The sequence below is a fragment of the Xanthomonas sp. fls2-241-TYG-148 genome, from assembly GCF_030208815.1.
Lineage (GTDB): Bacteria > Pseudomonadota > Gammaproteobacteria > Xanthomonadales > Xanthomonadaceae > Xanthomonas > Xanthomonas campestris.
Window position 1 is genome coordinate 910,796 of record NZ_JARVTE010000001.1, and the last position, 114,570, is coordinate 1,025,365.

Annotated in this window: 98 protein-coding genes, 11 tRNA genes and 1 other RNA gene (1 of these 110 running past the window's edge); 28 read left to right on the plus strand and 82 right to left on the minus strand. The window is 65.2% G+C overall.

Annotation, left to right across the window (positions count from 1 at the left end):
- Both QRM60_RS04080 and QRM60_RS04085 read right to left on the minus strand, forming a co-directional pair.
- Positions 1-681, minus strand: partial view of an NAD(P)H-hydrate dehydratase gene (locus QRM60_RS04080; RefSeq protein WP_285445661.1) — the 5' portion only. Its footprint begins 189 nt before the window's first position; only the first 681 of its 870 coding nucleotides appear in the window; it begins with the start codon at positions 679-681; the stop codon falls past the left edge of the window.
- Between the two features lies 1 nt (position 682).
- Positions 683-1,462, minus strand: a complete 780-nt coding sequence (locus QRM60_RS04085; protein ID WP_043921653.1) for a histidine phosphatase family protein — start codon at positions 1,460-1,462, stop codon at positions 683-685.
- Between the two features lie 214 nt (positions 1,463-1,676).
- Here QRM60_RS04085 and QRM60_RS04090 point away from each other — a divergent pair, with 214 nt between their 5' ends.
- The 4 genes from QRM60_RS04090 to QRM60_RS04105 all read left to right on the plus strand — a co-directional run bounded on the left by QRM60_RS04090 (position 1,677) and on the right by QRM60_RS04105 (position 3,990).
- Positions 1,677-2,306, plus strand: a complete 630-nt coding sequence (locus QRM60_RS04090; RefSeq protein WP_011036274.1) for a TetR/AcrR family transcriptional regulator — start codon at positions 1,677-1,679, stop codon at positions 2,304-2,306.
- A gap of 112 nt (positions 2,307-2,418) precedes the next feature.
- Positions 2,419-2,832 carry a hypothetical protein gene (locus QRM60_RS04095; RefSeq protein ID WP_285445662.1) on the plus strand — a complete coding sequence of 138 codons (414 nt, stop codon included), beginning with the start codon at positions 2,419-2,421 and terminating at the stop codon, positions 2,830-2,832.
- A 37-nt stretch (positions 2,833-2,869) separates the two neighbouring features.
- Positions 2,870-3,268, plus strand: a complete 399-nt coding sequence (locus tag QRM60_RS04100) for a hypothetical protein (RefSeq protein ID WP_285445663.1) — start codon at positions 2,870-2,872, stop codon at positions 3,266-3,268.
- Positions 3,269-3,441: 173 nt separating this feature from the next.
- Positions 3,442-3,990 (plus strand): acyloxyacyl hydrolase, encoded by a 549-nt coding sequence (locus QRM60_RS04105; protein ID WP_274348430.1) that lies wholly within the window; start codon positions 3,442-3,444, stop codon positions 3,988-3,990.
- A gap of 70 nt (positions 3,991-4,060) precedes the next feature.
- Here QRM60_RS04105 and QRM60_RS04110 read toward each other — a convergent pair whose 3' ends face one another.
- Positions 4,061-4,321, minus strand: coding sequence for a hypothetical protein (locus tag QRM60_RS04110; protein ID WP_285445664.1), 261 nt, complete (start codon positions 4,319-4,321; stop codon positions 4,061-4,063).
- 576 nt (positions 4,322-4,897) lie between these two features.
- Here QRM60_RS04110 and hsdR point away from each other — a divergent pair.
- The 6 genes from hsdR to QRM60_RS04140 all read left to right on the plus strand — a co-directional run bounded on the left by hsdR (position 4,898) and on the right by QRM60_RS04140 (position 15,473).
- The gene (gene hsdR, locus QRM60_RS04115; protein WP_285445665.1) at positions 4,898-8,371 is read left to right on the plus strand and encodes a type I restriction-modification system endonuclease; all 3,474 of its coding nucleotides are present in this window, start codon (positions 4,898-4,900) and stop codon (positions 8,369-8,371) included.
- Positions 8,372-8,459: 88 nt separating this feature from the next.
- Entirely contained in the window at positions 8,460-9,662 is a 1,203-nt protein-coding gene (locus tag QRM60_RS04120; protein ID WP_285445666.1) for a Fic family protein, read from the plus strand.
- A complete protein-coding gene (locus QRM60_RS04125) occupies positions 9,659-11,197 on the plus strand; it encodes an N-6 DNA methylase (protein ID WP_285445667.1) in 1,539 nt (512 codons plus the stop codon). The genes QRM60_RS04120 and QRM60_RS04125 overlap by 4 nt, the downstream gene beginning before the upstream one ends.
- Positions 11,190-12,605 (plus strand): restriction endonuclease subunit S, encoded by a 1,416-nt coding sequence (locus QRM60_RS04130; protein ID WP_285445668.1) that lies wholly within the window; start codon positions 11,190-11,192, stop codon positions 12,603-12,605. The genes QRM60_RS04125 and QRM60_RS04130 overlap by 8 nt, the downstream gene beginning before the upstream one ends.
- A gap of 109 nt (positions 12,606-12,714) precedes the next feature.
- Complete coding sequence (locus QRM60_RS04135; protein ID WP_285445669.1) at positions 12,715-14,385, plus strand: AAA family ATPase; 1,671 nt, start codon at positions 12,715-12,717, stop codon at positions 14,383-14,385.
- A gap of 116 nt (positions 14,386-14,501) precedes the next feature.
- Entirely contained in the window at positions 14,502-15,473 is a 972-nt protein-coding gene (locus QRM60_RS04140; protein WP_285445670.1) for a hypothetical protein, read from the plus strand.
- Between the two features lie 159 nt (positions 15,474-15,632).
- Here the strand turns inward: QRM60_RS04140 and QRM60_RS04145 are convergent, their stop codons facing one another.
- A complete protein-coding gene (locus QRM60_RS04145) occupies positions 15,633-16,163 on the minus strand; it encodes an AsnC family protein (RefSeq protein ID WP_285445671.1) in 531 nt (176 codons plus the stop codon).
- Between the two features lie 130 nt (positions 16,164-16,293).
- Positions 16,294-16,890: a TetR/AcrR family transcriptional regulator gene (locus tag QRM60_RS04150; RefSeq protein ID WP_285445672.1), complete on the minus strand. Its 597-nt coding sequence runs from the start codon at positions 16,888-16,890 to the stop codon at positions 16,294-16,296.
- Positions 16,891-16,960: 70 nt separating this feature from the next.
- Here QRM60_RS04150 and bdcA point away from each other — a divergent pair, with 70 nt between their 5' ends.
- From bdcA to QRM60_RS04165, 3 genes are all read left to right on the plus strand, one after another.
- Complete coding sequence (gene bdcA / locus QRM60_RS04155; protein WP_285445673.1) at positions 16,961-17,674, plus strand: SDR family oxidoreductase; 714 nt, start codon at positions 16,961-16,963, stop codon at positions 17,672-17,674.
- A 258-nt stretch (positions 17,675-17,932) separates the two neighbouring features.
- A complete protein-coding gene (locus QRM60_RS04160; RefSeq protein WP_285445674.1) occupies positions 17,933-18,796 on the plus strand; it encodes a hypothetical protein in 864 nt (287 codons plus the stop codon).
- Between the two features lie 27 nt (positions 18,797-18,823).
- Positions 18,824-20,149 (plus strand): XVIPCD domain-containing protein, encoded by a 1,326-nt coding sequence (locus QRM60_RS04165; RefSeq protein ID WP_285445675.1) that lies wholly within the window; start codon positions 18,824-18,826, stop codon positions 20,147-20,149.
- A 197-nt stretch (positions 20,150-20,346) separates the two neighbouring features.
- On the opposite strand, the gene QRM60_RS04170 is transcribed toward QRM60_RS04165, so the two are convergent.
- From QRM60_RS04170 to QRM60_RS04205, 8 genes are all read right to left on the minus strand, one after another.
- Complete coding sequence (locus QRM60_RS04170) at positions 20,347-21,132, minus strand: hypothetical protein (RefSeq protein WP_285445676.1); 786 nt, start codon at positions 21,130-21,132, stop codon at positions 20,347-20,349.
- A 417-nt stretch (positions 21,133-21,549) separates the two neighbouring features.
- On the minus strand, positions 21,550-22,842 hold the full coding sequence (locus QRM60_RS04175) for an adenylosuccinate synthase (protein WP_011036253.1): 1,293 nt from the start codon (positions 22,840-22,842) through the stop codon (positions 21,550-21,552).
- A 384-nt stretch (positions 22,843-23,226) separates the two neighbouring features.
- On the minus strand, positions 23,227-23,412 hold the full coding sequence (locus tag QRM60_RS04180) for a DUF2065 family protein (protein ID WP_285445677.1): 186 nt from the start codon (positions 23,410-23,412) through the stop codon (positions 23,227-23,229).
- A 206-nt stretch (positions 23,413-23,618) separates the two neighbouring features.
- Positions 23,619-24,482, minus strand: coding sequence for a protease modulator HflC (locus QRM60_RS04185; protein ID WP_014506922.1), 864 nt, complete (start codon positions 24,480-24,482; stop codon positions 23,619-23,621).
- Positions 24,482-25,624 carry an FtsH protease activity modulator HflK gene (gene hflK, locus QRM60_RS04190; RefSeq protein ID WP_285445678.1) on the minus strand — a complete coding sequence of 381 codons (1,143 nt, stop codon included), beginning with the start codon at positions 25,622-25,624 and terminating at the stop codon, positions 24,482-24,484. Before hflK ends, QRM60_RS04185 begins: the two co-directional genes overlap by 1 nt.
- A 966-nt stretch (positions 25,625-26,590) precedes the next feature.
- Positions 26,591-26,977, minus strand: coding sequence for a twitching motility response regulator PilH (gene pilH, locus QRM60_RS04195; RefSeq protein WP_011036249.1), 387 nt, complete (start codon positions 26,975-26,977; stop codon positions 26,591-26,593).
- A 315-nt stretch (positions 26,978-27,292) separates the two neighbouring features.
- The gene (locus QRM60_RS04200; RefSeq protein WP_016944840.1) at positions 27,293-28,183 is read right to left on the minus strand and encodes a DnaJ C-terminal domain-containing protein; all 891 of its coding nucleotides are present in this window, start codon (positions 28,181-28,183) and stop codon (positions 27,293-27,295) included.
- 142 nt (positions 28,184-28,325) lie between these two features.
- Entirely contained in the window at positions 28,326-28,802 is a 477-nt protein-coding gene (locus QRM60_RS04205) for an Hsp20/alpha crystallin family protein (RefSeq protein WP_011036247.1), read from the minus strand.
- Positions 28,803-28,962: 160 nt separating this feature from the next.
- Between QRM60_RS04205 and QRM60_RS04210 the strand changes: the two genes are divergently transcribed.
- Together QRM60_RS04210 and QRM60_RS04215 are read left to right on the plus strand one after the other, a co-directional pair.
- Positions 28,963-29,445, plus strand: coding sequence for a peroxiredoxin (locus tag QRM60_RS04210; protein WP_014506917.1), 483 nt, complete (start codon positions 28,963-28,965; stop codon positions 29,443-29,445).
- A gap of 42 nt (positions 29,446-29,487) precedes the next feature.
- A complete protein-coding gene (locus QRM60_RS04215) occupies positions 29,488-30,048 on the plus strand; it encodes a ferritin-like domain-containing protein (RefSeq protein ID WP_011036245.1) in 561 nt (186 codons plus the stop codon).
- Between the two features lie 445 nt (positions 30,049-30,493).
- Here QRM60_RS04215 and pbpC read toward each other — a convergent pair whose 3' ends face one another.
- The 8 genes from pbpC to QRM60_RS04255 all read right to left on the minus strand — a co-directional run bounded on the left by pbpC (position 30,494) and on the right by QRM60_RS04255 (position 44,468).
- A complete protein-coding gene (pbpC, locus tag QRM60_RS04220) occupies positions 30,494-32,890 on the minus strand; it encodes a penicillin-binding protein 1C (RefSeq protein ID WP_115572622.1) in 2,397 nt (798 codons plus the stop codon).
- Positions 32,891-32,906: 16 nt separating this feature from the next.
- A complete protein-coding gene (locus QRM60_RS04225) occupies positions 32,907-33,410 on the minus strand; it encodes an ATP-binding protein (RefSeq protein ID WP_228423965.1) in 504 nt (167 codons plus the stop codon).
- Between the two features lie 799 nt (positions 33,411-34,209).
- Positions 34,210-35,604, minus strand: coding sequence for a sigma-54 dependent transcriptional regulator (locus QRM60_RS04230; protein WP_115572620.1), 1,395 nt, complete (start codon positions 35,602-35,604; stop codon positions 34,210-34,212).
- A 151-nt stretch (positions 35,605-35,755) separates the two neighbouring features.
- Complete coding sequence (locus QRM60_RS04235; protein WP_042595056.1) at positions 35,756-38,197, minus strand: ADOP family duplicated permease; 2,442 nt, start codon at positions 38,195-38,197, stop codon at positions 35,756-35,758.
- Positions 38,197-38,964: an ABC transporter ATP-binding protein gene (locus QRM60_RS04240; protein ID WP_115555548.1), complete on the minus strand. Its 768-nt coding sequence runs from the start codon at positions 38,962-38,964 to the stop codon at positions 38,197-38,199. Before QRM60_RS04240 ends, QRM60_RS04235 begins: the two co-directional genes overlap by 1 nt.
- Positions 38,965-38,982: 18 nt before the next feature.
- Complete coding sequence (locus tag QRM60_RS04245; RefSeq protein WP_285445679.1) at positions 38,983-40,254, minus strand: HlyD family efflux transporter periplasmic adaptor subunit; 1,272 nt, start codon at positions 40,252-40,254, stop codon at positions 38,983-38,985.
- Positions 40,255-40,723: 469 nt separating this feature from the next.
- Positions 40,724-41,671: a glycerophosphodiester phosphodiesterase family protein gene (locus QRM60_RS04250; RefSeq protein WP_285445680.1), complete on the minus strand. Its 948-nt coding sequence runs from the start codon at positions 41,669-41,671 to the stop codon at positions 40,724-40,726.
- 103 nt (positions 41,672-41,774) lie between these two features.
- Positions 41,775-44,468: a TonB-dependent receptor gene (locus QRM60_RS04255; protein WP_285445721.1), complete on the minus strand. Its 2,694-nt coding sequence runs from the start codon at positions 44,466-44,468 to the stop codon at positions 41,775-41,777.
- A 49-nt stretch (positions 44,469-44,517) separates the two neighbouring features.
- Between QRM60_RS04255 and QRM60_RS04260 the strand changes: the two genes are divergently transcribed.
- Entirely contained in the window at positions 44,518-44,724 is a 207-nt protein-coding gene (locus QRM60_RS04260; protein WP_285445681.1) for a hypothetical protein, read from the plus strand.
- 666 nt (positions 44,725-45,390) lie between these two features.
- On the plus strand, positions 45,391-45,858 hold the full coding sequence (locus QRM60_RS04265; protein ID WP_115572617.1) for a transposase: 468 nt from the start codon (positions 45,391-45,393) through the stop codon (positions 45,856-45,858).
- Positions 45,859-46,069: 211 nt separating this feature from the next.
- Here QRM60_RS04265 and QRM60_RS04270 read toward each other — a convergent pair whose 3' ends face one another.
- The 9 genes from QRM60_RS04270 to prpB form a co-directional block, all read right to left on the minus strand.
- A complete protein-coding gene (locus tag QRM60_RS04270; protein WP_285445682.1) occupies positions 46,070-50,986 on the minus strand; it encodes an alpha-2-macroglobulin in 4,917 nt (1,638 codons plus the stop codon).
- A 767-nt stretch (positions 50,987-51,753) separates the two neighbouring features.
- Positions 51,754-52,755 (minus strand): nucleoside hydrolase, encoded by a 1,002-nt coding sequence (locus QRM60_RS04275; RefSeq protein WP_192884122.1) that lies wholly within the window; start codon positions 52,753-52,755, stop codon positions 51,754-51,756.
- 73 nt (positions 52,756-52,828) lie between these two features.
- Entirely contained in the window at positions 52,829-55,045 is a 2,217-nt protein-coding gene (locus QRM60_RS04280) for a TonB-dependent receptor (protein WP_011036237.1), read from the minus strand.
- A gap of 252 nt (positions 55,046-55,297) precedes the next feature.
- Positions 55,298-56,497 carry a 2-methylaconitate cis-trans isomerase PrpF gene (gene prpF / locus QRM60_RS04285; RefSeq protein ID WP_285445683.1) on the minus strand — a complete coding sequence of 400 codons (1,200 nt, stop codon included), beginning with the start codon at positions 56,495-56,497 and terminating at the stop codon, positions 55,298-55,300.
- Between the two features lie 93 nt (positions 56,498-56,590).
- Complete coding sequence (locus QRM60_RS04290) at positions 56,591-56,908, minus strand: type II toxin-antitoxin system RelE/ParE family toxin (RefSeq protein WP_011036235.1); 318 nt, start codon at positions 56,906-56,908, stop codon at positions 56,591-56,593.
- Complete coding sequence (locus QRM60_RS04295) at positions 56,905-57,147, minus strand: type II toxin-antitoxin system ParD family antitoxin (RefSeq protein ID WP_019237897.1); 243 nt, start codon at positions 57,145-57,147, stop codon at positions 56,905-56,907. Before QRM60_RS04295 ends, QRM60_RS04290 begins: the two co-directional genes overlap by 4 nt.
- An 86-nt stretch (positions 57,148-57,233) precedes the next feature.
- A complete protein-coding gene (gene acnD / locus QRM60_RS04300; RefSeq protein WP_285445684.1) occupies positions 57,234-59,828 on the minus strand; it encodes a Fe/S-dependent 2-methylisocitrate dehydratase AcnD in 2,595 nt (864 codons plus the stop codon).
- A gap of 199 nt (positions 59,829-60,027) precedes the next feature.
- Positions 60,028-61,182 carry a 2-methylcitrate synthase gene (gene prpC / locus QRM60_RS04305; RefSeq protein ID WP_115555542.1) on the minus strand — a complete coding sequence of 385 codons (1,155 nt, stop codon included), beginning with the start codon at positions 61,180-61,182 and terminating at the stop codon, positions 60,028-60,030.
- Positions 61,183-61,257: 75 nt separating this feature from the next.
- On the minus strand, positions 61,258-62,154 hold the full coding sequence (prpB, locus tag QRM60_RS04310) for a methylisocitrate lyase (protein WP_012439038.1): 897 nt from the start codon (positions 62,152-62,154) through the stop codon (positions 61,258-61,260).
- A gap of 145 nt (positions 62,155-62,299) precedes the next feature.
- Here prpB and prpR point away from each other — a divergent pair, with 145 nt between their 5' ends.
- The gene (prpR, locus tag QRM60_RS04315; RefSeq protein WP_285445685.1) at positions 62,300-63,901 is read left to right on the plus strand and encodes a propionate catabolism operon regulatory protein PrpR; all 1,602 of its coding nucleotides are present in this window, start codon (positions 62,300-62,302) and stop codon (positions 63,899-63,901) included.
- 94 nt (positions 63,902-63,995) lie between these two features.
- On the opposite strand, the gene QRM60_RS04320 is transcribed toward prpR, so the two are convergent.
- The 14 genes from QRM60_RS04320 to QRM60_RS04385 all read right to left on the minus strand — a co-directional run bounded on the left by QRM60_RS04320 (position 63,996) and on the right by QRM60_RS04385 (position 75,293).
- A complete protein-coding gene (locus QRM60_RS04320; RefSeq protein ID WP_014506900.1) occupies positions 63,996-64,325 on the minus strand; it encodes a hypothetical protein in 330 nt (109 codons plus the stop codon).
- Between the two features lie 207 nt (positions 64,326-64,532).
- Positions 64,533-64,757, minus strand: coding sequence for a hypothetical protein (locus QRM60_RS04325; protein WP_076056285.1), 225 nt, complete (start codon positions 64,755-64,757; stop codon positions 64,533-64,535).
- 293 nt (positions 64,758-65,050) lie between these two features.
- Positions 65,051-65,125 (minus strand) — tRNA-Val (locus tag QRM60_RS04330).
- A 176-nt stretch (positions 65,126-65,301) separates the two neighbouring features.
- On the minus strand, positions 65,302-65,655 hold the full coding sequence (locus tag QRM60_RS04335; RefSeq protein WP_011036225.1) for a PilZ domain-containing protein: 354 nt from the start codon (positions 65,653-65,655) through the stop codon (positions 65,302-65,304).
- Positions 65,652-66,611 (minus strand): DNA polymerase III subunit delta', encoded by a 960-nt coding sequence (locus tag QRM60_RS04340; RefSeq protein ID WP_228438478.1) that lies wholly within the window; start codon positions 66,609-66,611, stop codon positions 65,652-65,654. Before QRM60_RS04340 ends, QRM60_RS04335 begins: the two co-directional genes overlap by 4 nt.
- Complete coding sequence (gene mltG / locus QRM60_RS04345) at positions 66,608-67,666, minus strand: endolytic transglycosylase MltG (RefSeq protein ID WP_285445686.1); 1,059 nt, start codon at positions 67,664-67,666, stop codon at positions 66,608-66,610. Before mltG ends, QRM60_RS04340 begins: the two co-directional genes overlap by 4 nt.
- 60 nt (positions 67,667-67,726) lie before the next feature.
- Positions 67,727-69,082 carry an aminodeoxychorismate synthase component I gene (locus tag QRM60_RS04350; RefSeq protein ID WP_285445687.1) on the minus strand — a complete coding sequence of 452 codons (1,356 nt, stop codon included), beginning with the start codon at positions 69,080-69,082 and terminating at the stop codon, positions 67,727-67,729.
- 161 nt (positions 69,083-69,243) lie between these two features.
- Entirely contained in the window at positions 69,244-70,479 is a 1,236-nt protein-coding gene (gene fabF / locus QRM60_RS04355) for a beta-ketoacyl-ACP synthase II (RefSeq protein ID WP_014506895.1), read from the minus strand.
- A gap of 140 nt (positions 70,480-70,619) precedes the next feature.
- Positions 70,620-70,859, minus strand: coding sequence for an acyl carrier protein (gene acpP, locus QRM60_RS04360; RefSeq protein WP_002814322.1), 240 nt, complete (start codon positions 70,857-70,859; stop codon positions 70,620-70,622).
- Between the two features lie 155 nt (positions 70,860-71,014).
- Positions 71,015-71,758: a 3-oxoacyl-ACP reductase FabG gene (fabG, locus tag QRM60_RS04365; protein ID WP_115004099.1), complete on the minus strand. Its 744-nt coding sequence runs from the start codon at positions 71,756-71,758 to the stop codon at positions 71,015-71,017.
- 78 nt (positions 71,759-71,836) lie between these two features.
- Positions 71,837-72,781: an ACP S-malonyltransferase gene (fabD, locus tag QRM60_RS04370; RefSeq protein WP_042595039.1), complete on the minus strand. Its 945-nt coding sequence runs from the start codon at positions 72,779-72,781 to the stop codon at positions 71,837-71,839.
- A gap of 644 nt (positions 72,782-73,425) precedes the next feature.
- The gene (locus QRM60_RS04375; protein WP_042595038.1) at positions 73,426-74,403 is read right to left on the minus strand and encodes a beta-ketoacyl-ACP synthase III; all 978 of its coding nucleotides are present in this window, start codon (positions 74,401-74,403) and stop codon (positions 73,426-73,428) included.
- An 89-nt stretch (positions 74,404-74,492) separates the two neighbouring features.
- Positions 74,493-74,687: a 50S ribosomal protein L32 gene (gene rpmF, locus QRM60_RS04380; protein ID WP_010368401.1), complete on the minus strand. Its 195-nt coding sequence runs from the start codon at positions 74,685-74,687 to the stop codon at positions 74,493-74,495.
- Positions 74,688-74,783: 96 nt separating this feature from the next.
- Positions 74,784-75,293, minus strand: a complete 510-nt coding sequence (locus QRM60_RS04385; RefSeq protein WP_011036217.1) for a YceD family protein — start codon at positions 75,291-75,293, stop codon at positions 74,784-74,786.
- 111 nt (positions 75,294-75,404) lie between these two features.
- Here QRM60_RS04385 and QRM60_RS04390 point away from each other — a divergent pair, with 111 nt between their 5' ends.
- Positions 75,405-75,983 (plus strand): nucleoside triphosphate pyrophosphatase, encoded by a 579-nt coding sequence (locus tag QRM60_RS04390; RefSeq protein WP_285445688.1) that lies wholly within the window; start codon positions 75,405-75,407, stop codon positions 75,981-75,983.
- Positions 75,984-75,990: 7 nt separating this feature from the next.
- Here QRM60_RS04390 and QRM60_RS04395 read toward each other — a convergent pair whose 3' ends face one another.
- The 3 genes from QRM60_RS04395 to QRM60_RS04405 are packed head-to-tail and all read right to left on the minus strand — an operon-like array spanning position 75,991 to position 80,667.
- Positions 75,991-77,823 (minus strand): hypothetical protein, encoded by a 1,833-nt coding sequence (locus tag QRM60_RS04395; RefSeq protein WP_285445689.1) that lies wholly within the window; start codon positions 77,821-77,823, stop codon positions 75,991-75,993.
- The gene (locus QRM60_RS04400; protein ID WP_115555533.1) at positions 77,823-78,803 is read right to left on the minus strand and encodes a glycosyltransferase family 2 protein; all 981 of its coding nucleotides are present in this window, start codon (positions 78,801-78,803) and stop codon (positions 77,823-77,825) included. Before QRM60_RS04400 ends, QRM60_RS04395 begins: the two co-directional genes overlap by 1 nt.
- A gap of 19 nt (positions 78,804-78,822) precedes the next feature.
- Positions 78,823-80,667 carry a glycosyltransferase family 39 protein gene (locus tag QRM60_RS04405; protein ID WP_161962593.1) on the minus strand — a complete coding sequence of 615 codons (1,845 nt, stop codon included), beginning with the start codon at positions 80,665-80,667 and terminating at the stop codon, positions 78,823-78,825.
- 36 nt (positions 80,668-80,703) lie between these two features.
- Here QRM60_RS04405 and QRM60_RS04410 point away from each other — a divergent pair, with 36 nt between their 5' ends.
- Genes QRM60_RS04410 through QRM60_RS04425 form a run of 4 tightly spaced genes read left to right on the plus strand, consistent with a single transcriptional unit; the run spans position 80,704 to position 85,093 of the window.
- Positions 80,704-81,657: an AAA family ATPase gene (locus QRM60_RS04410; RefSeq protein WP_014506886.1), complete on the plus strand. Its 954-nt coding sequence runs from the start codon at positions 80,704-80,706 to the stop codon at positions 81,655-81,657.
- Positions 81,658-81,661: 4 nt separating this feature from the next.
- Positions 81,662-82,618: a DUF58 domain-containing protein gene (locus QRM60_RS04415; RefSeq protein WP_285445690.1), complete on the plus strand. Its 957-nt coding sequence runs from the start codon at positions 81,662-81,664 to the stop codon at positions 82,616-82,618.
- On the plus strand, positions 82,611-84,560 hold the full coding sequence (locus QRM60_RS04420; RefSeq protein ID WP_285445691.1) for a DUF3488 and transglutaminase-like domain-containing protein: 1,950 nt from the start codon (positions 82,611-82,613) through the stop codon (positions 84,558-84,560). The genes QRM60_RS04415 and QRM60_RS04420 overlap by 8 nt, the downstream gene beginning before the upstream one ends.
- Positions 84,557-85,093, plus strand: coding sequence for a Slp family lipoprotein (locus QRM60_RS04425; protein ID WP_011036208.1), 537 nt, complete (start codon positions 84,557-84,559; stop codon positions 85,091-85,093). The genes QRM60_RS04420 and QRM60_RS04425 overlap by 4 nt, the downstream gene beginning before the upstream one ends.
- 103 nt (positions 85,094-85,196) lie before the next feature.
- On the opposite strand, the gene QRM60_RS04430 is transcribed toward QRM60_RS04425, so the two are convergent.
- The 13 genes from QRM60_RS04430 to QRM60_RS04490 form a co-directional block, all read right to left on the minus strand.
- Positions 85,197-85,547 (minus strand): histidine triad nucleotide-binding protein, encoded by a 351-nt coding sequence (locus QRM60_RS04430; RefSeq protein ID WP_012439070.1) that lies wholly within the window; start codon positions 85,545-85,547, stop codon positions 85,197-85,199.
- A 105-nt stretch (positions 85,548-85,652) separates the two neighbouring features.
- A complete protein-coding gene (recR, locus tag QRM60_RS04435; RefSeq protein WP_076036268.1) occupies positions 85,653-86,246 on the minus strand; it encodes a recombination mediator RecR in 594 nt (197 codons plus the stop codon).
- A 96-nt stretch (positions 86,247-86,342) separates the two neighbouring features.
- The gene (locus QRM60_RS04440) at positions 86,343-86,663 is read right to left on the minus strand and encodes a YbaB/EbfC family nucleoid-associated protein (protein ID WP_011346622.1); all 321 of its coding nucleotides are present in this window, start codon (positions 86,661-86,663) and stop codon (positions 86,343-86,345) included.
- 6 nt (positions 86,664-86,669) lie between these two features.
- Positions 86,670-88,637 carry a DNA polymerase III subunit gamma/tau gene (gene dnaX, locus QRM60_RS04445; protein WP_285445692.1) on the minus strand — a complete coding sequence of 656 codons (1,968 nt, stop codon included), beginning with the start codon at positions 88,635-88,637 and terminating at the stop codon, positions 86,670-86,672.
- A gap of 177 nt (positions 88,638-88,814) precedes the next feature.
- An RNA gene (gene ffs, locus QRM60_RS04450) (signal recognition particle sRNA small type) lies at positions 88,815-88,911 on the minus strand.
- Positions 88,912-88,992: 81 nt separating this feature from the next.
- Positions 88,993-89,085 (minus strand) — tRNA-Ser (locus QRM60_RS04455).
- A 200-nt stretch (positions 89,086-89,285) separates the two neighbouring features.
- Complete coding sequence (locus QRM60_RS04460) at positions 89,286-89,729, minus strand: molybdenum cofactor biosynthesis protein MoaE (RefSeq protein WP_164496920.1); 444 nt, start codon at positions 89,727-89,729, stop codon at positions 89,286-89,288.
- Positions 89,726-89,971 (minus strand): MoaD/ThiS family protein, encoded by a 246-nt coding sequence (locus QRM60_RS04465; protein WP_012439072.1) that lies wholly within the window; start codon positions 89,969-89,971, stop codon positions 89,726-89,728. The genes QRM60_RS04460 and QRM60_RS04465 overlap by 4 nt, the downstream gene beginning before the upstream one ends.
- Positions 89,968-90,465, minus strand: coding sequence for a cyclic pyranopterin monophosphate synthase MoaC (gene moaC / locus QRM60_RS04470; protein WP_042595029.1), 498 nt, complete (start codon positions 90,463-90,465; stop codon positions 89,968-89,970). The genes QRM60_RS04465 and moaC overlap by 4 nt, the downstream gene beginning before the upstream one ends.
- Before the next feature lie 24 nt (positions 90,466-90,489).
- Positions 90,490-90,870 carry a nuclear transport factor 2 family protein gene (locus QRM60_RS04475; RefSeq protein ID WP_161962592.1) on the minus strand — a complete coding sequence of 127 codons (381 nt, stop codon included), beginning with the start codon at positions 90,868-90,870 and terminating at the stop codon, positions 90,490-90,492.
- A complete protein-coding gene (gene moaA / locus QRM60_RS04480) occupies positions 90,867-91,898 on the minus strand; it encodes a GTP 3',8-cyclase MoaA (RefSeq protein ID WP_019237906.1) in 1,032 nt (343 codons plus the stop codon). Before moaA ends, QRM60_RS04475 begins: the two co-directional genes overlap by 4 nt.
- Entirely contained in the window at positions 91,898-92,650 is a 753-nt protein-coding gene (locus QRM60_RS04485; RefSeq protein ID WP_011036198.1) for an MBL fold metallo-hydrolase, read from the minus strand. The genes moaA and QRM60_RS04485 overlap by 1 nt, the downstream gene beginning before the upstream one ends.
- Positions 92,650-93,399 carry a 3-deoxy-D-manno-octulosonic acid kinase gene (locus QRM60_RS04490; RefSeq protein WP_011036197.1) on the minus strand — a complete coding sequence of 250 codons (750 nt, stop codon included), beginning with the start codon at positions 93,397-93,399 and terminating at the stop codon, positions 92,650-92,652. Before QRM60_RS04490 ends, QRM60_RS04485 begins: the two co-directional genes overlap by 1 nt.
- Positions 93,400-93,419: 20 nt before the next feature.
- Between QRM60_RS04490 and QRM60_RS04495 the strand changes: the two genes are divergently transcribed.
- Positions 93,420-94,466, plus strand: coding sequence for a glycosyltransferase family 9 protein (locus tag QRM60_RS04495; RefSeq protein WP_115555527.1), 1,047 nt, complete (start codon positions 93,420-93,422; stop codon positions 94,464-94,466).
- A gap of 52 nt (positions 94,467-94,518) precedes the next feature.
- Here the strand turns inward: QRM60_RS04495 and QRM60_RS04500 are convergent, their stop codons facing one another.
- Positions 94,519-94,923 (minus strand): DUF6165 family protein, encoded by a 405-nt coding sequence (locus tag QRM60_RS04500; RefSeq protein WP_103699577.1) that lies wholly within the window; start codon positions 94,921-94,923, stop codon positions 94,519-94,521.
- Between the two features lie 309 nt (positions 94,924-95,232).
- A tRNA-Ser gene (locus tag QRM60_RS04505) sits at positions 95,233-95,323 on the minus strand.
- Between the two features lie 197 nt (positions 95,324-95,520).
- On the opposite strand from QRM60_RS04505, the gene QRM60_RS04510 reads away from it, so the two are divergent.
- Positions 95,521-96,225, plus strand: coding sequence for a PP2C family serine/threonine-protein phosphatase (locus QRM60_RS04510; protein WP_014506874.1), 705 nt, complete (start codon positions 95,521-95,523; stop codon positions 96,223-96,225).
- A 31-nt stretch (positions 96,226-96,256) separates the two neighbouring features.
- Here the strand turns inward: QRM60_RS04510 and dnaQ are convergent, their stop codons facing one another.
- From dnaQ to QRM60_RS04525, 3 genes are read right to left on the minus strand one after another with little or no spacing between them, the layout of a single operon-like run.
- Entirely contained in the window at positions 96,257-96,994 is a 738-nt protein-coding gene (gene dnaQ, locus QRM60_RS04515; protein ID WP_228417893.1) for a DNA polymerase III subunit epsilon, read from the minus strand.
- An 8-nt stretch (positions 96,995-97,002) separates the two neighbouring features.
- Complete coding sequence (gene rnhA, locus QRM60_RS04520) at positions 97,003-97,455, minus strand: ribonuclease HI (protein ID WP_285445693.1); 453 nt, start codon at positions 97,453-97,455, stop codon at positions 97,003-97,005.
- 24 nt (positions 97,456-97,479) lie between these two features.
- Entirely contained in the window at positions 97,480-98,136 is a 657-nt protein-coding gene (locus tag QRM60_RS04525) for a hypothetical protein (RefSeq protein ID WP_115555524.1), read from the minus strand.
- Between the two features lie 12 nt (positions 98,137-98,148).
- On the opposite strand from QRM60_RS04525, the gene gloB reads away from it, so the two are divergent.
- Together gloB and QRM60_RS04535 are read left to right on the plus strand one after the other, a co-directional pair.
- Positions 98,149-98,916 (plus strand): hydroxyacylglutathione hydrolase, encoded by a 768-nt coding sequence (gloB, locus tag QRM60_RS04530; RefSeq protein ID WP_115555523.1) that lies wholly within the window; start codon positions 98,149-98,151, stop codon positions 98,914-98,916.
- Positions 98,913-100,079 carry a lytic transglycosylase domain-containing protein gene (locus QRM60_RS04535; RefSeq protein WP_115555522.1) on the plus strand — a complete coding sequence of 389 codons (1,167 nt, stop codon included), beginning with the start codon at positions 98,913-98,915 and terminating at the stop codon, positions 100,077-100,079. Before gloB ends, QRM60_RS04535 begins: the two co-directional genes overlap by 4 nt.
- Positions 100,080-101,567: 1,488 nt before the next feature.
- Here the strand turns inward: QRM60_RS04535 and QRM60_RS04540 are convergent.
- The 14 genes from QRM60_RS04540 to QRM60_RS04605 form a co-directional block, all read right to left on the minus strand.
- Complete coding sequence (locus QRM60_RS04540) at positions 101,568-103,538, minus strand: peptidyl-prolyl cis-trans isomerase (protein WP_285445694.1); 1,971 nt, start codon at positions 103,536-103,538, stop codon at positions 101,568-101,570.
- Between the two features lie 165 nt (positions 103,539-103,703).
- A tRNA-Asp gene (locus QRM60_RS04545) sits at positions 103,704-103,780 on the minus strand.
- A 96-nt stretch (positions 103,781-103,876) separates the two neighbouring features.
- A tRNA-Asp gene (locus QRM60_RS04550) sits at positions 103,877-103,953 on the minus strand.
- Between the two features lie 29 nt (positions 103,954-103,982).
- Positions 103,983-104,057 (minus strand) — tRNA-Val (locus QRM60_RS04555).
- Positions 104,058-104,068: 11 nt separating this feature from the next.
- Positions 104,069-104,341 (minus strand): HU family DNA-binding protein, encoded by a 273-nt coding sequence (locus QRM60_RS04560; protein WP_002806049.1) that lies wholly within the window; start codon positions 104,339-104,341, stop codon positions 104,069-104,071.
- Between the two features lie 214 nt (positions 104,342-104,555).
- Positions 104,556-107,027: an endopeptidase La gene (lon, locus tag QRM60_RS04565; RefSeq protein ID WP_070692101.1), complete on the minus strand. Its 2,472-nt coding sequence runs from the start codon at positions 107,025-107,027 to the stop codon at positions 104,556-104,558.
- Positions 107,028-107,171: 144 nt separating this feature from the next.
- The gene (clpX, locus tag QRM60_RS04570) at positions 107,172-108,458 is read right to left on the minus strand and encodes an ATP-dependent Clp protease ATP-binding subunit ClpX (RefSeq protein WP_042595019.1); all 1,287 of its coding nucleotides are present in this window, start codon (positions 108,456-108,458) and stop codon (positions 107,172-107,174) included.
- 125 nt (positions 108,459-108,583) lie between these two features.
- The gene (gene clpP / locus QRM60_RS04575) at positions 108,584-109,210 is read right to left on the minus strand and encodes an ATP-dependent Clp endopeptidase proteolytic subunit ClpP (RefSeq protein WP_002806026.1); all 627 of its coding nucleotides are present in this window, start codon (positions 109,208-109,210) and stop codon (positions 108,584-108,586) included.
- Positions 109,211-109,304: 94 nt separating this feature from the next.
- Positions 109,305-110,597, minus strand: a complete 1,293-nt coding sequence (gene tig, locus QRM60_RS04580; RefSeq protein WP_014506865.1) for a trigger factor — start codon at positions 110,595-110,597, stop codon at positions 109,305-109,307.
- A gap of 203 nt (positions 110,598-110,800) precedes the next feature.
- Positions 110,801-110,885 (minus strand) — tRNA-Leu (locus QRM60_RS04585).
- Positions 110,886-110,962: 77 nt separating this feature from the next.
- Positions 110,963-111,038: transfer RNA gene (locus tag QRM60_RS04590), tRNA-Lys, on the minus strand.
- Positions 111,039-111,121: 83 nt separating this feature from the next.
- Positions 111,122-111,198: transfer RNA gene (locus QRM60_RS04595), tRNA-His, on the minus strand.
- 32 nt (positions 111,199-111,230) lie between these two features.
- Positions 111,231-111,307: transfer RNA gene (locus QRM60_RS04600), tRNA-Arg, on the minus strand.
- 43 nt (positions 111,308-111,350) lie between these two features.
- Positions 111,351-111,427: transfer RNA gene (locus QRM60_RS04605), tRNA-Pro, on the minus strand.
- 162 nt (positions 111,428-111,589) lie between these two features.
- Here QRM60_RS04605 and QRM60_RS04610 point away from each other — a divergent pair.
- Positions 111,590-112,351, plus strand: coding sequence for a Bax inhibitor-1/YccA family protein (locus QRM60_RS04610; protein WP_119960509.1), 762 nt, complete (start codon positions 111,590-111,592; stop codon positions 112,349-112,351).
- Positions 112,352-112,493: 142 nt separating this feature from the next.
- Here the strand turns inward: QRM60_RS04610 and QRM60_RS04615 are convergent, their stop codons facing one another.
- The 3 genes from QRM60_RS04615 to grxC all read right to left on the minus strand — a co-directional run bounded on the left by QRM60_RS04615 (position 112,494) and on the right by grxC (position 114,498).
- Entirely contained in the window at positions 112,494-113,501 is a 1,008-nt protein-coding gene (locus QRM60_RS04615; RefSeq protein ID WP_011036181.1) for an isocitrate dehydrogenase, read from the minus strand.
- Between the two features lie 299 nt (positions 113,502-113,800).
- Entirely contained in the window at positions 113,801-114,196 is a 396-nt protein-coding gene (locus QRM60_RS04620; RefSeq protein ID WP_011036180.1) for a carboxymuconolactone decarboxylase family protein, read from the minus strand.
- Entirely contained in the window at positions 114,193-114,498 is a 306-nt protein-coding gene (gene grxC / locus QRM60_RS04625; protein ID WP_014506861.1) for a glutaredoxin 3, read from the minus strand. Before grxC ends, QRM60_RS04620 begins: the two co-directional genes overlap by 4 nt.
- Between the last annotated feature and the right edge of the window lie 72 nt (positions 114,499-114,570).

Sequence of the window (114,570 nt, forward strand, 5' to 3'; positions counted from 1 at the left end):
ATCGCCCGAGCCCGAGGTGCCCAGCCCCGGCACACCGCCGCGGTGTACCCACAACGCACCCTCCGGCGCGGCAATAAAACTGTCTGCACCTTTTACGATCACCACGCTGCGCATCTTTTTGGCAAACGCCAACGCGTAGTCGGCGGGCGCCGCTTCCACCGCGGCCTTGTCATCGCCGGCCAGGGCCGCCATCTCGCCCGCGTGTGGCGTCAACACGAAGGGCCGCCCCAGCGGCGCACGCAGCCGTGGCGACAACGCACCGGCATCCAGCACCAACGTGCACACCGCCTGGTCGATCGCCCGCCTCACCAACGCCGCAGTGGTATTCGTCGAGGCCATGCCCGGGCCGATCACCGCCGCATCGCATGCGCTCATGGCCGCATCCAGCGCACGGTGCCCGCGCACGATCTCGCCCTGCCCATTTTCGCCCAGCCCCAGCACCAACGCCTCAGGCATGGCCAAGGCCATGCCTGGCGCCACGCTGGCCGCGGTGGCGAGCTGCAACTTGCCCGCACCTGCGCGCAAGGCCGCCTCGCCCGCCAGCATCACCGCACCGGGCACGCGCGCCGAGCCGCCCACGATCAATACACGCCCGCGCTGCTCCTTGTCGCCGCCCGGCGCCGGCAGCGGCTGTGCGCGCAAGGCCGCAGCGGTGACGGTGCGCACGCGTGGCCCGGCCATCTCAGCGCGCTCCTGCCGGCCGATCGGATTCGGTGGTCACCGGCTCATCCGCCAGCTCCGGCGGCACGAACTTGGTGCGCACCAGTTCCAGCGACTGCCCATCGGCCACCGCGGCGTATTCGGTCACCCCGCAATTGGGCACGTCGCCCTCGCGGTCGATCGCCAGGATGGTGGCCTCGTCCATCTGCTCGATCAGATACCGGAAGCAATTGACAATCACCTGGTGCCCCACGATCAGCACCCGCGCCCCGACATGGTTGCGCTGCAGATCGCCCACGATGCTGCGCAGGCGGAAGATCACATCGCACCAGCTCTCCCCACCCGGCGGGCGGAAGTAGAACTTTCCCACCAGCTTGCGCTGCTCCGACAACTCCGGAAACGTGGCGATGATGCCGGCCGTGGTGTAGCGGTCCAGTACGCCGAATTCTTTTTCGCGCAACCGCTCGTCCACGCTCACGGCCGTGTCTGGCTGGCCCATCGCGCGCGCCACCGCCAAGGCGGTCTGGCGCGCACGCACATAGGTGGAACTCAGGATCAACGTGGGCCGCTCATGCTCCGGCAAGCCCGCCATCCACGCACCCAGGGCCCGCGCCTGGCGCTCGCCCAATGCCGAGAGCGGCACATCCGCATCGCGGTGCTCCAGGTCGATCAACGTCGCGCCATTGGACTCGGCCACATCACGCGCCACATTGCCCGCGCTCTGCCCATGCCGCACCACCCACAACCGCGCCGGCCATTGCGCCGAGACACCGGCAACCGCACTGTTCTCACTCACACCCATCTCCTGCACAACCGGGCTCCACGTGTCGCACAGCGGCCGTGAACAGCTGGTCGACCAGGCATCCACTGCCGCCGCATCGCGCCACCGGTGTCATCACCGCGCCAGCCCCCAGCGCCGTGCAATGGACGTGACCGGCGCCTCATCCGGGCCGCGCCATACAACGGATGCGTAACCCCGCGCCGGTATACTGCAGGCCCCCTCCAGACCGCTCGCCATGTCCAACGTCCTTCTGCTGCGTACCGCAAAACAGCGCGAAGAACTCTTGGTCGACGAAGTGCTGGACGCCGCCGAACGCTGCATCGACGAGATCGGCCTGTCGGCCACCAGCTTCGAGCTCATCGCCGAACGCGCGCGCCTGTCCTGCGGCACCCTGCTGCAACGCTTCGAAGACAAGGACGCATTGGTACGCGCATTGCTGGAGCGCAACTACATGCGCGCCATCCGCCAGATGTGGCTGGTGGAACGCCCGGCCAACGTGCACGTGGTGGACTTCATCGCCGGCCTGCTCGAAGAATGGCTGCTGCAGGAAATCAACATCAAGCGCACCCGCATCGATCTGGAACTGCACCTGGCCACCCTGCGCGACCCGGTGCTGGCCGCCTTCATGCGCAGGCAGAGCGCCTCGCTGATCGAACACCTCAGCGCCCTGCTCAAGCGCCTGCTGCGCGGCCATGCCGACCCGGCCAGCAGCGAGCAGGAATTCCAGGCCCGCGTCTTCGCCGTCGCCGCCATGTGCGGCGGCCTGCACAACGTGATGACCAGCGGCATGGAACTCAACCGCATGCATCTGCAGTTGATCCTGCGCGAGAGTTTGTCGGGGATTTTGAAGTCTGCGCCGGTGTAGCGACTGAATCTCAAAGCATTGCGTGGAGACGCCAGGCTGTTGTGTGCGGCTAGCCCTAACGCAAAATTCGAGCGGACAAGATTCGCAGCGTCATACCAAGCAAGGAGGCTGTATGCGTTACCGCATCATGCAAAGAAGCGCCGTGTGGCTAATGCTATTTGTGACGTTGACAGTCGCCAGCGCGCCCGCACTGGCCACCAGCACGGTCGTCACCTTTCGAAGCACTGATAATCGCTACGAAGTCGAGCTGTATGTAGGCGGCGGAAGCGAAGAAAACGGCAGCATCGCCGGCGCCATGGTTGGCTGGCCCGGCCATGAGCGGAGGGACTTGCCAGTTGACGCTGCCAAGTACCACATGGACAAAGAACATACTCGCGCCGGTGCCAGATTCGTCAATCCCTGCGACGCGAAACTGCCGCCATCGTTTACGCTTGAGATTCAAGGCAAGAACGGCCGCATGACCATCGGGAAGCGCGTCATCCTGGGCAACGCCTCCTGGATCGTTGGCCCCTACAGCCTGCCGTAGCAACGCCAGCGTGACCGCCTCAACACAAGGACGAATGATGAAGGCACACGTACGCAATCTCTGGCTCAGCCTGATGGTGCTGGTCGCAGTGCTGGCAGCGCCCCGCGTCAGCGCCACGGGCGACATCCTCTCCTTCGAAACAGATGCCGGCGGCCACGACTTTCTCGTCTACGGCGGAGGTGGCGACGACGGCATCGGCGGCCTGGTGGTTTATTGGCCCAAGATCGAGGCACACAGCCTGCCGTTTGGTAGCACCAAGTGGCACTCCAACCGAGAGGCAAACGAGCTGCGCGTGACCTTCACCAATCCCGGACGCAAAGATCTGCCGCCGTCTTTCACTTTGAATATCGTAGGCAAGCGCGGCACGCTCACGTATGGCAGGCACGTCTTGGCCGGCAAAGTCATCTGGATGTCCGGGCCGTTGAAAGACTACTGACGCAATGCGTTATTGGCTGGAAAGCCGTCTTCAGCAATCAGCGCACGCATTGCTGTTCAAGGAGCGAGCGCAGCGATGTCCCCTTTGCGAATTAACAAATCATTGACATCAACCTGAATGGGCCTCAGAGTGCCGCCTGCCCAGATGGGCGCACCCACTTTTGGAAGGACCTGATGAACAAGATTCTGACTCTCGCTGCAGCCGTTGCCCTGTCCACCGTGTCGATGCAGGCCGTCGCCGGCCAAGCCTTTGTCCGCGGTGAAGTGGGCAGCAGCGACACCGAAGTGCGCGTTGACGGCTTCCGCGACAGCGAGACCGACACCGCCGCCAGCATCGGTGGCGGCTACTGGTTTACCCCCAACATCGGCGTCGAAGGCCACATCGGTTCGCTGTACAACCAGGACCTCGGCAACGACACCGACTTCGACCTCGTCGCGCTGGGCGCGGGCGTGGTGGCGAAGAAGAACTTCGGCGCCGACAACACCGGCTTCTTCATCGGCGCACGCGTCGGCATCGCCCGCATGACCGCACAGGTGCGCGAAGACGACTTCGACGTAGTGGACGACGAAAGCTCCACCAAGGCCTACTACGGCGCCAACCTCGGCTACGACTTCAACAGCCGCTGGGGCCTGAGCGTCAACTACACCCGCTACCAGGGCGAGTTCAGCGGCATCGATGTCGACGTGGACACGATCAGCCTGGGCGGCGAATTCCGCTTCTAAGCAGCGGGCCGGCAACACAAAAACGAACGGCAGGCCGCGCAATCGGCCTGCCGTTTTCGTTTGTCAGCCATCACGCCTCGCGTGCCACCACCGCAGGCCAGTGCACCTCGTCCAGCACCTGGGTCACCTGCGCCGCCAGCAGCTCCAGGCAGAACGCCAGCTCGTCCATGCAGATAGCGGGCTGCCGCGCCTGTTCTTCCGCTTGCGTACGCGGCTGCGCCAAGCGCGCCAAGAAACGCATATGGTCACGCAGGTGCTGCAAGCGGTATTGCGCGCCTTCTGGCAGGTAGTAGCCCGGGTGTGACTGCACATCGCGTACAACGTCCGACATGGCCTGCTCCTCATTCCATGGAATCAGCCCGCCCGCCGCAAGGCGACGGACGGGAAGTCGGGAGGCTCGAAACCGCGTATAGCCGGCGGGCGTATTCCCCTTGCGGGTGTTGTATTAGCCGCCCTCCCGACGCAGAGCATCGCGTCGGTTGCACCAGCAAAGTTGCAGGCACAAAAAACCCACCGGTTTGTCGGAGGTGGGTACCGCTATACGTGGAGTTTCGAGGCTCCGTGGAGTGATCGTGCTACTACAGATTACCGCCGTCAAGGATTACCGCCGTCAAGGCCTTCGGCACCTGCAATTTCATATTAGGCAGTAGGGCCATTCCAGACGAATCATCAGGCAGAAGCATCTATGCTGCCGCCGAATTTCATCGCGGCAACGACTTGGTTATCGCCAAAAGACTGGGAACTCATGGGAAAACTTGCGCAGCTGCCAACAAGGTCGCCGCAGACGGCCCAAGCCATCGCATATCGGTCCATCGCATCCGGCGTTAGAATGACGACGGCAGCATCGGTGACCTATGAGGGCTACCGCGCGATGCCATCCCGCCGGGCGCCAAGTACGGATACGCGTGTGACTGTCGACAGCAACTTTTCCTTCCTGCAGGAACACGATCCGGTCTTCTTCAAGCTGGCCTCGATGGCCGAGCAGGTCTTTGCCAGTGATCCCAACACCACGCTGATCAAGCTCCGGCAGTTCGCCGAAGCAGTTGCCCAGGATCTCGCTGGGCGCGCCGGCATCATCCACGACCAACGGACAACCCAGGCGGATCTGATCTACCAGCTCACACGCGAGCTGCGCCTGGACCGGCGGATCCAGGAGCTGTTCCACGTACTGCGGGTCGAGGGCAACAAGGCGACCCACGGCTTCACCACGCAACACCGCGAAGCGATGGATGGCCTGAAGGTCGCCCGCGACCTGGCGGTCTGGTACCACCGGGCCTTCGGCAGGAACGCCGCCGAATTCAAGGCGGGTGCTTTCCTGCCCCCGAAGGATCCAGCCGCGCCGTTGCGTGAAGTGCAGGCCGAGGTCCATCGCCTGAAAGCGGAGCTGGATACCGCCCGCCAGCAACACGACCAGAGCCAGGCGCTCGCCGAACTCAAGAGCAGCGAAGCCAAGCTCAACGCCGAGCTCGCCGAAGCGATGGACGTCGAAGCGCGCGAGCAGTCGGCGCTGGCAGTCCAACGCGAACAGGAACTGCAACGGCTTCGCCAGGACTTCGAACAACGCATCGCCAGCCTGCAACAGCCGGACACCGCCCGCCAGGCCGCCACCCAACAGGTCGCCGGCGCCACCCAGCAGGCCAGCACCAACTTCGACCTCAGCGAAGACCTCACCCGCATCCTGATCGACCAACAGCTGCGCGAGGCCGGCTGGGAAGCAGACTCGCTCGACCTCACCCACGCCAAGGGCATCCGCCCGGAAAAAGGTCGCAACCTCGCCATCGCCGAGTGGCCCACCAAGGTGCCGCGCGCCAACGCCGACTATGTGCTGTTCGCCGGCCTTACGCCGGTCGCCATCGTCGAGGCCAAGCGCAAGCAGATCAACATCGCCGACCGGATTCCCCAGGCCGAGCGCTACGCGCGCGACTTTGTGATGCGTGGCGAGCTGGCCCCCGCCTACCCGGCCGCCCCCTCGATCGCAGGCTGGGCCGATGGCCAGGGCGGCCATTTCCAGGTGCCGCTGGCATTCGCCTGCAACGGCCGTCCTTTCGTGAAACAGCTGGCCGAGCAATCGGGCATCTGGTTCCGCGACCTGCGCTCACCGGCCAATCTGCGGCGCCCGCTGCAGAAGTTCCACACGCCCGAGGACATCGCCGATCTGCTCACCCGCGATCGCGACCAGGCCGAGCGCGATCTGGCCCAGGAAGGCTTCGCCTACCTCAACCTGCGCGACTACCAACAGCGCGCGATCCTGGCAGTGGAAGGCGCGCTGGCATCGGGTTCACGCAACTGCCTGCTGGCGATGGCGACCGGCACTGGCAAGACGCGCACAATGATTGGCCTGATCTACCGTCTGCTCAAGGCCGAGCGCTTCCACCGGATTCTGTTCCTGGTCGACCGCTCCGCGCTCGGCACCCAGGCCACCGAGACGATGCAGGACATGCAGCTGGAGCAGAACCAGACGCTTGCGCAGATCTACAACCTCGATGGCCTGGACGACACCCGCACCGCCGATGAGACCCGCGTGCAGGTCGCCACGGTGCAGGCCATGGTCCGGCGCATTTTCCAGTCCGATAACCCGCCACCGATCGGCACCTTCGACTGTATCGTCGTCGACGAGGCCCACCGCGGTTACACGCTCGACCAGGAAATGACCGACGGCGAGCTGGCCGTGCGCGACCACGCGCAATACCTGTCGCAATACCGCCGCGTGCTCGACTACTTCGATGCCTGCCGTATCGGCCTGACCGCCACGCCGGCCAAGCACACCACCGAAATCTTCGGCAAGCCGATCTACACCTACAGCTACCGCGAAGCAGTGGCAGATGACTGGCTGATCGACCACGAGCCGCCCATCCGCTACACCACCGCGCTCGGCAAGAACGGCATCCACTTCGATCGCGGCGAGCGCGTCAGCGTCATCAACACGCAGACCGGCGAAGTCGATACCGCAGACCTGGAAGACGAGCTCGACTTCAATATCGAGTCGTTCAACCGGCGTGTGATCACCGCGGACTTCGACCGGGTCGTCTGCGAGCAGCTCGCCATCGAACTGGACCCGGACGGCGAGGAAAAGACCCTGATCTTCTGCGTCAGCCAGCCCCACGCCGAACGCGTCAAGAACCAGCTGGACGAGGCCTTCAAACAGGTCCATGGCAATTACTACAACCAGGCCAGCGTTGCGGTAATCACCGGCAAAAGCGACAAGGTCGACCAGCTGATCCGCAACTACAAGAACGAGCGCTACCCCAATATCGCCATCACCGTCGACCTGCTGACCACCGGCATCGATGTGCCGCGTATCGCCAACCTGGTATTTATGCGCCGGGTCCGCTCGCGCATCCTCTACGAACAGATGAAGGGCCGCGCCACCCGCCGCTGCGACGACATCGGCAAGACCGTGTTCCGCATCTTCGATCCGGTCGATCTATACGCCGCGCTCGAAGACGTCGATACCATGCGCCCGCTGGTCAAGGACCCCAACATCAGCATCGAGCAGCTGGTCCACGAGCTCGGCCAGCAGCGCAGCTTCGATGCCCCCGGCAGCAACGGCGGCAGCCATGCCGACGACGCGCTCGACCAGTTGAGCCAGCGCATCATGCGCGTGCTGCGCAAGGCCCAGCATCGCGCCGAGCAGCGCCCGGATCTGCGCGACAAGCTCAGCGAGCTGGAAACCTCCTGGGGCGTGGCGCCCGCCGTGCTGCACACCCACCTGCACAAGCTCGGCGCGCGCAATGCGGCCAGCTTCCTCCGCGAACACCCGCGCCTGGTGGAGCAACTGGCCGAAGTGGGCGTGCTGCTGGGCACGGACCGCTACCCTGTCATTTCCGAACACACTGACACCCTGCTCGAACGCGCACAGAACTACGGCGTCAACGAAGCCCCGGCCGATTACTTGGACAGTTTCAACGCCTTCATTCGCGAGCAGATCAATCAGTCCGCCGCGCTCAGCGTCATCGTCAACCGCCCCCGCGACCTCACCCGCGCCCAGCTGCGTGAGGTACGCCTGCTGCTCGACCAGCACGGCTACAGCGAGGCCCACCTGCGCGGCGCGTGGCGCGACAGCACCCAGCAGGAGGTCGCTGCCAGCATCATCGGCTACATCCGCCGTGCCGCGCTGGGCGAGGCATTGGTGCCGTTCGAGCAGCGTGTCGACAAGGCCATGCAGGGCATCTATGCCCAACGCAGCTGGACGCCGGTGCAGCGGCGCTGGCTCAAGCGGCTGGCCCAGCAGTTGATACACGAGGTGGTGATGGACCGCGACACGGTGCAACGCAACTTCAGCGGGGACGGCGGCGCCCTCCAGTTGGACCGCCTGCTCGATGGCCGGCTGGACCAAATCTTGGGTGCTCTGGGCGAGCATCTGTGGGAACAGACGGGCTGAGTCGGTAGTTCACACTGGCGTATGAGCCGATTAGCCGGGATAATCGGCTCATCCAGAGAGCCAATTAACCCAGCCAATCGGCTCACCAATGCCCAACCGAACAACCGAACCCCGCCCTCGCTGGATCTGGCAGCAGCCCGACTGGCCTCGCTTCCACTGGCAGGCCGATGCCCTGGCGGCACTGCTGCGCGACTGCCAGCATGCCCACGGCCAGCTGCTCGGCATGGCCGGCGCGGTCGCCGGCGACCAGCAGGCTGCCGAAGCGCTGGACACCCTGCTCTCCAACATCGTCACCTCCTCGGCCATCGAGGGCGAGCGGCTGGATGTCGGCTCGGTACGCTCCTCGCTGGCCCGCCATCTGGGCCTGGCCGAAGACAGCCCGCGCCGCACCACTGGCCGCAGCGAGGGGCTGGCAGCGCTGATGCTAGACGCCACCGGCCACGCCGACGCCCCGCTGGACCTGCCCCGCCTGCTGCAATGGCACCGCTGGCTGTTTGCCGAACAGGACAGCCTGCTGCCCACGCGCATCCGCATCGGCGCACTGCGTGGCGATGAGCCGATGCAGGTTGTCTCCGGCCGGCTCGACCGCCCCACCGTCCACTTCGAAGCCCCGCCGCGCGACGGCCTGGACGCCCAGCTCGCCGCCTTCCTCGACTGGTTCGCCAGCTCGCGCACCGACGCCACGCTGGATCCGCTGCTGCGTGCCGGCATCGCCCATCTGTGGTTCGTCACTCTGCACCCGTTCGACGACGGCAATGGCCGCCTCACCCGCGCACTCACCGATCTCGCCCTAGCCCAGGCGCAACCGCAGGCGATCTGCCTCCACGCACTGTCGGCCAGCATCCTCGCCGACCGCAGCGGCTATTACCGCAGCCTGGAAACTACCCAGAAAGGCCTGCTCGACATCACCCACTGGCTGCACTGGTTCCTCACCACACTGCACGACAGCCTGGTGCAGGCACTGCACCGTATCGATCGGGTATTGGCCAAAGCACGCTTCTGGCAGCAGCATCACGCACAGCCGCTGTCGGCCGAACAGGCCAAGGTGCTCAACCGCCTGCTCGATGGCGGCGAGCGCGGCTTCGAACACGGCATCAGCGCCTCGCAATACCAGGCAGTGGCCAAGGTCTCCAAGGCCACTGCCACCCGCCATCTGGCCGACCTGCTGGAAAAAGGCTGCCTGCGCCGCCTGCCCGGCAGTGGCCGCAGCACCCGTTACGCCATCAACACGCCGGCCTCCAGCATCGCGCTGCCGGCCCGCACCACTTCAGAACAAGGCAGCACCCCATGACCCATAACGACATCGTCCAGAAACTCTGGAACCTCTGCGACGTCCTGCGCGACGACGGCATCAACTACAGCGATTACGTCACCGAGCTGGTGCTGTTGCTGTTCGTCAAAATGGAATACGAGCAGGTACGCAACAACGACGCCTTCGAGCACAAGCTGCCCGCCGGCAGCCGCTGGCCCGATCTCAACGGCAAGTCCGGCCTCAACCTGCTCAACCACTACCGGCAGATGCTGCTGGACTTAGGGAAGAGCAGCGATCCGATGATCGCCGCCATCTACGCAGACGCGCAGACCCGCCTCAAGGAACCACGCCACCTGGAAACCCTGGTCACCGCGCTCGACGGGCTGGACTGGTTCAGCGCGCGAGAGGACGGCCTGGGCGACCTTTACGAAGGCCTGTTGCAGAAGAACGCCAACGAGACAAAGTCCGGTGCCGGCCAGTACTTCACCCCACGTGCGCTGATCGACGCCATCATCCGCTGCCTGCAGCCGCAGCCTGGCGAAACCCTGCAGGATCCGGCCGCCGGTACCGCCGGCTTTCTGATCGCCGCCGATGCCTACATCAAGGCCAACACCGACGATCTGTACACGCTCGACGACAAGGCCCGCCGCTTCCAGCAGCAAAAGGCCTATACCGGCACGGAGCTGGTGCCCGGCACCCGCCGCCTGGCGCTGATGAACTGCCTGCTGCACGGCATGTCCGGCGAAGGCGCCGGCGTGGTCCAGCTCGGCAACAGCCTCGGCAATGCCGGCGCCGCCTTGCCCAAGGTGGACATCATCCTGTCCAACCCGCCATTCGGCACCGCCAAGGGCGGCGGCGGACCCACCCGTGACGACCTCACCTACAAGACCAGCAACAAGCAGCTCGCCTTCCTGCAGCACATCTACCGTGGTCTGAAGCCCGGTGGCCGCGCCGCCGTGGTGCTGCCGGACAACGTGCTGTTCGAGGCCGGCGTCGGTACCGAGATTCGCCGCGACTTGATGGACAAGTGCAACCTGCACACCCTGCTGCGCCTGCCCACCGGCATCTTCTACGCACAGGGCGTCAAGACCAATGTGCTGTTCTTCCAGAAAGGCACCGCCGCCAACCTGCGCCAGGACACCGGCTGCACGCAGGCGACGTGGGTCTACGACCTGCGCAGCAACATGCCCAACTTCGGCAAGCGCACCCCGTTCGGGCCGGCGCATCTCAAACCGTTCGAGGAGGCCTACGGCGCCAATCCCAACGGCGCCAGCCCGCGCATCGATGAAGGTGAACAAGGCCGCTTCCGTTGCTTCACCCGCGCCCAGATCGCCGAGCGCGGCGACTCGCTGGATATCAGCTGGCTCAAGGACGCCGGCAGCGTCGATGCCAATACCCTGCCAGCGCCCGAAGTGCTGGCCGCCGAAGCGATGGCCGAACTCAGCGAAGCCCTACGCGAACTCGACGCGCTGATGCAGGCGCTGGGTGCCGGCGACGAAGCACTGGAACAGAAGCGGCTGCTGGCCGAGGTGATGGGGCTGGAAGTGACCAGCAGCGAGGTGGACGGTGAGTGAGTTGCCGCAAGGGTGGGCGGAAACGACCATCGGTGAGATCTGTGCGATGGGGCCCAAATCCGCGTGGGACGACGGCATGGAAATCGGCTTCGTACCGATGTCGCATGCACCGACTAACTTCAGGGACCAATTGAACTACGACTCTCGCCCGTGGCATGAGGTTAAGAAGGCCTACACGCATTTCGAGAATGGCGATGTAATTTTCGCCAAGGTGACGCCTTGCTTTGAAAATGGTAAAGCCGCACTCGTCGCTGGCCTACCCAACGGCGCAGGCGCTGGCAGCTCTGAATTCCACGTATTGCGCGGTTGTGATGCTGGAATTTCTCCAAGCTATCTCTTGGCGGTCATCAAGAGCGCACAGTTCCTCCGCGAAGGCGAAGAAAACATGACCGGCGCTGTCGGCCTTCGTCGCGTCCCCCGTGCCTTTGTCGAGAACTTTCCCGTCCGTTTGCCACCCGAGGCAGAGCAAAAGCGCATCGCGCAGAAGCTGGATGCGTTGCTGGCCCAGATCGACACCCTCAAGGCCCGCATCGACGCCATCCCCGCCCTCCTCAAGCGCTTCCGTCGTGCCACACTTGCTGCGGCTGCGAACGGGGGTCTGACGCAGGACTGGCGAGATACCGGCTCTACCAGCAACCTCGAATCCGCTGACGAATACCTCACGCGCATTCTTGAGGAACGACAGGCTTCACCCCGAACGAAATTCAAGCCACTGATCGCACCAGACACGGAAACGAGAACGCCCAAGGTACCCGGAAGTTGGGTGGTCTCCAGCGTAGCCGCGTTTGCCGAGTGCTTGGACAGCATGCGCGTTCCAGTGAAGAAAGAGCTACGAGCACGAGAAGGTGGAGCGTATCCCTACTTTGGCGCGAATGGTGAAGTTGATCGAGTCGACGAGTTCATTTTCGATGACGATTTGGTGCTCGTCACCGAAGACGAAACCTTCTACGGGCGAGCTAAACCAATCGCCTATATGTACTCAGGCAAGTGCTGGGTCAACAACCATGTCCACGCACTCCGCGCGCATGACAGGGTCGGACAATCATTTCTCTGCTATATCTTGATGCACTACGACGTCGTTCCATGGCTGACAGGCACCACTGGCAGGGCAAAGCTCACTCAGGGTGCATTAATGGCTCTGCCGATCGGTGTCCCACCGCCTGCCGAACAAGCCGAAATCGTCCGCCGCGTCGAACAGCTCTTCGCCTACGCCGACCAGCTGGAAGCCAAGGTCGCCGCCGCCCAGCAGCGCATCGACGCCCTGACCCAAAGCCTGCTCGCCAAGGCCTTCCGCGGTGAACTGGTGCCGCAGGACCCCAGCGAGGAACCGGCCAGCGTGCTGCTGGAACGCATCCGCACCCAGCGCGCCGCCACGCCCAAACCAAAGCGCGGCCGCAAAAAGGTCTAATGCCCCAACGCGCCGTCTTCTAACGACCGGAACGCCGCACTAGGTCGCAGCACAAGCCGCCAGCGTGATGGGTTAGAGCATTCAGGGAAGTTCACCATCAGGAGCCATAGTGAAACTGATCCGTCTTGAGCTCATCGGCACCTATAAAGGCCTTAAGGACCAGACATTCGATTTTTCATCCTCTCGGGACGACGTAAGTGTCCTGATTGGCCCCAACGGCTCGGGAAAATCGCAAGTGATGGAGCTTATCGCCGAGATCTTTGCCTATCTCGAGCGCCGCCAGCGACCTGAATTCAAGGTCAGAGACAGCCTTGGATTCACGTTCTGCGTCACCTACGAGCTGACCTCGCCGCAAATCGAAGCGCCGATTCGTTATGTGATCGACACTCGCGAAGGCCTAAAAATCAGGATCCTTCGCGATTTTCGCGCGCCCTCGCCAGCTGCGGTTGATAAAGTCAGATGGGAAACGGTCAGCGAGGCAGTGAACCTCAATGAGGTTCGACTACCCCGAGTTGTCGGATACGCCTCCGGCTTATCAGAGAATCTGCAGCGCCCGTTCCTGAAAAATGCCGTTCAGTTCCATGACGTCATCCGGGTCCGCTCAAGGCATCAGGACGAGCTGAACTTGGCCGTCTCAGCATCGCGCAGCACCGATGCAATTGAAGAAAGATATCTGAAGCGGCATCCGGGAATATTCGCACTCAATGAAGAGACAATAAGTGCAGACAGCTTCACCTTGAATGATAGGGACACACCCGCGCCGAGAAGTATTTTCCTTGACTATGACTGCGCCTCGCTGCTGATCATGGTTATCGGAATGCTCGACAACAATCTACTCAATGATATCTGGAGCGAAGTTCCATTCTGCCAGCCTCAAAGGGCGATTCTTCATTACGATCTCCGAGGCCATTCTGCCGCTAAAGATGCAGCGAGTGATATTCAGCGACTCATCGAAATAGCAGGGAGCGAAAAACTGACGCCGCGATCATCCCGATCCTCAGAGGTGCAGTACGAACGGTACCAGCTTGATCATCTGGCCGCGGACATTGAAATTGACTACATGGATCCGCTGGTTCAACGGCGGCTTCAGGAGAACCATCGAGATCCCGCCGCGTGGTTCCTTTCGCTCTACAAGCTACAACTGCTTGGCGTTGCGGAATGGCCCTCAGATATGAAAAAGGAGCTGCGCCACGACAACTTTCAGGGGCACGTCAAAAAGCCACTCAAGGGAAAGCTGCCGCTGTCCGTGAGCGAGTTGTGGATGACCAATGGCCAGGACGCGGTGTCCATAGACGATCTCAGCGACGGCGAGCTTCAGCTATTGTTGACGCTCGGCGCTGTCTTGCTGCTAGGCGATGCCGAAACGCTTTTTCTGTTCGACGAGCCCGAGACACATCTGAATCCGAGCTGGCGAACGCGATTCCATTCGGACTTCCGCCGCGCCAATCTCGAATCGGGTTTTTCACAAGCACTCATTTCTTCTCACTCACCCTTCCTGGTCTCGTCATTACCTCGGGAGTCGGTTTTTCATTTCCAGAGGTCCGATGGAGCAACGACGATGGACTTGCCCGCGAGCGAGACGTTCGGCGCATCATTCGATGTACTGATCAAGAAGCACTTCGATCTGAAAGCAGCGATTTCCGATACAGCCATTTCGGAAATCCGTTCGAAGCTGGATAGTTCGCAAATGAGTACGCATCAGAAAATAGCTTGGCTTACAGAATCGTTAGGTGATTCGATGGAACGCTCCTATCTGATCAAGCGATTGGGGTCCGAATAATGCTCTTAAGCATCAATCCATGCCTGGAGCCGTCAAGAATTTTCACAGGACTCAACCAATTACTTAGAGAAGTCGTGATCTCTGCACTACACGGGCGACCCGTCGACGAACATCAAATGCCGGAGGGGCTCTATGCTGCAGTTTTCAGCAATGATCCCACCTTCGAGAAAATTTCTAATTTTCGCACCAGCGCTTCTACTCTGATGAATGCAGATAAGGCATCTCTATTAGCAGCCATAGACGCGAACATCGAGCCCACCAACTTCCTAGGAGACCGCTCCGTTCCTCTGGTAGCTATTCCGGATACGATTTTTAAGGAACTGAAGCAATTGGCGGCCCACCTGTACGAGCGAACTGCCGATCTGGTCGGGGTAGAGACAACTTGCGGCGAGACCGTGTCAAATCACTTTTCGCGCTTTCGAGATAGCGCTCCGCCAGGAAATGGCAACATTTGTTGCGTCTGCGGCACAGAATCACTGGCGCAGATGCGGTCAAGCGCTGAGGACGGGCAATGGCGCGGACCTTATGATCACATTCTTCCCAAGGACAAATATCCGCTGTATGGAATTCATCCGGGAAACCTGATCCCCATCTGTCAAACCTGCAACTCAAAAGCAAAGTTAGCAAAGGACCTGCTCTTTAACGGAATACACAGACGCCTAAGCTTCTACCCCTGGACCGAAATGGTGCACCCCGATGAAATCCAAGTTGGAGTTTCCTCGGATGCGGGCCTCCCGCAGCTCGTCATCAGCCTCACAAGCGAATGCCCGTGCCGGAGAGAAAAGCTGCAAACCTGGGACGATATCTACAAGATTAGGGCACGCGTGAAAGGAGAATTCTTACCGCTGGTCGAGAAGATTTTCGAAGATATCCCTGTCGAAACAGAGGCGGCATTTCTCGCAGGACTGAGACACAGTGCGAATGCCAGAGCCTGCAAGGTGAGACTTACGGCCTTCAATTATTGGCGAGCGCGCCTTTACATGGCAGTGATCGAAATGGAGCAAGGTGCGCGTGAAGCCCTCCGCGAAACGATAAAGGGCGAGGCTCCAGCCGATATTGAGATGAATGCGTTATTTTTCTCCTCTTAGGGATGATCTGAACGATGTGACCTGAATGCTTGACTAGCGTTCTCCGCCAATGAATCCGACACCAGCAGGCCAACAACTGCACCGCCAAGGAAGACCACGTGGTCGCAAAGCTCGCCCAGTGCATCCGCAATCACAAGCAGATGCGGAAAATTGGAATCGTCAGACCGCATCGCCAAGCCCCAGTGACTGCTTGAGATAGCGCGCCGCGAGCGCTCGCTCGCGGGCGCGCCCGCTGCGCAGCGCGTCCTGCAGCGCCAGCAGTTGGTGCAAGGCGGGGTCGGCCAGCGCAGCGTTGGGCGCACCTGCCGACAACGGCGACAAGCTGGGGCCTTTGGCCGTGCACTGCGCGCTTGGCCACACCGGTGCATCCCCAGGGGAACTAGCAATGGCAATGGACAATGGCGGCGCCCCGAAGGCCGTAGGAATGCCACGCCTTAGCGGTCCGATGACGGCAGGAAAGGCGTAACGCACACCGTGAACCGCGAACTCATGCAGCGCCGTGCGTACCGTCTCCCACTCGCCGCGGCCTTTTTCCAGCGCCAAGCCGGATGCCACCGCGCGCTTGACGCTGCGATGCACCTGAGACGGGCTCATGCCCAGCGCTTCTCCAAGGGATGCATACGTCCAGACCTGACCCGCCTGGGCGACCCGCTTGTACAGCACCACCAGATCCTGGGGCTTCAGTTCCACAGCCGAGCCCGCCTTATTCCATATTCCGGAATATGGAATATCCAGCGAGCGAGCTGTTTTTGCAAGCAGTCTTCGCTAAGCGCTCTGACTAAACGAGGGTCTACCGCTCAACGGCGAAAGCCAGACACGCTCACCCAATTCCCCGCAGCGCCACCCGAAGCGCCTCTCCCGCCAACCGCGCACTCGCCAACAGACGCTCCAGGCTCTGCCCATGCCGGGCGCTGGCCGACAGCCCGGCCATGGTGGTGCTGACGAAGTCCGCCAGCCGGTCTGCGTCATGCGGGCACTGCTTCGCGATGTGGGAGCGGATCAACTCCTGGGCGGCGACATGAAAACCACAGGCCGCCTCGCGCACCTGCGCGTCGTTGCTGCGCGTGCCTTCCAGCACCAGGCAGCCGGTGGCGGCGGGGTCTGCGGCATAGCAGCGGGCGGCCTGCTCCAGTACGTCGGCAAGGGCGTCGGCCAGCGGGCGGGCGGTGTCCAGGATCTGTGGCAACGGGATGGCCCCAGTCTGCGCGTAGCGGTCGAGGATGCGCGCATACAGGCCGGCCTTGCTGCCGAAGGCGGCGTAGAAACTGGGCGGGTTGATGCCCAGCGCCTGGGTGAGGTCGGCCACGCTCAGTGCGTCGTAGCCGCGCGCATGGAACAGTTGCTGCGCGGTGGCGACCGCTTGGTCCGGGTCGAACGCCCGTGGCCGGCCGCGGGCCCGGGGGGTTTCTGTAGTCATAGTTACAAAATCCTTGACGGCAGACGAAAACTATTATGTATTGCTCGCTACATTAATTGTGAGGTGATGCATGTCAGCGTTCAAAGACAAGTCGGTATTGGTGCTCGGTGGCAGCCGGGGGATTGGGGCCGCCATTGTGCGGCGCTTCGTGGCCGAGGGCGCGCGGGTGACGTTTACCTATGCCGGCTCTGCCGAGGCGGCGCAGCGCCTGGCCGGTGACACCGGCAGCACCGCGGTGCTGGCCGACAGCGCCGACCGCGATGCGGTCATCGGCACGGTGCGCCGCAGCGGGCCGCTGGATGTGCTGGTGGTCAACTCCGGCATCGCGCTGTTCGGCGATGCGCTGGACCAGGATCCGGACGCGGTGGACCGGCTGTTCCGCATCAACGTGCACGCGCCCTACCACGCCGCCGTGGAGGCCGCGCGGCAGATGCCGCCCGGCGGGCGGATCATCGTGATCGGCTCGGTCAACGGCGACCGCATGCCGCTGCCCGGCATGGCGTCCTACGCGCTGAGCAAATCCGCGCTGCAAGGGCTGGCGCGCGGGCTGGCCCGCGACTTCGGGCCGCGTGGCATCACCATCAACGTGGTGCAGCCGGGCCCGATCGATACCGACGCCAACCCGGAAAACGGGCCGATGAAAGACCTGATGCACAGCTTCATGGCGATCAAACGCCACGGCCGCGCCGAGGAAGTGGCCGGCATGGTGGCCTGGCTGGCCGGCCCGGAAGCAGGCTTTGTCACCGGGGCGATGCACACGATCGATGGTGCGTTTGGGGCGTGACGCGGCGACTTCTGCGTTGACCACGCTGCAACTCGACACATAGTGCGATCGATGGCGGCAAACGTCCTTCTTCAGCACACTTGGCGAACTGCCGTTGCACCGCCAGCATCTTGATTCACTGGCATCTCCTGCCGGCAGCGCGTGATCGCATTCCCATGCCATGCGGCGCATGGTATGGGTCATCGCAGGCCTGGCCCTTGCTGTCGCGCTGATCCCAGGTTGCCTATAGTTGCGGCGAACCCCGCAATGGATTGACCAATGCACATGATGTCATCCGGCCGGTGCCTGGCCCTTGCACTCGCCGTTGCTGTGACCGGCAGTGCCTGTGCACGGACGCCATCACCCGAACAGAAAAGGACTTCACCCATGCCAGACAACGTCACCACAGGCCGCACCATCAACGGGCACACCTATTCGGACGCTCCGGTTGACGTAAAGCTGGGGCCGAACACCTTCCGCATCCCCGCCAACTACCTGGACAGCCAAATCGCGCCGTGGTCCATCGAGGTGGTGACGCTGGTTATCGAGTGGCCAGATATGACCCCCACCCCGCCCGGTGCGCGGGCGAACCCGCGCACGAATGATTTCCGCAAGGAGATCCATGCCTCCATGAATTATGTTGACCGTGTCCCCATCGAGGGATTGCTGGCACGTTATTCGTCTAACGAAGCGCTTACCGAGCCTGACTCGGTCGAACGGGGTGATCCCGTCGACAGACTCGATCTGCGTATTGCACAGCCTGAAACACTCGGATTGACGCCCTATGCCATCGATGAAGAAAAGATGGCGGTGTACGTTAAAGCGTACGAAGCCCGCTACAGCAAACCTCCGACACGCAACCCTGCGTTTGAGGACGATTGGTATGTCGCGCGCGATTCCGGCGGCAATCTCACCACTTTCATCAAGTGCGATAGCGCCAAGTTTCGTAAGGACGGCATCCGGCTTGAGGGCGACCAAGTCATTGACGAAGAAGAACCAGTTATCGCCGGATGTACACACCACCTTGTGGATGTCGAGAACAAACTATCCATCACGCTCAACTACCATCGCGCGTTTCTAATGGACTGGAAACGTATGGAAAAAGCGATTCGGGACGTTTTGGCACGCACCAAAGTTGGGTGATCCACATTTTTTTGCAAGGATTAAAACATGGGTGGATTAACTCAGCAGGACTTGACGATCCTGGGCAGCTACGCAAAATCAGGCAATCGTGAGCTGTACTGGAACTACCTCTCGCAACTGCCCGGTGCAGACGGCTATGGGACGCTCGCGCTTGGTGTAGTGCGTAATGACAGTTTGCCGGGGCGCGTTGCGAATAGTTACGCGCAGGATTATGCGAACACGCAGCATGACAGCGGCTCGCGCTTTGCTAATGCTCAACTGAGCGAGCGTCAGTGGGAGAGCTTCGGACAGACATTGCTGGAGAGGGATTTGGAACTTCGGCAAGCATGGCTTCGTCAAGATCGCCCAGATCTGGCACTGAACCTACCGGGCGCCTCCGTCATGCTCGCACACGACCGCGCATTTGAGCAGCATCGTCTCGACCCCAACTGCTGGACGCCACGCGTCCTCCTGCAAGCGGCATTGGAAAAAAGCGGCCCCCAGAAGCTGGAGCAGATCTGGACCAACATGCTAGACAACGAGTACGCCGGCACCACCCGTATCAGCAACACGGGCTACGAGACCTTTGCGCAAATGGGGGTGGTGGACGGCAGCCAGTACCTGGCAAAGCTGGGGACGACCGAAGCGATCCAGATGCTGGAAGGCCGCTCCGCGGTCGATCCCAATGTGATCGGCAGCAACAGCTTCTATGCTATGTACTTCGAAAAAGAGCAGAAGTGGATGAATGTCAGCGCTGGCGGCGGGCATCCTTCCATGCGAGAAGAAAACAACCCTGCCCGCATTGCAGAGCTCGACGATACACGCGCCGTGCGCCTGGAGCGGCAGCAGAAAGCCACGCAGTTCCACGAAGACGATCCGCACCGCTCCATCACCCGCAGTCCGCTCACGGCATCGGTCGATGGACTGCCCGATCGGACGCAGGCACCTACCAAACTCGCCGATATCGGCCCGGGCCACCGTGACTACGCCTTGTTGCAACAGGTCCGCGTAGGCGTCAACGCCATCGATGCGCAAGCCGGGCGCACACCGGACGAGAACAGTGAGCGCCTCATCGCCAGCGTGATGACCCTCGCCCGCCAGAACGACCTGGACCGCGCCGATCACGTGGTGCTGAGCACACAGACAGCCGACAGTCCCGCCGGGCGTCACGTGTTTGTTGTGCAGGGCGAATTGAATAACTCCGCGCACCTGCGCGCTCACATGCCGACCGATGTCGCGGTGCAGACGCCGGTTGAGCAATCGCTGCAGCGGCTGGAAATTGCCAACACGGATCGCCAACAGGCATTAGTGCAAAGCCAGCAGCAGGAGATGGACAACCGGGTGCGTGAGGGTTCGGCAATGCGCATGGGGTGAGGCGCAGGGAATTGGCCGCTCGGCCCTTGCCGACAACAGCGAGCACTTTCAGTAAGCACGGGCGCAGACAGTTGGGGACATCGCACTCCGTTTCGCTGTTTGTAACGCTGTCGCTCAGCAATTAGCTGGCGATAGTGCTGCAGGGTCTGTACTACGCGTCTATCGATGCCTTGTCCGGCTCACATAGTTCGCACGGGCTAATCGATCTTGGGATCAAACATCAACCCATCGCCCACCTGCTCCAGGCATTGCAACGGCTGCCTGGGCAGCCGCAGCCAGTGCTTGGGTGGTTCGCCGTCTTGTTCGACGCTGCCCTGCGTGCGCCAGGCGCGGCCGGTGAGGTAGTTGATGCTGAGCGCGTTGGTCTCGCCGGTGTTGCGCTGTACCGTTGAGCGCTCGTAGCCGATCAGGCGCAAGCAGCCGTCCTGGTAGCGGAAATTGAAGCTGGTCTCGCCCATTTGCCAGGAGCCCATCGAGGCAAACTGGCTCAGGGTGACGATGACCGTACCGGCCGTGTTGATGCTGACACCGCCACCACCGGTGGTGCCGCTCTCGTCGAGAGAGTCATCTTGATCAGCGGAGACACGCCGCGGAATCAGGGCGTGGTCCTGCGCCACCGTGCGATAGCCGCCGGCCGGGTCCGTGAGCGCCGCGATGAGCATGCGCGGATTGGTGTCCAGCGGTTCGGGTGTGCGCTCGTCAACCTGCAGCACGTTCGCCGGGTCGGTCATTTTCAATACCAGCACGATATCTGTGCGGCCGTCGCGGTCCAGGTCACCCTGCAGCCGTTGCTCTACCCGCCACCCCGTAGGGACCAGACCTTCCACGGCGGCAGCATGTGCAGCGATCTGCGGGTAGCGCACCTGCGGAATAGTGCGTGCGCTGGCCGCTGTACACGTCAGCGTGCAGACAAGCGCAATGACGCGTGCGGTGTTGCGCTGGGTGCGTGCAATAAAGAATTGGTTTGTTGAAACAACACGCATTGGCATCGTCCATGTAGCAGATGCGGCCATCTTGGCGAGCGGGATCGTCAGTGGCAAATGCAGACGCCACACAATGATGTCGATGCAGAACTCACGAGCTGGCACCTATCCGCTGGGTAGCAAACAGATGCCATGCACCGTGACGCCATTTCAGCGCTTGCACGCGGCCAACCACGCGTTGATCTGCGGCAGCGACGACGCCCGCAGCTCCAACGTGCCCCCCTCGCCGATGCGCCACCAACGCGCTTTGCCAGCGCCTGATCACCGATCATGAAGAGCGAAAGGTACGCGTTGCGCGGTTCCGGTGAGGATCTCTCGCTCGCGCACCGCCAAAGGTCATGCCAATGCTCAGCAATCCTCAAATGAAAACGGCCCGGACAAGCCGGGCCGTTGTGGCAGTGCGATTGCGTCAGCCGATCAGGCGAACGGGTCCTGCAGCACCATGGTGTGGTCGCGATCCGGGCCGGTGGACACGATCGAGATCGGGCAGCCGGCCAGTTCTTCCAGCGCGCGCAGGTAGGCGCGTGCGGCGACGGGCAGCTTGTCCCACTCGGTGATGCCGTGGGTGTTTTCGGTCCAGCCCGGGAATTCCAGGTACACCGGCGTGCACTCTTCCCAGCCCTGCGCATCCAGCGGTGCGTATTCGGTGCGCTTGCCGCGGTATTCGTACGCGATGCAGACCTTGAGCTTTTCCATGCCGTCGAGCACGTCGAGCTTGGTGATGCACAGGCCGGAGATGCCGTTGATGGCCACCGCACGCTTGAGCGCGACGATGTCCATCCAGCCGCAGCGACGCGGGCGGCCGGTGGAGGCGCCGTACTCGGCACCGCGGTCGCGGATGCCCTGGCCCACTTCGTCATCCAGCTCGGTCGGGAACGGGCCGCCGCCGACGCGCGTGGCGTAGGCCTTGGCAATGCCCAGCACGTAGTCGATTGCATCCGCGCCCACGCCGGTGCCGGCCAGTGCGCCGCCCACGGTGGTATTGGAGCTGGTGACGTACGGATAGGTGCCGTGGTCGATGTCCAGCAGTGCGCCCTGCGCGCCTTCGAACAGCACGCGCTTGCCCTGCTTGCGCAGGTCATGCAGGATGCCGGCCACATCGGACTTCATCGGCTGCACGTACTCGCCGAACGCCAGTGCTTCGTCGAAGGTCTTCTGGAAATCCACCGCTTCCACGCCCAGGTACTTGGTCAGCACGAAGTTGTGGTAATCCAGCGCGGTGCGCAGCAGTTCTTCCAGCTGCGCCGGGTAATGCAGGTCGGCGATGCGGATACCGCGGCGCGCCACCTTGTCTTCATATGCCGGGCCGATGCCGCGGCCGGTGGTGCCGATGGCCTTGCCGCCAGCAGCCTTCTCGCGGGCCTGATCCAGCGCGATGTGGTACGGCATGATCAGCGGCGCGGCCGGGCTGATCTTCAGGCGCGAACGCACTTCCACGCCGGCCGATTCCAGCTCGCCGATCTCCTTGATCAACGCGGCCGGGGAGATCACCACGCCATTGCCGATCAGGCACAGCGCGTCGTCGCGCAGGATGCCGGACGGGATCAGGTGCAGGACGGTCTTCTTCCCGTTGATGACCAAGGTGTGGCCGGCATTGTGGCCGCCCTGGAAACGCACGACGGCACCGATCTCCTCGGTAAGCAGATCGACGATCTTGCCTTTGCCTTCATCGCCCCACTGGGCACCGAGCACGACAACTGACTGACCCATGACGGGTGGACTCCTAAGTTTTGCTGCGGCCATCGGGGCCGCGGGATGGGACCGGCCCAGGGCTGGCGGCGACACGTGCGCGCAGCTCCATCGGGGAGCGTTGCTGTGGCGCGGAGCCCTGACACGGAAAAAGCCGAACGGGGTGCTCTGATTGGAGCGTGCCCGGCCGGCTTTTGTGCATTATCCGGGTTTCGGGTGGCATGCACTACCCCTTGCGGGTGGCCGCTCCGGGATTGGTCAGATTGAGGCGCGCTGCGTGCCCGCCGGGTGCTTCAAACGCGCTGAGCGCCCCAACGGACCAGCCCTGCTGGTGGGTCGCAATCGGCTGTTGCCGATCGCCGTCTCCCTGCCCGCTTCTGTCACAGCCGATGACGGGCTGCCACCTCAGTGGCGCACGATCCACAGCGCGATCGCGCCCAGCACCAACGTGATGCCGCCAATGGCGCGCAGTTGCGCGGTGGGCAGGCTGAACAGTTGCTCGACCATGCGCTTCCAGGCGGCGGGCACGGCAAACAGCAGCAGGCCTTCGATGACGGCGATCAGGCATAACGCGGACAGAAACTCTTGCATCACCAACACCATCGCAACCTGGGAGATGCAGTGTGCCCGACAAGTTCCGCGTCGTAGGAGCGCACCTGGGCGCGAAGGGCATTCCCGGGAAAGCGATCGCGCCCGGGTGCGCTCCTCCGCTTGGGGCGCGCATGCCTGCTCGACAGTAAGCGACACATACAACAACGCCCGCATGACGCGGGCGTTGTCGGTTCAAAGCAGAGCGATCAACGATCGCTCTTGAGGTACTGCAGGAACGGGTCGTTCTTGTCGAGGACGATCACGCCGTTGCCGTCGGTCATGGAGCCGCGGTAGGCCTCCAGGCTGCGGTAGAACGCGTAGAACGACGGGTCCTTGGAGCCAGCCTGGCCGTAGATGCGTGCGGCTTCGGCATCACCTTCACCGCGCAGCTTCTGCGCATCACGCTCGGCGTCGGCCACGATCACGGTGGATTCGCGGTCGGCCTGGGCGCGGATGGTCAGGGCCTGTTCTTCGCCTTCGGCGCGCAGCTTGCTGGCTTCCTGCTTGCGCTGGGCACGCATGCGCTCGTAGACGTCGGTGATCACCTGGCTGTCGGTGGGCAGGTCGATCTGCTTGATGCGCAGGTCGGTGATCTGCATGCCCAAGCCCTTGATCGCGGCGTTGATGCCCTTGAGCTGGTTGGCGATCAGTTCGCTGCGGTCGCCGGAGACCAGCTGCTGCAGGGTGCGCGAGTTGATCTGGTTGCGCAGCGAGTCGGTGATGATCGGGGCCAGACGCGAGTTGGCCACCGATTCCTCACCACCGGTGGCGCGGTAGAACGCCCGCACATCGGAGATGTACCCGATGGCGAAGAAGTCCACGCTCACGTCTTTCTGCTCGGCGGTGAAATAACGCGCCGGGGCGGTGTCCAGCACCTGGAAGCGGCGATCGAACACGCGTACCGATTCCACCACCGGGATCTTGAAGTGCAGGCCGGGCTTGAGGTCGGCACGCACCACGCGGCCCAGGTTGAGCACCATGGCGGTCTGGTCTTCGCGCACCACGAACACCGAGCCCATCAGGCCCAGCAACACGGCGACGATCAGGCCGATGACTAGCGAATTCTTCATTATTCGGTCCCCTCACGGCCGGTCGGACGCGGGCCGCGTTCCGGATTGCGAATGCCTTCGGCGCTGCCGCCATTGCCTTGCGGCGGATTCAACAGCACGTCCTGCGGCACCATCGACGGGATGCTGCCGTTACCCGTAGCTGTTCCGGCATTGCCGCTCTTGCCGGCATCGGCCGGCAACGGCACGTAGATGACCTGGCGGCCATCGCTGCCGATCACCTTGCGGTTTTCCGACAGCACCTTCTGCACGGTTTCCAGCCACAGCCGCTTGCGGGTGACGTCCGGCGCGCCGGCGTACTGCTCCTGCAGCAGGGTGAAACGGTCGGCGTCGCCCTCGGCCCTGGAAATCACGGCCTGCTTGTAGCCTTCGGCGCCGGTGCGGGTGCGGGCACCCTGGCCGCGCGCTTCGGGCACCACCTTGGCGGCGTAGGCCTGGGCTTCGTTGATCAGGCGCTCGCGCACCTGCTGGGCACCGTTGACCTCGTCGAAGGCCGGCTTCACTTCTTCCGGCGGACGCGCGTCGGGCAGGGTCACGCCAGTCACCGACAAGCCGGTGTTGTAGGCATTGAGCGCGGCCTGCAGGCGGTCCTTGGAGGCAATGGCCAGAGGGCCGCGATTGTTGAGCACGGTGTTGAGGTCGGAGCGACCGACCTGCTCACGCACCGCACTCTGCGCAGCCTGCTCCAGCACCAGGTCCGCATTGCGCGAGCCGAACAGGTACTTGCGCGGGTCGCTGATCTGGTACTGCACGTTGAGCGAGACGTTGACGATGTTCTCGTCGCGCGTCAGCACCGGTACCTGGTTGCTGAAGGTCTTGATCTCGGTGGCGTTGACCTTGCGCACCGATTCGATCGGCCAGGGCAGCTTGAAGCTGGGGCCAGGCTGCAGGATCCGAGAGAACTGGCCAAAGCGCAGCACCACGCCACGCTGCTGCTCGCCAATGAGCTGGAAGCTGGAAAACAGCACCATCAGCACCACGGCGATCAGCACCCAGCGCCAGACGCCGCCGTCGAACAGCTCTTTCAACGGGGCCGGCAGATTGCCCCAGCCACCACCGTTGCCGCCCCCGCGCGGCCCCCAGGACCTGCGACGGTTGGGATCCGGGCCGTCTCCGCCCTTGTTGCCGGGTGTGTTCCAGGCCATGCACGCTCCATGATCAGGGGGCTGTGCGGGCCAGTCCCGCAGTGCCGCCGTGTTGTGATTTCGATGATTCTACTAGATGGGGCAGACCGGCCGTTTTGAAAGGGCCAGATTGGTGCGGCGTGGTTTAGCCGGCGGCGGATTGGGGGTGGGTGGTTGCCGGGGCCGGGCCGAGGCTGAGAAGGCGGGAAGCGAAGGCCGGGCCTGGTCTGGAAAGTGGCTGCGGACACCACAGGGCGCGTCAGCTGCACCCGATAGGCGGGTTGGCTTTGATAGGCGGCGAGCGTACGGGACAAACCTGGAGAGCGGGTCTTGGCAGGCGGCCACTCACCATCGCGCCGGGCCCCGTCGCGGGCAGGCAGGACGTGAGGCGTGCTGATGCTGATGCTGGGTTGGCGGGATGACTCACGTGGTCAGAGGACTTGGACCTGCTGCCGGGCGCCTGAGCTCTGCCAACGCCACCCTGCCCGCAGGCCCTCGACCACTGGCAGGCTCGCACCCTGCTAGTGCAATAACACCGTCGGACGCTGGTAGTTCTGGTTGGCTATCTATCCGTTACTTCCAGCAGCGCGCGCTAAGTCACGACTTGTAACGCGCGTGGATCCGCCGAGCAGGCATCGCGCGTGCGCTAATTCGAGGAAAGGCTGCCGCAGTGCCGGTGCGATCGCACGCCAGCGGCTTGTCACTCTGATTGGACGATCTGTCCGGTCACTTCCAGCAGCTTGCCGGAGGACGGCTTGTGACGTGCCCGGACTGCCGCCCACCTATCGCGCGTGCGCATGCTTCAAGAAGTCCGGGCGCACTGCCGGGTGCGGTCACAAAGCCAGCAGCACGTCTTGCTCATTGACCATCTGTCGGGTCACGTCCAGCAACCCACTCCCGAAGGACGGCGCATCGCGTGCCTGGACCCTGAAAGCGCCTATCACCCATGCGCCCAAAGCAAGAAAGGCTGGCGCACTGCAGACGCGATCACGCCGCCGGCGGCTCGTCTTTCTGGTTGAACACCCGCTCCATCACTTCCAGCAGCTCGTCCTCGGAGAACGGCTTGGTGATGTAGGCACGGGCGCCCTGGCGCATGCCCCACATGCGGTCGGTGTCCTGGTCCTTGGTGGTCACCAGGATCACCGGGATGTGCTGGGTGGTGGGCTCGCGCTTGAGCGTGCGGGTGGCCTGGAACCCATTGAGGTTGGGCATGACCACGTCCATCAGCACCAGGTCCGGCAGTGCCGACTTGGCCGCTTCCACGCCGGCGGCGCCGTCGGTGGCGGTGATGGTTTCGTGCCCCAACTTCTCGACGATGCGCTGAATCCCCAGCAGCTGCGACGGCGAGTCGTCGACAATCAGAATACGTGCCATGTGTTTCCCCTAGTGTGCGCGGCGAGTGTAGTGCGCCGGCCGCGCTTTCGGTAGCTGGCCGTGGCGTTTGCGGGGACCCGGAGGGCCTGGGTGCACTGGGCGTTGACGGCCCGAAGCACATAGCCCTGTCGAGGCGATAGCGAAGAACGCAGCGCATCAGCCATCGATCGGGCGAAGCCACGCCGGGCAGCGACCGCGATGCGATTCACGGCCGTTCAAAACACCACACCGGCAACCCGCACCACCTGCTCGGCTGCCGGGCAATACAGCGCGCACTGACACATCAGCACGCGCTGCACCACAACAACCACTGCGTCAGATCGATTCGCCGAAGGCCTTGGCCAGCGTCCGATACGCCTTCTTCTGCGCCTCGTCGGTCGGCGCCGGGGCCAGGATTTCCAGCTCCACGATCTGGTCGCCCGGGGTGGCGCCCGGCAGGCCGCGGCCGCGCAGGCGCAACTTGCGCCCAGCCTCGGAATCGGCCGGCACCTTCAGCTCCACCGCACCGCCCAGCGTGGGCACGCTGATGGTGGTGCCCAGCGCGGCCTGCCACGGCATCACCTGCAGCGTGTACAAGATGTTGCGCCCATCCACTTCGAACTGCGGGTGCGCGGCGTATTCAATTTCTAGCAGCAGGTTGCCGCCGCCGTTGCCCTGCCCGCTCAGGCGAATCACCTGGCCGGGCTGGATGCCCTTGGGCACGCGCACGTCCAGCTGCTTGCCGGTAATGGTGATGCGCACGCTGTCGCCGGAATACACCGCTTCCAGCGGCACCGCCAACTTGGCGCGGGTGTCGCCGCGGGTCTGTGCCCCCGGGCCGGCACCGGCGCCCGGGCCGCGCGGGCGGCCGCCGCGCTGGCCGGCAAACAGGCTTTCGAAGAAATCGCTGAAGCCGCCGCCAGCACCGCCGTTGCCGAACACTTCCTCATAGTCGAAGCCCTGCCCGCCGTTGAAGTTGGGCGGGGTCTGGAACTCGTCGCCCGGGCGGTAGCCCTGCGCCTTGAGTTGGTCGTAGGCGGCGCGCTTTTGCGGGTCGCGCAATGCCTCGTAGGCTTCGTTGATTGCCTTGAACTTGTCTTCCGCGCCAGCCTCCTTGCTGACATCGGGGTGATATTTGCGCGCAAGCCGGCGGTAGGCGGTCTTGATTTCCGCCTCGCCAGCGCTCGGTTCGACGCCCAGCGTCGCGTAGTAATCCTTGAATTCCATCCATCACCTCTGAAAAAAGAGCGGCCCGCAGCCGAGGCCACGAGCCAGTCATTCGCAGCCGGGCGGGCGACCGCGCCTATTCTACGGCGCGGCCGTCGCCGGGGAGCGAAGCCGCGCGGGCTCCGCTCCAGGTCCGCAGCGCTTACTGCACCGTGGTACCACCGCCGTCCTGGCCGCCACCGACCTGGATGCGGCGCGGCGTGGCCGCCGGGCGCTTGGGAATGCGGATTTCCAGCACCCCGTTACGGCCATCGGCGGTGATGCCGTCGGCATCGGCACTGTCGGGCAGCGCAAAGCGGCGGTGGAAGCTGCCGTAGCGGCGCTCGATGCGCGAGAAGCGCTCGGTCTCGCTGCTGGACTCGCTCTTGCGCTCGCCCTTGATCGACAGGATGCCCTTGTCCATCTGCACCTCGATCTGGCTGGGGTCGATGCCCGGCAGGTCGGCATACAGCACGAACTGGTTGGCTTCTTCCTTGATGTCCACGCGCGGGACCCACTGCGCGGTGACAACGGCCGACTCGTCGGTATCGCCGCTTTGCTCGAAGAAGCGGTCGAACACTTGCTTGATCTCGTTCTGCAGGGCGTGGGTGGGCCACTGTGGGTAACGGACGATGTTCATGAAAGCCTCCAATGGTTGAGTGACGGGCGGGCCGCGCCGGTGGTCACCAGTGCAACCGGCCATGCGCGTCAGATAGGCGTGCGCGTGCGGATTTCAAGCACGTTGACGCGCTTTTCCCCTTCGCCTTTCTAGACTTTGTTCAGCCACAGGAGCCCCACCCATGACCATCCAAGTTGGTGACCGTATTCCCGAGGTGGTGCTCAAGCACCTGCGCGAGGGCATCGAAGCGGTCGACACCCACACGTTGTTCGCCGGGCGCAAGGTGGTGCTGTTCGCGGTACCGGGCGCCTTTACGCCGACCTGCTCGGCCAAGCACCTGCCCGGCTACGTGGAGCACTTTGAAGCGTTCCGCAAACGCGGCATCGAGGTGTTGTGCACCGCGGTGAACGACCCCTTCGTGATGCAGGCCTGGGGCCGCAGCCAGTTGGTGCCCGACGGCCTGCACCTGGTGCCGGATGGCAACGCCGAACTGGCCCGCGCACTGGGGCTGGAGATCGACGCCAGCGGCTCGGGCATGGGCCTGCGCTCGCGCCGCTATGCGCTGTACGCCGACGACGGCGTAGTGAAGGCGTTGTTCGTCGAAGAGCCCGGCGAGTTCAAGGTGTCTGCCGCCGACTACGTGCTGCAGCATCTTCCCGATTGATGCATTGATTCCCCCGTCCACACAGAAGGAACCCGGCCAGCCATGTCTACACAGCCAGCCAACACCCCCGCCACCGGTCTTACCGATACCGCCACCCTGCGCGCCCGCGCACGCCAGAGCATCGAAGACGGTGCCATCACCGAGAGCTACCACGCCGATCGCGAGAAGGTGATCGAACTGCTCAACACCGCGCTTGCCACCGAATACGTGTGCACGCTGCGCTACTACCGCCACTACTTCATGGCCAAGGGCATGCTTGCCGACGCGGTGAAAGGCGAGTTCCTGGAGCACGCGCAGCAGGAACAGGCACACGCGCACAAGCTTGCCGAACGCATCGTGCAGCTTGGCGGCGAACCGGACCTCAACCCGGACACGCTGACCAAGCGCTCGCACGCGGAATACAAGGAAGGCACCGACCTACGCGACATGGTGCGCGAGAACCTGATCGCCGAGCGCATCGCCATCGACAGCTACCGCGAGATGATCGACTTCATCGGCGACAAGGACACCACCACCAAGCGCATCCTGGAAAGCATCCTGGCCCAGGAAGAAGAGCACGCCGACGAGTTCGCCGACATGCTGGAAGGCTGGATTGGCGAGTGAGTTTTGGCGTATCGGAGCTGATGCGCCGATAGCGTGCTTCACGTGATGCAGAGACAAACAGGGCGCCTATGGCGCCCTGTTTTTTTCCCGCATCGATGAACTTGTGGCCTGGCGTGGCTAACACGATGGGCAGCGCTTCTTGCATCGACCACACAGGCGACCACCATTGCGTAGGAGCGCCCTTGGGCGCGATGGGCCTTACCAGGAAAGCCCATCGCGCCCAAGGGCGCTCCTACAAAAGCGGTTGCTGTCTCTGTAAATGCATGCGGCGCTGGGAGAAACAGTTTGCTTTGGCCGTGGCTGATGACTGGATGGGCGAGGCTTCTTCCATCGGCCACACAAGCAACCCTAATCTCGTAGGAGCGCCCTTGGGCGCGATAGGCGTTACCGGGAAAGCCCATCGCGCCCAAGGGCGCTCCTACACACGCGCTGCCGCAACGCGCGCTCAACGCAAGATGCGAAAACGCACCTGGGTCCAGGCGCCGTCGCTGGCCATCGCGGTCAGGGTGTGCGTGCCCACTTCCGCAAAATCGCGCTGGAATCCCTGGCGCCCGGCGGTCTGGGCAATCCAGCGGCCGTCCAGCAGCCAGTCGATGCGCGCTTCGCTGCCAAGCGCGCGCAATTGCAGGCGCACCGGGCGTGCGGTGTCGTTGGCGCGGGCCAGCGTGGCGCGATCGGTCAGGCCGTCGATGCGTAGCACGCCACCGCCGGTCATGCGGCCGTCGGGCAGGCAATCGGCGGCCAGCGGCGGCAGCTGTGCGGCGGCACGCTCGGCGGCGGTGAGCCAGGGTGATACCAGCGCCGGCCAGCGCGCCAGGCTGCGCGCAGCCCGCGGATGCGGCTGGGTGCATTCCTGCGACAGCCGCTGGCCGCTGCGTGCGTCCACCTCGTACTGCAGTTGCCCGCTCTGCCACAGCCGCGCATCGCGTTCGGCGAAGGTGGGCGGCACCGCGCCGTCGAGTACGAAGGCTTCGTGGCGGCGCGCACACAAATTTGGCGGCGTCTGCGCGGCGGCGGTGCCCAGCGGCCAGCAGATCTCCAGCGCCTGCACGCTGGCCGGCATCGGCATCGGGGCGCTGTCGCCGGCCGCGCGCGGCAAGGCGTCGATCACCTCGAACATCAGCGGTAGCGCGGTGACTGCGCCGTACTGCCCCGGCAATGGCGTGCCATCCGGCCGGCCGACCCACACACCGACCGTATAGCGGCGCGTTCCGCCGATCGCCCAGGCATCGCGGTAGCCGTAGCTGGTGCCGGTCTTCCACGCCACGCCCGGGCGCGCGGTGGTGTCGAAGGTGCCGCTGGCATACCCGGGGCGCGGATTGCTTTGCAGGATCTCGCGCACGATCCACGCCGCGCCCGGCGACATCAGCCGCCGATCGATGCGCGGATCGTCCGGCATATAGCGCACATGCCCGGCAATGCCGCCGCGCTGCAGGGCCGCGAACGCACCCACCAACTCCTGCAACTGCGCACCGGTGCCGCCCAGGATCAAGGCCAGGTTCGGCGTGCTGCCATGCGCGAAGCGCAGCGCAATGCCGGCGTTGGACAAGCGCGCGGCAAAACGCGCCGGGCCGATGCGATCCAGCAAATCCACGGCGGGTACGTTCAACGACAGCCGCAATGCCGTGGCCGCGGCCACCGGGCCGTTGAAGGCGGCATCAAAATTGCCGGGGCGATAATTGCCGAAGCTCTGCGGCGCATCCACCAGCAGGCTTTCCGAATGGATCACGCCATCGTCCAGCGCCATGCCATACAGGAAAGGCTTGAGCGTGGAACCGGGCGAGCGCCAGGCCTGCACCATGTCCACATGGCCCAACCGCTTGCGGTCGCCGAAGCTGGCCGAGCCCACGTACGCGCGCGCCTCCATGCTGGCGTTGTCCACCACCAGCAGCGCGGCCGAGGTGCGCTCGGGCAATTGCGAAAAATACGTGGCCACGCGTTCTTCCAGCGTGCGCTGCAGCTCCACGTCGAGCGTGGTGACGATGCGTGCGGCGCGTGGTTGCGCGCTGTGCAGGCGCTGCGCCAACAGCGCGGCATGCAACGGTGGTTTGAGTGAGCGCGTCACCACCGGTTCGATGCGGGCATCGTCCACCTGTGCGCGCGACCACACGCCCAGCTCCACCATGCGGTCGAGTACCTTGTCGCGCGCGCGTTGCGCCGCTTCCGGGTGGCGATCCGGGCGCAGCCGGCTCGGCGACTGCGGCAGCACCGCAAGCAACGCCGCTTCGGCCTGCGACAACGCGGTGGCCGGCTTGCCCAGGTAGGCCCAGCTGGCCGCTTCCACGCCCTCGATGGTGCCGCCGTACGGCGCGCGCTCCAGATACAGCGCCAGGATCTGCTGCTTGCTAAGGTGCGCTTCCAATTGCAGCGCGCGCAGCAACTGTTTGGCCTTGCCCCATGGCGTGCGCGTGTGCGGGTCGAGAATGCGCGCCACCTGCATGGTGAGGGTGGAGCCGCCGGAGACGATGCGCCCGCTGCCGATCCACTGCCCACCCGCGCGCAGCAGCCCCCACGGGTTCACGCCCGGGTGGCGCCAGAACCAGCGGTCCTCGTAGTTCAACAGCGCCTGCAGGTACAGCGGCGACACGCTCTGCGGGCTGGCCGGATAACGCCACACGCCATTGCGATCGGCGAACGCGCGCAACGGCGTGCCATCACGCGCCACCACCAGGGTGGAGGTATCGCGCGACTTCGGCAGCGGTAGCGGAAACGCAAGATCCAGCAGCAGGATCAGCGCCAACACCACGGCACTGCTCCAGCGCAGCCAGGTCAGCCAGCGCCGCCCGCGCCTGGGCGCTTGTGCGTCCTGGCGAGTCACCGTTCCTTGTGTCGTGTTGCTCATCGTGGTGTCGCGCTGCTCATCGATCCTGCAAAGCATGCAGTGGCACGCGGATTTCGGCCACTGTGCCGGGCGCATCCGTGCGGGTGCGTAGATCCAAGGTGCCGCCCTGTGCCTCCAGGATCTGCCGCGATAGCACCAGCCCGATGCCGGAGCCTCCGGGTTTGGTGGTGAAGAACGGCACGAACAGGTTGTCGCTGGGCGGCAGCCCCGTACCGCTATCGATGACCTCGATGCAGGCGGCAGACCCATCGCGCCGCGCACGTAACCACACCGGCGCAGCGCCACCGGCCTCCAGTGCGTTGCGGATCAGATTGATCAGGACCTGCTCCAGTTGATCGGCATCGGCGTACACCTGCAGCGGCGCCGCAATGTCCAGCTGCAGGCGCGTCTCGTCCAGCAGCCGCTGCACGCGCACGCACAGCGGCTGCAGTGCGACGGAGTCCAGCACGGGCGCCGGCAGGCGCGCCAGGCGTGCGTAACCGCCCAGAAAGCGCTGCAAGGCGGCGCTGCGTTGTTCGATCACCGCCAGCCCGCCCTGTAGATCGGCGCGTAGTTCGCTGTCGAGGTGGGCCGGTGCAGGCGGCAGCATGTGGGCCAGGGTGTCGGCAATCGAGCCGATCGGCGCCAGCGAGTTGTTGATCTCATGGCTGAGCACACGCAGCAGCCGCCGAAACGCCTGCGCTTCTTCCTCGCGCAAGGCGCGCTCCATCGGTTGCAGCACCAACAAGTGACCGGCCTGGCTACGGCTACGCAACGCCGCATGCCCCACTTGCCAACGCCCCTGCTGACCGGCAAATGCCTGCGCCTGGATGCTGCCCGATGGCAGCGCGAACAATGCCGATAAGCCGAGCACTTCGGCCGAGCGTCCCAACAGCGTGTCGGCGGTGGCCGCCAGCAGGCGCTCGCCGGCTGGATTGACCAGGCGCAAGCGCCAGTCCTGCTCAAACGCGAACACCGCACCGTCCAGCGCCGCCAAGGTCTTGCTCAACAGCTGCAGGCTTTCATGCACGTCGCGCTGCTCATCCTGCAGCCGCTGCGCCAGCAGATTGAAGCGTGCAAACAGCAGTGTATCGGTGCCTGCAGTCGACGCCGCACGCACGCTGTAGTCGCCTTCGCGTAGCGCGTCCAGCAGCCCGGCCAGCGTGCGCTGGCGGTGACCATCGCGGTACTGACGCAGCCGCACCGTGGCCGCAGTGAGCAGCACCACGCACACGAGCAGCAACCCCGCCTCGATGGGCGCGGGCGCTCCGGCCACCAGCACCACCGCCAAGGCGAGCAGCGCGGGCGTGGCCACCCACCATTGCCGCCAGCGTGGTGGTCTACCCGGCATCGTCGGCACGCAACCCGTGCTTGCCCAAGCGCCGGTACAGGCTTTGCCGGGTGATGCCCAACTGTTCGGCGGCGCGCTGCAGGTTGCCTTGCTGGTCAGCCAGTGCGATACGCAGCAGCCGCGCTTCGGCCTGCTCCAGGGTCATGCGCGCGGGCACCTCTTCTGTGACTGCGGCGGTGGGACGCAGGCGCAGCTCCTGGGCGCCGATCACATTGCCGTCGACCAGCAGCGCCGCGCGCTCCATCGCATGCGCAAGTTCGCGCACGTTGCCGGGCCATGCATAGCCGAGCAGAGCCTGCTCGGCGTCGCGCGCCAGCGTGGGCACGCTGCGGCGATAGCGTGTGCACGCGGCAGCCAGGGAGTGCCGGGCCAGCGGCAGGATGTCGTCATGCCGCTCGCGTAGCGGCGGCACACGCACCTGGAACGTGTTGAGGCGGTACAACAGGTCCTGGCGAAAACGCCCGGCCGCAACCTCCGCATCCAGGTCGGCATTGGTGGCCGCCACGATGCGCACGTCCACGCGCTGGGTGCGCGAGGCACCCACGCGCTCGAATTCGCCGTCTTCGATGGCGCGCAGCAGTTTGGCCTGCTGCTCCAGCGGCAGGTTGCCGATTTCATCCAGGAACAAGGTGCCGCCATCGGCCAGCTCGAAGCGGCCGCTGCGATCCTGACGTGCGTCGGTAAACGCACCGCGCACATGGCCGAACATCTCCGACTCGAACACGCTCGCCGCCAGCCCGCCGATGTTGACCTTGACCAGCGGCTGCGCACGCCGCGCCGACCATTGATGCAACAGATCGGCGACCAGGCTCTTGCCGGTGCCGTTTTCGCCGAGCAGCAACACGCTGACATCGCTCTCGGCAATACGCGACAAATCCTCCAGCAACCCGCGCATCACCGCAGACACGGCGATGAATCCACCGGCTGCATCCTGCAGCCGCAGCGCCTGCGCCTCGCTGAGGCGGCGTTCGCTGCGGCGGCTGCGGTCCAGCGCAATGCGGCTCTCCAGCACGCTGAGCACGCGCGCGTTCTGCCAGGGCTTTTCGACGAAATCCACTGCGCCGTGCTGCATGGCGTTGACCGCCAGCCCGACGCTGGCCCAGGCGGTCATCGCAATCACCGGCACCCCTGGCCACTGCGCCGCGATCTGCGCAATCAGCGCCAGCCCCTCTTCGCCGGAGGTGGTGTCACGGTGGTAATTCATGTCCACCAGCACTGCCGCGAAGGTGTCGCCGCGCAGGCACGCCAACGCGAGCTCCGGCGACTCCGCGCCCACCATGCCGTAGCCCGCGCTCTTGAGCAGCAGCCGCATCGCCTCGCGCACGTCGGCTTGGTCGTCCACGACCAGGATGCGGGCGGTGGCTGGGGGTGCAGGAACAGTCATGCGCAGAGTCTAGCGGGCACGCGCCGGCACGCGGCACGCAACACCGCGCAAGATGCCACGCGTGCCGCACCGACCACCGCGCAGGCGGTCTGGGTGGTCATCAGCGCCATGCTGGCGGCCGGTACTTCAGTCGTCATCGCTCTACGGGCCTTCATTCCAGGCGCAACGCCTGCATCGGTGACACGCCGGATGCACGCCAGGCCGGTACCAGCGCGGCCAGCAGACCGGCCAGGCCCAGTGCTGCCAGGACACTGGCAATCGCCAACGGGTCGGCCACCCGCACCTCGAACAGGAACCGCTGCAGCACCTGCGAGAGCGCCATGGCGATGCCCAGGCCAATCGCCAGCCCAACACCGAGTTGCAACGCCGCTTCGCGCAACACCTGGCGCAGCAAGCGTGCGGGTGAGGCGCCCATGGCGGCACGCACACCGAACTCGTGCCGCCGCGCGGTGACCGCCACCGCCATCACGGCGTACAGGCCGACCACCGCAAGCAGCAAGGCCAGCCCGGCGAACAAACCCACCAGCACCAGGTTGAGCTTTTGCTGGCCGGTGGTGGTGGCCACCACCGCCTGCATGGATTGCAGGTCGGCGATGGGCTGCTGCGGGGCGACCTCGGCAATGGCGGTGCGTAATGCACGCTCGTCCACACGCTGCCCCTGGGCACGCAGTTGCACCGCATAGGTCAGCCCGCCGAACCCGCGCAGGATCTGATACATCGCATCGCTCATCTGTGCGAGCGGCTGGTAGACCATGGGGGGCGCGGGCTCGGATGGCCCGGCCTGGCGGATATCCCCGACCACGCCGACCACACGCATGGGCACGCGCTGGCTGCTGCCATCGTCTTCCAGCACGACATGCTTGCCAATGGGGTCATTGCCCAGATAGCGCTGCGCAAACGTTGCACTGACCAGACACACCTTCTCTGCGCCCGCCGTATCGCTGCGGGCGACCGCACGGCCCGCCAGCAGCGGGATCTGGAAAACGTCCAGAAACCCCGGTGTGACCAGGCGGTATTGCGTGTTGAACGACGGCGCCTGCGCGGTCGATACGCTCCAGCTCAGCTGCGTGGTGGTGGGTGGATTGGTGGACACGCCTGCCCGTGCAATCCCCGGCTCGCGCTGCAGGCGTTCGACGATGCGCCGCGCCTGCTCCACCGCCTCTGCCGCACTGGCATAGCGCTGCTTGACCGGCGCCAGGGTAAAGATGGCCGCCGTCCGGCTCTCGAATCCCATCGGCACCTGGGAGAGTTGCTGCAGCGAGCGCGCAAACAAAGCCGCCCCCACCAGCAACACCACGGCAATGGCCACCTGCACCACCACCAGCGCACGCCCTAGCCGCCCGGCCTGCAGACTCCAGCCCGCACGTCCGCCGCCCACCAGTTCCAGCACCAGGTTGCGGTTGCGGCTGCGGGCGGCACCGAGACCGGCCGCGAACACGGCGGTGCAGATGCCTGCCAATACCGCAAACAGCGCACTGCCGCCGGTGAGATGCGCACTCTCGCCGCGCAGCCACATCACCGGCACCCAACTGCCCAGCAGCCGCAGACCGATCCACGCCAGCAGCAAGCCGCCCAGGCTACCGAGCAGGCCGATCAACACGCCTTCGGCCAGCGCCGGCAGGCTCAGCCGTCCCAGCGATGCACCCAGTGCGGCACGCACGGCGCTGTCGTGGCTACGGCCGAGTGCACGCAACACCATCAGGCTGACCAGATTCACCGCGGCGATCACCAGCACGCAGCCGGCGGCGGCAAAGAACAGCCACAGCGTGTTGCCGCTATTGGCGCCATAGAGCGCGTTCTTGAGCGGCAGCGCGTTGGCGGGATGCCGGCGCAGTTCATCGAACCAGGTATCGGTCATGCCCGGGTTGGCCCGCAGCGCAGTCTCCAGGGCCGCAGCCACCTGCGCGGACGCCTGCGCCTGACCCACCCCCGGCTTCAATCGCCCAACGATGATTTCGTTGGTGGAGAGATTGGTGCTGGCCAGATCCGGCTGCATGGTCTGGATCAGATCGAACGGCTCGGCCCATGGAAACTGCGCCGGCAATACACCGACCACGGGCACCGCACGGCCTTCCACCTGCAACACGCGCCCCACCGCTGCCGGGTCACCGCCGAAATAGCGCTGCCAGAATGCGTAGCTGAGGATCACGGCCGGCGGGCCGCCTGGCTGATCTTCCGCGGCATCGAAGTTGCGCCCGGCCGCCATGCGCACGCCCAGCGTCTGCAAAAAGCCGCGGTCCGCGCTGATCGATTGCACCACCTCGGCGCTGTCGCCACGTGCGATGTTGATCGGCAACGGCCAGGCACGCAGCATCCCGGTGGATGACAACGCGGGCAGGCGGCGCAGCGGTGCGTAGTAGCCGGGCCCGGCCACGTTCCGGCCCGGGTCCGACGGGCGACCCAAGGTGAGCAATTGCTCGGCCTGTGGAAACGGCAGCGGTGCCAGCAACGCCTGGTCCAGCAGCGCGAACACCGTGGTGGTGGTCGCCACCCCCAGCGCCAGGGTCAGGCCGGCCAACAGCAGGTAGCCGGGCCGGCGCAGCAGCCCCCGCCAGGATTGCCAGGCTTCTCGCCACACCAGGGCGGGCGCCATCACAGCGAAGGCTCCGCCGCCAGCGTTGGCAACAGGCTGTCCTGTTCGTGACGCAGGCGCTCGAAGGTGTCTTCGTCGACGATGCGGCCATCCAGCATGTGCACGATGCGCGAGGCGCGGCGTGCGAACGCCGGATCGTGCGTGACCATGCACAAGGTGGTGCCGGTGAGATTGAGCTGCTCCAGCAACTGCATCACCGACTCGCCGTTGCGCGTGTCGAGATTGCCGGTGGGCTCGTCGGCCAGCAGGATCGCCGGCTCTCCCACCAGCGCGCGCGCCACCGCCACGCGTTGTTGCTGGCCACCGGACAACTGGCCCGGATAATGCCGCTGCCGGTGCTGCATGCCCACTAATTCCAGCACCTCACGCACCCGCTGGCGAATCGTGGCCGCAGCGATGCCATCGCGGTAGGTCAGCGGCAAGGCCACGTTCTCTTCGACAGTGAGGTCTGCGATGAGATTGAAGGCCTGGAAGATGAAACCGATGTCGTCATTGCGCACGCGTGCACGCGCACGCGCGCTGAGTTCGGCAACATTGCGGCCCTGCAGCAGATAGTCGCCATGGCTGGGCGCATCCAGCAGGCCCAGGATCGACAGCAGCGTGGACTTGCCGCAACCCGAGGGCCCGGTGATGGCGACAAAATCGCCAGGCGCAATGTCCAGTGCGATCTCGGCCAGTGCATGGGTTTCCACCTCATCGGTATGAAACACCTTGCTCAGCCCCTGCAGGCGGATCAGTGGCGCGGCGGCGGTAACGGTGGACTGCATGGAGCTCTCCTTGACGGTCTAGCGTAGACGTAACTGCGCGAACTGTGCCCACTGGCTGGTATCGGACAGGATGAGTTGGTCGCCCGGCCGCAGCCCGGCACGCACTTCGATGCGATCGCTGGAGACCGCGCCAAAGCGCACCGGCACACGTGTGGCGGTATCGCCACCGGGCTGCACGACAAACAGGGCGGCCGCTGTATTCGGCGCGGCCAGCGCGGGGCGCGCAATGCTGATGACATCGCGTAGCGTGCCCAGGCGGATGCGGCCATCCACCGACAGGTCCGGCCGCGCGCCCGCAGGCAACCCCTGCACAAAGCGCACGTCCAAGCTGACGCTGCGGCTGCGCACCGCGGGATCGATGCGAATCAAACTGCCGGTGACCAACCCGTTGCGGGTATCGACGGTGACTGGCAGATCCAGCAACAGATCCTTGGCCAGCATTTCCGGCACCTGCAGGCGCGCCAGCAGCTGGTCCGGCCGCGCCACCCGGGCCAGCTTGGTTCCCACTGCCACCTGCTGCCCAGGTTCCACATCCACCTGCTGCAAGATGCCGGCGATGCCGGCGCGCACCTCCAGCGCGGCCAGTTGCTGGCGCGCGATCGCCAGGCTGCTGGCCACTTCGTCGCGGCGTGCCTGCGCCGCGCGCAGTTGGGCAGCCATGTTCTGCCGGAAGGCCGCAACGCGCTGCTGTTCGATCTGCGCGCGGCCACGCTGCTGCGCTTCGGTGATCTGGCTCTCACGCAGCTCGATCGCCGAAATGACACCCGCCGCATGCGCGCGCTCATAGGCTTGCGTCTTGACTTCGGCAATGCGCCAGTCAGAACTGGCACGCGCTTGCAGCGCCTGCTGATCGAGCAGCTGCGAAGCGAGCGCCGTGCGCGCGGCGGCCACCTCGGCCTCGGCACCGGCCAGCGCCGCGACCGCTTTTTCCTGATTGGCCACCAACTCAAGATTCTGGAAACGCAGGATCACCGTGTCTGCCTGCACGCGGCTGCCGGCCTGCACCAGCACCTGCTCAAGCGTGGCCGGTGCGCCGGCGGTGATCCAGCGCGTGTCGCGTGGCACCAGCACGCCAGTGGCGCGGATCTCACGCAGCATGTCGCCGCGCTCGGCGGTGCCGATCCAGACGCTGGCGCGCTCCACGCGCGGGCTGGCACGGCCAAGACCGATCACAGCGATGACGGCAGCTAGCACCACGGTGCTGCCGACGAGAAGGGCCACGTACGCACGGCGCAGACGAAAACGATGGGGAGACTTGGCGATATCCATGCCAAGGAGAGAGCAGGACATGTGCCAACTGCAGGCGCGCCGCAACCTGTTGATTCATCAGGCGATCGCAGGTGCAGCGGTGGCATCGCCGTGTACGATTTCGTACATGCGCGACCGATACCGGACGGTGGCGGTCGCTGCGTGCATGCGCACGTGGCTGCGCGGGGGCGGAACGGGCGGATGTGCCGGGCGCCAGGCGGGGATGCGCACTGATCACGCGTGGAGCGATTTGCACGCGTCGTCTTATCGGCAACGAGAGGGCAGCGCGTGGGTGTGCGTGCGCTGGCTGCACGTCGCTGGCCGCGTCACGGCCGCGACCTCGTCGGCTCAGTGTGGCTGTATCGCCACCACACGGGCTGATGCGCCCTTGTTTGCTAGCTCCAGGCTGCGCGCCAACTTAGCTTGTCTCACTCATTGCTGCGGCGGCAGCCGGAAAGCACGCGGCACCTGATCTCAAGCCGCACAGCAAGGCCAGCGATGTACCGGCCGCTCAACGCTTCTCCAGCGTCGCGCGATACCGCAGCAAAGCTTCCGGCGCATCGGTCTGGATGATGGAGATGCCGTCGCGATGCATGCGGCCCCAGACCTTGTCCGGGTCGCGCTCGGCATCGGCATCGCCGCCGTACCCGGCGATGAAGCCGTCCCACAGCGAGTTCACCATCAGGCGCACCTGGTGCGCCTTGCCCACCTTGGCCAGTGCGGGCAATTGTGCTGCCGCCATCTTGGGCAGTTCGAAGGCAACCGGATGCGCGTTGCGTGTCTGCGCCGTTGCAATGGCCGCAAGATCGGCGCTGCCGTGCGCATTGATCAGGATCGGGAAGAAGTACACGCGGTCGAACGGCTGCATCGCTGCCAGCGGCGGCGTGGCGATGCCGGCTTCGGCCTTGACGATCACCTGGTGCTGCATGCCCGCGCGCGTGACCGCGTCGACCACCTGTACATAGATCGCATCCTTGACGTCCAGATTGAGCAGGATGTGGCCCTTGGCGGCGGCCAGCATCTGCTCCAGCGTGACCACGCGCTGGTCGGTGAGCGGCGCCTGTGCCCCACCCTCGTCGGTGCGCAGCCGCAGCTTCTGCAGATCGGCCAGTGTGAGCTCGGACAGCTTGCCGGCGCCATCGGTGGTGCGGTCCACGGTGGCGTCGTGCAGCATCACCAGCGTGCCGTCTGCGGCGCGGCGCACGTCGGTTTCCATCACGTCCGCGCCGATGGCAATACAACGCTGCAAGGCTGCCAGCGAATTCTCCGGCGCGGTGTCGTTGAATCCATGATCGGGCGCCGCGGCGTGGCAGCCGCGATGCGCCACCACCACGATGCCGCCGTCGGGATTGGTCAGCCGTGCCTGGATTGCGGCAACCCCCACCGGCGCGGCAGTCGCATCGGCGGCAATGGCTGCACACAGCAGCACGGCAACAGTGGCAACAGACTGCAAGGTCATCGTACGGCTCCGCTTGAATGCGTGGGCAACGCCACGCATCCGCCCGGCGGCTGCATCGCGTTGCATGTGCTTGGATGGCCGCTCACTGCGCGGCCATGATTGTCTAGAGCGAGGGTGTAAAGCGCAGGCCCACCCAATAGGTGCTGGGCACCGAGTAACTGTCCTTGAGCAGGTTCTGCCCCGGGCCGGTCACGCTGCTGATGCGGCTGTGGGTGAGGTTGCTGACCTGGCCGATCAGACTGAGCTGTTTGCTGACCGCATACGTCGCGGTGAAATCCAGCTGCGAGCGCGGCGACCAGTACAGATCCTGCCAGTCGATGTTGCTGACGATCGCACGCAAGGCCTTGCCCTGCCGGTTGTAGGCGGCGCGCAATTCCAGGCCGCCGGTGTTGTAAAACAGCGTGGCGTTGGCGGTGTAGTCCGGCTGGCCGACCAGGTTGTCGAGCTTGCGCCCGCGCTGGCTGACGGTGCTGCCGCTGCCGACGCTATACGGCACGTCCAGGCTGCCATCGAGTAGCGCAAAGTTCGCACTGAAGCCCACGCCGCTGAGCCACGGTGCAATCGGCGCCAGCGTGTTGACGATGCCATTGAATTCCACGCCACGGATGCGCGCCTTGGCTGCGTTGGCCGGCGTACTGATCAACGCATTGGCGTAGGTGGTGCCATCGAAGGTGAAGCTATCGGTGCGCGAGAGCGTAAAGATCTCGTCCTGGATGCGCTTGTCGAACACGGCGGTGGAGGCGAAGGCATCGAAGTCACCCGGCAGCCGCCATTCCAGCGACAGATCCAGGTTGTTGGACACGCGCGGCTTGATGTCGGGGTTGCCGATGGTGACGGTGACGCCCTGCGCGTTCGGGTTGCCGGCGTCGGTTGTGTTGACGAAGCCGATCGAGGTGCGGGCTGCGTACGCATCGTACGGCGGGCGGCCAAGTGTGCGGCTGGCGCCGACGCGTAAGTCCAGTGCGTCGGTCAGGTGGTAGGTCATGATCGCCGAAGGCAGCAGATAGTCGTAATCGGCATTGGTGGGGTTATCGACATACACGTAGCGGTTACTGGCGGTGTCCAGCTGGCGCTGGCGGCCCACGGTGTTGAGCTTGGTGCTGTCCAAGTGCAGGCCGGCCTGCACGTTGAGACGCTCACTGCGGTAACTCACCAACCCGTAGCTGCCGAAGGTCTTTTCGGTATGGGTGAAGTTGTCCTGGTTGCTGAAGGCCTGCTGGTCGGTGCTGTTGAACGCGCTCAGCGGCGTTGCTGCCAGCACGCGGTTGGCCTTGTCCGGATCGATGGTGAGCAGGTTCAGACCGGCATAGCGCATCGGGGCCCTGCCAGTGCCGGCGACATCGGCCAGGCCGAACGTCGGTGCGCTGGTGTTGGGCTGGTACTCCACGCGAAAGATGTCGTAAGACGGCTTGTCGGTGGTGTATGAAACGCCCGCGGCAAAGCCGATGCCCTGATCGCTTTCGCCTTGATTGAAGCCGTAATCAAGCCGCCCGGTGAGAATGCGATCGGCGGCGGTGCGCTTGTAGTCGGGCCGCCAGTACGACAGGCTGTAGTTATCCAGATTGTTGTAGGCCTGCGGCGACACCCCGAAGCGCTGATCGAAGCCGGAGGTGTCGTAATTGAACGCATAGTTGGGTGTGGCATTGACGGTCACGCCGCTACCGGTCTGCCCCACCGGTACCGCAGCCGGCCGAATGATGCCGGTGGCGTACTTGATCATGCGGATCGGCTCGTCGTAGGTCGCATCCGACCACGAACCCCGTGCAGAAAACTGCTGCCGATCGGTGGGCCGCCAGATGCTGCCCAGCTGCGCCACCTTGGTGCGCGTGGTGACGATCTGGTTGGAGTACCCCACCTCGATATCGCCGCCGGGATAGCTGCCCGAGGTCGCGGTCTGGTTGAACACCTGGCCACGGTTGCGCGGGTCGATGATGACCTCGTTGCGCTCCATGTCGTCCTTGAAATAGTAGTACCCGGCCATGGCGTAGGCCTCGAAGGCCGCACTCGGGCGCGCTTCGAACTTGCCGGTGACACCGTAGCGGTCGCGCTGGTTCTGCACGTACCAGTACTTGTCCTGCTGCGGCACCGCCCAGCCATTGCCGAGATTTGCGCCGGTCTGCAGCACACCGTTGTTGTCGTAGAACCCGTAATGCACCGTGTCGGTGGTCATATGGGTTTCGGTGTAGCTGCTGAGCGTCTGGTAGTTGGCCGACAGCGTGAAGCCGTATTGCTGTTCGCTGCCGAAGGTGCGGCTGCCGGTGGCGTTCAAGCGATACCCGGGGTCGTCCTGATCGCGCGGCTTGCCGACGTCGTTGGCGTGGCCCAGTGCGGCTTCGGCGCTGAAGAACGGCTTGCCGCCGTTCTCGAACGCGCTGCGGGTCTTGAGGTTGATCGCCCCGCCGGTGGCATTGGGATCGAGGTCCGCGGTGAACGTCTTGACCACCTGCAGCTCGCTGACCATCGACGCCGGCAGCAGGTCCAGGCGCACGCCGCGGGTGATCGAGCCAAGCGTGCCATTGGGCGTGCCGGGCGAGGCGATGGTGAGCCCATCGATGGTGACGTTGTTGTACGACGGCCCCAGCCCGCGCAGGACCGGCGTAGCGGCTTCATCGCGCGGATGCTCGTTGTCGGTGGCAGGCAACACGGATAAGCCAGGCACACGGCGCAGCGCTTCGACGATGGTGCTGTCGGGCAAGGCCCGCACGTCGGTCGCACTGATGACATCGGTGATGTTGGTCGCCGCGCGCTTGCTTTCCACCGCCGCCGCGTTGGCACGCCGCACACCGGTGACCTGCATGGCATCGAGGGTTTGCACGCCTGCGGTGGGACTGGCACTGGCACTGGAAATGGAACTGGCACTGGCACTGGCACTGGAAATGGAAATGGAAATGGAAATGGAACTGGAACTGGCACTGGCACTGGCACTGGGACCGGCGACTTTGCCTATGCCTGTGTCTGAAGCTGCACCTGTGCCTGCACCTGCACCTATCGCTGTCGCTGTCGCTGTAGCAGCGGTAGCTGTAGCAGACGTAGCGGTAGCGGAGAGATCTTGATTCGATGCCTCGCTTGATGGCCAGGAAGCACTCGCTGCCGCGGCTGGCGTTTCCGCTCCGCCGGCATCACCGCTTGCATCTGCAGCCGTTACCGCCGGCGAGATCGGCGAGCGTTGCCCCGCAGCATTTGAAGCGTCAAGGGTCTGCGCCTGCGCGCCCGACGAACAGGCCGCGATGGCAAGGGCAAGAATAGAGAGGTGCACACGGTACGAATCGGAGCGCTGCATGGAATCCCGGAAATCGCGCGGCAAGGGCGCCGCGTCTGTGCGAAAGCACGCCACCGTAGGCAGCCAGGATGACCTTTGCGTGTCGCGCACATAGCACCAAAAAGACAATGCGAACACCTGTCGCGCAATGCGAAGAACCGTAGGAGCGCGCTTGCGCGCGATGCGGCTCTTTCGGGAACGCCTCATCGCGCGCAAGCGCGCTCCTACCGGGGCCTTGCAGATCATGGATAACGAATTCACCCCTTCGCAGCGCCACCGCCTACGTGAGGTGTCTCGTTCAACCACAGCTGGACGCAAACCCAACGTAGGAGCGCGCTCGCGCGCGAGAAGCTCTCCCGACAACGTCCGCCCAAGCGCGCACTCAGGCGCGGAATCTGCTGACCCCAATCCAGGGATTGCGCCAATGCAGCCCATCGACCAGGCAAGTCAGCCTGCTGGCATGACTGACCCCACTTCGCCTGGACATCGCGCCCTACGCCGCGGCCGCCATTCGCTCGCGAGGCATTGTTACCTGCTCACCACGGCAACCTACCAGCAGCAGCGCCTGTTCGACGATCCTCGCCTGGCTGCAACCGCATGTGGCGCATTTACCAAAGCAGCGCCCGCAGATGCCACCTTGCTTGCCTGGGTATTGATGCCGGATCACGTTCACTGGCTGCTGCAGTTGGGCCATCACACGCCGCTGGCACGGGCGGTGGCGTGTCTGAAGGCTACGAGCACGCGTGCGGTCAACACGCAGCGTGCGATGCAGGCGCCCGTCTGGGCCCGCGCTTATCACGACCATGCCGTGCGTCATGACGCGGATCTGCGTGCGGTTGCACGTTATGTCATCGACAACCCGTTGCGTGCCGGGTTGATGCAGCGCATTGGGGAGTATCCGTTCTGGGATGCGATCTGGCTGACGTAGAGGCGTGCCTGCGTGGTGAGGCTTTCCCGGGAACGCCTCATCGCGCGCAAGCGCGCTCCTACGGTGATCGCGCACGGCTGTGCCGCTAATCGTGGCCTCGTTGGAACTACGTTTGGAACGCAGGTCTGATTGGCCTGGAAGCGAGCAGGCGCGCGGCGAGGCATTCCCAGGGAAGCCTCACCGCGCGCAAGCGCGCTCCGACCGTGATGCCTTACGGCTGCACCACCGTGATCGTGGCCGGGTTGGTGCGGCCGACGCCGCGCAGGTCTGGGCGGTACATGTCTTCCACCAAGGACGGCGGCACGGTGTAGGTGCCCGGGGTGACGGCGCGGACCAGGTAGAACACCTGCGCCTTGCTGCCCGAAGACAACGACAGCGCGGCCACGTAGCGGTCATCGCGGAACTCTTCGTGCTTGACGTCGGCGGCGCTGGAACGCTCGCTGATGCCGATGCCGTCCACCACCACGTCGGCCCACTGCTTGGCATCGCCCAGGTTGAAGTTCTCGATTTCCAGGCCAGCCGGCAGCAGGTCGGTGAGCAAGGCGTCGCGCATGCTGGTGTTGGCGGTGATGGTGACGCGCACGATCAGCGCCTCGCCTTCCTTGAGCGCACGCGGCGTCCACGGCTTGCCGTCGGTGGTGTACCAGGTGCGTTCCACACTGAGATGGCGGGTGTCCGCTTCCGGTGCGCTGCGTGGGATGCCGGCCACTTCCAGGCTGGCATACATCGGCGCCTCGCCTTGCGGGACGAACTGCACGCCACGCGCCAGCGCGGCGCTGTCGAAGCTACGGCCAAACAGGCGTGCCGGCGCGATCTCCTGCGCCTCCCCACCCACCGTCAACGTGCCCGACACCGTCTTGCCCTGCGCCACCATCAGCGCCTTGCCCAGCCGCGCCAGCGCAACCTGCTCCTGCGTACTCAGCCACAGCGAACCACCACCGCGGCGCGCGTCCAGCGCCTGGCCCAGCGTCACCGCGCGGGTGTCGTACTCCGGCGAGGACAAGCCGCGCTCATGCAGCAACGCCATCATCAATGCATCGTCGCGGATCGCGCTGCCGTAGTCGCCGAAGTACGGCGGCCGGTCTGCGCTGTTCTTGGCAAAGCCGGCCTTGATTGCCGCCTGGCCACGCTTGGTATCGCCCTGCAGCGAGAGTGCCGCGCCCAGATGCACCAGCGACAACCCGGTCAGTGCCTTGTCGCGCTGGTTGTCGTACAGCGCGCGCAGCGTGCCCAGCGGCGCACGGTTCACGCGTGCCAGCACATAGCCAGACCACGCCTGGTTGGCGAACTTGAGGTTGTCGCGGCGGTCCTGGCCGTAGAACTCGTTACCACCGGAGAGCAGATCCTCGCTGAGGCGATTGAGCGCCTTCTGCAGCACGTTGTCGGGCACCGCAAACCCGGCGTCCTTGGCATCGAGCAGGAACTCGGCGATGTACGGGGTCAGGCCCGGATTGACGTAACCATCGTCGCCCCACATCGAGAAATGCCCGCTGGCAATCTGCATCGAGGCCAGCCGGCCGAACGCGCCTTCCATGCGCTCGCGGCGGGTGGCCGCATCCAGCCCCTTGGTGCCCAGCGCCTTGGCCGTGGCCTCGTCCAGCAGCAAGGCCGCATAGCCCTTGCTGGTGGTCTGCTCGGCGCAGCCGTACGGATAGTTCAACGCATCCTGCAACGCGCTGGCGAACGGAATCGGCGGCAGCGGGCTGACCAGCATGCGTGCGGTCACCGAGCCGGCCATCAGACCCTCGGTCAGGCCCGCATCCATGCTCACCGGTGCCAACGGATCCAGCACACGCGTCTGCGTGCGCAACACCTGCGGCCAGCCGGCACGCACCGGCAGGTCGTAGCTGCGGTCGGCCTTGAAGCCGTTGCCGTCCACACGCACGCGCACCTTGGCCACGCTATAGCCTTCGGTGGCGGTGAGCGGGAAGCTCAGCGTCTGCTTGCCATCGGTGGCCAGCTTGACGCTGCGCGCCGCCTCGGCAATGGCCAGCGGGCCGATGCCGTCCACGCGCACGTTGAACTCACCCGGCTTGCCGGTGAAGTTCTGCACGTCCAACGTCACCGTGCTGCGGTCGCCCGGCGCCATCACGCGCGGCATGCTGGCTTCGGCCAGGATCGGCGCACGCACGATGGTTTCCATGTCGCGGTTGCCGTAGCGCGTGTCCGAGTACACCAGTGCCGAGACACGCAGCGTGCCGTTGAAATCCGGCACCGGCAGTTGCACGCGTGCATTGCCCTTGGCATCGAGTTGCACCGACCCGGAGAACAGGTCCACCGTCTGCACGCGTGCGGTCGGGCGCTTGGCCTGCGGCAGCGCTTCCAGGGCCATGTCGCCACCGAACTTGAGCTTGCCGCTGGCGCCGTCGAAACTTTCGATCACCCGTCCGTAGATGTCGTAGGCATCGGTGCCCAGCCGGCGCTGCGCGAAGAACTGGGCGTTGGCATCGGGCACCGGGAAGCGGGTGATGTTGAGAATGCCCACGTCCACCGCCGAGATGGTGACGTGCGCGGCCTTGCCGGCCAGCTCCGGCACACTCACGGTCACTGGCAACGGTTGTTCCGGGCGCATCTGCTTGGGCGCAGACAGGCCCACCGCCACGCGCCGCGCCTTGCGGTCCATCGGCACGAACGCCACGCCCACCGCGCGTGCGGGGGTGATCTTGCTCGGCGCGCTGCCGCCGCGGAACACCAGCGCGGTCACGTACACGTCGTGCCGTTCCCAGGCCTCGGTGACCGGAATCTCGAAAGTGCTGCCCGGCTTGACGTCGATGTCCTGCACGTACAGCAGCTTGTCGCTTTCCACCAGCAGCACACCCTTGCCGGCATGCGGCGGGGTCAGCGTGACCTTGAGCGTGTCGCCGGCGCGGTAGCCGGTCTTGTCCAGCGCCAGCTTGACCTTGTCCGGGCGCGCGTCCAGGCCGCGGTTTTCGTCATTCCAGCTCCAGCCGGCGCGGAATGGATAGCGCGTGGTCAGGCCGGTGGCCGGGTCGAACACGTCCAGGCGGTACTCGCCCCACTCCACCGGGAAATCGAGCTTGGCATTGCCGCTGCCGACGTCGATCGTGCGGGTGTCCTTGTTCTCGAAGCGGCGGGTGAAGTCGTAATCCCAATGGTCGTCGGTGTAGTTCCAGTGGTAGTCGCGCAGTTCGCGCACCAGCGTGGCCTTGAGCCCCTTGGCGGGCTGCGGTTTGCCCTCGGCATCCACGCGGGTGATCTCGAAGCGTGCGTTGCTGTTGGCATCGGCGCCGTCGGTGTCATCGAACAACGGGCGCACGCCGACCAGCGCCTTGGCCGGCCACAGCACGCGCTTGATGGTGCGGGTCACGGTGCGCCCGCCGGTCTCGTACACGCTGCCCGACACCACTGCGGCAATGGTGCTGACCGGCTTGGCTTCGTCCGGCAGCGCGATGTCTTCGCGCAACACACCATCGCCGCCGAATTCGGTGTCGATCACGTCCTTGGCTTCGCGCGGCAGCTCCAGCGTGGGGTCACCGAAGAACCAGCCCGGCAACGACTCCAGCGGATGCTGCTCCACGCTCACCGCCAGCTTGGCGGTGAAGCGGTTGCCATCGGCCGGCGCGCCGTACAGATACGCGGCATTGGCGATCAGGGTGAAGGGCTTGCCGGCGCTCAAGGTCTTTTGCGCGGCGTCCAGGTCCAGCTTCATGCGTTCGGGCAGGAACTCTTCCACGCGCACGGTCATGCCCTGCACGGCGTCCTTGCTGCCGGGGTCGGTGCGGAATTCCACCTGCCAGCGGCCAGTCGGCGCATCGGCGGGAATCTGCTGGGTGAATTCGAAATAGCCCTGCTCGCCCGGCTGCAGCTTGGTTTCGCGGAAGGTCTTGCCGTCGGGCTGCTTGAGACGCAGGAACACCGGCTGGCCGCCCTTGGTCGGCCCGCTGGTGGGCTTGCCATCGTTGTCGCGCAGGATCGCCGACACGCGCATGGTCTCGCCGGGGCGATACAGGTCGCGGCCGGCCCAGGCGAACACGTCGAACCAGGCGCCTTCGCGCCCGGCCACGGCAAATTCGCTCAGATCCAGCGCCGGCTGGTTGAACGGCAGCATCGAAATATCGGTCTTGCTGCGCGCCACCAGCACGTGGCTGGCGTCGAGCGTGTAGTTGAGCAACGCATTGCCGTTGGCGTCGGTGCTGCCCTTGAGGAACAGCTCGCCCTTGGCATCGAGGATGCGCAGTTCCACGTTCTTGGCTGGCTCACCGCTCTGCAGCGAGGCGGTGTGCACGAACAGCTTGTCCTTGTAGGCGCGCGTGTGCAGGCCGATGTCGCTGACGGTGAAGAAGGCGGTGTCGAATTCGTTTTCGAAGGTGCCGGCGCGCTTCATCACCGCGAAATACAGGCCCGGCTCCTGCAGCTCCTTGATGTCCTGCGTGGGCAGGTAGGTCAGCACGCGCTCGTTCTGCTTGCCGCCCAGGATGAAGCGGTTGACGTAGATCGGGTCGGCCAGTTTGGACAGCGGTGCGTTCTCGCTGTACTCGTTTTCCAGGTCCCAGCTGCCGCGTCGGCCGCCGCGCTGGAACTGGTGGAAGAACGCCGGCAGCGACTTCTCGCGCACCCGCAAAAATTCCACGTCCACTTCCGGCACGTTTACCGACACCACCGGCAAGCCGCGGCTTTCACGCGCTGGCAGCACGCTGCCCTGCGAGGCGAAGCCGGCCACCGGCTTCAACTCACCGGTGTAGACCTTCTGCTTGAGGGGCTTGCCCAGGCGGCTGCCATCGGCGGCGAGCAGGTTGGCGGCGATCAGGACGGTATAGTCCTTGGCCGCTTCCACGTACGGGTAGCGCAGCGTCTTGCCGTCGTCAGACAGCGACCAGCTGCTGTCGCCGTTGCCGACCTTTTCCTCGAAGCGCACCAGCGCATCGAAGTCCTGCGTGCCCACCAGCGGCCGCGAGAACTCCAGCGCCAGCGACAGGCCGTCGCTGGTCTGGTCGGGGTAAGCGCGCGCCAGGCCAAAGCCGGTGATGCCTTGCTTGTCGGCCTTGATCGCCTCGCCACTGGCAGTGGGCAACTGGCCGCTTTCGTTGCGCTTGCACGCCACGCTCCCCAGCGCCACCGTCAGCAACACCACCCACAGCAGCATCCGCCGCACGCCCGACGACGTCATCCCTGATTCCTGCCTGTCCATTCGCGCTACCCCATGACTGAGGCGGCAAGTATAGCGACGTGCTTCACGCCGCCGATGTTCGATATGTGGCCGGTCGCGGACTTGCCGATGGGCGGTGAGCCTGCGCTGCGGTAGATGCGTGGCGATGGCAACGGCGCGTCCGGCCCGCGGATTCAGTGGCTTTTTAGCCGCACGTTTGAGATGCAGTCAGAAGCCTGGTTGGTCGAGGGCGCGGTGCCCTCGCCGCTCGTGGGACACGCCGTGAATCCGTCCATGCAGGCTCAGTAGCGGCATCCATGTCGCTACATGGTCCCGCAATCGGCAAGGACACCGCACCGGAGTGTGAGTCGGTTGCGTTGTAGAAAACATGCACACCGACACTCTCGACCGGATTGCCGCGTGGACAATCAGCTCCACAACGCAACGACATCAACGGCAGCGTCTACAAAGCAACCGGCTCACACTCTGGTGCGGTGCCCTCGCCGATTGCGGGACCGTTGGCGGCATGGATGCCGCCATCGAGCCCCCAGGGACGGTTCACGGCGTGTCCCGCGAGCGGTGGCGGCGCCGCGCACCCGGCCAACCAGTCTGTGGCTGCGTCCAATAAAGTGCGGCCAACAAAACCACTGCGCTTACCGCCAGGCTGGCGTTCGCCACGACAGGTGGTGGCAGCGGCGCGCAGGAACCGAAGTGGACGAATGCGATATGCCGATTCGTAACGCGGCCGCGCCCGCCTGGCGGCTGCGCAGTCGTTTTGATAGCTGCGCTTAGTGCGACTGCAACAACGTGCGCATATACATATCGATCAACGCCGGCTTGTCCGCGCGCAGGCAAGCCTGCACGTTCGGCGTGCCTGTGCCTTCGCGCGTGTACCCCTGCGCATCGACTTCCAGATGCAATGGCGTGGTCGGGCATAACTGCGGTTGCAGCAGCCAGGCCACCGGCACCACGTCGAACAACGTGGGCGTGGCGCTGGCCCACGGCTGGTCGGTGTTGCGCCACTGGTAGTACAGCTGGGTGAGTGCATCGGTCAGGCCATCGCCCTGTGCAAACAGGACAACGCGCTCGGGTTCTTCCAGCGTGATCTGGGTGGCGTCCAGCGGTAGCAGCACGATCGGCACGCCAGCGGCGAACACCCGTTGTGCGGCGGGCACATCGGCCAGCAGGTTGTACTCCGGTGCCGGCGCGCTGGCCGGGCGGTACGCCGACTTGCCGTAACCCATCCGCACCGAGCCGCCCATCGCCACGATGCGCTTGAGCTTGGCAAATCCGGCCGGGTCGCGCTGCTGTGCACGCGCAGCATCGGTCATCGGCCCTAGCACCAGCAGGGTCACCTCGCCGGGATGCAGGCGCGCCTGCTGCAGGATCATCGCCGCCGCATCCGGCAGCTTGCCTGGTAGCTGCCCCTTGGCCGCCCAACGCGCCTGGCTGAAGGGAATCGTGCTGGTGGTGCGCTCGCCCACCGCCAACGGAATTTCGCTGCGTCCGGCCTGCCGCAACAGCCGCTGCAGCAAGTGCGCGCGCAGCGTGGTATCGCCCCAGGCCGAGGCAATGCCCAGCACCTGCAGCTGCGGGCTGCGCAGCAGCAGGCCCAGCGCGAAGGCGTCGTCGATGTCATCGCCGATATCGGTGGACACCACCACGCGCTCGGCCGCGGCGATGGCCGGCACTGTCTGCGCCTGCGCCGCCGCTGCCTGCACACCGCTGCACGCCAGCATCCCGCACAGGCCCACCGCTATCAGCCACCTCGTTGCCCACCGTTGTCGCATCACTGCACTCCACCACAAAAAAAACCGCCGGCATGATAGCCGGCGGTCTGGATCGCTTACCTCACACCGGCCATCAGAAATTGGCGCGGAACTGTGCACCGACGATGCGCGGGTCGTTGATGAAACCGGTGAGGTTGTTGAAGTCGATCGCACCGGTGGCGCGGATCTGGTTGGTGCAGTTGCGGCAGAACACCGACAGCTCGTACGCACCGGCGCCCCAGTTGTAGCCGATCTTCGCGCCACCTTCGACCAACGGCTGGCCGACGAACTCACGCGAGTCGTACAGGAAGAAGTTCACTTCGCTGCGGTAGGACCAGTCGGTGTAGAAGAACAGCTCGCCGTCATCGCCCATCGGGATGCCGTAGCGCAGCGTAGCGTTGGCCATCCACTTGGATGCCTGCGGCAGTGCGTTGCCATCGATGATGGCGTTGCCGGCGGCGTTGAGCGGGTCGGTTACGGTGCAGGTGCGGCACACGCCCACCGACAGGGTCGGGTCTTCGATGCGGGTCCAGTTGTAGGCACCGCCGGCGGTCACACGCAGGTTCTGGGTGATCAGCGCTTCGAAGTCGAATTCGGCACCGCGTGCCTTGGTCTTGTCGGCGTTGAGCAGGCGCACATCGTTGGAGGCGCCGCCCACTGCGGTGAGCTGCTGGTTCTTCACCCGGAAGTCGTAGACGTCGAAGCTGATGCGGGCGCGGTTGTCGAACAGGTCGGACTTGATGCCGATCTCGAACGAATCCACCGTCTCCGGCTCGGCCACGGTCAGCGGTGCGGTGCCCGAAGGCACACCAAAGCTGGCGCCGCGGAAACCGCGTGCGGCACGTGCGTAGACGTTGACCGCATCGTTGATGGCGAAGGTCGCCGCCACATCGCCGGTGACCTTGGAGTTGTCGGTCTCGCCGCTGGAGGGTTCCACCAGCGTGACGCGGTCCAGCGCCAGCACGTCGAAGGTCTTCTTGTCGTAGGTGTAGCGGATGCCGGCGCGCAGGTTCAGGCGGTCGGTGGCGGCATAGTTCAACGAGCCGAACGCTGCCCACGAGGTATTGCGCTGACGGGTCAGTTGGTAGCTGGCCAAATCGCCGCCGCTGAAGGTGTTGTAGGTGTAGTTCTCGCCTTCCACGTCGTCATGGAAGTAGTACAGGCCAGCCTGCCAGTTGAGCGGGCCCGCGTACTGCGATTCGGCACGCAGCTCCTGGCTGTACTGGTCCAGGCTCTTGATGCCGCCGGCGGTTTCCACCGGGAACGGGATCGGGCCGGGGCCGGACGGCGGCGCGAACACTGCACCGAAGCCGCCGTCGATATCGCCGCGGCTGTAGTACTTGCCGATGCCTTCATAGGCGGTGATCGAGTGCAACGCGATGTCGCCCAGATCCCAGCTCAGATTGGCGCTGCCGCCGTAGGTCTGCAGTTCCTGGTTGTTGGCGCCATCGATGGAGGCGCGCTCCGGGTCGAAGCCATCCACCAGCTGGTTGGTGCCCGGCTGGAAGATGTTGGCGCGGAACAGACGCGCGGTGCCGTCCAGGTGGCGGGCGTGCGCGTTGAACAGCGCACTGAACGTGTCGCTGCCCTGGTACAGCAGCTGCAGGCGCACGGCCGAGTCGGTATAGCCTTCCAGGTCGCGGCCGTCGCGGTTTTCCACCCAGTCGTCGCGGCGCTGGCCCAGCGTGGACAGACGCGCCGCCCAATGCTCGCCCATGGCGATGCTCAGGCCGCTTTCCAGGGTCATGGTGCCGTAGGTGCCGTAGGACAGGCTGGCGTAGCCGTCATTGGCGCCAATGGTCGGCTTGACCGAATTGAACTTGACCACGCCCGCCGGCGTGTTGCGGCCGAACAGCGTGCCCTGCGGGCCGCGCAGCACTTCCAGGCCTTCCAGATCGAAGATCGGGAAGCCCTTGAGGAAGGCGTTTTCCTGCACCACGTCGTCGTACACCAACGACACCGGCTGCGAGGCGTAGGTGTTGAAGTCGGTGTTGCCGTAGCCGCGGATATACACGCGCGGGAACACACGCCCGTTGGAGGATTCGATATTCAGGCTCGGCGCCTTGCCGGCCAGCACGCGGATGTCCGAGCCGCTGGTGGAGATGGCATCCAGAAATTCCGGACGCAGCACCGAGGCGGACACGGGCACGTCCTTGGAGTCTTCCGAGCGGCGCTCCACCGTGACCTTGACCGCGTCCAGACGCGCAATGCCGTCATCGCTGGGCGCCTGCTGGGCCGCAGCGTAGAACGGAAGAAGGGAAGCGACGGCAACGGCGAGCGCGCTGACCTGAAGCGACCGGCTGGCTGACATGGGGAGACTCCGGATTCTGGTGACGGGGCGGCCTGGCTTTCATGCCGCGTTGCAACAGAATTAACACGATTTACACAAATATGGCAGAGCGCGTGCGAAAAAGTTTTCGGAATTCTAAATAGCGTTCTAATTAATGCAACAGGGGCGTGCAATTTCCGCGCTGCAGCCCCGCTGGCGGCAGCGGTACGACACAGCTGCCGCCCCTTGGATCAGCGCAGCGACGCGGACGTCAGGCCTGTTTCGCTGCGCCGATTACCCGAGCCCGGCAGCATCAGCCGGCACCCGGACCCACCCTTCCATCAGCACGCGCGCACTGCGGCTCATCAACGCCTTGGTGACCTGCCACTGCCCGCCCACCTGGGTCGCCTCGGCGCCCACGCGCAAGGTGCCGGACGGGTGCCCGAAGCGCACCGCCGAGCGCGCGGCGCCGCCGGCGGCCAGATTAACCAGGGTGCCCGGCACAGCGGCGGCGGTGCCGATCGCCACCGCGGCGGTCCCCATCATGGCGTGGTGCAATTTACCCATCGACATGGCGCGCACCAGCAGATCGACCTCGGCCGCATGCACCGGTTTGCCGCTGGAGGCGGTGTAGTCGGCCGGCGGTGCCACGAAGGCGACTTTCGGGGTGTGCTGGCGCGTGGCCGCGTCCTCCACGCGTGCGATCAGGCCCATGCGCACCGCGCCGTGTGCGCGCAGGGTTTCGAACATGGTCAGCGCGCGCGGGTCGCCATTGATGGCGTCCTGCAGCTCGGTGCCGGTGTAGCCCAGGTCGCGCGCGTTGACGAAAATGGTGGGAATGCCGGCGTTGATCAGGGTGGCGTCGATGGTGCCCAGGCCGGGGACCTCCAGCGCATCGATCAGGTTGCCGGTCGGGAACATCGCCCCGCCCTCGCCTTCGGCAGCATCTGCCGGGTCCAGGAATTCCAGTTGCACTTCGGCCGCCGGAAAGGTCACGCCATCCAGTTCGAAGTCGCCGGTTTCCTGCACCTGGCCTGCGCGCATCGGTACGTGCGCCACGATGGTCTTGCCGATGTTGACCTGCCAGATCCGCACCGTGGCCACGCCATCGCTCGGCACGCGTGCCGCATCGACCAGGCCATTGGCAATCGCGAACGGCCCCACCGCCGCCGACAGATTGCCGCAGTTGCCGCTCCAGTCCACGAAGGCACTGTCGATGGACACCTGCCCGAACAGATAGTCCACGTCGTGCCCCGGCCGCGTGCTGGCGCAGACAATCACGCTCTTGCTGGTGCTCGACGTCGCCCCGCCCATGCCATCGATCTGCTTGCCATACGGATCCGGGCTACCGATCACCCGCAGCAACAACGCATCGCGCGCCGGTCCCGGCTGTTGTGCGGCAAGCGGCAGATCCTGCAGGCGGAAGAACACGCCCTTGCTGGTGCCGCCGCGCAGGTAGGTGGCGGGGATACGGAGTTGGGGCAAATGGGTCATGTCTGCTCGGTGAGGTTGAATTGAGTTGTGTGCGTGGACACGTCCGTTGCAGCAGCGCCGCGTGCTCGGCTTGGCGGGGCTGCGTGCCAGGCGTTACGGATGTGCGCTCATCCACGCAGGAATATCGCGTTGCATGTGCAGGACACGCCAGATGACGATGTCGGTTGCGCGCTCGTTGTAGAACAGCAGATAGGGAAACCGCTTGAGCGGCCAGACACGAATCTGCGGCAGCTTCAGCACCACCGCGTGGCGGCTCGAACCGGCCGCCGGATTGCGCATGAGCGTGGTCACCGCCGACTCCAGTGCTTTGGTAAAGGCCAATTCCAGCGCCAGCCCGCCCTCGGCGCCGTACCAGGCGGCGGCCTCGTCGACATCGCGCAGCGCCAAGGGGCGCCAGCGCGCCGGCTTCATTTTCCGGCAGCGCGCTGATGCGCACGGGCGCGCATGCTGTCAAAGAAGTCGGCCTCCATCGCAACAGCAGGCCCGGACTCTGCGCCGTCCAGCAACAGCGCGCGCAGGCTTTGCGCATCACGCTGCATACGGATCAGCTCGCGCAGATATTCGCTGCTCGAGCCGTAAGCATGTTCCAGGACCTGCTGGTCGACAAATTCCTTGAGCTCGTCCGGGAGCGAGATGTTCATGGTGGCCATGCAGCTCTCCGATGGCAAAGATTGCCAAAGTGTGCCTCCCGGCAGCGGCATCGGCAAGCCGCTGGGCGAGACGTACTGGCGCATCTTCAGGCTGCCTTGATTGCTTCCAGAAAATCCTGTGCAAACCGCTGCAGCACACCGCCCGCCTCGTAGATCGACACTTCTTCTGCGGTATCCAGGCGGCAGGTCACCGGCACCTGCAACTGCTCGCCGTTGCGTCGATGCACCGACAGCGTCAGCGTTGCGCCCGGGGTGCGTTCGCCAACCACATCGAACGTCTCGCTGCCATCGATACCCAGCGTCTTGCGGTCGGTCCCCGGCTTGAACTCCAGCGGCAACACGCCCATGCCGATTAGGTTCGTACGGTGAATCCGCTCGAACCCTTCGGCCACGATCGCCTCCACACCGGCCAGTCGCACGCCCTTGGCCGCCCAATCGCGCGACGAGCCTTGCCCGTAATCGGCACCGGCAATGATGATCAACGGCTGCTTGCGCTGCATGTAGGTTTCGATCGCCTCCCACATGCGCAGCACTTGCCTTTCCGGCTCCAGCCGCGCCAGCGAACCGGCGGTGACCTGGCCATCGACCACCGCCATTTCATTCACCAGCTTGGGGTTGGCAAAGGTCGCCCGCTGCGCGGTGAGATGGTCGCCACGGTGGGTGGCGTAGGAATTGAAGTCTTCTTCCGGCACGCCCATCTGCGTTAGATATTCACCGGCCGCGCTGCTGGCGAGAATCGCATTGGACGGCGAGAGGTGATCGGTGGTGATGTTGTCGCCCAACACCGCCAGCGGGCGCATGCCCTGCAAGGTGCGCGCACCTGCCAGCGCGCCCTCCCAATACGGTGGGCGGCGGATGTAGGTGCTCTGCGCGCGCCAGTCGTACAAGGGGCTGACGCGTGCACCTTGCAGGCCACTGCGCCTGAACATCGGCTCGTACACGCTGCGGAAATGCTCCGGCTTCACGCTGCGCGCGACCACCGCATCGATCTCCGCATCGCTGGGCCACAGGTCCTTGAGCGTGACCGGCACACCCTCGGCATCCACGCCCAGGACATCCTTCTCGATATCGAAGCGCACCGTGCCGGCGATGGCGTAGGCAATCACCAACGGCGGCGACGCGAGAAAAGCCTGCTTCGCGTACGGGTGAATGCGCCCATCGAAATTGCGGTTGCCCGACAACACCGCGGTGGCATACAGGTCGCGTTCGATGATTTCCTGCTGGATCACCGGGTCCAGCGCGCCGCTCATGCCGTTGCAGGTAGTGCAGGCAAACGCCACGATGCCGAAGCCCAGCTGCTCCAGCTCGCCAAGCAAGCCGGCCTCTTCCAGATACAGCTGCACCGCCTTGGAGCCGGGCGCCAGCGAGCTCTTCACCCATGGTTTGCGGGTGAGCCCGCGCGCGTTCGCATTGCGCGCCAGCAAGCCGGCGGCGATGACGTTGCGCGGATTGGAGGTATTGGTGCACGAGGTAATCGCCGCGATGATGACCGCACCATCGGGCATCTGCCCAGGCACCTGCTCCCACGCAGCGGCAATGCCACGGCTGGCCAGCTCGCTGGTCGCCACGCGCTTGTGCGGGTTCGACGGCCCGGCCATGTTGCGGACCACGCTGGACAGATCGAACTGCAGCACGCGCTCGTACTGCGCGGTGACCAGATCGTCGGCCCACAAGCCGGTCTGGCGTGCGTAGGTTTCCACCAGCGCAATCTGCGTGTCTTCGCGCCCGGTCAGGCGCAGGTAGTCCAGCGTCTGCTGGTCGATGTAGAACATCGCCGCGGTGGCGCCGAACTCCGGCGTCATGTTGGAAATGGTGGCGCGGTCGCCGATGGTCAGCGCACTGGCACCCGCACCGTAGAACTCCAGGTACGCGCCCACCACGCGCTGCTGGCGCAGGAATTCGGTCAGCGCCAGCACGATGTCGGTGGCGGTGATACCCGGCGCCGGCCGCCCCAGCAACTCCACGCCAATGATGTCCGGCAGCCGCATCCACGAAGCGCGGCCCAGCATCACGTTCTCCGCTTCCAGGCCACCAACGCCCACGGCAATTACGCCCAACGCATCCACGTGCGGGGTGTGGCTGTCGGTGCCCACGCAGGTATCCGGAAACGCCACACCGTCCTGCACGTAGATCACCGGCGACATTTTTTCCAGATTGATCTGATGCATGATCCCGTTGCCCGGCGGGATCACTTCCACGTTCTCGAATGCCCGCTTGGTCCATTCAATGAAGTGGAACCGGTCGGCATTGCGGCGGTCTTCCACGCCACGATTCTTGGCGAAGGCCTGCTTGTCGAAGCCGGCATATTCCACCGCCAGCGAGTGATCCACGATCAACTGCACTGGCACCACCGGATTGACCTGCGCCGGGTCACCGCCCTGCTCGGCAATGGCATCACGCAACCCGGCCAGATCCACCAATGCGGTCTGCCCGAGGATGTCGTGACAGACCACGCGCGCCGGAAACCACGGAAAATCCAGGTCGCGCTTGCGCTCGATCAACTGCCGCAGATAGGCGTCCACGTATTGCGGATCGACGCGGCGCACCAGGTTTTCGGCATGCACGCGCGCGGTGTACGGCAGCGTGGCATACGCACCGGGCTGCAACGCATCCACCGCGGCGCGGGCATCGAAATAGTCCAACGAGGTGCCCGGCAAGGGCTTGCGGTACGAGTTGTTCATGGCTGGCGACATCACGAAGCGGGCGGGGGCTTTGGAGCGGGAATCGGGAATCGGGAATCGGGAATCGGGAATCGGGAATCGGGAATCGGGTAAAGGCTGCAGGGCTGTGCGGTGTTTGCAAGTACAAAGTTGCGCTGTTCTCCGGCGATCTGCTCAAGAAGCAGGGCAATCGTTCAACAGCGCAACCTGCAATGCCTGCTCAGGCGCGCTGATCCAGCGGCACAAACGCCTGGTCTTCCGGCCCGGTGTAGTTGGCCGAGGGGCGGATGATCTTGCCGTCCACACGCTGCTCGATGATGTGCGCGCTCCAGCCGGCCGTGCGTGCCAGCACGAACAGCGGCGTGAACATCGCCGTCGGCACGCCCATCATGTGGTAGCTCACCGCACTGAACCAATCCAGGTTCGGGAACATCTTCTTGATGTCCCACATCACCGTTTCCAGGCGCTCGGCGATGTCGTACATCTTGCGGCTGCCCTGCTCGTCCGACAGCTCGCGGGCCACGCCCTTGATCACCTTGTTGCGCGGGTCGGACACCGTGTACACCGGATGGCCGAAGCCGATCACCACTTCCTTGCGCTCCACCCGTGCCTTGATGTCGGCCTCGGCCTCATCCGGCGTGTCGTAGCGCTTCTGCACTTCGAATGCCACTTCGTTGGCGCCGCCATGCTTGGGGCCACGCAACGCGCCGATGCCGCCGGCAATGGCGCTATACATGTCGCTACCGGTGCCAGCGATGACGCGGCTCGCAAACGTCGACGCATTGAATTCGTGCTCGGCATACAGGATCAGGCTGGTGTGCATCGCGCGCACCCAGGATTCCTTCGGCGCAAAGCCGTGCAACAGGTGCAGGAAATGCCCACCGATCGAATCGTCGTCGGTCTCCACCTCGATACGCTTGCCGTTGTGGCTGTAGTGGTACCAGTACAGCAGCATCGAGCCCAGGCTGGCCATCAGCTTGTCGGCGATGTCGCGCGCACCTGGATGGTTGTGGTCGTCCTTTTCCGGCTGCAGGCAGCCGAGCACGGAAACGCCGGTGCGCATCACATCCATCGGGTGCGCCGAGGGCGGCAGCTGTTCCAGCGCAGTTTTCACCGCCGCCGGCACGCCGCGCAGCGAGCGCAGCTTGGCCTTGTAACCACGCAGCTCGCCACTGTTGGGGAGCTTGCCGTGCACCAGCAGATACGCGATCTCTTCGAATTCGCTGCTGGTGGCCAGGTCCAGAATGTCGTAACCACGGTAGTGCAGATCGTTGCCGCTGCGCCCCACGGTGCACAGCGCGGTATTGCCGGCGGCGGTGCCGGACAGGGCAACCGATTTCTTCGGCTTGAAACCAGGAATGACGGTGTCGTTCATGCGATGACCTCTTCAGATATGGCGTGTCGCGAAATGACTAACGGGATGGCACCGGCGACGTGCTGCGCAGCGCGATCATGCGCCCTTGCGCGCGAACAAGGCATCCAGTCGCTGTTCGTAATCGTGGTAGCCGATGCGCTCGTACAACTCTTCGCGCGTCTGCATGCTTTCCAGCACGGCATTCTGATGCCCATCGCGGCGAATTGCGGTGTACACCGCTTCGGCGGCCTTGTTGGCAGCGCGGAAGGCAGACAGCGGAAACAACTGGATCGCCACGCCGGCCTGTGCGAGTTGGTCGCGCGTGAACAGCGGCGTCTTGCCGAATTCGGTGATGTTGGCCAGCACCGGCACGCGCACCGCATCAACGAAGCGCTGGTAGGTCTCCAGGTCATAGGCGGCCTCGGCAAAGATGCCATCCGCGCCCGCCTCCACGCAGGCAATCGCGCGTTCGATCGCGGCATCCACGCCTTCCATCTGGATCGCGTCGGTTCGCGCAATCAGGAAGAACGCCGGATCGGTCTTGGCATCGGCCGCTGCCTTGACCCGATCCACCATCTCGCCCTGGCTGACGATCTCCTTGCCCGGGCGATGGCCGCAGCGCTTGGCGCCGACCTGATCTTCGATATGGCAGCCGGCCGCGCCCGCCTTGATCAGCGACTTGATGGTGCGTTCGATATTGAACGCGCTCGGCCCGAAGCCGGTGTCCACGTCCACCAGCAACGGCAGCGCGCAGACATCGGTGATGCGGCGCACATCGATCAGCACGTCTTCCAGGGTGTTGATGCCCAGATCCGGCAAGCCCAACGACCCGGCCGCCACCCCGCCGCCGGAGAGGTAGATGGCCTGATAACCGGCGCGTTGCGCCAGCAGCGCGTGGTTGGCGTTGATGGCGCCGATCACCTGCAACGGCGATTCGGCGGCCAGGGCTGCGCGGAACCGGGCGCCAGCGGAAGACAGGGGCAAGGACGTCATGGCGATTCCTGAGATGGGATGACTGCAGTAGCGCAAGGTGCGTGCCAACCGTAAGCCATTGATGTGACTGATCGCGTGCACGCACAGCGTTGCATCAATGAAACAGGCGGAGCACCATGCAACATCACTGAAACGTCAGCGAATCATGGCCCACTCCTCCTTCGTCGCTCCTGCGGATGGCACCCAGCCTGTGATCTGGACGGTCAGCGTGTCCCGCCTGACCGGCCTGCTGGCCGATGTCATTCCCGAGTTCGACCAGCGCGCACGCATCGAGCAGATCAACCTCGGCTTTGCCGAGGCGGTCGAGGTCATCGGCCAACGCCTGCGCCGCGAGCGCTGCGACGTGTTGGTAGCCGGCGGCTCCAATGCCGCCTACCTGCGCAGCCGGCTACCGCTGCCGCTGGCGCCGATCCAGGCCACCGGCTTCGACCTGATGGAAGCCCTAGCGCGCGCGCGCCGCATCGCACCGCGCATCGGCGTGGTCACCCATGCCACCGACGTGCCGTCATTTCAGCCGTTCCAGGACAGCTTCGCGCTGGACATCGCCCACCGCCGCTTCGTCACTGCCGAGGACGCGCGCGACTGCATCGCCGACCTGCGTGCCAGCGGCATCCAGGTGATTGTCGGAACCGGCATGGCGATCGACTTCGCCGAACAGGCCGGCCTGCCCGGCGTGTTGTTGTACTCGGCCGATTCGGTGCGCCTGGCGCTCGACCAGGCAATCGCCCTGGCCACCGCGCCCAGCAGCGCAGCCCCCGCTCTACGCAATGCCACACGCCGCACGCGTAACCAACCGGCCGCACTGCTCGGCGAAGACGCCGCCATGGTGCAGGTGCGTGCACTGGTGCAGCTGTACGCGCCGCACGCCAGCACCGTGTTGATCAGCGGAGAGACCGGCACCGGCAAGGAGCTGGTTGCGCGGCAGCTGCACGCCGGCAGCCGCCGCCGGGGCCGGTTTGTGGCGATCAACTGCGGCGCGATCACCGAGTCGCTGCTGGAAGCGGAACTGTTCGGCTACAGCGATGGCGCCTTCACCGGCGCGCGGCGCGGCGGCCACACAGGGCTGATCGAAGCCGCGCAGGACGGCACCCTGTTTCTCGATGAAATCGGCGAGCTCCCACTGCCGCTGCAGACCCGCCTGCTGCGTGTCCTGGAAGAACGCGAAGTGCTGCGCGTCGGCGCCACCGTACCGGTACCGGTCGATGTGCGCGTGGTGGCGGCGAGCTTGCAGTCGTTGCAGACACTCGTCGACCAAGGCCGCTTCCGCCGCGACCTGTTTTATCGCCTGGCCGCGTTGCGCATCGCACTGCCGCCACTACGGAATCGCCCAGACGACATCGCCTTGTTACTCACGCACTACGCGCAACACGGCAGCGAGACGGCATTGCCACTCTCGCCCGCTGCGCTGCAGCGACTGCAACAGCACGCCTGGCCCGGCAACGTGCGTGAGCTACGTAACCTGGTCGAGCGTTTGTGCATCCATTGGAAGGCGCAAGCGCAGGGCCAGGTGAGTCTGGCCCAGCTCGAGGCCTGGGCCCCGGAGCTGGCCGATGCCAGCACGCCAGCGGCCTACGATTCCACCTCCGCCGACGCAGCCAGCTCGCGCGCGCACCTCACCGCGACATTGGTACGTGCGGCACTGGACCGTGCGCAGGGCAACCGCGCGGCTGCGGCCAAAGCGCTGGGCGTCTCGCGCACCACCCTCTGGCGCTGGATGCAGGCACAGGGGCTCGCTTCTTCGCAGTGACCGGCGCACGCGCGCGCTTGAGTGCTAGCGCTAGAACAGATCGCCGCGGCACGGCTTTTGCGACTGACGCAGCACCTGCGCCCGCAGGCACGCACTACTTGACCGGTGTGTACTCGGATTCGCCGGTGCTCAGGTTGCCGGTCGACTGATCGATGGCGTAGTTGATGGTGCCCACGCCATTGGAAACCTGCAGCACATCGCCACGCAGTACCGCCGGATAATTCTTGGTTTTCACCCCGTTGCCGAACAGCTCGGGCCGGGTATCGCGAATGATGAAACTCTCGCCGTTGTGCTCGATGCTCAGCACGTTCTTCGGCGCTTTGGCGTTGACCCACTTGCCCACGAATTCTTCGCCCATGTCCTTGGCGCAACCGGCCAGCAGGAGCAGGCTCGCAGCCAATGCAGTTCCAAGCAGCGTCTTCATCGCCACTCCTTCGTTGAATCCAGGGCCGAGCAGGATGGCGGTTCTCCCACGGGCCTGCAATAAGCAGACGCCACCGCAATCCCATTGCGGCCGGCTGGGATTCATCGGCCTGGCAAAAAAGTGACGCACGCCGCAGCGCACGCGTCGAACGCACATCACACCGCCACAGCGACCGCGCGGCGGCTAGCCGCCGAAGGAGGCGAAGCGTCAGCGCAACGCCAGCTGCAGATCGCCGGGCGCAGGCGGCATCACCAGATCGGCCGTGTCCGCCAGGCTCTGTGCCGAGGCGGCTGCAGCGGCCAGATCATCGAAGCACACGCCCAGCTCGCCGACGGTGTAATGGCGCGTCACCGCACCCTGCTCGCTGACGCGCACCTCATACACCGGAAACCGGCGTGTTCCAGCCACCATCATTCGACTTTGCGTACGCATGGGTCTGTCTCCGTCGAGTAGCGCGTCAGGGTCGCTGCGCTGCAGGGGGACTGTCGGGGCTGCCTGCAAGTGAACCGATCGTTCCCGTCGCAGCGCTTCGTCCCCACCCCATCCGCACCGCCGCTGCATCTGCGCGCTACCTTCCGCGCACCACCGCTACCGGCAGGTGAAAAAACCTCTTACACGCGGGTGTACGTCGCGCGTGCACGCAATGCGACTGCAGTTCCACTGCGCTGACCGAGCGCCCTGAAACGACAAAGGCCACCGCAAGGGTGGCCTGGTCTTCGACATCATGGTGGGCGGTACAGGGATCGAACCTGTGACCCTTGCCGTGTGAAGGCAATGCTCTACCGCTGAGCTAACCGCCCGGTGACGCGAGCCGCACATTATAGGGCAGCGGCGGAGATCGTCAACAGTTGTTTACCGCGTGGCGCAACGCACTGAAACCGCCGTGCCGCCGCCCCACGATCACCACGCGCATGCAGCGCACCTGTGGCCCAGTCTTGCGTTCGCCGCGCGCCATCGGCCGCGGCGATTGCCTGCCTTACATCGTGTGGGTCGGCTTGTCCGAGGTTGTCAAACCAGCCAGCAGCGTTTCGATCTTGTTGCGCACCGCCTCGCCTTCCGGGCCGTCCGGGAACTGCACGCCGATGCCGGCCGCGCGGTTGCCCTGCGCGCCCGCAGGCGTGGTCCACACCACCTTGCCGGCGACCGGGAGACGCTCGCTGGAATCGGGCAGCGTCAACAGCAGAAATACCTCATCGCCCAGCATGTAGCGCTTGGGCGTCGGCACGAAGATGCCGCCACTTTTCACGAACGGCATGTAGGCGCTGTACAGCGCGGCCTTGTCCTTCAACGCCAGCGACAAAATGCCTTGGCGTGCATTCATTGCACTCATCGAGTTCCCCTAGAACGGGCCGGGCGCTCTCCCTCGCGCCAGGCCAGCAACAATTCCGCCACCGCCAGATCGGCGCGGACGGTGGTGCGCAACAAATCACGGGTGCGATTGGCGGCGTCGAACCATGTCGCCAGCTTGTGCAACCGCGATGGATCGGTCAAGCCGGCCGATGCCTGCGCCAACGCCAGGTCGGCGGCATGCCGCAGACGCTGATCGGCCTGGCCATCGTTGGTCCAGCGCTGCGCCACGTCCACCGCGCCGACGCGGCCACTGGCGATCTGCTCCAGGTCCTGCGCCACGGCGCGGCGCACGGCCAGGCCGTCTTCGCGCAGCCACTGGGCGGCAAGCCCGGGATGGCCACGCGCGGCCTCCAGCGCCTCCTGTGCCGCACGTTCGCTGACGCCTTGGGTCAGCAGCCAGGCCAGCGCTTCGTGGGCCGGCGGCAGCTTGAATTCCAGGCGCTGGCAGCGGCTGCGGATGGTGGCCGGCAAGCGCGCCGGCTGCGCACTGATCAACCACAGGTAGCGGCCCGGCGAGGGTTCTTCCAGCGTCTTGAGCAAGGCATTGCAGGCGGCGCGGTTGATCGCATCGGCCGGGTCGACGATCACTACCTGGGCGATGCCGTACTGCGGCGTCAGCGACAGTTTCTGCGAGATCTCGCGCACCTGTTCGATAACGATCTCGGTGCGCAGCTTGTCGCCGGTGCGGTTGGCAATGAACGACACCAGTTGCAGATCCGGATGCGTGCCGGCGGCGAGCAGCTGACGGGTGCGCTGCGCCACTGCCGGATCCGGCGCACTGGCCAGCACGTGCTCGGCCAGCGCCAACGCCACCGCGCGCTTGCCCAGCCCGTCCGGGCCGCAGATCAGCAGGCCATGTCCGAGCCGGCCGGCATCCAGCGCGGCCAGGGTCTGGTCGTAGGCGCGTTGTTGCCAGGGTGAAAACGCAGGCGTCATGGTGTGGGCTCCGGCTGACGGCGGCGCTGCAGATAGCGCGCCACCGCCGCATTGTGTTCGTCCAGGGTGGCCGAAAACGCATGCGCACCGCTGCCATCGCCCACCGCGACGAAGTACAGCGCGTTGCCCGGCGCCGGGCGTACGGCGGCCAGCAGTGCCTCGCGGCCCGGCATGGCGATCGGCGTGGGCGTCAGGCCGGTGCGGGTATAGGTGTTGTACGGCGTGTCGGTGGTGAGATCGCGGCGGCGGATGTTGCCGTCGTAGCTGCTGCCGATGCCGTAGATCACGGTCGGGTCGGTCTGCAGCTTCATGCCCATCTGCAGGCGGCGCACGAATACGCCCGCGATCTGCGGCCGCTCGGTGCCCAGTGCGGTTTCCTTCTCGATGATGGAGGCCAGGATCAACGCCTGTTCGGGCGAGCTCAGCGGCAGTTGCGGGGCGCGCTGTTCCCAGGCCTGCGCCAGCGCCTTGTCCATTGCCGCATGCGCGCGCCTAAGCACGTCCAGGTCGCTGTCGCCGCGCTGGTACAAATACGTTTCGGGCAGAAAGCGCCCTTCCGGATGCTGGCCGGCAAAGCCCAGCCGCGCCATCAGTGCGGCATCGTCCAGGCCCGCGATGGTCTGCTGCAGCGGCGTGGCCGTGCCCAGGGCCGCACGCAGCTGACGGAAGTTCCAGCCTTCCACCAGGGTGAAGCGGTACTGGATCACCCGGCCCTGGCGCATGCGCAATAACAGCGCACGCGGCGACAACGCCGGCGTCAGCGCGTATTCGCCCACCTTGAGCTTGCCGGCCGCATCCACCTGGCGGGCCAGCAACTGCCATTCGAGATCACTACCCTCCTGCACCCCGGCCTCGCGCAGCTTGCGCAGCGTGGCCTTGAGCGAATCGCCGGGCGCGATGACCACGCTGGGCGTGCTCGCAGTGATCGGCGTCTCGGCAAAATGCACGTAGTGCCGCCACGCCACCACGGCCGCGATCGCCAGCAGCGCCGCAAGCAACAGCACCGTCCCCAGCACGGCCAGACATCCGCGTTTGCCAGTTACCGCCACACCCACCTCGTCATTGCTCCAGCGCCGCGCAGGATACCGCGCGCCGGTGATGTGCCGTTGAAGTACTCATGCCGGATCCAGCGCACGCAGCAGCCCGCGCGCCTTGGCACGGGTTTCGTCCAGTTCCCGTTGCGGGTCCGAATCCACCACGATGCCGGCACCGGTGCGGAACCGCACCTGGCTGCCGGTTACTTCGGCGGTGCGGATCAGGATGTTCAGATCCATGTCGCCGTCGCGGTTGAGCCAACCGAACGCGCCGGTATAGGCGCCGCGCGCGGTCTGTTCCAGCTCGGCAATGATCTGCATGCAGCGCACCTTCGGGCACCCGGTGATGGTGCCGCCCGGGAATACGGCCGCAATCACCTGGCCAGGGGTGACGCCCTGCCGCAACCGGCCGCGGACATTGCTGACGATGTGATGCACGTGCGCATAGCTCTCCACACCCATCAGCTCGTCCACCTCCACGCTACCCGGCGCGCAGATGCGGCCCAGGTCGTTGCGCTCCAGGTCGATCAGCATCACGTGTTCGGCGCGCTCCTTCGGATGACCGACCAGCTCGCGGATGCGCGCGGCATCATCGTCACCGGCAAAGCGCGCACGAGTGCCAGCAATCGGCCGGGTCTGCACCAACTGCCCGTGCACCGACACCAACCGCTCCGGCGAAGAACTCACCACCGCGCGCCCGGCCGCCACGAACAGGCCGGAAAACGGCGCCGGATTGGCCGCACGCAGCCGCGCATGCAAGGCGGCAGGGTCGACGGGCCGATCGAACTGCGCCTGCCAGGCGCGCGAGATATTGGCCTGGAACACGTCGCCGGCACGCAGATAGTCCAGCACCCGCAGCACCGCATCGGTGAATTGCTCGGGCGGGTCTTCCTGCACCAGCGTCGGCGCTGCCCAGGCAGGCAAGGCTGGCAGGCTGGCGCAGGCGGTGATGTCGTCGTCAATCTGCTGCAGCAGGTCTTCGCGCCCCGGCTCGGCCACGGCGAAGCAGCGCCCGTCCATGCGGTCGCGCAGCACCGCCGCCGGCGCCCGCAGAGCCAATGCCGCGGGCGCGGCGTCGCTGCGCATGGGCAGGCGCAGGATCGGCTCGACCTGTGCGGCCACCTCATAGTCCAGCAGCACCGCCCAGCCACCGCGAAACGGCCACGAACGATCTCCCTCGTGCGGCAGGCGCTCGGCCTGCCAGGCTGCATCCAGGGCGTCGAGAAAGCCGCCTTCCAGCAGCTGGCCGTCACCGTTGCGGGTGCAGCCGTCCGGGTCCAGACGCAGCTGCACGCCCTGCGCCAGCAGCAACACATCCCAACGCCCGTGCGCGGTGCCCGACGCGCTGGATTCCAGCAGCGCGGGATACCGCTGCGGTGCCAAGCGATGCAGCGCCAGCAGGTCGATGTCCGCGTGCAGTGGTCGGGTCAGCGTCATCAGCCTGGCTTGGCGTGGAGGGACGGATGCGGCGCTGCGCGCCGGTGACAACCAGCGCGCCGCACACCACACGGTAAATCAGCAGAAGACACAACGGGCCGAACGCGCGACGCGTTGCAGCCCATCGCGACCCTGCGCCATTGCGGCGCAGGACCAATGGCTCAGATGCGCTTGAACACCAGGGTGCCGTTGGTGCCGCCAAAGCCGAAGCCGTTGGACATCACCGCATCCACCTGCACCTCGCGCGCCACGTTGGGCACGTAATCCAGATCGCAGCCTTCGCTGGGCTCTTCCAGGTTGATGGTCGGCGGGATGATGCCGGTATGCAGCGCCATCACCGAGAAGATCGCTTCCACGCCGCCGGCCGCGCCGAGCAGGTGGCCGGTCATCGACTTGGTCGAGCTGACCATGGTCTTGTACGCGTGGTCGCCCAGCGCACGCTTCATCGCCATGGTTTCGGCCAGATCGCCCAGCGGCGTGGAGGTGCCGTGCGCATTGAGGTAGCCGATCTGCTCGGGGTTGAGCTTGGCGTCGCGCATCGCTGCGGCCATGCTGCGCGCCGCGCCTTCGCCATCTTCACTGGGTGCGGTCATGTGGAACGCATCCGAACTGGCACCGAAACCGACCAGCTCTGCATAGATGCGCGCGCCACGTGCCTTGGCGTGTTCGTACTCTTCCAGCACCAGCACGCCGGCGCCGTCACCCAGCACGAACCCGTCGCGCTGCTTGTCCCACGGACGCGATGCAGCGGTGGGGTCGTCGTTGCGCGTGGACATCGCCTTCATGGCGCAGAACCCGCCCACCGAACTTGGGGACGAACCGCGCTCGGCGCCACCAGCCAGCATCACGTCGGCATCGCCGTGCTGGATCATGCGCATCGCGGTGCCGATCGAATGGTTGGAGGTGGCGCAGGCCGACACGGCCGAGAACGTCGGGCCCTTCAGGCCTTTGATCAGGCTCACCTGGCCCGGCAGCATGTTGATGATGGTGCTGGGCACATAGAACGGCGAAATCTTGCGCGCGCCGCCCTCATGGAATTTGATGGTCTGCTCTTCGATGCCGAGCAGCCCGCCGATACCGGAGCCCAGAATGGCGCCCACGCGTTCGGCATTGCTTTCATCGATCTCCAGCCCGGAATCGTCCAGCGCCATGAACGAGGCGCCGACACCGTAGTGGATGAACGAATCCATCTTCTTGACGTCCTTGGCGGACACAAACTGGGTGGGATCGAAATTCTTGATCTCGCCCGCGATCTTGGTGGTGAACTGCGAGGCATCGATCTGCGTGATCGGGCCAATGCCCGAGCGACCGTGGATGATCCCATCCCAACTGGTGGCCAGATCATTGCCCAGCGGCGACACCATGCCCATGCCGGTAACGACAACACGACGACTCATTGCAGATCTCCTCACCACACGACGGACGGTGCTTGCGGTTTACGGTTGACGCTCAAAAACACAGGGCCGCATCAGCGGCCCCATGGGATGTCTGACGCAGCAGCAGCCAAATGCCCGCCACCGCTGTCAGGAACAACGCATCAGCTCTTGACGTGAGCCTTGACGTAGTCGATCGCCTGCTGGACCGACGTGATCTTCTCAGCTTCTTCGTCCGGGATTTCGCACTCGAACTCTTCTTCCAGCGCCATCACCAGCTCGACGGTGTCCAGCGAGTCGGCACCCAGGTCATCGACGAACGATGCGCTGGTGGTGACTTCCTCTTCCTTGACGCCGAGTTGTTCGACGACGATTTTCTTGACGCGTTCTTCGATGGTGCTCATTGAGATATCGCTCCAGATGGAGTAGTGGTGGTACAAAAAAAACGCCATCGCCGCTGCGATGGCCGCGTTGGATAGTGTAGTGGAAGCGACCGGGCCTTGCATTGCATCACAAATCCCGGCCGATCAGCCACTTAGCGCCTCCCGGCGCCGCACGCTCACGGCATGTACATGCCGCCGTTGACGTGCAGGGTCTCACCAGTGATGTAACGGGCGGTTGGGCCAGCCAGGAATGCCACCGCGTTGGCGATGTCGTCCGGCTGCCCCAGATGGCCCAGCGCGATCTGCTGCAGCAACGCCGTCTTGGCATCCTCCGGCAGCGCCTTGGTCATGTCGGTATCGATGAAGCCGGGCGCGACCACATTGACAGTGACCCCGCGCGAGCCGATTTCCTTGGCCAGCGACTTGGAAAACGCAATGATGCCGGCCTTGGCCGCCGCGTAGTTGGTCTGGCCCGGATTACCGGTCACACCCACCACCGAGGCGATGTTGATGATGCGGCCCTTGCGCGCTTTCATCATGCCGCGCATCACCGCCTTGGAGGTCCGGAACACGCTGGTCAGGTTGGTGTCGATGATCGCCTGCCAATCGTCTTCCTTCATCCGCATCAGCAGGTTGTCGCGGGTGATGCCGGCGTTGTTGACCAGGATCGAAACCGCACCGAACTCCTTGCCGATCGCATCGATCAAGGCATCGACCGCGGCCGCATCGGTGACATTGAGCTCCCGGCCGTGCCCGCCGTTGGCAGCCAGACGCTCGCCGATGGCAGCGGCCCCGGAGGCGGAGGTGGCCGTGCCGATCACCGTGGCGCCCTGGGCGGCCAGCGTATCGGCGATGGCCGCGCCGATGCCGCGGCTGGCACCGGTAACCAGAGCGATCTCGCCCTGCAATGGCTTGCTCATGTTGCTGTTCCTCGAGAGGGGACGTCGCAACCGCAGTTGCGAGCGTCGAGGGCCGGCATCACCGGCAAATCGGTCAACTCAGTGCGCCCACGCATCCAGCGCGCCGGCGTAATCGGCCGGGGTCGCGAGCGAACGGGCATCCAGGCTCTTGTCGATACGCTTGATCAGCCCGCTCAGCACCTTGCCCGGGCCGCATTCGGCGATCCGGGTAATGCCCTGCGCGGCCAGCGCCTGCACGCAGCCGGTCCACTGCACCGGCAGATACAGCTGCTCGACCAGGGCCTGGCGGATCGCTTCGTGGCCGGCGTGCACCTGCGCGTCGACGTTCTGCACCACCGGAATCTGCGGCGTGTGCCAGGTCAACCCGGCCATCGCCTCACCCAGCTGGTTGGCCGCCTCGCGCATCAGTGGGGTGTGCGACGGCACGCTCACCGCCAGCTTGACCGCCTTGCGCACGCCACGCTCGGCCAGCAACGCCAGCGCGCGATCCACCGCCGCCGCATCGCCACCAATCACGATCTGACCGGGCGAATTGAAGTTGGCCGGCACCACCACCTGGCTGCCCGAGGCCTCGACACAGACCTCGCGCACCAACGCATCCTCGGCGCCCAGCACCGCGGCCATCGCGCCGACACCGGCGGGCGCCGCCGCCTGCATGAATTGCCCGCGCAGCCGCACCAGGTGGGCACCGTCGTGCAGCGACAAGGCGCCGGCAGCGACCAGTGCGGTGTACTCACCAAGGCTATGGCCGGCCAGCACCGCCGGTCGCTCGCCGCGCTGCGCGTTCCACAGGCGCCACACCGCCACACCGGCGGCCAGCAACGCCGGCTGGGTGTATTCGGTACGGTTGAGCATCTCTTCCGGGCCGCCCTGCGACAGGGCCCACAGATCGACGCCGGCGCCATCGGAGGCCTCGACGAAGGTCTCGCGGATCTGCGGATGCAGTTCGGCAAGTTCAGCCAGCATGCCCAGGGACTGCGAGCCCTGGCCGGGAAACACGAAAGCGAGCGTAGATTCGGTCACGCGTTGCTGCCTACAAAAATCGAGCCGGGATGATACGTGCGAAATCGCCCGGCCGTCTGTACTGACGCGTATGCAAGGCGCCAATGCCCGCACCGCACAGGCGTCTGCCGCCAGGGTCTGAGCAGGTCAATGTCGCCGTTGCGGAGCCAGTCCAGGCACGGCATCGACAGCTTCAACGCGGTGGTTGCGTAGATCGCCGGGCGGCGCGCTGGCGCGTCAGCTGGGCGTGGAGGAAAGGCGGGTCAGATGCGCGAAACGCGCGGTTACTTGACCACCTGGGCGCAGGCAGTGCGCACACGAACGCGCTGTCGCTGAGCATCAGTGGCGTGCCCCTGACAACGCTCTACCGCGCCTGCCCGCAGGCCGTCACCCGCAACAGCTTGACCGCCTGAGCCCGCAGCGCGCTGCGCCCGCTACATTCCTCGCAGGCACCGCATCACCGCCACGCTGCGGCGGTGGATGCAGGACATCCAGGCCCCAGTGGCGTGCGAGAACGTTGCGTGTGTCGATCAAGACTGCGCGGCGGCGGCACTGCATCAGCGAGAATCGCTGACACATCAGCCCGCAATGGCAAGGGTCTTTGCACCAACAGAACCTCAAGCGCAAAAAGACACCGCCGGCAAACGCGGCAGTGCCTGCGCAGATCAGTAGCGCAGCAGCGCCGAGCCCCAGGTGAATCCGCCACCGAAGGCTTCCAGCAGCAGCAACTGGCCACGCTGCACGCGACCGGAGCGAACCGCTTCGTCCAGCGCGAGCGGCACCGAGGCCGACGAGGTATTGCCATGCCGGTCGACGGTGACCACCACCTGCTCCATCGGCAGATCCAGCCGCTTGGCAGTGGCTTCGATGATGCGCAGATTGGCCTGATGCGGGATCAACCAGTCCAGGTCGTGCTTGTCCAGGCCATTGGCGGCGAGGGTTTCATCGACCACCGAGTCCAGCGCCTTGACGGCGTACTTGAACACGTCGTTGCCCTTCATCAGCAACGCGCCACCGCCGTTCTTGCCTTCGCCGAAGCCAACCGATACACCGACCGGATCCCACAGCAATTCCTTCTTGCTGCCGTCGGCATGCAGATGGGTGCTGAGGATGCCGGTGTCTTCGTCGGCCTTGAGCACGACCGCGCCCGCACCGTCGCCAAACAGCACGCAGGTGGTGCGATCGGTCCAGTCGACGATCCGGGTCAGCGTTTCGGCGCCAACCACCAGCACGGTCTTGGCGTCGCCACTGCGAACGAACTTGTCGGCCACGCTGAGCGCGTAGACGAAGCCCGAGCAGGCCGCGTTCACGTCGAATGCACCGCAGCCGACATTGCCAAGCCGCGCCTGCAACAGGCACGCAGTGGACGGGAAAATCAGGTCTGGTGTGGTGGTGCCGACAACGATCAGGTCGATCTCGTCGGCAGTGACACCGGCCGCTTCCATCGCCTTCAGCGAGGCGAAGTACGCCAGATCACTGGTGGTCTGGTCGTCGGCAACGATGTGACGTTCACGGATGCCGGTACGCGAGCGGATCCATTCATCGCTGGTGTCGACGATCTTGGACATGTCGTCGTTGGTCAACACCTTTTCGGGCAAATAGCTACCCGTGCCCGCGATTCTGGAATAGATCCGCTTGCTCATACTGTTCCTTGGTGCAAGAGCCGCGGTGATTGGCGGCTCCGGAAGTATCGAGGGTCACCCGCCTGCAAAACTGCGGCGGGTGCCACGGATCAATCTTCTTGGACGGCCGACGACTTGGTCGTGATCACCTTCTTGCCGCGGTAGTAACCGTCAGCGGTGATGTGATGGCGCAGATGGATCTCGCCGCTGGTCGGGTCGGTCGACAGCTGCTTGGCGGTCAGGGCATCGTGCGAACGACGCTGGCCGCGGCGGGACGGGGTGACTCGGGATTTCTGCACAGCCATGGGATTGCTCCAAACTTAAGTTCGATAACTTTTCTGTTGAGTCGAACAGGACTGTACGCCCGCGCCGACCTGTGTTTCCGCCCTTAACAGCGGCGGTTACTGTTTCTTCAACGCCGCCAGCGCCGCGAACGGACTGGCCTTGTCTTGCTCTTCCTGGGTCGGAACCCACTCGGCCTCGACTGCCTCACTCCCCGGCGCCATCGGCACCACGGGAACCGCCAGCACCAGCTCGTCCTCCACCAGGTCCACTGCCCGCAGCATGCCGTCGTCTGGCACCAGCAAGGCTTCGTAGTCGGGCGGCAACGCGGCCTCATCAGCCTCGTCGCGGATCAAGCCGAGTCGCTGCCTGATCTGAACCGGATACAGAAAACGCTGCAGGCTGCGCTGGCATTCCAGCGGCAGCGCGACATCGATGCTGAGTTCGACATAGGCGACCTTCAACAGATCGTCCTGATCGAACTGAAGCGAATAGACACATTCGCCTTCGGTATCAACCAGGCTTCCCTGAAGACGGGTCATCGCAGATAGCGGGATGCGGCCGTCGAAGCGCCTGCGCGCTGCGACCATCCGCCAAGCATCCAGCATTTCGGGCACGTTCGCGGACATAAGCCGCAGAATGTTAAAGACCCGCCGGGGCCATGTCAAATCTGCCGCCACTGGGATTGTGGCCCGGCGCCTGGGCCGGCAGACTCCCCTGCCTTCCCTCGCGGTGCGCCCATGATGCCACGCCTACTCCTGGCCTCCACGTCTGCCTACCGCCGCGAGCTGCTGGGCCGCCTGCACCTGGACTTCGACACCGCCCGCCCCGAGGTGGACGAGCACGCCCTGCCCGGCGAAACGCCGCAGGCGCTTGCGACCCGGCTGGCCAGCGAGAAGGCGCGCGCCGTGGCGGTGCGCTTCCCGGATGCCTGGGTGATCGGCTCGGACCAGGTCGCCGACCTGGACGGCGAGGCACTTGGCAAGCCGGGCACGCTGGAGCAGGCGCGCGCCCAGCTGACGCGCATGTCCGGCCGCATGGTGCGTTTCCAGACCGCGGTCAGCCTGATCGGCCCGGACGGGTTTGCCGCGCACGCGCTGGACCTTACCGACGTCCAGGTGCGGCCCCTGCACCCGCAGGAGATCGAACGCTACCTGGCTGCCGAACCGGCGCTGGAGTGTGCCGGCAGCTTCAAATGCGAGGGCCTGGGCATCACCTTGTTCGACGCAATCCGTAGCAACGATCCTACCGCTCTGGTCGGCCTGCCGCTGATCGCAGTGGCGCGGTTGCTGCGGCAGGCGGGATTTTCGCTGCCTTGAAGCTGCCTCAGTCCGCCCGGCGCAGCATGCAGAATTGATACGGATAGACGGCTTGCCCGATGCGTGAGAGCAACGTGCGGCACTGCGCCGGGTCCAGCGTCAGCCCGTACGCAACCAGACGCTGCTGCGCCATCTCGCGAATGGCCTGATCGGCCGCCGCGATATCCAGCGCTCTGGCCTTGGGCACGACCAACAGGCAGCGGCCGGACGTGGAAGCAGCCAGCTCGGCGCGCAGACCGCGGGCGATCAGCCAACGCATGCGTGCGCAGTCCGGCTGCGCATCCCACCCGAACTGCTGCGCCCAGCGATTCATGCGATCCACCCGCGCCTGCTGTTTGTCGCGCGCCGCACCCAGCATCGCGTAAATCTGTGGGCGCTCGGCCACCAGGGTGCGCACGCGCGCCCGATACGCATCGGTCTCGCTGATGTTGGTTGCGACCCCGATGTAACGGGCCCGCTGCGGCAACAGGGTGACGCGCCATGACTGCGGCTCATCGCTGACCAGCAAGACCGTTGCCCGTGCCGGATCGATGATCAGCGGTTGCGTGACCTCAAACGCCGCGCGCGCCCAGGGCTCGTGCCCCCAATCCTTCCAGCCGGCCATCGCCACCAGCGCGCACAGCCCGATCAACCACGCTGCCTTGTGATCGGCACGTTGCGCAAACGCATGCCGGCAACAGATCCACAGCACCACCGGCGCCAGCAATTCCAGCACGACGAGATAGCGGTGGATGCTGAAGATGGCCTGCCACAACACATAGGCCGTGGCCACGAACACCAGCACCACAGTGGCCGAGCGATCCAGCCCAACCCCGGCAACCCGGCGACGCAGCACAGCGCGCGCAGCCACGATCAGTACCAGCGCATACAGCACGGCCCACAGTGCCTGCACCAATCCCAGGTCACCGATGCGTTGGGGCTTCAACGTAAACAGCAGCGGCCAGAGCAGGTGTTCGCCGAGATTGCGCGGCAGCCAGCGCGTGTCGGCGATCGACACCGGCGCGGCCAACGGGGATTTGAACAGCCCGTTGAACTGCGGGAACAACGGGTTGCCCAGGTGCTGCCAGACCTGCCAGTACCACGGCCCGGCCACCAGCACGAACACACCGCCCGCGACGACGATCACGATGCCCAGCGCCAGCAGCCGTGCCCGCAGGCGCGCGCCATCGCACATCAGCGCGGGCACCAGCGCGAGGGCGTAGAGCGCATTGGTCAACTTGAACGCGACCGCCAGACCCAGCAACGCGCCCGCACACGCCCAAAGATGGAGGGCGGTTTTGCCCTGCCGCCCGCGCGCCTGTGCCTGCAGGACCAGCGCCAGGGCGCCCAACACGGGCAAGGCCGTGGCGGTATCGCCCATGGTGCCGCCGAGTTCAGACAGAAACACGGCGCTGCTCAATCCTGCGGCCGCCAGCAGCGGTGTCCATTGCGCACGCCGCGGATGCACCGAAAGCACTCGCCAGGCAACCGCGGCCACCGGCACGAACACCAGCGCATGCAGTGCACCGAGCAGCACGCCAACCAGTGGCGCGGGAAGATGCAACATCAAGGCGGCATGCATCGCATCCAGCAGCGGGCTGAAATAGCTTTGCATCTGCGCCGGCGCGAGGTCGGTCGTCAGTCGCCCGTGCAGCCAGGCATCGCCGATATACAAGTGATAGTTGCGCAAGTCCCAGTTGGCATCCTGGCCGAGGCCGAGCGACACCAGTGCACCGAGCAGCACGATGGCAAGTACGGCGGCGGCACTATGCCGCGGGGAATGGAAACCGAAGCGGCTATCCGCCCAAGCGAGCAGGCGTTGGCGGCGCGTCGCTTTCGCTGTTGCTGCACTCGCCCGCATCACGTCCGCTCCTGCGCATGTCTGGATGCAAGCGTCCCGACGCTCGGTTCGGCGAGATAGGCAAGATGCTTGGCTTCGACACGACCGCGGGTCACCGTGTCCAGGATCAGCCCGCACGCCAGCAACAGGAAGCCGAGCAGCATCAGGGCCACGCACAGGATCGCAGTTGGAAAGCGCGGCACCAGGCCTGTTTCCAGATAGGTCTGCAACAACGGTACGGCCAGCACGATCGACAGCGCGGCACTGAGCAGGAAGCCAATCGAAAAGAACAGCAGCGGGCGCTCGGCCTTGAACAACTTCACGATGGTGGTGAGGATCCGCCACCCGTCACGCCAGGTATTCAACTTGCTCTGCGAACCCTCCGGCCGCACACCGTAGACGGTGTCGACTTCGGCGACCGGCATGCGCAATTGCAACGCGTGCACCGCCAGCTCGGTTTCGGTTTCGAACCCATGCGCATGCGCGGCAAAGGATTTGACGTAGCGGCGCGAGAACACCCGGTAACCCGACAGCATGTCTTCGAAACTGCGGCCGAACAGCAGGCCTGCGCAGCGTGTCAGCAGCACATTGCCCAGCCGATGTCCGGGCCGGTACGCGGCCTGCTGTTGATCGCGCCGCGCGCCAACCACCATGTCCAGTTGCTCACTGAGCAACTTGCGCACCAGCACTGGCGCGGCAGCCGCGTCGTACGTCGCGTCGCCATCAACCAACACATAGATGTCGGCGTCCACATCGGCAAAACCGCGGCGCACCACATTGCCCTTGCCCTGCAGCGCCACGCGACGCACCTGCGCGCCGGCCGCTGCGGCGATCGCCGCGGTGGCATCGCTGGAGTTGTTGTCCAGCACATGGATGGCCGCCTGCGGCAATGCCGCGGCAAAAGCACCGACCACTGCGGCAATGGTGGCGGCCTCGTTGTGGCAGGGCACCAGCACGGCGATGCGGATCCCGGCAAAGGTGTCGGGACAATCGGTACTCATCACGTAGGCCAGTATCCGGTCAGGGGGCGGGAACGGTAAATGGCTGCTCCCACCAGTCCTCGACGCTGCCGTCGTGGCCGTGCAGGCGCAAGCCCAACCAATGCGTGCCGGGCGTCAGCGCGCGCGCGTCCAACGTGGCAGTGAAGCCGACGCGGGGATGTTGCGGGTCGGTGGAGATTTTCCAGTACGGGCGCACATCCAGGGTGGCGCCGTAGTCGGCGCGTCCAGCGGGGCGACCATCGACCAGCAGCTCGACGCGCGACAGGCCCACGCCGTCCTTGAAGGCCCAGCCACGCACCTGGATGGTGGCCGTGGCGGCAACGCCCGGCAGCGGCGTATCGATCCACGCCATCGCGGGCGCGATGCAGGGGCCGGGCTGGCGTTGCGCCGGCAGCGCGAACAGCAGGAAGCGCTGGTAGCCGTGGTCGGTGGAGACCACCTTGGGCGGCGGCAGCGGCCCGACCATGGCGCAGATGGCGTGGTAACGCGTGAGCAGATCGCGGTAGCGCTGATCGCTGGGCGAGAGCACCAGCAGGCGCGGGCCGCTGCGTTCGCCATGGCTGAGCAGCCCCCACTGGGCCAGTTGCGCCGAGCGGCCATGTTTGTCGTTCAGATCAGCCTGCAGCACTTCGATCTGTGCATCGTGCAATTGGAAGCCGAGCTCGGCGCCTACCTTGAAGTTTTCCGCCAGCACGCGGGTGCCGGGCGGCAGCTGCGCGAGTTCGGTCTTGACCGCGCGCGCCAGGTCTTTCCAGCCGGCAAAATTGCGCGGGTAGTATTTTTCGCCCGCCGCTTGCGCACGGATCGCCGGCACCGACACCGCCAGGTAATAGCTGTAGGCGCCCAACATGCCGAGCAGCGCGATCAGCCAGGTGGCACGCCGCAGCGGGCGCGGCCAGCGCATCAGGATCACCGGCGCGGCGACCAGCAGGGCGAGATAGCCCGGCAACGGCCAGTGGAAGCTGATCCGCTCGGCATCGCTGAAGAACCCCAGCACGAAGATCGCCAGCGTGGAAATGCCGCCCAGCAGGCCGAAGTAGCGCCACTGCGCACGCGAGCCGCCACTCCCGGCACGGGTGCCAGCCAGGCTGACCTTGACCATCGCCCAGGCCAGCAATGGCGTCACCAGCGCGGCCTGGATCAGCAAGAACCACAGCCCGGTGATCTGGAACGTCCACGGATGCCGGTCTACCAGCTGAAAGCGCAGGCCCGCCTCGTCATGGTCGGTGTTCCAGAAAAGCAGCGGCAGCCAGCTCATGGCGCCTACCGTCAGCGCCATCCAGATGCGTGGGTCGCGCAAGACCGCACGCCCCTGCGGAATGCACAGCAAGGCAATGCATCCCACTCCGATCACACCGACAAAGCGGTAGTGGCTCAGTGCACCGATGACCAGGCCGATGGCGAGCTCCAGCGCGCTGGTGGCATCGACCTCGCGCAACAGCCGCGCGCCCGCATCCATGCACAGCACCGCTGCCAATGCCATGGGCACGTCGGGCACCGCCAGGATGCCAAGCGTGGCCGACAGCGGCATCAGCAAGGCCAAGCTGCCGGCCTGCCAGCCCAGCGTGGAGCCGAACCAGCGTGTGGCGATGTGCGCAACCAGCCACGGCAGCAGCGCAGCGATCGCCAGAAACGGCAGCCGCAGCGCCAGTAGATGGTGCCCGCCAAGTTCCACGCCCAGGCGCGTCAGCCACGCGGTCATGCCTGGCAGATCCGAGTACGCCGCCGCCAGATGCTGGCCTTCCTGCCAGTAAAACGCCTCGTCCACGAACAGCGGCAGACGCGCGGCAATCAATAGCTTGACGGCCGTCGCCAGTGTCCACAGGATCACGAAGGTGCGATGTGCGCGTTGGTCCCCTGGCATTGCCCTGTGCACTCTTCTTCCACCTACGGATTTGTGATGTCGACACCGCTGCGTTCCACGGAAATGCTAACCGATGCGCTGCGCCAATCGCTGCGGCGCGCACAGGACCAGGTCAATTCGCTGTTGCTGGGCAAGGCGCAGGAAGTGCGCCTGGCGTTCGTGGCGCTGCTGTCCGGGGGACATCTGTTGATCGAGGACCTGCCCGGCCTGGGCAAGACCACCCTCGCCCACGCCATGGCGTCCAGCCTGGGCCTGGGGTTCCAGCGCGTGCAGTTCACCTCGGACCTATTGCCGGCCGATGTGCTGGGCGTGTCGGTCTACGACGCGGCCTCGCGCCAGTTCCAGTTCCATCCCGGCCCGGTGTTCACCAACGTGCTGCTGGCCGACGAGATCAACCGCGCGCCGCCGCGCACGCAGAGCTCGCTACTGGAAGCGATGGCCGAGCAGCAAGTCACCCTGGACGGGGTGACACATGCGCTGCCGGAGCCGTTCTTCGTGATTGCTACGCAAAACCCGGTTGATCTGTCGGGCACCTTCCCGCTACCGGATTCGCAACTGGACCGCTTCCTGCTGCGGCTCAGCCTGGGCTACCCCAGTGCCGATGCCGAACGGGCGCTGCTGTCGGGTGTGGATCGCCGCGAGTTGATCGCCCAGGCCGCACCGCAGTTGAGCGATGCCGATGTCGTGGCGCTGCGCGCGGGGGTCAACCACATCCATACCAGCGACGCCTTGATCACCTACGTGCAGGCGCTGCTGCTGCGTAGCAGGCAGCACGCCGGCGTGCGCGTGGGCCTGTCGCCGCGTGCGGGGATTGCGCTGTTGCGCGCAGCCAAGGCCTACGCCCTGCTGCTGGGGCGCGAGCATGTGCTTCCGGAAGACGTGCAGGCGCTGTTCGTGGCGGTCGCCGGGCACCGCCTGGTGCCGGAAGCCGAATCATCGTCCGGGCCGGCGCTGGCCAAAGCGTTGCTGCACAGCGTGCCGGTGGACTGAGCACGTGCGTGCGCACCTGCGTGGCATGGGCCGACGGCTCAGCCTGCTGGCCCGTCCGCGCGGGCCGGAAGCCTCACCGATCGTGCTGGATCGGCGCCGGATCTATGTTTTGCCCACGCGGTTTGGCCTGTTTCTGGCGGCCTTGCTGATGGCCATGCTGCTCGGCGCGCTGAACTACAACAACAACCCGGCGTTGTTGCTGGCGCTGCTGCTGGCCACCGCCGGCATCGCCAGCAGCATCGTGGCGCACCTGCAATTGTCGGCACTGCGGATCGAAGCGGTCTCCGCCGAACCGGTGGTGGCCGGCGAGCCGCTGCGCATGCGGGTGTCGTTGGCCCGCCGCGACACCCGCGCCCGCCGCGGATTGCGCCTGGATCATCTGGAGCACAGCGGTTTTTGCTCGCTCACCGACTACGACAACGCGGACGTGGATCTGCTGGTGCCCACCGTGCGTCGCGGCTGGCAGGACATCGAGCGCATTCGGCTGTCCAGCACCCAACCGCTGGGGCTGGTGCGCGCCTGGTCATGGGTCTGGCCGGAGACACCGCTACTGGCCTACCCGGCCCCGGAAGCGCACGGCCCCGCGCTGCCCGATGGCGCCGGCTCGCCCAATCAGACCCGCCTGCATGCACAAGGCGAGGAGCTGCACCAACTGCGTCCGTACCGGGCCGGCGACGCACCTCGCACGATTTCGTGGAAGCACTCGGCGCGCCGCGATGCGCTGCTGGTGCGCGAATACGAGCAGCCGCTGGGCGTGGAAGTCACCCTTGACTGGCGCAGCCTCAGCGCACTGCCCTACGAACGCCGCATCGCGCGGCTGACGCGCTGGGTCAACCTTGCCGAACGCGAGGGGCGCCGTTACCGGCTGCTGTTGCCGGGCCAGCCGCCGCTCGGTCCTGCGCACGGCCCGTCGCACCATCATCTGTGCCTGCGCGCGTTGGCGCTGCTACCGCATGACTGAGCCTACCGCCCCGATCACCCAGACCAGCCGCGGCTGGGTACTGGCCACCACCTGGCTGGCGCTGGCGCCGCTGCTGCTGCAGTTGCCCGGCCTGCTCGCCGGCACCATCGCCGTCGCCGCGCTGCTGGTCGGCGTGATGAGCTGGCGCGGAAGCTTGATGGCACCGGTCCGGTTGCTGTTGGTCATCGCGATGCTGGCGGCGGTGTACTGGCAGATCGGCATGCGCTTCGGGCGCGACACCGGCTGCGCGGTGCTGGCGGCGATGCTGGCGATCAAGGCCTCCGAATTACGCACCCTGCGCGATGCGCGCAGCCTGCTCGGCTTTGCGTTGTTCGCACCGTTTGCCGCGTTCCTGCTGGACCAGGGCCCGGCCACCATGGGCCTGGCGTTGCTCGCGGTGCTGAGTGCGCTGCTGTGCATGCAGCGCCTGGCCGACGAGGAACACCGCACCGGCACGCCAGGGCTGCGCCTGCAATTGCGCGGCATCGGCAAGCTGGTGGCCATTGGCGTGCCGCTGGCCCTGGCCACGTTCTGGCTGCTGCCACGTTTGAGCTCGCCACTGTGGGGCGTGCCGGAGCGGGCGCTGTCGCGGCCCGGCCTGTCGGACAACATGTCGCCGGGTGAATGGATCGACCTGATGGCCGATGACAGCCCCGCCCTGCGCGTGCAATTCACCGGCAAGGCGCCGCCACCGGAGCAGCGGTACTGGCGCGGCCCGGTGATGTGGGATTTCGATGGCCGCACCTGGCAGCGCGCGCGCTGGACCGGCCGCGCGCAACCGGCCGCCTTCGCCGCCGGGCCGGCAACGTATCGCTACCGCCTGGACTACGAGCCCACTGACCGCCGCCAGCTGGTTGCGCTGGATCTGCCGGTGCAAGGCGTCGCGAACGCCGAACTGTCGCCCGATTACGAATTGTTTGCGCAGCGTCCGTTGAGTGCCCTCACCCGCTGGGACCTGCAGTCCGCGCCGCCGGCACGCTTCGACACCGATCTACCGGCGCCGCTGCGCGCACGCGCATTGGCGCTGCCACCCGGCTTCAATCCACGCACCATCGCCCTGGCCCGCCAGTGGCGTGCCGAAGCGGGTCGTGACGATGCCGCAGTGGTGCAACGCGCGCTGCAATGGATCACGCGCGAATTCGCCTACACGCTCGACACCCCGCTGCTCGGGCGCAACAGCGTCGATGAGTTTCTGTTCCAGCAGAAGGCCGGTTTCTGCGAACACTTCAGCTCGTCGTTTGTGGTGCTGATGCGAGCGGCCGGCATCCCTGCGCGCGTGGTCACCGGCTATGCCGGCGGCACCTATAACGGGCTGGGCAATTACTGGGTCGTGCGGCGCATGGATGCGCATGCGTGGAGCGAGGTGTGGCTGGCCGGCCGTGGCTGGGTGCGCGTGGATCCCACCGCCGCCGTGGCACCGGAACGCATCTACGACACGCTGGAGGATCGCCTGCAGGCCGATGGCGGCGGTGGTGGCCAGCTGGGCACATGGGACAGGCTGGGCGAGGTCAGCGACTGGCTGCGTCGCGGCTGGAACGAGCTGGTGCTGTCCTTCGACGCCGACCGCCAGCAGCGGCTGCTGCAACCGTTCGGCATCGACCGCCTGGACACCAACCAGCTGGCGGCCATCTTCGGCGTATTCGCGGTCAGCGCACTGGCCTGGATGGGCTGGCTGCTGGCGCGCGGCGAACGCGAACGCGACCCGCTGCTGCGCGCCTGGCACCGGCTCGGGCGCCGTTACCGCAAGCTCGGCCTGGCCCGCGAACCGCACGAACCGGCCACCACCTGGGCGCAACGTGTGGCACAGCACCATCCCCACACGACACTGTTGGCACTCAGCCAACGTTTCGCTGCGGCGCGCTACGCTGGCGCTGATTCGGACAGCGCCTCTCTCATCAAAGATCTGCAGCAGCATCGCCCGCGAACCGGAGCTTCCTCATGAGTACCCGTTTTCTTCTTCCAGTCATCGCTGTCCTCGGGCTCGCTGCCTGTGCCACGGCGCCCAAGCCGTTGCAGGGCCAGTTCCCCACGGTCAGCCCGAGCGACTCGACCGCCAGTGCACAGGTCGGCACCTCGGTGCGCTGGGGCGGCAAGATCATCCAGACCAAACCGGCCCAGGGCCAGACCTGCTTCGAGCTGATCTCGCGCCCGCTCAACGCCAGCGGCCGCCCGGACCGTAATGCGGTGGATGCCAGCGATGGCCGCTTCCTCGCCTGCCGCGCGGGCTTCTACGACCCGGCGGTGTTCGAGCCAGGCCGCGAAGTAACCTTCATCGGCAAGATCGAAGGCTACGAAACCACCAAGATCGGCGAGTACGACTACAAGCTGCCCAAGGTGGCCGCCGATGTCGTCTACCTGTGGCCGCAGGTGCGCGAGGTCGATGTGGTGCCGGCCTACCCGTACGGTCCCTGGGGCGACCCGTGGGGTCCGTGGGGCCCACGCTGGGGTGGCGGTTGGGGCCGCGGTTGGTGGTAACCAGCCACTGCTGAGATGACACAAGAACGCCGCTCGCAGGGAGCGGCGTTTTTGTGTGTGGCGTCCGCTGTCACAGGATCACCCTACGCATATGCCACATCGATCACGGCGTACCGAAACGCCCCAGCGGCGCACCGGCCAGCAGATGCAGATGGATATGGAACACCGTCTGCCCAGCATGCTCGCGGCAGTTCATGACAATGCGGTAACCGTCCTGCGCCAGGCCTTGTTCGCGCGCATATGCCGCGGCCGCCAGCGCCAACTTGCCGACCAGCAGCGCCTGCTCCGGCGGTACATCGTCCAGGGTCGGGATCGCATGCAACTTAGGAATGAAGAGCACATGCACCGGCGCCTGTGGTGCGATGTCCTCGAATCCCAGTACCTCGTCGTCTTCATAGACGATGGTGGCGGGAATTTCGCGACGAATGATCTTGCCGAAAATGGTGTCGGTCATAGGAAGGGAATCGAGAATCGGGATTGGGGAATCGCAAGAGCTTACCGCGCGGGCTTCTGACTTTGCTTCTCCGATTCCCCATTCACGACTTACGATTCCCGGCGCTTAAAGCACCTCACTACGCGTGCCGAAGGCATGCGACAGCGTGCCGCGATCCACGTACTCCAACTCGCCGCCCAGCGGCATGCCTTGTGCGAGCCGGCTGGGGCGCACGCTGTGTTGGCGGGCCAGTTGCGCCAGGTAATGCGCGGTGGCCTCGCCCTCGACGGTGGCGTTGGTGGCGATGATCATTTCGGTGACCTCGCCCGCTGCCAGACGCTCGGCCAGGCGGTCCAGCCCCAACTCACGTGGGCCGATACCATCCAGCGGCGACAAACGCCCCTGCAGGATGAAATAGACCCCGCGGTAGCCGGTGGCGTGCTCGATCGCCAGGCGATCGGCGGGCGATTCCACCACACACAGCTGCTGCCGATCACGGGCGGAATTGGCGCAGATCGCGCACACCTCCGACTCGGTGAAGTCGCGGCATTGCACGCAATGGCCCACCTTCTCCACCGCATTGGCCAGCGCCGCCGCCAGCCGCCGCCCACCCTCGCGCTCACGCTCGAGCACGTGGTACGCCATGCGCTGCGCCGACTTCTGACCCACACCGGGCAGCACCCGGAAGGCTTCGATCAGTTGTTCTAGAAGGGAGGACATGTGCTCGGGAATCGGGAATCGGGATTGGGGAATCGCAAGAGCAAAGGTGCAGGTTGCTTAACGATTCCCGATTCCCTACTCCCGATTCCCAGCCTTTCAGAACGGCAGCTTCATGCCGGGCGGCAACTGCATGCCGGCCGTGGCTGAGCCCATGCGATCCTTGGATTCGGCATCGATCTTGTTGGAGGCATCGTTGAAGGCGGCGGCGATCAGGTCCTCGGCCATCTCCTGGTCGGAGAGGATGCTCGGGTCGATGCGCACCTTGCGGCATTCCTTGGCACCGGTGAGCGTTACGCTGACCATGCCGCCGCCGGCGCTGCCGGTGACTTCCAGCTTGGCCAGTTCTTCCTGGGCGCGCTGCAGGTTTTCCTGCATCTTCTGCGCCTGCTGCATCAGTTGGGCAATATTTCCACGCATGCGGGGTTACTCGTCGTAAGGGCGGATGGAATCGGGAACGACCCGCGCGCCCTGCTGCTGAATCAGCTGCTGCACATTCGGGTCATTCATGAAGGCGGTTTCGGCCGCACTCTGGCGCTCGCCTTTCTGGCGATTGGCGCGCTCGTGCAGGGTCTCGACGTCGGCGCTGCCGGTCTCGATCACGATGCGCGGCGTGTTGCCCAACTCCGGCGCCAGCGCCTGGGCAAGGTTGGCGATGGAACGTTCGGAATTGAGATATTCAAAGCCCGGCGCCAGCGCCAGGCGCAGCACGCCGTCGCGATGGCCGATGAAGGCCGCATTGGCAGCGAGCTGGCGCGAGGGGCCATTCAAACCGCTGCGCGTGACCAGCTCCAGCCATTGCTCGGCATCGGCGATGTATCCTTCGTCGAACGCAGCGGCCGGCGGTGTCACCGGCGCGGGCGCAGACGGCGGAGCCACAGGCACCACCGCATCCATGGCAGCAGGTGCCGCGTCGTCGGCCACGGTCGCAGGCGGCGCCATGGCCGCTTCCGGCGCCATTAACGGCACAGCAGCAGGCACCTCGGCAGTGGCACGTTGCGGTGCAGCCTGTGCACGCACCGGTGCGTCGTCCACCGCCCACGGCGGTGTGTCATCCGTGCGCGCAGGCGGCGCTGACGGCGCAGGTTCGGCCGCGGCCGTGGGCAACACCACCACCGGCGATGGCGCGGCAGCGACGGGCGGTGCGGACACCACGGGGGCCGGGCTGACGTCGGCTGCCTTGGCCGACGTCGCCGCCGGTGCAGGTGCAGGTGCGGCGGCCGCAGGCGCCGCCTGCACGCCGGTGGCCGTTCCACGCGTGTGGCCGCCGGCGCTGGCGCCACGTCCATCGTCGCCGCTGCCGGCCGGCACCGCGGCAGCCGGCCGGAAGGCGAGCATGCGCAGCACGGCCATTTCAAACCCGGCGCGCGGACTCGGCGCCAGGTACAGATCGCGGCGCCCGTTGAGCGCCATCTGGTACCAGAGCTGCACCACTTCCGGCCGCAGCTGCGCGGCAAAGCCCGTCGGGTCGATGCCATCGCCCACGAACGCCACCGACGGCACCAGCTGCTGCACCTGGATGCGATGCAGTGCCTCCGCCAGCGCCTCCAGCACGCCGCTCCAGTCCGGCGAGAATTCCGCCAACGCGGCAACCACCTTCAACAACTGCGCGCCGTCCCCATCGGACAGCGCCTGCAGCATCGCGCCCACCTGGGTGCGATCGACCGTGCCCAACATGGTGCGCACCACGTCTTCGCGCAGCGCGCCGCCGGCATAGGCGATGGCCTGGTCGAGCAAGGACAGCCCGTCACGCAGCGAGCCATCGGCCGCCTTGGACAACTGCACGATCGCCGACGGGTCCGACTCGATCTCCTCGGCCGCGAGGATGCGGGTCATCTGGCCCTGGATCTGGTCTTCGTCCAGCCGCTTGAGGTTGAACTGCAGGCAGCGCGACAGCACCGTCACCGGCAGCTTTTGCGGGTCGGTGGTGGCCAGCAGGAATTTCACGTGCTCCGGCGGCTCTTCCAGCGTCTTCAGCAGCGCATTGAACGCTGCCTTGGAAAGCATGTGCACTTCGTCGATCAGGTAGACCTTGAACTTGCCGCGCGAGGGCATGTACTGCGCGTTTTCAATCACTTCGCGCACATCGTCCACGCCGGTGTTGGACGCGGCGTCGATCTCCAGCAGGTCGATATAACGCCCGGCATCGATGTCCAGACAGGCCGGGCACGTGCCGCACGGATCGGCACTGGTGCCGGTCTCGCAGTTCAGCGATTTGGCGAAGATGCGCGCGATGGTGGTCTTGCCCACGCCGCGGGTGCCGGTGAACAGGAACGCGTGGTGCACGCGGCCACTGTCGAGCGCATTGCTGAGCGCGCGGACCACGTGTTCCTGGCCAACGAGTTCGGCAAAACGCTTCGGGCGCCACTTACGGGCGAGAACGAGATAGGACATCGGGAAACCAGCGAACGTTGAACCGATATTGTGCCACGCCGCGCACTCTTGATCGTTCAGCGACGGGCCGTCGGCCGCAGACACGCACCGGTCGGATCGACAGCGGCGCAGTGCCGGCAGCGTGACGCGCGCGCAGCGCCAACTGTCGCTGCGGCATCGGACCTGAAGGGGGTGGTGTCCCCGCCGGTTGACCTCGGCGCCCGCATCAATCGATACCGTTGCTGCCTTCCGGCCCTGGCGGGATTTTCGATCTAGCGTCGCGAGGGACCGACGGGGCCACCATAAGACGTGGGCCACCGGCGTGGCCCTGGATGTCGGCAACGTGCACAAGCGCGCAACGCAGACATCATGAAACTGGCGGAGAGAGGGGGATTCGAACCCCCGAAGCGCGGTTTAGACGCTTACACACTTTCCAGGCGTGCTCCTTCAACCACTCGGACACCTCTCCGTGCCTGTCGGGCGGCCTGGCCGTCGACAGAAGCGGAATTCTAGCTGTCGCGCGCGGCTTTAACAAGGTTAGTCTCGGCGCGGCCCGCAGAGGGCGCGACAGAATTGCGGCGCCGCAAAGGAACCCACCCGCGCGGGCACCTGTCGATTCAAACACCAGCCGCGCTCGCCTGGCAGATGCACCGCAGGTGAGGCATTGCCTTACTGCGACTCCGGATGCAGCCAGCCGGCATCGCCTTCCAGGTAGTGCTCGTGCTTCCAGATCGGCACGCGCGCCTTGACCTCGTCGATGATGAAGCGGCACGCCTCGAATGCGGCGCCACGGTGCGCCGCGCTGACGCCAACCCACACCGCCATTTCGCCGATGCCCAGCTCGCCCACGCGATGCACGCACTGCGCCTGCAGGATGGAGAACCGCGTCATCGCCTCGTCTAGCACACGCTGCCCTTCGGCCTGTGCGAGCGCGGCATAGGCTTCGTAGCGCAGCCCGGCAACGCTGCGGCCATCGTTATGGTTGCGCACCCAACCCTCGAAGCTCGCAAACGCACCAGCGCGCGGGTGCTCCAGTGCCTGCCGCAACGCTTCCACCTGCAGGGGCGCGTCCGACAGCCCGAAGCTCGGCCTGATCTGCTCATGCATGCTCAACCTCCAGAGACCGGCGGAATGAAGACCACTTCGCTGCCATCGCGCAGCGGGTCGTCCCAGCGCGCGAATGCGCCGTCCACGGCCACGCGTAACTGCGCCGGCGTCCAGCGCAGCCCGTGCCGCGCATCCAGTTCCGCATACACGCCGCGCAAATCGGCAGCATCCGAGTGCACTTGCTCGCTTGCAATGCCGGCAGCCTCGCGCAAGCTGGCGAAGTACAACACGGTGATGGTGGCGCTCATCGCGCAGCTCCGATATCGCGCTTGCCGCCGCGTTTGGACAACAATTTGGTCGGGCCGATCCGCATGCTGTGTGAGAGCGCCTTGCACATGTCGTAGACCGTCAACGCCGCCACGCTGGCACCGGTCAGTGCTTCCATCTCCACGCCCGTGCGGTGTACGCAGCGCACCGTGCAGACGATCTGCAGCACCTGCGCGCCCGCCCAATCGATCTCGAAGCGGCAGCCATCGATGGGCAGCGGATGGCAGAACGGAATCAATTCATGCGTACGCTTGACCGCCATGGTGCCGGCGATCACCGCCGTCTCCACGATGCCGCCCTTGGCGCTGCGCAAGCCGTTGGCGCGTAGTTGCGCTGCCACGGCAGCAGGAAAGTGCACCCGGCTTTCCGCGGTGGCACTGCGTGCGGTGACCTGCTTGTCCGAAACGTCCACCATGGTGGGCAGCCCGGCGTCGTCCAGGTGGGTGAGACGTGCGGAAGTGGTCTTTGCTGGCATGGGAAACGACACGGGAACAGAACGTCAGGATGCGGGATTGTCGGTGAACGGGGTGGCTTGATGGAACAGCATCCGCCAGCGCGCACCATCCGGGCGCCATAGCGAACTGCGCAGGGCACACCGCGCCACGCCGTCGGCGTGCACGCGGGTGCGATAGCGCAGCTGCGCCAGCTGTGGGGCCAGCAGCACGCAGCTGAAGTCGTCGGTCACGTAATCGGCAGCCGCCGCACTGGTGGTCAATGCGGCGATGACCTCCCCGCGCGTATAGCACCGGCCCGAGGCACCAAACTCGACGAACGCGGGATCCAGCAACGCCTCCAGTTCGCCCACTGAGCCACGCACCTGTGGATCGAGCAGACGCAGCTCCAAGTCGCGCAACTGCGTCAGCAGCGCAGCGGCGCTCACCCGCCGATCAGGAACATCTCGACCGGCTTGCGACGCCGGGAGGTGGATGCGCGCACTTCGCTATAGCGGTCCGCACGCACGCTCCAGCGCTGGCGCAGATGCGTGGCCAAGCCCTGCTCGCCCTCGGCCAGTGCCGGCTTGAGGTCATGCCCCTGACTGGCGAACAGGCAGGTGTACAGGTGCCCATCGGCAGAGACGCGCGCACGCTGGCAATCGCCGCAAAACGGCACGCTGACCGAACTGACAAAGCCCACCTCGCCCAGCCCGTCGGCAAATGCGTGCCGCTGCGCCACTTCGCCGGTGTAGTTGGCATCCAGCGGCGCCAACGGCCACCGCGCATGGATCCGGTCGCGCAACTGCGCGGAGGTCACTACCGCCTCGGGCCGCCAGCCATTGCAGCTGCCCACATCCATGAATTCGATGAAACGCAACACATGCCCGGTGCCACGGAAGTGCTCGACCAACGGCAGCACCTGGTCTTCGTTGACGTCGCGCTGCACCACGCAATTGATCTTCAGGCGCTTGAACCCGGCCTGCTCGGCCGCGGCGATGCCGGCCAGTACCTGGTCGATCTCGCCACGCCCGCCGCTCATCTGGCGAAACAGCGCAGGCTCCAGCGCATCCATGCTCACGGTGATGCGGCGCAGCCCGGCCTGGCGCAGGGCCACGGCCTGGCGCGCCAGCAGCGCTCCATTGGTGGTCAGCGCCAGGTCCTCGATGCCCTCGATCGCCGCCAGGCGCTGGATCAGCACCGGCAGGTTCTTGCGCAACAACGGCTCGCCGCCGGTCAGGCGCAGCTTGGTCACGCCCACCGCCACGAAGGCGCGCACCAGGGTTTCCAACTGGTCAAAGCTCAGCCGCTGGTCGGCGTCCAGCCCGTAATCGTCCGGCACGCGGTCGGCGGGCATGCAGTAGCCACAGCGAAAATTGCAGGCCTCGATCACCGACAAGCGCAGGTCGCGCAGCGGCCGGCCGTAGCGGTCCTGCATCGGTGCGGCGCTCAGGTCCGGCAGCATCAGGGCACCCATCAGCGCGGCGCCATGGCGGCAGTGGGTGTTGCCAGCGCAAGCACCTGGCCAGGCACAGCCACGCGATGGCCGCGTGCCCGCAGCACGTCGCCGTCGGCGTTGCTGGCGTAGTGATACAGCCACATGCGGCTCAACAGGTCCTGCGGGTATTCCCGCTCCAGGTCATCCACACCAGTATGCGACGGGTTGCCGTGAACGCCGCAGTCATGCGCGATGAGCTCGCTGTCATCGGCATAGCGCGCCAGCATCTCCGGGATCGGCCGGGTGTCGCCGGTCCAGACCAATGCACCCTGCAGGCGCAGCCCGTAGGCGGTCTCCGGCCAGTGGTGGCGCACCGGGAACACCTCCAGGCGCACACCGTCATGCCAGAACGCCTCGCCCACCGGCACCAGCTGAAATGCATCCCAAAAGTTCGCACCGCCCTCGGCCAGCACGTTCGGGTAGTCGGCCAGCCGCCGCTGCAGCAGCGGCACCACCGGCGCCGGCACGTACAGGCGGGTGCGGCCGCGGCGTTCGGAGAAATAGCTGTCCACGAACAAGCGCTCCAGCCCGCCGACGTGGTCCAGATGCACGTGGGTGATGAAGACCGCCTGTGGCATCTGGCCGTAATGGGCCTGATAGCTGGTGAGCCCTTCGCTGCCGCAGTCGATGGTCAGCCACGGCGCACCGCCACGCTCCAGCGTGGCCATCGGCGACCCCAGCGCCACGGCCGACGCATTGCCGACCCCCTGCACCCGCAGTGCCCACTCCATCAGTAGCCCCGGCCCCAGGCCAGCTCGTAGGCGCGGTGCAGGCGCTCGTAGTCCTTGTCCACGTCTTCGCGGGTGCGGTTGCCGCGCAGCTTCAGCAGCGAACGATGCAGGCGGGCCAGGTTGCGCTCGCGCCAGCGGGTGGCCGGAATGCGCAGCACGCCGCGGTCGAAATCGATCAGCCAGCCATGCCCGCCGGCATCGAACAGGATGTTGTGCGCATTGAGATCGGCGTGATCCAGGCCGGCGCGGTGGAAGCGCGCGATCAGCCGCCCGGTGTCTTCCCACGGCGCGCCGCGGCCGGCCACCTGTGCATGGTCGGCCAGCGACCGCACGTTCTCCAGCCGCTCCATCAACAACGCAGCACGGTAGCCCAAACCTTCGCGCAGATAGCAGGCCGCCAACGGGCGCGGCACCGGCAGCTTGCGCTTGAGCAGCTCACGCATCAGCCGGAATTCGGCAAAGCTGCGCGTGCGCCCGGCGCCTTTCCAGAGATATTGGTCGCGACTTACACGTGCGGCCATGCCGCCGCGCCGGTATTGGCGCAGCACGCTGTGGCCAAACGGGGCATCCACGAACCACGCGCCACCGCGCCCGCCCTCGTCTACCGGACGCGCCCTGTCGCCCCAACGCTGTGGCGAGAACAGCCCGGCATCGGCTTGCCGCAGCCGTTCGCGGTCGAACAGAATGGCGCCGTACCCGCGGCCTTCGCGGTACGGCGTCAGCGCTTCAGTGGCGTCGAAAGAAACCATCCATCGAGTCTAACAACACCATGGCTTCTACGCCTGCTTCGTTATGCCTGCTGCGCCTGTCCGCCCTGGGCGACGTCACCCACGTGGTGCCGCTGGTGCACACCTTGCAGGCGGGCTTTCCGCAGGCGCAGTTGCACTGGATCATCGACAAGGCCGGGCTCAAATTGCTCGACGGCCTGCCCGGCGTGCACTTCCATGCCTACGACAAACGCAGCGGCTTGGCCGGCATGCGCGCAGTGCGCCAAGCGCTGGCCGCGCATGGTCACTTCGATGCCTTGCTGCAGATGCAGGTCGCATTTCGCGCCAACGTGCTGTCGGCGTTCGTGCCGGCGCGCCGGCGCATCGGCTACGACCGCAGCCGCTCGAAGGACCTGCACGGCCTGTTCGTCAACGAGCGCATCGCCGACCGACCGGGCATCCACGTGCTGGACGCCATCGGCAGCTTCGCCGAGCCACTGGGACTGCGCCAGACCGAGGTGCGCTGGAACCTGCCGGTGCCCGCCGACGCACACGCGTGGGCACAGGCGCAATGGCAAGACGATAGGCGCCCGGTGTTGATGATCTCGCCGTGTTCCAGCCACGTGCGGCGCAACTGGTACCCGGACCGGCACGCTGCGCTGGCCGACCATGCTGCCACGCAGGGCTGGCGGGTAGTGCTGTGCGGCGGCCGTAGCGAGCTGGAGCGCAGCACAGCCGATGCCATCATCGCGGCGGCGCGCACGCCGGTACTGGATCTGGTCGGCAAGGACACGCTCAAGCAGTTGCCTGCCCTGCTCGCCCGCGCCGCGCTGGTGGTCACACCGGATTCGGGGCCGATGCATATCGCCAACGCGATGGGCACCAAGGTGCTCGGCCTGCATGCCGCCAGCAACCCGCGACGCAGCGGCCCGTATTCGGATGTGCGCTATTGCGTGGATCGCTACGACGCTGCCGCACGCAAGCACCTGGGCAAGCCGGCCGCGCAGCTCAAGTGGGGCACCAAGATAGAGTTCGACGACGTGATGACCTTGATCAGCGTCGACGATGCCATCGCCGCGTTCGAGCGCTATCGCGCAGATCACGCCTGACCCATCGGTCAGCCTCGGCGCGCCTGCAACATGCGCCGACGATCAGCCCGCATCAGGCGCCGCTGGCGCGGTAGTCCTGGTAGGACTTCTCTTCCACGTACGAAGAACCCAACGCCAGATTGATCTCCTTCTTGATGCGCGCGCGCTCGTCGTTCTCGATATAGACACTGCGCGCCAGCTGCACGAAGTCATCGTCGAAGGACTGCGCCTGTTCCTTGAGGCGAATGTCGTCCTCGATCACCCACAACCGCTCGTTGACCGCTTTCAGCTCCGCGCGCAGGCGAACGATGTCGTGGCCGGCGGCCGGATGCGCCATCCAGCTGGTTTCCAGCGCCGACAGCTCATTGCGCACGTTGGCCAACTTGGCCGCGTCCTGCATGCGCTCGGACTTGATCTGCAGAATCGCGATCTTGTCGAGCAGCTCACCAAAGGACACCGGCACCAGGATCTCGGACATGACAGACCTCCAACGAAGAATCGGCAATTGTAGGCATCGCGCCGGCGGGCTGCGACCCGAAAACAAAAAGCCCCCTTGCGGGGGCTGATGCAGCGATGACGCGGAATGCGCACGAACCAAAACGGTACTGGCACAACGCGTCACCACAATCTGGCGGAGAGGGGGGGATTCACTCGGCACTACGTGCCTTCGCCCTTTGGGCGGCTTCGCCGTGCAGACGGCGATGCCGTCTGTCGAACCCGGGGCTTCTCACCCCCCAATGACGCCGGCGAAACTCACGCGGCACTGGCACATCTGCGCGCCTCAATCTGGCGGAGAGGGGGGGATTCGAACCCCCGAGGCGCTATAAACGCCTGCCTGATTTCGAGTCAGGTACATTCAACCGCTCTGCCACCTCTCCAGATGGTCCCCGGTGTCCCGGGGCCGTGAATCATACGGGCACACGCGGTTTGCCACAAGCGGGCGCGGCTTGCCGCCGAGACCGCAGTGCCGGGGCCGGCGTGAACATCCGCCGCGGCCATTGCGCCCCATCGGTTGCCGGCCGCCTGCGGGGCCGCGATGATGGTGCGGCACCTCTCATCCTGGCGACCCCGCACCATGCTCGAATTCGGACACCTCACCCACGTGGGCCTGCGCCGTGACCTCAACGAGGATACGTACTACGGCGACAGCGAGCTGGGGCTGTGGCTGGTGGCAGACGGCATGGGTGGCCATGCCTGCGGCGAGGTGGCCAGTGCGTTGGCGCGCGAAACCATCGTGCGCGAAGTACGTGCCGGTACGCCGCTGGCACAGGCAGTGCGCATCGCCGACGAGGAAATCATCAAGACCTCGCGCCGCTGCAACGACACCTTGCCGATGGGCACCACCGTGGTGGCCGCGCGCGTGCTCGGGCAGCGTTTCGAAGTGGCCTGGGTGGGCGACAGCCGCGCCTACCTGTGGCGTGACGGCCGGCTGGCGCAACTGAGCCAGGACCACAGTTATGTGCAGGAACTGATCGCCCAGGGCACATTGACCAGCGAGCAGGCGCGCGCGCATCCGCATCGCAATGTCGTCACCCAGGCGCTCGGCGTCACCGACCCGGCCCATCTCAATGTCGCCACCATGCAGGGCGAACTCAAGTCGGGCATGCAACTGCTGTTATGCAGCGATGGGTTGACCGAAGAAGTGGATGACACCGCGATCGCCGCAACGCTGTCGCAGGCCGATTGCAGTGCCCAGGAATGCGTGGAATGCCTGGTCGCCGCCGCACTCGATGGCGGCGGCTCGGACAACATCACCGCCATCCTGGTGCGCAGTCACTGACCGCGCGAGCAGCACGTCCTCCAGCGGCGCCTTAGCTGGCGACCGCGACCTCGTCCAACTCCGGCGCATCCCACAGCGCACGCCCGGCCTTCTTGCGCAGCCGCTCCAGACGCGCCTCGTGCGCCTGCAGCTCCGACGCGGTCACCACCACGCGTGGGCGCGGCAGCAACAGCGACGGATCGAACGCGATCATGCCCTCGCCGCCGTCGGCATTCTGGCCGGCATCCATCGCGCCGAAGCCGATCTCTTCCTGCCCGGAGGTCAGCGCGATGTAGACATCGGCCAGGATCTGCGCATCGAGCAAGGCGCCATGCAACTGCCGGTGCGAGTTGTCCACGCCCAGCCGTTTGCATAATGCGTCCAGCGAGTTGCGCTGACCGGGATAACGCTCACGCGCCATCATCAAGGTATCGACCACGGTGGCGCGGTCGATGATGCGGCCGAACTGATCGCCCAGCAGCGACAGTTCGTTGTCCAGAAAACCCAGGTCGAACGCGGCGTTGTGGATGATCAGTTCGGCGCCGTCGATGTAGGCCAGGAACTCTTCCACCACCTCGGCAAACACCGGCTTGTCCGCCAGAAATTCCAGGGTCAGCCCGGTGACTTCCTGCGCGCCAGGCTCGAAGTCGCAGTCCGGCCGCAGATAGCGATGGAAGTTGTTACCGCTCGGGCGGCGTTCCAGCAGTTCCACCGCACCGATTTCGACGACGCGGTTGCCCTTGCGCCATTCCAGGCCGGTGGTTTCGGTATCGAGAATGATCTGACGCATGCGTCCTCTTACGATGTTGCGAGGCCACCGCGCTGGGCGATGGCCTGATTGCGGGCAAGCACGTCGACGCGCTCGTTGTCCGGGTCGCCATTGTGGCCTTTCACCCAGCGCCATTCGATGGTGTGGCGCTGAGTGGCCGCATGCAGCCGCTCCCACAGCTCGCGGTTCTTGACCAGGTCGCCGCCGGAGGTCTTCCAGCCGCGCCGCACCCAGCCAGGCATCCACTCGGTGATGCCTTGACGTACGTATTGCGAATCGGTGTGCAGCAGGATCTGGCACGGCTCGGTGAGCGTTTCCAGCGCCATGATCGCCGCCATCAGCTCCATGCGGTTGTTGGTGGAATTGGCTTCGCCGCCGGCCAGTTCCTTCTCGCGACCGTTGTAGCGCAGCAGGGCGGCCCAGCCGCCCGGCCCGGGATTGCCGAGGCAGGAGCCGTCGGTATGGACTTCAATGGATTTCATCAGGACCTAATTTGGATTGCGATGTCAGATCGTGGCCACAGGCTGCGGCCAACGCGACGGCAGGGCGATCGGCGTCGGACCGATCGGCGCTGCGGCACGCTTTTCCACTTCGAGGAGATACACCGCACGCCAGGGCGCACGGCTTGGATCGGCGGAGCCGCGGCCGGGACCCCAGATCGGCCCCAGATACCGTTCTTTGTCCACGCATTGCAGCCCGGCCCGCTGCGCCAGCAGCCGCCACCGATCCGGGCGCAACGCCACCGGGCCGCGACGCGCCCAGCGGAACCGGTACGGGCTCAGCGGATTGAGCGTGAACAACCACAGCCGCCCGCCCGGCATCAGCACCCGCTCGCATTCGGCCAGGAACTCCGCCGCCCCATTGACCACCGCATGCTGCACCACGATGGCCTGCAGGCTTTCGGCCGGCAACGGGAACGGCACCGCACAGCGTGCGTCGCCGCCAAAGCGGCTACCGCTGCGATACAGCCGCAAGCCACGCCCCTGCAGGGCGTCGCGCGGTGGCAGATCGGTGGTCGGAGTGACCCACAGCCAGGGCTGCGACGGGCGCGTCTGCAGCGCCGCGAGCGCCAATTGGCGCTCCAGCTGGAGCAGGCTGCGGCCTCCACCCGTTTCAAACCAGGATGAGACACCAGCTTGACGGGAGAACGGCGCGGCAGGCATGGTCCCAATTCTATGCGACTCACCGCCCTGCCCGCATTCGACGACAACTACATCTGGGCGCTGGTCGCCAATGATGGCCGTGCAGTGATCGTCGACCCTGGCCAGGCAGCGCCGGTGCTGGAGGCCGCGCAACGTGAGGGCTTCACTCCGGTAGCCGCCCTGCTGACCCACCACCATGCCGACCATATCGGCGGCGTGGCGGAGCTGCAGCAGCATTTTCCGGCGCTGGAACTGTACGGGCCGGACGACGAACGCATGCCTGCGGCCACCCGCCACGTCGCCCACGGCGACACTGTGACGGCCCTGGGCATCGACTTTGCGGTACTGGAAGTCCCCGGCCATACCCGCAGCCATGTCGCCTATGTGGGTGACGGGCACCTGTTTAGTGGTGATACCCTGTTCAGCCTAGGCTGTGGGCGGATGTTCGAAGGTACGCCCCCACAGATGTTCGACGCCTTGCAGCGGCTGGCCTCCCTGCCAGGCGAGACGCTTGTGTGTTGCGGCCACGAGTACACCTTGGCCAATGCGGCCTTCGCGCTGCACGTCGATCCCACCAACGCTGCCTTGCAGCGCCGTCAACAGGAAGCCCAGGCAATGCGTCATGCAGCCCGTCCTACCCTGCCGATTTCGCTCAAGAGTGAACTGGCCACCAATCCGTTCCTGCGTCTGCATACTCCCGAAATTCGCGCCGCGGTCGCCGCGCACGCAAGCATTTCGATAACGAGCGATGTAGACGTATTTGCCGAACTTCGGCGCTGGAAAGACGTATTTCGCGCATGAGGCGCCTGCTTCTGGGTGTGTTGGCCGCGCTGTCGGCCGCCGCACCGGTCGCCGGCTCCGCCAGCGAGCCAAGCACCTCTGCCACCGTCAGCAGCCCAGCACCGGCCGTACGCAACGGCCGGGATATCTTTGCCTCCTTCCTGGAAGGACGTGCCGACCCGGGCTGCGATACCGAGCACAGCGATCGGCGTTGGGAGCAGCACTTCTCCCGCGCCCCGGCCCGCCTGGCAGATGATGGGCAGGACGTCCTCCCGCTGTTCGGCTACGTGGTCGACCAGCTGCGCGAAGCCGACATGCCCACCGAATTCGCGCTGATTCCCTTCGTGGAAAGCGGCTACCGGCCCGGCGCACGCAACGGCAGCGGCCCGGCAGGCCTGTGGCAGTTCATCGCCACTACCGCGCGCAATCACCACGTGCCGGTGGGCGCCCAGTACGACGGCCGCCTGTCGGCGGTGGATTCCACCACCGCGGCAGTGCGCTATCTCAAAACCCTGTACGGCATGTTCGGCGGCGACTGGCGCCTGGCGCTCATGGCCTACAACGCTGGCGAATACCGCGTCTTGCAGGCCATGCGCAGCGCCGGTATGAATGCGCAGAACGCCCGGCCGGCCGAGTTGCCGGGCATGTCCAAGGTCACCTACGAATACGTGGAAAAGCTGCACGCGCTGGCGTGCGTGCTTGACCATGCGCAGGAGCAAGGGACCTTGATGACGTCGCTGGATCGCCCGGTACCGGTGCTGACCGAGCACGCATTGCCGGCCGGCACCAGCCTCACCACCTGGGCTGGGCAGCGCGCCCTGGAACCGCAACTGCTTGCCCGCCTCAATCCGGCAGTGGCCAGCGCCCGTGCAGCGCCCCGCGGCGTGCATGTGCTGGCGCCGATCGCGCCGGCACAACCGGGGTCCGCTGGCGCTGTTGTCGCCCTGGCCGATCGCGCCGCCCTTGCAGATACGGATGACGGCAGTGCCACCACTGCGGTGGCCAGCGTCCAGACCTCCAAGCGCAACAGCGCGCGCACGCACACCGTGCGTAATGGCGAGTCCGCGTGGGCCATCGCCAAGCGCTACGGAATCACGGTCACCACGCTGCTTGCCAACAATGGTCTGGACAAGCGCGCGGTGTTGAAGCCGGGCATGGTGCTGTCGTTCGAAGATTCGCCCTGAGCCATCAGCCGCGCTTGCGGTGACTCGCCGGTAATTGCTCGACGTGCACTGCGCGACTGCAAAGCTGCAGCATTTTCCGGGCATCGCGTTTGAGAGCCTGCGGCGACAAAGGCGCTTTGCGCGCCCCACTATTCCTTGAGCAATTATTTGCCTGCGGCCGAGCTTTCCTGCGCAGTGATCTGTCGTCGGGAGAACGCGCCCGAGGGGCCGATGCGTGCAAAGTTGCTCACCCTGGCCGGGGCGTGACGCTCGGCCTGGGTCGCCCACCCCAGCACATGGGGAACAAAGCACGGAGCACACCAAGTGCGAGGCGTTCGCGCATGCGTCGCGAGTTCTTTGTCTAGGTGACAGCCACCAAAGCCGCTTTCGCCGACGTACGTCGATCCGGTGACGCTACGCTAGCGCGCGTGTACGCGGCGCGGTCTGAACTCGCTCCGCCCGTGTACGTATCTAGTTCCACCGGGAGAGGCAGCGGAAGGCGGACGAGATTCGGCGCCTGCTTATTGAATGGCGACGAGCGATTGGGCTCTCTTCACTGCGATGAGAGCACGAGTCATGAAGCGTGAAGCAGAACACGTGCAGAGCTTTCGCGCCTGCGGCGCGAGTTCCTTTTGTCTTGGCAAAAGGAACCAAAACCGCTGTCGCCGACGCGATCCGGTGCGGTGAAGCTGCACCGGTGCCCTGCGCTCCTCGCCACACGCGGCACGGCGCCCAAACTCGCTGCGCTCAGACAGGGCGCCTCTTCGGCCGCGCGTGGCTGCGGTGCTCGGCTTGCTCTAAGGCGACTGGGTGAAGCAGGAGCAAGAGCAAACGGCAAGGCCGGAGCAGAGCCTGTGGTGTAGCGGCGGCAGATCGGCGTCGATTAGCAGAGCAAATGCATGCAAAACCAGATCTACAGCGACAGCGACAGCGACAGCGACAGCGACAGCGAGAATCACACACGTCATGTAAGCATGCGCAGATATCCGATCGGCAGGTTTGTTTGAGGACGAGCATCTGTCGCCCGGAGTCAGCAATCGCGTGTGGCTGCTCTCCACTTCGCCTACTCGGCGGATGCAAATTAAACTAACGGTCATGGCCACTAAGCAGGTGAATCGCCAAGCGGTGCTCTGCGCCACTCCATCGTCAGGCTAGACCCACGCGTTACTGCAGAACTCATTTCACGAGTAAACCGCGTACAGGGCTAGCGACAGTTCGGCGACGCTGGTCCGCCACAATCGCGGTCACCCGGTGGCACACAAGCGGGCTCCGGTGCTCCGCCTAGCGCACCAGGAGGTGAGACCAATCGAGCAGCTTCTGCACGCTTGCTCATTACCACCTCCAGCAGATCGCTACAGCGCACGGTCGTACCACGCGCCTGCCCACACCCCTGTCCACAACCGTCGCGCTCACCAAACAACAGACCACCAAGCCACAATGGCTCCGTATCTCGGCCAAAGAAAAGCCCGGTCATGCCGGGCTTTTCCGTTTCAGCGATATCAGAAGGGCTTACAGCTGCGCTTCTTCGATCTGGATCTTGTAGCGCTTGCGCATTCCCTTGACGTAGGCCTGCACCGCATTGCCGCCGTCGATCTGACTCAGTTGCTCTCGCAGCATGGTCTGCTGCTCGGCCGGCATCTGCTTAAGATCGCCCGGGGTCGATTTACTCACCACGAACACCGCATACCGGCCGCCAGTGAGCTCAACCTTGCCAGCCGACGGCTTGCCTTCGGTCGGGCGTGGGGCGCTGAAGATCGCGCGATTGGCGGCGGGCGTCGGCACCGGCGCGGTGCGCGGCAGCCCCGGAATCGGCGTGACCTGCAGCTTTTCGGCCGCCGCGAGCGATTGCAGGGTTTCACCCTTCTGCACACGCGCCAGCAGCGCGTCGGCCGCAGCCACCGCAGATTTCTTGGTGCGGTCCGCATGCACCGCGGCAATCACCTTCTCGCGCACCTTGTCCAGCGGCAGTGTCTGTTCGGCGGTGTGATTGGTCACGCGCAACACCACGCTGTGATTGGGCGCAATGGTGATCGGGTCGCTCACCGTACCGTCCTGCACCAGCGTTTCGGAGAACGCCGAGCGCAGCACCGCAGGGTTGGCGGCGATGCCGCTGGCATCAATGCGGGAGAACGGCCCTAGCGTCTGCACCGGCAGGCCGACCTGCTTGGCCGCCGGCTCCAGCGCGGTGGGATTCTTGTAGACCTGGTCGACGAGCTTGCCGCTCAGGTCGGCAAACGCCTTGTCGGCGTCGGCCTTGAGCTGCTCGGCAGCCAATTGGTCACGCACCTGCTCGAACGACTTGCCCTGCCCGCCCTTGACCTCACGCAACTGAATTACGTGGTAGCCAAACTCGGTCTTGATCGGGCCGACCACATCGCCTGCCTTCATCGCGAACAGCGCGTCTTCGAACGGTTTGACCATCGTACCCTTCTCGACCCAGCCCAGATCGCCACCGGCGTCCTTGGAACCCGGGTCCTGCGAATTGGCCTTGGCCAGCGCAGCAAAGTCCGTGCCCGGCTGCTTGGCCTGGGCAGCCAGCTTGGCCGCTTTTTCTTCGGCGGCCTTCTGCGCAGCGGCATCGCTGCCGGCACTGATCAGGATGTGCGATGCCAGACGCTGATCCGGATCGACAAACCGTGCCTTCTCTTCTTCATAGCGTTTACGCAGCGTTGCTTCGTCGGCTGCGGTGGCGGGCGGCAAGGTGGCTGCATTGAGCTCGACGTATTCGATCGTCACAGTTTCCGGCTGGCGGAAATCCTGCGGATGCGCGTCGTACCACTGCTTGATCTGTGCATCGCTGACCGGCGCGGTATCGGCGGTCGGCTCCGGCAGCATCGCCAACTCGACATCGCGCGTCTCGCCCATCAAGGTGAGCAGGCGCTCGAATTCACTCTTGGTCGCAAAGCCCGATTCGGCCACCGCCTGCGGAATCACCGACTGCTGCAAGCTATCGCGCACCAGCGCGTCGAACTGCGCAGGCGTGCGCGGCGGGGTGCCCTGCGCAAGCGCTGCGCGGTACTGGTCGGGGCTGAACTTGCCATCGATCTGGAAGGCCGAAATATTGGCGATGTAATCGCGCACGGTGGCATCACCGATCACGATTCCCGCATCTTCCGCACCCAAACGCACGACCTGCTCGTCGACCAGTTGATCGAGCACCTGCAGTTTGTTCTCGCGCGATTCGAACTGACGTGGGTCGAAATTCTCGCCCTGGCGCTGACGTTCCTGCATACGCGCCTGCTCGAAGCGCGCACGGAAATCCTGCGCGCTGATCTCATGGTGCTGCCACAGCAGCGAGACCGGCCACCATGAAGGTGCGGACTTCCACCACGTCGGGGGCGCCTGCACCTTGGCCACGTTGTTGGCGCCAATGCCGCCAAGGTAGCTGTTGTCGATGACGAACAGGAACGGAATCATCAGCAACCCCAGGATGGCGGTAGCGATCCAGCCTGACGTCTTGTCGCGAAGTTTCTGCAGCATTGGCAAATCACGGCCTGTGGGCGAGCCGCGCAGTGTAACGCGCTTCGCAGCCGGGCACCCAGCCCGACACCACCGTAGCGCCAGCCGCTTGTCCGGTTGCCAACGGAACGCAGTGACCTCGGCCAAAAAAAAGCCCCCGACACAAGGCCGAGGGCTTGGAAAAACTGGCGGAGCGGACGGGACTCGAACCCGCGACCTCCGGCGTGACAGGCCAGCATTCTAACCAGCTGAACTACCGCTCCGCTTTAAACTTGGACGTCTTCTCTTCACGGCATCCGCGCAATGCAAATGCTGTGGAGAAAACGAAGCCCCCAATCGCTCAGGGGCTTCGGTGTAACTGGCGGAGCGGACGGGACTCGAACCCGCGACCTCCGGCGTGACAGGCCAGCATTCTAACCAGCTGAACTACCGCTCCGCGCTTGAAACTTTTGCCTGGTGCTTATCTGGTGGGTGCTGAGGGTTTCGAACCCCCGACCCTCTCCGTGTAAGGGAGACGCTCTACCGCTGAGCTAAGCACCCTAGCGAGTCGATTAGTTTACTGCATCCTTCAGGGCTTTGCCAGCCTTGAATGCAGGATTCTTCGAAGCAGCGATCTTGATGCTGTCGCCCGTCTTCGGATTGCGGCCGGTACGCTCAGCGCGCTCGCGGACCTGGAAGGTGCCGAAGCCAACGAGGGTGACAGCGTCGCCCTTCTTCAGCGCCTTGGTGATTTCGCTCACAACCGCGTCGACAGCACGGCCGGCTTCAGCCTTGGAGATGTCAGCAGCAGCGGCAACGCCATCGATCAATTCGGTTTTATTCATTCTTGAAACTCCCTTTGCGGCAGATGCCGCGGAATCGACAATCGGCGCTCTTGCCGTTAGCGAAGAACCCGACACAAGTGGTATCGCGTGACGCATCACATTTTGCCGCGCCCACGAGTCGTGCATTTATACCAGCGCACCCAAGCGCGCGCAAGCCAAAACCCAATAACGACGCGGGTTTTGGCCTGTTTTGCCTAGGTTTAAACAGCGCACTTTAATGCTTGACGCGGGTACCCGGTGTGGTACGCGACTTGCCGCGCACCGCTACACGCGAGGCGGTCTTGCGTGCTTTTTCCTTGCCGGCTTTCTTCGGCGCCAACGGGCGCTCCAGGGCCAGATCCAGCACTTCGTCGATCCACTTCACCGGCACGATCTCCAGATCGCGCGTGACGTTGGCCGGGATGTCCGCCAGGTCCTTGCGGTTCTCATCGGGGATCAACACGGTACGGATACCGCCGCGCAATGCCGCCAGCAATTTCTCCTTCAAGCCGCCGATCGCAGAGACGCGGCCGCGCAAGGTGATTTCGCCGGTCATCGCTACGTCCGCACGGATCGGCACCTTTGTCAGGATCGACACCAGCGAGGTCACCATCGCGATACCTGCGCTGGGGCCATCCTTCGGCGTGGCACCGTCGGGCACATGCACGTGCACGTCCTGCTTCTGCAGGAAATCCACATCGATGCCCAGCCGCTCTGCGCGCGAGCGCACCACCGACAAGGCCGCCGATGCCGACTCCTTCATCACGTTGCCCAGCTGACCGGTGAGGATCAGGTTGCCCTTGCCCGGCACCAGCGTGGACTCGATCTGCAGCAGTTCGCCACCGACCTCGGTCCAAGCCAGACCGGTCACCAAGCCAATCTCGTTCTCTTCTTCTGCACGACCGAAATCGAAGCGACGCACACCCAGATACTTGTCCAGGTTCTTGGAGGTCACCGTCACCAGCGCCTTGGGCTTGGCCTTCTTTGCGACTGCCTTCTTGGCCACCGGCTGCGGGCCGGCCAACGCGATTTCCTTGACCACCTTTCGGCAGATCTTGGCCACTTCGCGCTCGAGGTTACGCACACCCGACTCACGCGTGTAGTAACGCACCACGTCCTGGATGGCATCGCTGCCGATCTCGATCTCTTCCGGCTTCAAGCCGTTGGCCTTGATCTGCTTGGGCACCAGATAACGCATGGCGATGTTGAGCTTTTCGTCCTCGGTATAGCCGGGGATGCGGATCACTTCCATGCGGTCCAGCAGCGGGCCGGGGATATTGAGCGAGTTGGAGGTGGCAACGAACATCACCTCCGACAGGTCCAGATCCACTTCAAGATAGTGGTCGTTGAAGGTGTGGTTCTGCTCCGGGTCGAGCACTTCCAACAGCGCCGACGACGGATCGCCACGGAAGTCCATCGACATCTTGTCGATCTCATCCAGCAGGAACAGCGGGTTCTTGCTGCCGACCTTGTTGAGGTTCTGCACCAGGCGGCCCGGCATCGAACCGACATAGGTCCGGCGATGGCCACGGATCTCGGCCTCGTCGCGCACGCCGCCCAGGCTCATCCGCACGAACTTGCGGTTGGTCGCCTTGGCGATCGACTGACCCAGCGACGTCTTACCCACACCCGGCGGGCCGACCAGGCACAGGATCGGGCCCTTCATCTGCTTCACGCGCGACTGCACAGCCAAGTACTCAAGGATGCGTTCCTTGACCTTGTCCAGACCGTAGTGATCGGCATCCAGGGTGTCCTGCGCAACTTTGAGATCCTTGCGAACCTTGGTGCGCTTCTTCCACGGCACGCCGAGCAACCAATCCAGATAGTTGCGCACGACCGCAGCTTCGGCAGACATCGGCGACATCTGCTTGAGCTTGTTGAGTTCGGCCTTGGCCTTGGTCTCGACCGGTTTGGGCATGCCGGCCTCGGCGATCTTGCGGGCCAGTTCTTCCAGTTCGCCGGGCGCGTCGTCCAGGTCGCCCAGTTCCTTCTGGATCGCCTTCATCTGTTCGTTGAGGTAGTACTCGCGCTGGCTCTTTTCCATCTGCGACTTGACGCGGCCGCGAATACGCTTTTCCAGCTGCTGCACGTCGATCTCGCCATCGACCAGGCCAACCAGCAGCTCCAGCCGGTCGCCGATCTCGGTGATTTCGAGCAGGCGTTGCTTATCTGCCAAACGCACGCCGATGTGCGCGGCAATGGTGTCGGCCAGACGTCCGGGCTCATCGATGCCGGCCAGGGTCTGCAGCAATTCCGGCGGCAGCTTGCGGTTGGTCTTGACGTACTGTTCGAACAGCGACATCAGCGAACGCGCAATCGCCTCCAGCTCACGCGGCTCGCGTGCATCGCTGGCTTCCACTTCGGTGCCGCGGCCCTGCAAGGCGCCGTCCTGCTCTGCCACCTTGTCGACGGTGACGCGCGACAGCCCTTCGACCAGCACCTTGATCGTGCCATCGGGCAGCTTGAGCAGTTGCAACACCTGGGCGAGCGTGCCGACCGTGTACAGGTCGCCCGCTGCCGGGTCGTCGGTCTCGGCCGACTTCTGCGCAACCAACAGGATGCGCTTGTCCGCCTCCATGGCTTTTTCCAGCGCGCGCATCGACTTGTCACGGCCGACGAACAGCGGAATCACCATGTGCGGAAACACCACCACGTCGCGCAGCGGCAACACTGGCAGATCGAGAATTTCTGGTTGGGACTGGGCCATGGGGCGCTCCGCGGGATCGAGGAATTGGGGCGTAAAAAAAGCCGATGGCCCCGTTATGGGGCCATCGGCGAGGTGTTGCAAGTAGCGGTCGGAAACCCTTTAGCCGCCAGCGAGGCCACGGCCTGCCGGCATCGCCGCGAAGCCTCAGTCGCCAGACGCGGCCTTGGCCGGCGCCGGCTGTGCCTGGTAGATCAGATACGGCTCGGACTTGTGTTCGATCACCGATTCGTCCACCACCACCTTGCTCACGTTTTCCTGTGACGGCAGCTCGTACATCGTGTCCAGCAGCACCGATTCCACGATGGTGCGCAGGCCACGTGCGCCGGTCTTGCGCTTGAGTGCCTTCTTGGCGATCGCCGACAGCGCATCCGGGCGGAACTCCAGCTCCACGCTTTCCATCTCGAACAGCTTCTTGAACTGCTTGGTGATGGCGTTCTTCGGCTCGGTCAGGATCTTGATCAGCGCCGGCTCATCGAGTTCCTCGAGCGTGGCGACCACCGGCAGGCGGCCGACGAACTCGGGGATCAAGCCGAACTTGATCAGATCTTCCGGCTCGACTTCGGCCAGGATCTTGCCGACTTCCTGCTTGCGCTCGCTGCTCTTGACCTTGGCGCCGAAGCCAATCCCACCGGCATCGTTGGAACGCGCCTGGATCACCTTGTCCAGCCCGGCAAACGCGCCGCCACAGATGAACAGGATGTTCTTGGTATCGACCTGCAGGAATTCCTGCTGCGGATGCTTACGCCCACCCTGCGGCGGCACCGAAGCCACCGTGCCCTCGATCAGCTTCAGCAATGCCTGCTGCACGCCTTCGCCAGACACATCGCGGGTGATCGACGGGTTTTCGCTCTTGCGCGAAATCTTGTCGATTTCATCGATGTAGACGATGCCCTGCTGCGCTTTCTCGACGTCGTAGTCGCACTTCTGCAACAGCTTCTGGATGATGTTTTCCACGTCCTCGCCGACATAGCCGGCTTCGGTCAGCGTGGTGGCGTCGGCGATCGTGAACGGCACATTGAGCAGGCGCGCCAGCGTTTCGGCCAGCAGCGTCTTGCCCGAGCCGGTCGGGCCGACCAGCAGGATGTTGGACTTGGCAAGTTCGACGTCGTCGTTCTTGCTCCGGCTCTCGATCCGCTTGTAGTGGTTGTACACCGCCACCGCGAGCGTGCGCTTGGCGCGCAGCTGACCGATCACGTACTGGTCCAGCACCTCGAGGATCTCGCGCGGCTTGGGCAGGCTGGAACGTGCCGACTGCGCCTTCTCTTCGAGTTCCTCGCGAATGATGTCGTTGCACAGCTCCACGCACTCATCGCAAATGAATACGCTGGGACCGGCAATCAGCTTGCGGACCTCATGCTGACTCTTACCGCAGAACGAGCAGTAGAGAATCTTGTTGCTGTCGCCGGAACGACCTTGGCGGTCTTCGCTCATGCTTCTGTTACCCAGTTACCCCACCCGATGCACGGGGGTTCGATTTCGAGAATAGCACAGGGTCGGGAGGACATTCGTCCAGCCCGACCCTGCCAGTTTTTCCAGCAATTTCAGGCGTCTGCGACTCAAGACGGCTGGATCGACTCTTCCGGACGGCGTTCCAGCACCTGATCCACCAGGCCATAAGCCTGTGCATCGACCGCGCTCTTGAAGTTGTCGCGCTCGGTGTCGCGCGCGATAGTCTCCAGCGACTGGCCGGTGTGCTTGGCGAGGATCTCGTTCAAGCGCGAACGCAAGGTCAGGATCTCGCGGGCGTGGATGTCGATATCGGTCGCCTGGCCTTGGAAGCCGCCCAGCGGCTGATGGATCATCACGCGCGAATTCGGCAGCGCATAGCGCTTGCCAGCCGCACCGGATGCCAGCAGCAGCGCGCCCATCGAGGCCGCCTGGCCCACACAGATCGTACTCACGTCCGGCTTGATGTACTGCATGGTGTCGTAGATCGCCATGCCGGCGGTGACCACGCCACCGGGCGAATTGATGTAGATGCTGATGTCCTTTTCCGGGTTGTCCGCTTCCAGGAACAGCAGCTGCGCCACGATCACGTTGGCCATATGGTCGTCGATCGGACCGACCAGGAAGATCAGACGCTCCTTCAGCAGACGCGAGTAGATGTCATACGCACGCTCGCCACGGCTGGTCTGCTCGACCACCATGGGCACCAGGTTCAGGGCTTTAGTCACAATGCTCATCAGTCTTCCTGTTGTGGCAGCGGCCTGTGCCGATGCCCGTGTGTGAGATCCGCACCCTGGCTAACCGGATGCGGGCTCGTACCACGCGGTCGCGTTAAACGCGAATCGCGTCCTGGAACGAAAGCGACTGCTCGGTGTGCTTGGCGCGCTCGGCGATCCAGTCGATCACCTGCTCCTCCATCACACGGCTCTGCAGCCCACTCATCAGTTGGGGGTCGTTGCGGTACATCTCAATGACCTGTTCCGGCTCTTCGTAGGTCGAGGCGATCAGACGCAGCGTTTCGCTGACACGCTTGGATTCCAGGCGCAGCTCATTGCGACGTGCGACTTCGCCCACCAGCAGACCTACCAGCACGCGCTTGGCAGCGGCATCCATGAATCCCTGGTGCGCATCGGCCGGGATCTCGCCCGGGTTGCGGCCGCTGCGACGCATCTGGTCGACCTGTTGCGCCAGCATCGAACGGGCTTCGTTCTCGACCAGGCGCGGCGGCATTTCCACGTGCGCGTAGGCGGCGATCAGCTGCTCGCCCACTTCACGGCGCAGACGGTTCATCAACGCACCCTTGAGCTCGCGCTCCAGATTGGTGCGGATGTCGGCGCGGAACTGCTCGGCATCGCCACTCTTCACGCCGAAGCTCTTGATGAACTCCTTGTTGACTTCCGGCAGCACCGGCTCGGACACCTCGACCGCCTTGACGTGCACCTGCACGGTCTTGCCAGCCAGCTGCGGCACGCGCCAGTCCGCCGGGAAATCGATGCTCAAGGTCTTGTCTTCGCCCTTGGACAGGCCTTCCAAGCCCTTTTCGATCTGGTCGAACATCACGCCCGAGCCCAGCACGCTGCTGCCGGTCTCTACGCCTTCGGCGGGCAGACGCTCGTCGCCGGCCTGCGACCAGGTCTCCAGCGCGACCAGATCACCGACCTGCGCGCCGCGCTCGACCGGGTTCCAGGTACGGCGCTGCAGACGCAGGTTCTCGATCATCTGGTCGATGTCGGCATCGGTGACTTCAGCGGTGTGACGCACCACCGACAGGTTGGTCACGTCGATGTCGCCGAAATCCGGCACCACTTCGAAGGTGGCGACAAAGTCGAAATCGCTCTCGCCCTGGTCGATGCGCGGATTGCCGGCCAGACGCAGCGAGTGCTCGCGCACGGCCGAATCGAAGGTCTCACGCAACAGGCCTTCCATCGCCTCGGCACGCACCTGCTGACCGAAGCGCTGCTCGATGACCTTGGTCGGCACCTTGCCGGGCCGGAAGCCCTTGATGCGCGTGGTCCGCGCCAGTTCGCGCAGGCGACCACCAACATGCGTCTCCAGGCGCTCCTGCGGCAGGGTGAAGGTCAGACGGCGTTCCAGATTGCCGGTGGATTCGATCGATGCTTGCATGTTGACTCCTGCCACCGACAGCACACGGCGTCGGCACGAGATGGAAGAGACGGGTTGACGGATGGCGAGAAAGCCGCCGAGCCTTGTAGTTTCGCCGATAACGGCGGCCGCTGCCAGCGGCATGCGAAGAACGGGCTGCGCTGCGGGGACGCGCCCGCTGCGGGGCGCGTAAAACGGCCGGAACATTCACGGCCGCGCTGCACTGGTGCGAAAGGGGGGACTCGAACCCCCACGCCTTGCGGCGTCAGAACCTAAATCTGGTGCGTCTACCAATTCCGCCACTTTCGCGAGGCTGCACGTGCAGGTGCATTGTTGCAGGGATGCCTGCAAAGAAAAAGGCACCCGCACTGCGGATGCCTTTTAATTGGTGGGCCGTCAAGGATTCGAACCTTGGACCTATTGATTAAGAGTCAACTGCTCTACCAACTGAGCTAACGGCCCTGAAACTGGTCGCACATAGTATGTGCGTTTTTGCTTCGTTGCAACACCCCGCGACGCATCGGGTCAAACCTTCCTGCAATCAGTGGGGTGGCTGAGGGGACTCGAACCCCCGACATCTGGAATCACAATCCAGTACTCTAACCAGCTGAGCTACAGCCACCACTGAAAACCTACTTCCTACCGCACCGCCGATGGCGCGCCCGACAGGACTCGAACCTGTAACCGCCGGCTTAGAAGGCCGGTGCTCTATCCGGTTGAGCTACGGGCGCCCGGACCGAACTTCGCATTCCCACGCCGCCAAAGAGCTCAGAGTGGTCGGGGTAGAGGGATTCGAACCCCCGACATCCTGCTCCCAAAGCAGGCGCGCTACCAGACTGCGCTATACCCCGGCGGGACCTTTCAATCCCGAAGGCTCGAAAGGTCGGCTATTTTGGGAACGATTGACGCTGCTGTCAATCACCACGCGCAAAATCGATCATCCGGTATCCTGACAACTGCAGTCATTCACCTCGCACGCCGGCACGGCGGGCACAACCTTCATGGAGAACATCATGCGTAGCGGCAACCCTGCCCTTCGGGAATCCACGTTCCTCGACCTCGGCTCCGGCTCGGTGGTCACCCGCGACGGTCAGGCAATGACCCTCAACGGCACCGTCAACAAGACCGGCCTGTTGTTGCTGATGGCGGTAGCGACCGCCGCGTTTGCATGGTCGCAGTCGGTGGGCGCCGACGGCATGCCGCTGCCGGCCGCCAAGCTGTACATGATCGCCGGTGCCATCGGCGGACTGGTGTTCGCACTGGCGACCTCGTTCAAGCCGACCTGGGCACCGGTCACCGCGCCGCTGTATGCGCTGGTGGAAGGCTTCTTCCTCGGTTCGATTTCTGCCGTGTACGAGGCACGCTTCAACGGCATCGTGTTCCAGGCCGTGCTGCTCACCTTCGGCACGCTGTTCGCGCTGCTGTTCGCGTACCGCAGCGGCATGATCAAGGCCACCGAGAACTTCAAGCTGGGCGTGGTCGCGGCGACCGGCGGTATCGCGCTGGTGTACCTGGCGACGATCGTGCTGGGCCTGTTTGGCGTGCGCATCCCTTTCATTCACGACTCGGGCCTGATCGGCATCGGCTTCAGCCTGTTCGTGGTGGTGGTGGCGGCACTGAACCTGGTGCTGGACTTCGACTTCATCGAAAGCGGCGTGGAGCACGGTGCGCCCAAGCACATGGAGTGGTACGGCGCGTTCGGCCTGATGGTGACGCTGGTGTGGCTGTACATCGAGTTCCTGCGCCTGCTGTCGAAGTTGCAGTCGCGCAACTGAGGCGGGAATTGGGAATTGGGATTAGGGAATCGCAACCGCGATCCCTTGGTCTGATGGCTTGACACTGGCTTCAAGCAACCCACTTCCAAAAAAGAAAGGGCGCCGTCGGCGCCCTTTCTTTTTGTGCGATCTACCCGCGCGCTCAGAGGCGGCTGGCGATGGCCTTGGCAAAGCCCATGGTGTTGCCGGTGCCGCCCAGGTCGGGGGTCAGCGAGTCCTTGGCTTCCAGCGTGGCGACGATCGCTTCGCGCAGGCGCTCGGCGTTCTGCGGCTGACCAATGTGGTCCAGCATTTGCGCCGCGCCCAGCAGCAGCGCACACGGGTTGGCCTTGCCCTGCCCTGCGATATCCGGCGCCGAGCCGTGCACGGCCTCGAAGATTGCCGCGTCCACACCGATGTTGGCGCCCGGCGCCAGGCCCAGGCCGCCGACCAGACCGGCACACAGGTCGGAGATGATGTCGCCGAACAGGTTGGTGGTCACGATGATGTCGAACTGCTCCGGACGCATCACCAGCTGCATGCAGGTGTTGTCGACGATCATTTCCTGGAATTCGATTTCCGGGTACTGCGTGGCGACATCGCGGGCGACTTTCAGGAACAGGCCCGAGGTCGACTTGATGATGTTGGCCTTGTGCACCGCGGTGACCTTCTTGCGGCCGGTGGCGCGCGCCAGGTCGAAGGCGTAGCGCACGATGCGCTCGGAGCCCTTGCGGGTGACGCGGGCGCCGGAAACGGCAACTTCGCCGTCGGCCGAGACTTCCTGGCCTTCGCTCAGGTAGGCGCCTTCGGTGTTCTCACGCACCGTGATCAGGTCCACGCCATCGGCGAAACGCGACTTGGTATTGGGGAACGACTTGGCCGGACGCACGTTGGCGTACAGGTCGAACTTGCGACGCATGGCGACGTTGATCGAGCTGAAACCCTCACCGACCGGCGTGGTCAGCGGGCTCTTCAGCGCCACCTTGTTCTTGGTGATCGAGGCCAGGGTGGACTCAGGCAGCAGATCGCCGTGCTTTTCCAGCGCGACCAGGCCGGCATCGGCGTACTCGTAGGTCAGGCCAGCCTGCAGCGCGTCGAGCACGAACAGCGTGGCATCCATGATCTCCGGGCCAATACCGTCGCCGCGGATGACCGTGATTGTCTGCGTCATAACGTTGGGTTTCCGAACTTGAAGGGGGGAGCGCCAGCCGGAAGCCCGGCTCACCGGCGCAAGGAGGTTTCACAGGCAATTATGCCCGATGCCGGTGAAGGCGCCCAAACCGACCTTGGTCTAAGAGCCGGGCGTGGCGTGGCGCGCACCGCTGCACCGCGACATCGAGCCGGGGAGCGTCATGAGGCGAAGAAGGCGGCCCGGCGACGCGGCAGGCCTCCCACGATCTTGGCACGCGCCCCAAAAACGCAACACGCCGCCTCACAGGACGGCGCGTTGGGCGTGCGGGGCGAGGCTGATCAGCCGTGGCTGTGTTCGGCCGGCGCGGGCGCACCGCCTTCCAGCTGGTCGAGGAAGTCCACCGCGCGGCGCAGGTGCGGGATCACGATCGAGCCGCCCACCACCAGGCCCACCGAGAAGGTTTCGAAGAACTCTTCGCGGGTGACACCGGCCTCCTTGCACTGCGCGACATGGTAACTGATGCAGTCGTCGCAGCGCAGGACCATGGAGGCGACCAGGCCCAGCAGCTCCTTGGTCTTCACGTCCAGCGCGCCGGCCTGGTAGGTCTGGGTATCCAGCGCGAAAAAGCGCCGCACGACCTGATTCGGCTCGGCCAGGATGCGCTGGTTCATGCGCTGGCGGAAGTCAGTGAACTCGCGCAGGCGATCGGCGCTGCCGTCGTCGGAACCACTCATGCCTGACCGCCTGCGGCGGCGAACAGCGGTTCGAGCTTGCCGGCGCGGTGCATGGCCATCATGTCGTCGTAGCCGCCCACATGGATGTCGCCAACGAAGATCTGCGGCACGCTGGTGCGCTTGGCCAGGGCGACCATCTTGTCGCGCTCGGCCGGGTCTAGGTCGATCCGTACCTCGGTCCAGGTCTGGCCCTTGCTCTTGAGGAAGTTCTTGGCCGCCACGCAGTACGGGCAAATTGCGGTGGAATACAAGGTGATCTGCGGACCGGTGGCCGCCTGCTGCCCGGTGTGGTCTTGGCTCACGGGAAACTCCGTGGTTGGGTCTGTGGTCTGACATATGGTAACGGGCGACTGGAATTTCGAGGTCGTCACCGC

Excerpts from the sequence above, each read along its gene's own strand:
- QRM60_RS04085 (WP_043921653.1), bottom strand. The coding sequence starts at position 1,462 with ATGGGTGTGAGTGAGAACAGTGCGGTTGCCGGTGTCTCGGCGCAATGG.
- QRM60_RS04090 (WP_011036274.1), top strand. The coding sequence starts at position 1,677 with ATGTCCAACGTCCTTCTGCTGCGTACCGCAAAACAGCGCGAAGAACTC.
- QRM60_RS04095 (WP_285445662.1), top strand. The coding sequence starts at position 2,419 with ATGCGTTACCGCATCATGCAAAGAAGCGCCGTGTGGCTAATGCTATTT.
- QRM60_RS04100 (WP_285445663.1), top strand. The coding sequence starts at position 2,870 with ATGAAGGCACACGTACGCAATCTCTGGCTCAGCCTGATGGTGCTGGTC.
- QRM60_RS04105 (WP_274348430.1), top strand. The coding sequence starts at position 3,442 with ATGAACAAGATTCTGACTCTCGCTGCAGCCGTTGCCCTGTCCACCGTG.
- QRM60_RS04110 (WP_285445664.1), bottom strand. The coding sequence starts at position 4,321 with ATGTCGGACGTTGTACGCGATGTGCAGTCACACCCGGGCTACTACCTG.
- QRM60_RS04120 (WP_285445666.1), top strand. The coding sequence starts at position 8,460 with ATGCCCAACCGAACAACCGAACCCCGCCCTCGCTGGATCTGGCAGCAG.
- QRM60_RS04125 (WP_285445667.1), top strand. The coding sequence starts at position 9,659 with ATGACCCATAACGACATCGTCCAGAAACTCTGGAACCTCTGCGACGTC.
- QRM60_RS04140 (WP_285445670.1), top strand. The coding sequence starts at position 14,502 with ATGCCGGAGGGGCTCTATGCTGCAGTTTTCAGCAATGATCCCACCTTC.
- QRM60_RS04150 (WP_285445672.1), bottom strand. The coding sequence starts at position 16,890 with ATGACTACAGAAACCCCCCGGGCCCGCGGCCGGCCACGGGCGTTCGAC.
- bdcA (WP_285445673.1), top strand. The coding sequence starts at position 16,961 with ATGTCAGCGTTCAAAGACAAGTCGGTATTGGTGCTCGGTGGCAGCCGG.
- QRM60_RS04160 (WP_285445674.1), top strand. The coding sequence starts at position 17,933 with ATGCACATGATGTCATCCGGCCGGTGCCTGGCCCTTGCACTCGCCGTT.
- QRM60_RS04165 (WP_285445675.1), top strand. The coding sequence starts at position 18,824 with ATGGGTGGATTAACTCAGCAGGACTTGACGATCCTGGGCAGCTACGCA.
- QRM60_RS04170 (WP_285445676.1), bottom strand. The coding sequence starts at position 21,132 with ATGCGTGTTGTTTCAACAAACCAATTCTTTATTGCACGCACCCAGCGC.
- QRM60_RS04175 (WP_011036253.1), bottom strand. The coding sequence starts at position 22,842 with ATGGGTCAGTCAGTTGTCGTGCTCGGTGCCCAGTGGGGCGATGAAGGC.
- QRM60_RS04180 (WP_285445677.1), bottom strand. The coding sequence starts at position 23,412 with ATGCAAGAGTTTCTGTCCGCGTTATGCCTGATCGCCGTCATCGAAGGC.
- QRM60_RS04185 (WP_014506922.1), bottom strand. The coding sequence starts at position 24,482 with ATGAAGAATTCGCTAGTCATCGGCCTGATCGTCGCCGTGTTGCTGGGC.
- hflK (WP_285445678.1), bottom strand. The coding sequence starts at position 25,624 with ATGGCCTGGAACACACCCGGCAACAAGGGCGGAGACGGCCCGGATCCC.
- pilH (WP_011036249.1), bottom strand. The coding sequence starts at position 26,977 with ATGGCACGTATTCTGATTGTCGACGACTCGCCGTCGCAGCTGCTGGGG.
- QRM60_RS04200 (WP_016944840.1), bottom strand. The coding sequence starts at position 28,183 with ATGGAATTCAAGGATTACTACGCGACGCTGGGCGTCGAACCGAGCGCT.
- QRM60_RS04205 (WP_011036247.1), bottom strand. The coding sequence starts at position 28,802 with ATGAACATCGTCCGTTACCCACAGTGGCCCACCCACGCCCTGCAGAAC.
- QRM60_RS04210 (WP_014506917.1), top strand. The coding sequence starts at position 28,963 with ATGACCATCCAAGTTGGTGACCGTATTCCCGAGGTGGTGCTCAAGCAC.
- QRM60_RS04215 (WP_011036245.1), top strand. The coding sequence starts at position 29,488 with ATGTCTACACAGCCAGCCAACACCCCCGCCACCGGTCTTACCGATACC.
- pbpC (WP_115572622.1), bottom strand. The coding sequence starts at position 32,890 with ATGAGCAACACGACACAAGGAACGGTGACTCGCCAGGACGCACAAGCG.
- QRM60_RS04230 (WP_115572620.1), bottom strand. The coding sequence starts at position 35,604 with ATGACTGTTCCTGCACCCCCAGCCACCGCCCGCATCCTGGTCGTGGAC.
- QRM60_RS04235 (WP_042595056.1), bottom strand. The coding sequence starts at position 38,197 with ATGGCGCCCGCCCTGGTGTGGCGAGAAGCCTGGCAATCCTGGCGGGGG.
- QRM60_RS04240 (WP_115555548.1), bottom strand. The coding sequence starts at position 38,964 with ATGCAGTCCACCGTTACCGCCGCCGCGCCACTGATCCGCCTGCAGGGG.
- QRM60_RS04245 (WP_285445679.1), bottom strand. The coding sequence starts at position 40,254 with ATGTCCTGCTCTCTCCTTGGCATGGATATCGCCAAGTCTCCCCATCGT.
- QRM60_RS04250 (WP_285445680.1), bottom strand. The coding sequence starts at position 41,671 with ATGACCTTGCAGTCTGTTGCCACTGTTGCCGTGCTGCTGTGTGCAGCC.
- QRM60_RS04255 (WP_285445721.1), bottom strand. The coding sequence starts at position 44,468 with ATGCAGGTCACCGGTGTGCGGCGTGCCAACGCGGCGGCGGTGGAAAGC.
- QRM60_RS04260 (WP_285445681.1), top strand. The coding sequence starts at position 44,518 with ATGGAACTGGCACTGGCACTGGCACTGGAAATGGAAATGGAAATGGAA.
- QRM60_RS04265 (WP_115572617.1), top strand. The coding sequence starts at position 45,391 with ATGACTGACCCCACTTCGCCTGGACATCGCGCCCTACGCCGCGGCCGC.
- QRM60_RS04270 (WP_285445682.1), bottom strand. The coding sequence starts at position 50,986 with ATGACGTCGTCGGGCGTGCGGCGGATGCTGCTGTGGGTGGTGTTGCTG.
- QRM60_RS04275 (WP_192884122.1), bottom strand. The coding sequence starts at position 52,755 with ATGCGACAACGGTGGGCAACGAGGTGGCTGATAGCGGTGGGCCTGTGC.
- QRM60_RS04280 (WP_011036237.1), bottom strand. The coding sequence starts at position 55,045 with ATGTCAGCCAGCCGGTCGCTTCAGGTCAGCGCGCTCGCCGTTGCCGTC.
- prpF (WP_285445683.1), bottom strand. The coding sequence starts at position 56,497 with ATGACCCATTTGCCCCAACTCCGTATCCCCGCCACCTACCTGCGCGGC.
- QRM60_RS04290 (WP_011036235.1), bottom strand. The coding sequence starts at position 56,908 with ATGAAGCCGGCGCGCTGGCGCCCCTTGGCGCTGCGCGATGTCGACGAG.
- QRM60_RS04295 (WP_019237897.1), bottom strand. The coding sequence starts at position 57,147 with ATGGCCACCATGAACATCTCGCTCCCGGACGAGCTCAAGGAATTTGTC.
- acnD (WP_285445684.1), bottom strand. The coding sequence starts at position 59,828 with ATGAACAACTCGTACCGCAAGCCCTTGCCGGGCACCTCGTTGGACTAT.
- prpC (WP_115555542.1), bottom strand. The coding sequence starts at position 61,182 with ATGAACGACACCGTCATTCCTGGTTTCAAGCCGAAGAAATCGGTTGCC.
- prpB (WP_012439038.1), bottom strand. The coding sequence starts at position 62,154 with ATGACGTCCTTGCCCCTGTCTTCCGCTGGCGCCCGGTTCCGCGCAGCC.
- prpR (WP_285445685.1), top strand. The coding sequence starts at position 62,300 with ATGGCCCACTCCTCCTTCGTCGCTCCTGCGGATGGCACCCAGCCTGTG.
- QRM60_RS04320 (WP_014506900.1), bottom strand. The coding sequence starts at position 64,325 with ATGAAGACGCTGCTTGGAACTGCATTGGCTGCGAGCCTGCTCCTGCTG.
- QRM60_RS04325 (WP_076056285.1), bottom strand. The coding sequence starts at position 64,757 with ATGCGTACGCAAAGTCGAATGATGGTGGCTGGAACACGCCGGTTTCCG.
- QRM60_RS04335 (WP_011036225.1), bottom strand. The coding sequence starts at position 65,655 with ATGAGTGCAATGAATGCACGCCAAGGCATTTTGTCGCTGGCGTTGAAG.
- QRM60_RS04340 (WP_228438478.1), bottom strand. The coding sequence starts at position 66,611 with ATGACGCCTGCGTTTTCACCCTGGCAACAACGCGCCTACGACCAGACC.
- QRM60_RS04350 (WP_285445687.1), bottom strand. The coding sequence starts at position 69,082 with ATGACGCTGACCCGACCACTGCACGCGGACATCGACCTGCTGGCGCTG.
- fabF (WP_014506895.1), bottom strand. The coding sequence starts at position 70,479 with ATGAGTCGTCGTGTTGTCGTTACCGGCATGGGCATGGTGTCGCCGCTG.
- acpP (WP_002814322.1), bottom strand. The coding sequence starts at position 70,859 with ATGAGCACCATCGAAGAACGCGTCAAGAAAATCGTCGTCGAACAACTC.
- fabG (WP_115004099.1), bottom strand. The coding sequence starts at position 71,758 with ATGAGCAAGCCATTGCAGGGCGAGATCGCTCTGGTTACCGGTGCCAGC.
- QRM60_RS04375 (WP_042595038.1), bottom strand. The coding sequence starts at position 74,403 with ATGAGCAAGCGGATCTATTCCAGAATCGCGGGCACGGGTAGCTATTTG.
- rpmF (WP_010368401.1), bottom strand. The coding sequence starts at position 74,687 with ATGGCTGTGCAGAAATCCCGAGTCACCCCGTCCCGCCGCGGCCAGCGT.
- QRM60_RS04385 (WP_011036217.1), bottom strand. The coding sequence starts at position 75,293 with ATGTCCGCGAACGTGCCCGAAATGCTGGATGCTTGGCGGATGGTCGCA.
- QRM60_RS04390 (WP_285445688.1), top strand. The coding sequence starts at position 75,405 with ATGATGCCACGCCTACTCCTGGCCTCCACGTCTGCCTACCGCCGCGAG.
- QRM60_RS04395 (WP_285445689.1), bottom strand. The coding sequence starts at position 77,823 with ATGCGGGCGAGTGCAGCAACAGCGAAAGCGACGCGCCGCCAACGCCTG.
- QRM60_RS04400 (WP_115555533.1), bottom strand. The coding sequence starts at position 78,803 with ATGAGTACCGATTGTCCCGACACCTTTGCCGGGATCCGCATCGCCGTG.
- QRM60_RS04405 (WP_161962593.1), bottom strand. The coding sequence starts at position 80,667 with ATGCCAGGGGACCAACGCGCACATCGCACCTTCGTGATCCTGTGGACA.
- QRM60_RS04410 (WP_014506886.1), top strand. The coding sequence starts at position 80,704 with ATGTCGACACCGCTGCGTTCCACGGAAATGCTAACCGATGCGCTGCGC.
- QRM60_RS04420 (WP_285445691.1), top strand. The coding sequence starts at position 82,611 with ATGACTGAGCCTACCGCCCCGATCACCCAGACCAGCCGCGGCTGGGTA.
- QRM60_RS04425 (WP_011036208.1), top strand. The coding sequence starts at position 84,557 with ATGAGTACCCGTTTTCTTCTTCCAGTCATCGCTGTCCTCGGGCTCGCT.
- QRM60_RS04430 (WP_012439070.1), bottom strand. The coding sequence starts at position 85,547 with ATGACCGACACCATTTTCGGCAAGATCATTCGTCGCGAAATTCCCGCC.
- recR (WP_076036268.1), bottom strand. The coding sequence starts at position 86,246 with ATGTCCTCCCTTCTAGAACAACTGATCGAAGCCTTCCGGGTGCTGCCC.
- QRM60_RS04440 (WP_011346622.1), bottom strand. The coding sequence starts at position 86,663 with ATGCGTGGAAATATTGCCCAACTGATGCAGCAGGCGCAGAAGATGCAG.
- dnaX (WP_285445692.1), bottom strand. The coding sequence starts at position 88,637 with ATGTCCTATCTCGTTCTCGCCCGTAAGTGGCGCCCGAAGCGTTTTGCC.
- QRM60_RS04465 (WP_012439072.1), bottom strand. The coding sequence starts at position 89,971 with ATGAGCGCCACCATCACCGTGTTGTACTTCGCCAGCTTGCGCGAGGCT.
- moaC (WP_042595029.1), bottom strand. The coding sequence starts at position 90,465 with ATGCCAGCAAAGACCACTTCCGCACGTCTCACCCACCTGGACGACGCC.
- moaA (WP_019237906.1), bottom strand. The coding sequence starts at position 91,898 with ATGGGTGCCCTGATGCTGCCGGACCTGAGCGCCGCACCGATGCAGGAC.
- QRM60_RS04485 (WP_011036198.1), bottom strand. The coding sequence starts at position 92,650 with ATGGAGTGGGCACTGCGGGTGCAGGGGGTCGGCAATGCGTCGGCCGTG.
- QRM60_RS04490 (WP_011036197.1), bottom strand. The coding sequence starts at position 93,399 with ATGGTTTCTTTCGACGCCACTGAAGCGCTGACGCCGTACCGCGAAGGC.
- QRM60_RS04495 (WP_115555527.1), top strand. The coding sequence starts at position 93,420 with ATGGCTTCTACGCCTGCTTCGTTATGCCTGCTGCGCCTGTCCGCCCTG.
- QRM60_RS04500 (WP_103699577.1), bottom strand. The coding sequence starts at position 94,923 with ATGTCCGAGATCCTGGTGCCGGTGTCCTTTGGTGAGCTGCTCGACAAG.
- QRM60_RS04510 (WP_014506874.1), top strand. The coding sequence starts at position 95,521 with ATGCTCGAATTCGGACACCTCACCCACGTGGGCCTGCGCCGTGACCTC.
- dnaQ (WP_228417893.1), bottom strand. The coding sequence starts at position 96,994 with ATGCGTCAGATCATTCTCGATACCGAAACCACCGGCCTGGAATGGCGC.
- rnhA (WP_285445693.1), bottom strand. The coding sequence starts at position 97,455 with ATGAAATCCATTGAAGTCCATACCGACGGCTCCTGCCTCGGCAATCCC.
- QRM60_RS04525 (WP_115555524.1), bottom strand. The coding sequence starts at position 98,136 with ATGCCTGCCGCGCCGTTCTCCCGTCAAGCTGGTGTCTCATCCTGGTTT.
- gloB (WP_115555523.1), top strand. The coding sequence starts at position 98,149 with ATGCGACTCACCGCCCTGCCCGCATTCGACGACAACTACATCTGGGCG.
- QRM60_RS04535 (WP_115555522.1), top strand. The coding sequence starts at position 98,913 with ATGAGGCGCCTGCTTCTGGGTGTGTTGGCCGCGCTGTCGGCCGCCGCA.
- QRM60_RS04540 (WP_285445694.1), bottom strand. The coding sequence starts at position 103,538 with ATGCTGCAGAAACTTCGCGACAAGACGTCAGGCTGGATCGCTACCGCC.
- QRM60_RS04560 (WP_002806049.1), bottom strand. The coding sequence starts at position 104,341 with ATGAATAAAACCGAATTGATCGATGGCGTTGCCGCTGCTGCTGACATC.
- lon (WP_070692101.1), bottom strand. The coding sequence starts at position 107,027 with ATGGCCCAGTCCCAACCAGAAATTCTCGATCTGCCAGTGTTGCCGCTG.
- clpX (WP_042595019.1), bottom strand. The coding sequence starts at position 108,458 with ATGAGCGAAGACCGCCAAGGTCGTTCCGGCGACAGCAACAAGATTCTC.
- clpP (WP_002806026.1), bottom strand. The coding sequence starts at position 109,210 with ATGAGCATTGTGACTAAAGCCCTGAACCTGGTGCCCATGGTGGTCGAG.
- tig (WP_014506865.1), bottom strand. The coding sequence starts at position 110,597 with ATGCAAGCATCGATCGAATCCACCGGCAATCTGGAACGCCGTCTGACC.
- QRM60_RS04610 (WP_119960509.1), top strand. The coding sequence starts at position 111,590 with ATGCGTAGCGGCAACCCTGCCCTTCGGGAATCCACGTTCCTCGACCTC.
- QRM60_RS04615 (WP_011036181.1), bottom strand. The coding sequence starts at position 113,501 with ATGACGCAGACAATCACGGTCATCCGCGGCGACGGTATTGGCCCGGAG.
- QRM60_RS04620 (WP_011036180.1), bottom strand. The coding sequence starts at position 114,196 with ATGAGTGGTTCCGACGACGGCAGCGCCGATCGCCTGCGCGAGTTCACT.